At 51.7% G+C, this 113856-nt stretch carries 120 protein-coding genes, 2 tRNA genes and 1 other RNA gene (2 of these 123 cut by a window edge); 50 read left to right on the plus strand and 73 right to left on the minus strand.

The genetic code is table 11. The features are described 5' to 3' along the window. The 13 genes from HV477_RS03405 to yceD all read right to left on the minus strand — a co-directional run. Positions 1 to 577, minus strand: the 5' portion of a protein-coding gene (locus tag HV477_RS03405) for a metal-dependent hydrolase (protein WP_000480277.1). It extends 221 nt beyond the left edge of the window; 577 of the gene's 798 nt are visible here — the first part of the coding sequence; the start codon lies at positions 575 to 577; the stop codon falls past the left edge of the window. Between the two features lie 10 nt (positions 578 to 587). Further along, a complete protein-coding gene (holB, locus tag HV477_RS03410) occupies positions 588 to 1592 on the minus strand; it encodes a DNA polymerase III subunit delta' (protein ID WP_079899170.1) in 1005 nt (334 codons plus the stop codon). Beyond that, positions 1589 to 2230, minus strand: a complete 642-nt coding sequence (gene tmk / locus HV477_RS03415) for a dTMP kinase (protein ID WP_000535399.1) — start codon at positions 2228 to 2230, stop codon at positions 1589 to 1591. The genes holB and tmk overlap by 4 nt, the downstream gene beginning before the upstream one ends. Continuing rightward, a complete protein-coding gene (gene yceG / locus HV477_RS03420) occupies positions 2220 to 3242 on the minus strand; it encodes a cell division protein YceG (RefSeq protein ID WP_000736459.1) in 1023 nt (340 codons plus the stop codon). The genes tmk and yceG overlap by 11 nt, the downstream gene beginning before the upstream one ends. Before the next feature lie 2 nt (positions 3243 to 3244). Next, complete coding sequence (pabC, locus tag HV477_RS03425; RefSeq protein WP_000478656.1) at positions 3245 to 4054, minus strand: aminodeoxychorismate lyase; 810 nt, start codon at positions 4052 to 4054, stop codon at positions 3245 to 3247. Positions 4055 to 4177: 123 nt separating this feature from the next. Continuing rightward, positions 4178 to 5419, minus strand: a complete 1242-nt coding sequence (gene fabF / locus HV477_RS03430) for a beta-ketoacyl-ACP synthase II (protein WP_079899169.1) — start codon at positions 5417 to 5419, stop codon at positions 4178 to 4180. An 85-nt stretch (positions 5420 to 5504) separates the two neighbouring features. Continuing rightward, positions 5505 to 5741, minus strand: a complete 237-nt coding sequence (gene acpP / locus HV477_RS03435) for an acyl carrier protein (protein ID WP_000103754.1) — start codon at positions 5739 to 5741, stop codon at positions 5505 to 5507. Positions 5742 to 5896: 155 nt separating this feature from the next. Continuing rightward, positions 5897 to 6631 carry a 3-oxoacyl-ACP reductase FabG gene (gene fabG / locus HV477_RS03440; RefSeq protein WP_000007236.1) on the minus strand — a complete coding sequence of 245 codons (735 nt, stop codon included), beginning with the start codon at positions 6629 to 6631 and terminating at the stop codon, positions 5897 to 5899. A 12-nt stretch (positions 6632 to 6643) separates the two neighbouring features. Next, positions 6644 to 7573 carry an ACP S-malonyltransferase gene (gene fabD / locus HV477_RS03445; RefSeq protein ID WP_000191343.1) on the minus strand — a complete coding sequence of 310 codons (930 nt, stop codon included), beginning with the start codon at positions 7571 to 7573 and terminating at the stop codon, positions 6644 to 6646. 15 nt (positions 7574 to 7588) lie between these two features. Next, positions 7589 to 8542, minus strand: coding sequence for a beta-ketoacyl-ACP synthase III (gene fabH / locus HV477_RS03450; protein WP_079899168.1), 954 nt, complete (start codon positions 8540 to 8542; stop codon positions 7589 to 7591). A gap of 79 nt (positions 8543 to 8621) precedes the next feature. After that, the gene (gene plsX / locus HV477_RS03455) at positions 8622 to 9701 is read right to left on the minus strand and encodes a phosphate acyltransferase PlsX (RefSeq protein WP_001518286.1); all 1080 of its coding nucleotides are present in this window, start codon (positions 9699 to 9701) and stop codon (positions 8622 to 8624) included. A gap of 133 nt (positions 9702 to 9834) precedes the next feature. After that, complete coding sequence (gene rpmF, locus HV477_RS03460; RefSeq protein ID WP_000290727.1) at positions 9835 to 10008, minus strand: 50S ribosomal protein L32; 174 nt, start codon at positions 10006 to 10008, stop codon at positions 9835 to 9837. Positions 10009 to 10059: 51 nt separating this feature from the next. Further along, positions 10060 to 10581 carry a 23S rRNA accumulation protein YceD gene (gene yceD / locus HV477_RS03465; RefSeq protein WP_001174492.1) on the minus strand — a complete coding sequence of 174 codons (522 nt, stop codon included), beginning with the start codon at positions 10579 to 10581 and terminating at the stop codon, positions 10060 to 10062. 197 nt (positions 10582 to 10778) lie between these two features. Here yceD and HV477_RS03470 point away from each other — a divergent pair, with 197 nt between their 5' ends. Further along, positions 10779 to 11363: a nucleoside triphosphate pyrophosphatase gene (locus HV477_RS03470; RefSeq protein ID WP_001137603.1), complete on the plus strand. Its 585-nt coding sequence runs from the start codon at positions 10779 to 10781 to the stop codon at positions 11361 to 11363. An 82-nt stretch (positions 11364 to 11445) separates the two neighbouring features. Here the strand turns inward: HV477_RS03470 and rluC are convergent, their stop codons facing one another. After that, positions 11446 to 12405: a 23S rRNA pseudouridine(955/2504/2580) synthase RluC gene (gene rluC, locus HV477_RS03475; protein WP_000846318.1), complete on the minus strand. Its 960-nt coding sequence runs from the start codon at positions 12403 to 12405 to the stop codon at positions 11446 to 11448. Positions 12406 to 12978: 573 nt separating this feature from the next. On the opposite strand from rluC, the gene rne reads away from it, so the two are divergent. Further along, positions 12979 to 16182, plus strand: coding sequence for a ribonuclease E (gene rne, locus HV477_RS03480; RefSeq protein WP_001524740.1), 3204 nt, complete (start codon positions 12979 to 12981; stop codon positions 16180 to 16182). 256 nt (positions 16183 to 16438) lie between these two features. Here rne and flgL read toward each other — a convergent pair whose 3' ends face one another. From flgL to flgB, 11 genes are all read right to left on the minus strand, one after another. After that, on the minus strand, positions 16439 to 17392 hold the full coding sequence (gene flgL / locus HV477_RS03485) for a flagellar hook-associated protein FlgL (protein WP_001223032.1): 954 nt from the start codon (positions 17390 to 17392) through the stop codon (positions 16439 to 16441). Between the two features lie 14 nt (positions 17393 to 17406). Continuing rightward, positions 17407 to 19068: a flagellar hook-associated protein FlgK gene (gene flgK, locus HV477_RS03490; RefSeq protein ID WP_175064924.1), complete on the minus strand. Its 1662-nt coding sequence runs from the start codon at positions 19066 to 19068 to the stop codon at positions 17407 to 17409. A gap of 64 nt (positions 19069 to 19132) precedes the next feature. Next, the gene (flgJ, locus tag HV477_RS03495) at positions 19133 to 20083 is read right to left on the minus strand and encodes a flagellar assembly peptidoglycan hydrolase FlgJ (RefSeq protein WP_000578684.1); all 951 of its coding nucleotides are present in this window, start codon (positions 20081 to 20083) and stop codon (positions 19133 to 19135) included. Next, positions 20083 to 21180 carry a flagellar basal body P-ring protein FlgI gene (locus HV477_RS03500; protein ID WP_001518955.1) on the minus strand — a complete coding sequence of 366 codons (1098 nt, stop codon included), beginning with the start codon at positions 21178 to 21180 and terminating at the stop codon, positions 20083 to 20085. The genes flgJ and HV477_RS03500 overlap by 1 nt, the downstream gene beginning before the upstream one ends. 11 nt (positions 21181 to 21191) lie before the next feature. Further along, positions 21192 to 21890 carry a flagellar basal body L-ring protein FlgH gene (gene flgH, locus HV477_RS03505; RefSeq protein WP_001174897.1) on the minus strand — a complete coding sequence of 233 codons (699 nt, stop codon included), beginning with the start codon at positions 21888 to 21890 and terminating at the stop codon, positions 21192 to 21194. 54 nt (positions 21891 to 21944) lie between these two features. Beyond that, positions 21945 to 22727, minus strand: coding sequence for a flagellar basal-body rod protein FlgG (gene flgG / locus HV477_RS03510; RefSeq protein WP_000625851.1), 783 nt, complete (start codon positions 22725 to 22727; stop codon positions 21945 to 21947). Between the two features lie 13 nt (positions 22728 to 22740). Then, positions 22741 to 23496 carry a flagellar basal body rod protein FlgF gene (locus HV477_RS03515; RefSeq protein ID WP_000349276.1) on the minus strand — a complete coding sequence of 252 codons (756 nt, stop codon included), beginning with the start codon at positions 23494 to 23496 and terminating at the stop codon, positions 22741 to 22743. Positions 23497 to 23516: 20 nt separating this feature from the next. After that, positions 23517 to 24728: a flagellar hook protein FlgE gene (gene flgE, locus HV477_RS03520; protein WP_000010567.1), complete on the minus strand. Its 1212-nt coding sequence runs from the start codon at positions 24726 to 24728 to the stop codon at positions 23517 to 23519. A 26-nt stretch (positions 24729 to 24754) separates the two neighbouring features. Continuing rightward, on the minus strand, positions 24755 to 25453 hold the full coding sequence (gene flgD, locus HV477_RS03525) for a flagellar hook assembly protein FlgD (RefSeq protein ID WP_000020450.1): 699 nt from the start codon (positions 25451 to 25453) through the stop codon (positions 24755 to 24757). A gap of 11 nt (positions 25454 to 25464) precedes the next feature. Beyond that, the gene (flgC, locus tag HV477_RS03530; RefSeq protein WP_001196448.1) at positions 25465 to 25869 is read right to left on the minus strand and encodes a flagellar basal body rod protein FlgC; all 405 of its coding nucleotides are present in this window, start codon (positions 25867 to 25869) and stop codon (positions 25465 to 25467) included. Positions 25870 to 25872: 3 nt separating this feature from the next. Next, positions 25873 to 26289, minus strand: coding sequence for a flagellar basal body rod protein FlgB (flgB, locus tag HV477_RS03535; RefSeq protein WP_000887043.1), 417 nt, complete (start codon positions 26287 to 26289; stop codon positions 25873 to 25875). A 156-nt stretch (positions 26290 to 26445) separates the two neighbouring features. Here flgB and flgA point away from each other — a divergent pair, with 156 nt between their 5' ends. The 3 genes from flgA to flgN all read left to right on the plus strand — a co-directional run bounded on the left by flgA (position 26446) and on the right by flgN (position 27917). Beyond that, positions 26446 to 27105, plus strand: coding sequence for a flagellar basal body P-ring formation chaperone FlgA (gene flgA, locus HV477_RS03540; RefSeq protein ID WP_001194088.1), 660 nt, complete (start codon positions 26446 to 26448; stop codon positions 27103 to 27105). Between the two features lie 91 nt (positions 27106 to 27196). Beyond that, positions 27197 to 27490, plus strand: a complete 294-nt coding sequence (gene flgM / locus HV477_RS03545; RefSeq protein ID WP_000020893.1) for a flagellar biosynthesis anti-sigma factor FlgM — start codon at positions 27197 to 27199, stop codon at positions 27488 to 27490. 4 nt (positions 27491 to 27494) lie between these two features. After that, positions 27495 to 27917: a flagella biosynthesis chaperone FlgN gene (gene flgN, locus HV477_RS03550; protein WP_000197547.1), complete on the plus strand. Its 423-nt coding sequence runs from the start codon at positions 27495 to 27497 to the stop codon at positions 27915 to 27917. A gap of 81 nt (positions 27918 to 27998) precedes the next feature. On the opposite strand, the gene murJ is transcribed toward flgN, so the two are convergent. The 4 genes from murJ to rimJ all read right to left on the minus strand — a co-directional run bounded on the left by murJ (position 27999) and on the right by rimJ (position 32030). Further along, positions 27999 to 29534, minus strand: coding sequence for a murein biosynthesis integral membrane protein MurJ (gene murJ, locus HV477_RS03555; protein ID WP_001537775.1), 1536 nt, complete (start codon positions 29532 to 29534; stop codon positions 27999 to 28001). Positions 29535 to 29837: 303 nt separating this feature from the next. Next, positions 29838 to 30761: a Gfo/Idh/MocA family protein gene (locus HV477_RS03560; protein WP_001259729.1), complete on the minus strand. Its 924-nt coding sequence runs from the start codon at positions 30759 to 30761 to the stop codon at positions 29838 to 29840. Between the two features lies 1 nt (position 30762). Then, positions 30763 to 31410, minus strand: a complete 648-nt coding sequence (locus tag HV477_RS03565) for a YceH family protein (RefSeq protein ID WP_000873047.1) — start codon at positions 31408 to 31410, stop codon at positions 30763 to 30765. A 35-nt stretch (positions 31411 to 31445) separates the two neighbouring features. Next, positions 31446 to 32030, minus strand: coding sequence for a ribosomal protein S5-alanine N-acetyltransferase (rimJ, locus tag HV477_RS03570; protein ID WP_000468204.1), 585 nt, complete (start codon positions 32028 to 32030; stop codon positions 31446 to 31448). 236 nt (positions 32031 to 32266) lie between these two features. On the opposite strand from rimJ, the gene mdtH reads away from it, so the two are divergent. The 10 genes from mdtH to HV477_RS03620 all read left to right on the plus strand — a co-directional run bounded on the left by mdtH (position 32267) and on the right by HV477_RS03620 (position 39677). Beyond that, positions 32267 to 33475 (plus strand): multidrug efflux MFS transporter MdtH, encoded by a 1209-nt coding sequence (gene mdtH, locus HV477_RS03575; protein ID WP_079899167.1) that lies wholly within the window; start codon positions 32267 to 32269, stop codon positions 33473 to 33475. A 63-nt stretch (positions 33476 to 33538) separates the two neighbouring features. Then, positions 33539 to 34186 carry a glutaredoxin 2 gene (gene grxB / locus HV477_RS03580; protein WP_000780893.1) on the plus strand — a complete coding sequence of 216 codons (648 nt, stop codon included), beginning with the start codon at positions 33539 to 33541 and terminating at the stop codon, positions 34184 to 34186. Positions 34187 to 34310: 124 nt separating this feature from the next. Next, on the plus strand, positions 34311 to 34871 hold the full coding sequence (locus HV477_RS03585) for a lipoprotein (RefSeq protein ID WP_000713057.1): 561 nt from the start codon (positions 34311 to 34313) through the stop codon (positions 34869 to 34871). Between the two features lie 104 nt (positions 34872 to 34975). Further along, a complete protein-coding gene (gene pyrC / locus HV477_RS03590; protein ID WP_000126604.1) occupies positions 34976 to 36022 on the plus strand; it encodes a dihydroorotase in 1047 nt (348 codons plus the stop codon). 73 nt (positions 36023 to 36095) lie between these two features. Continuing rightward, positions 36096 to 36341 carry a DNA damage-inducible protein I gene (dinI, locus tag HV477_RS03595; protein WP_001217763.1) on the plus strand — a complete coding sequence of 82 codons (246 nt, stop codon included), beginning with the start codon at positions 36096 to 36098 and terminating at the stop codon, positions 36339 to 36341. 289 nt (positions 36342 to 36630) lie between these two features. Beyond that, on the plus strand, positions 36631 to 36885 hold the full coding sequence (gene bssS, locus HV477_RS03600; RefSeq protein ID WP_000414441.1) for a biofilm formation regulator BssS: 255 nt from the start codon (positions 36631 to 36633) through the stop codon (positions 36883 to 36885). Positions 36886 to 36997: 112 nt separating this feature from the next. Continuing rightward, entirely contained in the window at positions 36998 to 38116 is a 1119-nt protein-coding gene (solA, locus tag HV477_RS03605) for an N-methyl-L-tryptophan oxidase (RefSeq protein WP_079899166.1), read from the plus strand. A gap of 40 nt (positions 38117 to 38156) precedes the next feature. After that, a complete protein-coding gene (locus HV477_RS03610) occupies positions 38157 to 38270 on the plus strand; it encodes a YceO family protein (RefSeq protein WP_001253282.1) in 114 nt (37 codons plus the stop codon). A 262-nt stretch (positions 38271 to 38532) separates the two neighbouring features. Next, positions 38533 to 39105, plus strand: a complete 573-nt coding sequence (locus HV477_RS03615) for a cytochrome b (protein WP_079899164.1) — start codon at positions 38533 to 38535, stop codon at positions 39103 to 39105. Further along, the gene (locus HV477_RS03620) at positions 39102 to 39677 is read left to right on the plus strand and encodes a YceI family protein (RefSeq protein ID WP_000739886.1); all 576 of its coding nucleotides are present in this window, start codon (positions 39102 to 39104) and stop codon (positions 39675 to 39677) included. Before HV477_RS03615 ends, HV477_RS03620 begins: the two co-directional genes overlap by 4 nt. 51 nt (positions 39678 to 39728) lie before the next feature. On the opposite strand, the gene HV477_RS03625 is transcribed toward HV477_RS03620, so the two are convergent. Next, positions 39729 to 40781 carry a rhodanese-related sulfurtransferase gene (locus HV477_RS03625; protein WP_175064925.1) on the minus strand — a complete coding sequence of 351 codons (1053 nt, stop codon included), beginning with the start codon at positions 40779 to 40781 and terminating at the stop codon, positions 39729 to 39731. Between the two features lie 219 nt (positions 40782 to 41000). Between HV477_RS03625 and HV477_RS03630 the strand changes: the two genes are divergently transcribed. The 3 genes from HV477_RS03630 (at position 41001) to HV477_RS03640 (ending at position 43746) form a co-directional block, all read left to right on the plus strand. Further along, positions 41001 to 41921 (plus strand): Kdo(2)-lipid IV(A) acyltransferase, encoded by a 921-nt coding sequence (locus HV477_RS03630; RefSeq protein ID WP_079899163.1) that lies wholly within the window; start codon positions 41001 to 41003, stop codon positions 41919 to 41921. A gap of 154 nt (positions 41922 to 42075) precedes the next feature. Continuing rightward, a complete protein-coding gene (gene mdtG / locus HV477_RS03635) occupies positions 42076 to 43290 on the plus strand; it encodes a multidrug efflux MFS transporter MdtG (protein WP_000075053.1) in 1215 nt (404 codons plus the stop codon). An 81-nt stretch (positions 43291 to 43371) separates the two neighbouring features. Then, positions 43372 to 43746 (plus strand): MysB family protein, encoded by a 375-nt coding sequence (locus tag HV477_RS03640; RefSeq protein WP_000180050.1) that lies wholly within the window; start codon positions 43372 to 43374, stop codon positions 43744 to 43746. Here HV477_RS03640 and HV477_RS03645 read toward each other — a convergent pair whose 3' ends face one another. The 3 genes from HV477_RS03645 to mdoG all read right to left on the minus strand — a co-directional run bounded on the left by HV477_RS03645 (position 43747) and on the right by mdoG (position 48119). After that, positions 43747 to 43974: a YceK/YidQ family lipoprotein gene (locus HV477_RS03645; RefSeq protein ID WP_001217832.1), complete on the minus strand. Its 228-nt coding sequence runs from the start codon at positions 43972 to 43974 to the stop codon at positions 43747 to 43749. It abuts the gene before it with no gap. A 73-nt stretch (positions 43975 to 44047) separates the two neighbouring features. After that, a complete protein-coding gene (gene mdoH / locus HV477_RS03650; protein ID WP_001044610.1) occupies positions 44048 to 46591 on the minus strand; it encodes a glucans biosynthesis glucosyltransferase MdoH in 2544 nt (847 codons plus the stop codon). After that, on the minus strand, positions 46584 to 48119 hold the full coding sequence (gene mdoG / locus HV477_RS03655; RefSeq protein WP_001562609.1) for a glucans biosynthesis protein MdoG: 1536 nt from the start codon (positions 48117 to 48119) through the stop codon (positions 46584 to 46586). The genes mdoH and mdoG overlap by 8 nt, the downstream gene beginning before the upstream one ends. 271 nt (positions 48120 to 48390) lie before the next feature. On the opposite strand from mdoG, the gene mdoC reads away from it, so the two are divergent. After that, on the plus strand, positions 48391 to 49545 hold the full coding sequence (gene mdoC / locus HV477_RS03660) for a glucans biosynthesis protein MdoC (protein WP_079899471.1): 1155 nt from the start codon (positions 48391 to 48393) through the stop codon (positions 49543 to 49545). Between the two features lie 16 nt (positions 49546 to 49561). Here mdoC and HV477_RS03665 read toward each other — a convergent pair whose 3' ends face one another. The 6 genes from HV477_RS03665 to csgB all read right to left on the minus strand — a co-directional run bounded on the left by HV477_RS03665 (position 49562) and on the right by csgB (position 53403). Further along, a complete protein-coding gene (locus HV477_RS03665; protein ID WP_000976323.1) occupies positions 49562 to 51049 on the minus strand; it encodes a phospholipase D family protein in 1488 nt (495 codons plus the stop codon). Then, the gene (gene ymdB / locus HV477_RS03670; RefSeq protein WP_079899161.1) at positions 50985 to 51524 is read right to left on the minus strand and encodes an O-acetyl-ADP-ribose deacetylase; all 540 of its coding nucleotides are present in this window, start codon (positions 51522 to 51524) and stop codon (positions 50985 to 50987) included. Before ymdB ends, HV477_RS03665 begins: the two co-directional genes overlap by 65 nt. Before the next feature lie 85 nt (positions 51525 to 51609). Continuing rightward, on the minus strand, positions 51610 to 51930 hold the full coding sequence (locus HV477_RS03675) for a type 1 fimbrial protein (RefSeq protein ID WP_000111254.1): 321 nt from the start codon (positions 51928 to 51930) through the stop codon (positions 51610 to 51612). Between the two features lie 131 nt (positions 51931 to 52061). After that, on the minus strand, positions 52062 to 52388 hold the full coding sequence (gene csgC, locus HV477_RS03680) for a curli assembly chaperone CsgC (RefSeq protein ID WP_000557256.1): 327 nt from the start codon (positions 52386 to 52388) through the stop codon (positions 52062 to 52064). 62 nt (positions 52389 to 52450) lie between these two features. Beyond that, the gene (gene csgA, locus HV477_RS03685) at positions 52451 to 52906 is read right to left on the minus strand and encodes a curli major subunit CsgA (protein ID WP_000771416.1); all 456 of its coding nucleotides are present in this window, start codon (positions 52904 to 52906) and stop codon (positions 52451 to 52453) included. Between the two features lie 41 nt (positions 52907 to 52947). Then, on the minus strand, positions 52948 to 53403 hold the full coding sequence (gene csgB / locus HV477_RS03690) for a curli minor subunit CsgB (RefSeq protein WP_000791655.1): 456 nt from the start codon (positions 53401 to 53403) through the stop codon (positions 52948 to 52950). Between the two features lie 754 nt (positions 53404 to 54157). Between csgB and csgD the strand changes: the two genes are divergently transcribed. From csgD to csgG, 4 genes are read left to right on the plus strand one after another with little or no spacing between them, the layout of a single operon-like run. Further along, entirely contained in the window at positions 54158 to 54808 is a 651-nt protein-coding gene (csgD, locus tag HV477_RS03695) for a biofilm master transcriptional regulator CsgD (protein WP_000481517.1), read from the plus strand. Between the two features lie 4 nt (positions 54809 to 54812). Further along, positions 54813 to 55208 carry a curli production assembly/transport protein CsgE gene (gene csgE, locus HV477_RS03700; protein WP_000833307.1) on the plus strand — a complete coding sequence of 132 codons (396 nt, stop codon included), beginning with the start codon at positions 54813 to 54815 and terminating at the stop codon, positions 55206 to 55208. 26 nt (positions 55209 to 55234) lie between these two features. Then, a complete protein-coding gene (csgF, locus tag HV477_RS03705; protein WP_001264073.1) occupies positions 55235 to 55651 on the plus strand; it encodes a curli production assembly/transport protein CsgF in 417 nt (138 codons plus the stop codon). Positions 55652 to 55677: 26 nt separating this feature from the next. After that, positions 55678 to 56511 carry a curli production assembly/transport protein CsgG gene (gene csgG, locus HV477_RS03710; RefSeq protein ID WP_001137620.1) on the plus strand — a complete coding sequence of 278 codons (834 nt, stop codon included), beginning with the start codon at positions 55678 to 55680 and terminating at the stop codon, positions 56509 to 56511. 38 nt (positions 56512 to 56549) lie between these two features. Here csgG and HV477_RS03715 read toward each other — a convergent pair whose 3' ends face one another. From HV477_RS03715 to ghrA, 4 genes are all read right to left on the minus strand, one after another. Beyond that, positions 56550 to 57032 (minus strand): DUF1097 domain-containing protein, encoded by a 483-nt coding sequence (locus HV477_RS03715; protein WP_001546652.1) that lies wholly within the window; start codon positions 57030 to 57032, stop codon positions 56550 to 56552. A 100-nt stretch (positions 57033 to 57132) separates the two neighbouring features. Beyond that, on the minus strand, positions 57133 to 57687 hold the full coding sequence (locus HV477_RS03720; protein ID WP_001001883.1) for a molecular chaperone: 555 nt from the start codon (positions 57685 to 57687) through the stop codon (positions 57133 to 57135). A gap of 23 nt (positions 57688 to 57710) precedes the next feature. Then, positions 57711 to 58448 carry a phosphatase gene (locus tag HV477_RS03725; protein ID WP_000283643.1) on the minus strand — a complete coding sequence of 246 codons (738 nt, stop codon included), beginning with the start codon at positions 58446 to 58448 and terminating at the stop codon, positions 57711 to 57713. Between the two features lie 84 nt (positions 58449 to 58532). Beyond that, entirely contained in the window at positions 58533 to 59471 is a 939-nt protein-coding gene (ghrA, locus tag HV477_RS03730) for a glyoxylate/hydroxypyruvate reductase GhrA (protein ID WP_079899159.1), read from the minus strand. A 235-nt stretch (positions 59472 to 59706) separates the two neighbouring features. Here ghrA and HV477_RS03735 point away from each other — a divergent pair. Continuing rightward, positions 59707 to 59794: transfer RNA gene (locus HV477_RS03735), tRNA-Ser, on the plus strand. 48 nt (positions 59795 to 59842) lie between these two features. Then, positions 59843 to 59978, plus strand: a non-coding RNA gene (locus tag HV477_RS03740) — RtT sRNA. Between the two features lie 150 nt (positions 59979 to 60128). Here HV477_RS03740 and HV477_RS03745 read toward each other — a convergent pair. From HV477_RS03745 to HV477_RS03760, 4 genes are all read right to left on the minus strand, one after another. Then, the gene (locus HV477_RS03745) at positions 60129 to 61235 is read right to left on the minus strand and encodes a Gfo/Idh/MocA family protein (RefSeq protein ID WP_000988589.1); all 1107 of its coding nucleotides are present in this window, start codon (positions 61233 to 61235) and stop codon (positions 60129 to 60131) included. Positions 61236 to 61245: 10 nt separating this feature from the next. Then, complete coding sequence (locus HV477_RS03750; protein ID WP_000560758.1) at positions 61246 to 62526, minus strand: MFS transporter; 1281 nt, start codon at positions 62524 to 62526, stop codon at positions 61246 to 61248. 282 nt (positions 62527 to 62808) lie between these two features. After that, positions 62809 to 63501, minus strand: coding sequence for an oligogalacturonate-specific porin KdgM family protein (locus tag HV477_RS03755; protein ID WP_000700610.1), 693 nt, complete (start codon positions 63499 to 63501; stop codon positions 62809 to 62811). A 45-nt stretch (positions 63502 to 63546) separates the two neighbouring features. After that, on the minus strand, positions 63547 to 64707 hold the full coding sequence (locus HV477_RS03760) for an N-acetylneuraminate epimerase (RefSeq protein ID WP_000525756.1): 1161 nt from the start codon (positions 64705 to 64707) through the stop codon (positions 63547 to 63549). A 505-nt stretch (positions 64708 to 65212) separates the two neighbouring features. Between HV477_RS03760 and HV477_RS03765 the strand changes: the two genes are divergently transcribed. The 3 genes from HV477_RS03765 to HV477_RS03775 all read left to right on the plus strand — a co-directional run bounded on the left by HV477_RS03765 (position 65213) and on the right by HV477_RS03775 (position 68893). Then, on the plus strand, positions 65213 to 65893 hold the full coding sequence (locus HV477_RS03765; protein ID WP_000054241.1) for an N-acetylmannosamine-6-phosphate 2-epimerase: 681 nt from the start codon (positions 65213 to 65215) through the stop codon (positions 65891 to 65893). Between the two features lie 336 nt (positions 65894 to 66229). Next, complete coding sequence (locus HV477_RS03770; protein WP_000628085.1) at positions 66230 to 67726, plus strand: sodium:solute symporter; 1497 nt, start codon at positions 66230 to 66232, stop codon at positions 67724 to 67726. 285 nt (positions 67727 to 68011) lie between these two features. Further along, positions 68012 to 68893: a MurR/RpiR family transcriptional regulator gene (locus tag HV477_RS03775; protein ID WP_000433673.1), complete on the plus strand. Its 882-nt coding sequence runs from the start codon at positions 68012 to 68014 to the stop codon at positions 68891 to 68893. A gap of 105 nt (positions 68894 to 68998) precedes the next feature. On the opposite strand, the gene phoH is transcribed toward HV477_RS03775, so the two are convergent. Together phoH and putP are read right to left on the minus strand one after the other, a co-directional pair. Continuing rightward, positions 68999 to 69787, minus strand: coding sequence for a phosphate starvation-inducible protein PhoH (phoH, locus tag HV477_RS03780; RefSeq protein ID WP_000533527.1), 789 nt, complete (start codon positions 69785 to 69787; stop codon positions 68999 to 69001). Positions 69788 to 70679: 892 nt separating this feature from the next. Further along, positions 70680 to 72188, minus strand: coding sequence for a sodium/proline symporter PutP (gene putP / locus HV477_RS03785; RefSeq protein ID WP_001018467.1), 1509 nt, complete (start codon positions 72186 to 72188; stop codon positions 70680 to 70682). A 421-nt stretch (positions 72189 to 72609) separates the two neighbouring features. On the opposite strand from putP, the gene putA reads away from it, so the two are divergent. Then, positions 72610 to 76572: a trifunctional transcriptional regulator/proline dehydrogenase/L-glutamate gamma-semialdehyde dehydrogenase gene (gene putA, locus HV477_RS03790; protein ID WP_023234514.1), complete on the plus strand. Its 3963-nt coding sequence runs from the start codon at positions 72610 to 72612 to the stop codon at positions 76570 to 76572. Between the two features lie 58 nt (positions 76573 to 76630). Further along, complete coding sequence (locus tag HV477_RS03795) at positions 76631 to 77026, plus strand: lysozyme inhibitor LprI family protein (RefSeq protein ID WP_000821064.1); 396 nt, start codon at positions 76631 to 76633, stop codon at positions 77024 to 77026. Here HV477_RS03795 and rutR read toward each other — a convergent pair. Together rutR and HV477_RS03805 are read right to left on the minus strand one after the other, a co-directional pair. Beyond that, the gene (rutR, locus tag HV477_RS03800) at positions 77023 to 77661 is read right to left on the minus strand and encodes an HTH-type transcriptional regulator RutR (protein WP_000083128.1); all 639 of its coding nucleotides are present in this window, start codon (positions 77659 to 77661) and stop codon (positions 77023 to 77025) included. The two genes, HV477_RS03795 and rutR, sit on opposite strands and share 4 nt — an antisense overlap. A 136-nt stretch (positions 77662 to 77797) precedes the next feature. Further along, positions 77798 to 77965 carry a general stress protein gene (locus HV477_RS03805; RefSeq protein WP_001273663.1) on the minus strand — a complete coding sequence of 56 codons (168 nt, stop codon included), beginning with the start codon at positions 77963 to 77965 and terminating at the stop codon, positions 77798 to 77800. 384 nt (positions 77966 to 78349) lie between these two features. Between HV477_RS03805 and wrbA the strand changes: the two genes are divergently transcribed. Then, positions 78350 to 78946, plus strand: coding sequence for an NAD(P)H:quinone oxidoreductase (gene wrbA, locus HV477_RS03810; RefSeq protein WP_001062898.1), 597 nt, complete (start codon positions 78350 to 78352; stop codon positions 78944 to 78946). 20 nt (positions 78947 to 78966) lie between these two features. After that, the gene (locus HV477_RS03815) at positions 78967 to 79194 is read left to right on the plus strand and encodes a YccJ family protein (RefSeq protein WP_001143125.1); all 228 of its coding nucleotides are present in this window, start codon (positions 78967 to 78969) and stop codon (positions 79192 to 79194) included. Between the two features lie 33 nt (positions 79195 to 79227). Here the strand turns inward: HV477_RS03815 and agp are convergent, their stop codons facing one another. From agp to HV477_RS03840, 5 genes are all read right to left on the minus strand, one after another. Continuing rightward, complete coding sequence (agp, locus tag HV477_RS03820; protein ID WP_000749201.1) at positions 79228 to 80469, minus strand: bifunctional glucose-1-phosphatase/inositol phosphatase; 1242 nt, start codon at positions 80467 to 80469, stop codon at positions 79228 to 79230. A 132-nt stretch (positions 80470 to 80601) separates the two neighbouring features. Next, a complete protein-coding gene (locus HV477_RS03825) occupies positions 80602 to 81108 on the minus strand; it encodes a protein disulfide oxidoreductase (RefSeq protein WP_000729208.1) in 507 nt (168 codons plus the stop codon). After that, positions 81098 to 81721, minus strand: a complete 624-nt coding sequence (locus HV477_RS03830) for a DsbA family protein (protein WP_000876690.1) — start codon at positions 81719 to 81721, stop codon at positions 81098 to 81100. The genes HV477_RS03825 and HV477_RS03830 overlap by 11 nt, the downstream gene beginning before the upstream one ends. Continuing rightward, positions 81718 to 83604, minus strand: coding sequence for a protein-disulfide reductase DsbD (locus HV477_RS03835; RefSeq protein WP_079899158.1), 1887 nt, complete (start codon positions 83602 to 83604; stop codon positions 81718 to 81720). The genes HV477_RS03830 and HV477_RS03835 overlap by 4 nt, the downstream gene beginning before the upstream one ends. Positions 83605 to 83652: 48 nt before the next feature. Further along, positions 83653 to 84015, minus strand: coding sequence for a copper resistance protein (locus HV477_RS03840; protein ID WP_001118902.1), 363 nt, complete (start codon positions 84013 to 84015; stop codon positions 83653 to 83655). 235 nt (positions 84016 to 84250) lie between these two features. On the opposite strand from HV477_RS03840, the gene cbpA reads away from it, so the two are divergent. The 3 genes from cbpA to HV477_RS03855 all read left to right on the plus strand — a co-directional run bounded on the left by cbpA (position 84251) and on the right by HV477_RS03855 (position 86492). Further along, positions 84251 to 85171 (plus strand): curved DNA-binding protein, encoded by a 921-nt coding sequence (cbpA, locus tag HV477_RS03845; protein ID WP_000420603.1) that lies wholly within the window; start codon positions 84251 to 84253, stop codon positions 85169 to 85171. Next, positions 85171 to 85476 (plus strand): chaperone modulator CbpM, encoded by a 306-nt coding sequence (gene cbpM / locus HV477_RS03850; protein WP_001284251.1) that lies wholly within the window; start codon positions 85171 to 85173, stop codon positions 85474 to 85476. Before cbpA ends, cbpM begins: the two co-directional genes overlap by 1 nt. Positions 85477 to 86129: 653 nt before the next feature. Further along, positions 86130 to 86492, plus strand: coding sequence for an anti-adapter protein IraM (locus tag HV477_RS03855; RefSeq protein ID WP_001537781.1), 363 nt, complete (start codon positions 86130 to 86132; stop codon positions 86490 to 86492). A gap of 407 nt (positions 86493 to 86899) precedes the next feature. Here the strand turns inward: HV477_RS03855 and HV477_RS03860 are convergent, their stop codons facing one another. From HV477_RS03860 to hpaG, 9 genes are all read right to left on the minus strand, one after another. Beyond that, positions 86900 to 87838: an MBL fold metallo-hydrolase gene (locus tag HV477_RS03860; protein WP_079899157.1), complete on the minus strand. Its 939-nt coding sequence runs from the start codon at positions 87836 to 87838 to the stop codon at positions 86900 to 86902. Between the two features lie 13 nt (positions 87839 to 87851). Next, on the minus strand, positions 87852 to 88748 hold the full coding sequence (gene hpaA, locus HV477_RS03865; RefSeq protein ID WP_000336602.1) for a 4-hydroxyphenylacetate catabolism regulatory protein HpaA: 897 nt from the start codon (positions 88746 to 88748) through the stop codon (positions 87852 to 87854). Between the two features lie 9 nt (positions 88749 to 88757). Beyond that, on the minus strand, positions 88758 to 90134 hold the full coding sequence (gene hpaX, locus HV477_RS03870; protein ID WP_001285795.1) for a 4-hydroxyphenylacetate permease: 1377 nt from the start codon (positions 90132 to 90134) through the stop codon (positions 88758 to 88760). Positions 90135 to 90205: 71 nt separating this feature from the next. Then, positions 90206 to 90997 (minus strand): 4-hydroxy-2-oxoheptanedioate aldolase, encoded by a 792-nt coding sequence (gene hpaI, locus HV477_RS03875; protein ID WP_000785062.1) that lies wholly within the window; start codon positions 90995 to 90997, stop codon positions 90206 to 90208. Between the two features lie 10 nt (positions 90998 to 91007). Further along, the gene (gene hpaH / locus HV477_RS03880) at positions 91008 to 91811 is read right to left on the minus strand and encodes a 2-oxo-hept-4-ene-1,7-dioate hydratase (RefSeq protein ID WP_000884795.1); all 804 of its coding nucleotides are present in this window, start codon (positions 91809 to 91811) and stop codon (positions 91008 to 91010) included. A gap of 144 nt (positions 91812 to 91955) precedes the next feature. Further along, positions 91956 to 92336, minus strand: coding sequence for a 5-carboxymethyl-2-hydroxymuconate Delta-isomerase (locus HV477_RS03885; RefSeq protein WP_079899156.1), 381 nt, complete (start codon positions 92334 to 92336; stop codon positions 91956 to 91958). 9 nt (positions 92337 to 92345) lie between these two features. Beyond that, the gene (gene hpaD, locus HV477_RS03890) at positions 92346 to 93197 is read right to left on the minus strand and encodes a 3,4-dihydroxyphenylacetate 2,3-dioxygenase (protein WP_000516978.1); all 852 of its coding nucleotides are present in this window, start codon (positions 93195 to 93197) and stop codon (positions 92346 to 92348) included. A 1-nt stretch (position 93198) separates the two neighbouring features. Further along, positions 93199 to 94665 carry a 5-carboxymethyl-2-hydroxymuconate semialdehyde dehydrogenase gene (gene hpaE / locus HV477_RS03895; RefSeq protein WP_000723526.1) on the minus strand — a complete coding sequence of 489 codons (1467 nt, stop codon included), beginning with the start codon at positions 94663 to 94665 and terminating at the stop codon, positions 93199 to 93201. Continuing rightward, positions 94662 to 95951, minus strand: a complete 1290-nt coding sequence (hpaG, locus tag HV477_RS03900) for a 4-hydroxyphenylacetate degradation bifunctional isomerase/decarboxylase (RefSeq protein WP_000679210.1) — start codon at positions 95949 to 95951, stop codon at positions 94662 to 94664. The genes hpaE and hpaG overlap by 4 nt, the downstream gene beginning before the upstream one ends. A 275-nt stretch (positions 95952 to 96226) precedes the next feature. Here hpaG and hpaR point away from each other — a divergent pair, with 275 nt between their 5' ends. The 3 genes from hpaR to HV477_RS03915 all read left to right on the plus strand — a co-directional run bounded on the left by hpaR (position 96227) and on the right by HV477_RS03915 (position 98977). Then, a complete protein-coding gene (hpaR, locus tag HV477_RS03905) occupies positions 96227 to 96667 on the plus strand; it encodes a homoprotocatechuate degradation operon regulator HpaR (RefSeq protein ID WP_000543920.1) in 441 nt (146 codons plus the stop codon). Positions 96668 to 96884: 217 nt separating this feature from the next. Beyond that, positions 96885 to 98447: a 4-hydroxyphenylacetate 3-monooxygenase, oxygenase component gene (hpaB, locus tag HV477_RS03910; protein WP_000801496.1), complete on the plus strand. Its 1563-nt coding sequence runs from the start codon at positions 96885 to 96887 to the stop codon at positions 98445 to 98447. Between the two features lie 17 nt (positions 98448 to 98464). After that, on the plus strand, positions 98465 to 98977 hold the full coding sequence (locus HV477_RS03915; RefSeq protein WP_001195556.1) for a 4-hydroxyphenylacetate 3-monooxygenase reductase subunit: 513 nt from the start codon (positions 98465 to 98467) through the stop codon (positions 98975 to 98977). Positions 98978 to 99309: 332 nt separating this feature from the next. Here HV477_RS03915 and hiuH read toward each other — a convergent pair whose 3' ends face one another. After that, positions 99310 to 99720, minus strand: a complete 411-nt coding sequence (hiuH, locus tag HV477_RS03920; protein ID WP_000833188.1) for a hydroxyisourate hydrolase — start codon at positions 99718 to 99720, stop codon at positions 99310 to 99312. A gap of 135 nt (positions 99721 to 99855) precedes the next feature. Here hiuH and hprR point away from each other — a divergent pair, with 135 nt between their 5' ends. The 4 genes from hprR to HV477_RS03940 all read left to right on the plus strand — a co-directional run bounded on the left by hprR (position 99856) and on the right by HV477_RS03940 (position 103754). Further along, positions 99856 to 100536: a response regulator transcription factor HprR gene (hprR, locus tag HV477_RS03925; protein ID WP_001579225.1), complete on the plus strand. Its 681-nt coding sequence runs from the start codon at positions 99856 to 99858 to the stop codon at positions 100534 to 100536. After that, positions 100529 to 101893 (plus strand): heavy metal sensor histidine kinase, encoded by a 1365-nt coding sequence (locus HV477_RS03930; RefSeq protein WP_023216403.1) that lies wholly within the window; start codon positions 100529 to 100531, stop codon positions 101891 to 101893. The genes hprR and HV477_RS03930 overlap by 8 nt, the downstream gene beginning before the upstream one ends. 172 nt (positions 101894 to 102065) lie before the next feature. Next, the gene (locus HV477_RS03935; protein ID WP_079899246.1) at positions 102066 to 103535 is read left to right on the plus strand and encodes a C69 family dipeptidase; all 1470 of its coding nucleotides are present in this window, start codon (positions 102066 to 102068) and stop codon (positions 103533 to 103535) included. A gap of 108 nt (positions 103536 to 103643) precedes the next feature. Next, the gene (locus HV477_RS03940) at positions 103644 to 103754 is read left to right on the plus strand and encodes a hypothetical protein (protein ID WP_001579221.1); all 111 of its coding nucleotides are present in this window, start codon (positions 103644 to 103646) and stop codon (positions 103752 to 103754) included. Here HV477_RS03940 and HV477_RS03945 read toward each other — a convergent pair whose 3' ends face one another. Continuing rightward, positions 103755 to 103925, minus strand: a complete 171-nt coding sequence (locus HV477_RS03945) for a YlcI/YnfO family protein (protein ID WP_001111006.1) — start codon at positions 103923 to 103925, stop codon at positions 103755 to 103757. Positions 103926 to 104257: 332 nt separating this feature from the next. Here HV477_RS03945 and sopB point away from each other — a divergent pair, with 332 nt between their 5' ends. Both sopB and sigE read left to right on the plus strand, forming a co-directional pair. Next, positions 104258 to 105943, plus strand: a complete 1686-nt coding sequence (sopB, locus tag HV477_RS03950; protein WP_079899245.1) for an SPI-1 type III secretion system effector inositol phosphate phosphatase SopB — start codon at positions 104258 to 104260, stop codon at positions 105941 to 105943. A gap of 16 nt (positions 105944 to 105959) precedes the next feature. After that, positions 105960 to 106301, plus strand: coding sequence for a type III secretion system chaperone SigE (gene sigE, locus HV477_RS03955; RefSeq protein ID WP_000444720.1), 342 nt, complete (start codon positions 105960 to 105962; stop codon positions 106299 to 106301). Between the two features lie 9 nt (positions 106302 to 106310). Here sigE and HV477_RS03960 read toward each other — a convergent pair whose 3' ends face one another. Then, on the minus strand, positions 106311 to 106631 hold the full coding sequence (locus HV477_RS03960; RefSeq protein WP_077907596.1) for a hypothetical protein: 321 nt from the start codon (positions 106629 to 106631) through the stop codon (positions 106311 to 106313). A gap of 217 nt (positions 106632 to 106848) precedes the next feature. Here HV477_RS03960 and pipB point away from each other — a divergent pair, with 217 nt between their 5' ends. Next, complete coding sequence (gene pipB, locus HV477_RS03965) at positions 106849 to 107724, plus strand: SPI-2 type III secretion system effector PipB (RefSeq protein ID WP_001123026.1); 876 nt, start codon at positions 106849 to 106851, stop codon at positions 107722 to 107724. A 221-nt stretch (positions 107725 to 107945) separates the two neighbouring features. Further along, positions 107946 to 108626: a type III secretion system effector protease PipA gene (pipA, locus tag HV477_RS03970; RefSeq protein ID WP_023204320.1), complete on the plus strand. Its 681-nt coding sequence runs from the start codon at positions 107946 to 107948 to the stop codon at positions 108624 to 108626. A 136-nt stretch (positions 108627 to 108762) separates the two neighbouring features. Here the strand turns inward: pipA and HV477_RS03975 are convergent. Then, positions 108763 to 108850 (minus strand) — tRNA-Ser (locus tag HV477_RS03975). Between the two features lie 394 nt (positions 108851 to 109244). Between HV477_RS03975 and yccA the strand changes: the two genes are divergently transcribed. Both yccA and tusE read left to right on the plus strand, forming a co-directional pair. After that, the gene (gene yccA / locus HV477_RS03980) at positions 109245 to 109904 is read left to right on the plus strand and encodes an FtsH protease modulator YccA (RefSeq protein WP_000374046.1); all 660 of its coding nucleotides are present in this window, start codon (positions 109245 to 109247) and stop codon (positions 109902 to 109904) included. Positions 109905 to 109990: 86 nt separating this feature from the next. Then, positions 109991 to 110320, plus strand: a complete 330-nt coding sequence (gene tusE / locus HV477_RS03985) for a sulfurtransferase TusE (protein ID WP_000904446.1) — start codon at positions 109991 to 109993, stop codon at positions 110318 to 110320. On the opposite strand, the gene yccX is transcribed toward tusE, so the two are convergent. Genes yccX through HV477_RS04000 form a run of 3 tightly spaced genes read right to left on the minus strand, consistent with a single transcriptional unit; the run spans position 110317 to position 112000 of the window. Then, positions 110317 to 110598, minus strand: a complete 282-nt coding sequence (yccX, locus tag HV477_RS03990; RefSeq protein WP_000072884.1) for an acylphosphatase — start codon at positions 110596 to 110598, stop codon at positions 110317 to 110319. The two genes, tusE and yccX, sit on opposite strands and share 4 nt — an antisense overlap. A gap of 48 nt (positions 110599 to 110646) precedes the next feature. Continuing rightward, positions 110647 to 111426, minus strand: coding sequence for an AraC family transcriptional regulator (locus tag HV477_RS03995; protein WP_000548080.1), 780 nt, complete (start codon positions 111424 to 111426; stop codon positions 110647 to 110649). 25 nt (positions 111427 to 111451) lie between these two features. Continuing rightward, positions 111452 to 112000 (minus strand): YbhB/YbcL family Raf kinase inhibitor-like protein, encoded by a 549-nt coding sequence (locus HV477_RS04000; RefSeq protein ID WP_000859416.1) that lies wholly within the window; start codon positions 111998 to 112000, stop codon positions 111452 to 111454. Positions 112001 to 112214: 214 nt separating this feature from the next. On the opposite strand from HV477_RS04000, the gene rlmI reads away from it, so the two are divergent. Beyond that, on the plus strand, positions 112215 to 113426 hold the full coding sequence (gene rlmI / locus HV477_RS04005; protein WP_000140480.1) for a 23S rRNA (cytosine(1962)-C(5))-methyltransferase RlmI: 1212 nt from the start codon (positions 112215 to 112217) through the stop codon (positions 113424 to 113426). A gap of 57 nt (positions 113427 to 113483) precedes the next feature. Further along, positions 113484 to 113801, plus strand: coding sequence for a heat shock protein HspQ (gene hspQ, locus HV477_RS04010; protein ID WP_000561983.1), 318 nt, complete (start codon positions 113484 to 113486; stop codon positions 113799 to 113801). Between the two features lie 44 nt (positions 113802 to 113845). Here the strand turns inward: hspQ and HV477_RS04015 are convergent, their stop codons facing one another. Beyond that, positions 113846 to 113856, minus strand: partial view of a CoA-binding protein gene (locus HV477_RS04015; RefSeq protein ID WP_001537782.1) — the 3' end only. It continues 403 nt past the right edge of the window; only the last 11 of its 414 coding nucleotides appear in the window; the start codon falls outside the window, past its right edge; it ends in the stop codon at positions 113846 to 113848.

The following is a 113856-nucleotide window of genomic DNA, read 5'->3' on the forward strand; positions in this document are numbered from 1 at the left end:
GCGCCGCATCACGCAACTGTTCAGCGTTACGGAACGTTACGATGCCGGAAAAAGAGATATAAAACCCCAGATCCAGCAATTTGCCGGCCGTTTCTCTGTCTTCTGTAAAACAGTGTAGTACGCCGCCGCAATCCGTCACTTTTTCTTCGCGCAGGATAGCCAGCGTATCGGCACGCGCGTCGCGAGTATGGACAATCACCGGTTTATGCAATTCGCGGCCAATCTGGATATGATGAATAAAAGACGCCTGCTGGCGGATTTTGGTCTCAGGCGTGTAAAAGTAATCAAGCCCGGTCTCGCCCATCGCCACCACATCGTCTTCTGCAGCAAGGAGGCGCAGTTCTTCTACGTCATATGCTTCATCCTGATTTAACGGATGCACGCCGCAGGAAAAGACCACATTATCGCGCTTGCCCACCAGCTTGCGCATATGGCGATACCCCGGCAGCGTCGTCGCCACCGCTAAACAGAACTTCACATCGCGCGCGGCGGCTTTCGCCAGCACGTCGTCCACGTCCTTATGCAAAGATTGATAATCCAGACCATCAAGATGGCAGTGTGAGTCGACTAAAAACATAATGTCTCTCTCAAAGATGAGGAACAGGCAACAAGGTGCCTGGTTGCAGGTAATGCTCGATGCGGAGAATGAGATCGGTTAATACCAGTTCGCGGTTTAATCCGGTCACATGAAGTAATTGATCACGACAATGGCAAACATCGTTCAGGATTGCCTGAATACGCGCCGGGGATAGCGGCCCCGCCAGCGCGGCAACAACCGCGTCCGCATCAACGTTTGTCAGGTACGACGCGCCGTGCTGACGTTTCAGCGCGTCTACCAGCAGCGTCGCCAGCCAGTGCAGGCGCGCCGGGGCTTGCTCATGATTGAGCGCCGTTAATAACGCATACCAGTCGCCCGTATGCAAACTGTCCATTAACGCCTGACACAGCGCCTCACGCTGCGCCCAACGTTCAGACTGCAACAGCGCCAGCGCGGCGCCGGGCGACCCCGCGTTCAGGCGTAGCGCCGTGAGCAATGCTTCTTGTGACGCCGTCACTTCTCGCGACAGCCATGACATCGCATACGATTCGGACGGCGGCGCCAGATGATGCAGCCGACAGCGGCTACGTAATGTCGCCAACAGACGAGCAGGTTCCGGGCTGGCAAGGAAAAACCAGGTTTGCTCCGGCGGCTCTTCCAGCGTTTTGAGTAACGCATTGGCAGCGGCGTCGGTTAATAGCGCCGCCTCCGCAATCCACACCACCTTCGCACCGCCCAGACGGGAGTGCTCGTACAATTTCTCGCTGACCTCGCGTACCGCATCTACACCAAGGCTGCTTTTGCCTTTATCCGGCGTCAGCGTGTAATAGTCCGGATGCGTGCCAGCCTGCATAAGCTGACAGCCACGGCAATGCCCACAGCTTTTGTGGCCCTCAGGCTGCTGGCATAACAGATAACGGCTCAGCGCATAGCACAGCGCCTCGTCGCCCATGCCAGGTAAGGCCTGAATCAGTAGCGCATGGTGCCCACGTCCCGCCTGGTAACTTTCTACCAGTTTTTCATAGGCGGGCCGTAACCATGGATACCATTTCATGCCGCTTGCTCCTGCACCCACTTCGTCACCGTGGCGCGAATGTCGCGCATGACGGCATCCAGCGGCTGGGTCGCGTCAATGGTGCGGATACGCGAGTCTTGCGCCGCCAGTTCCAGATAGCGCGCGCGAGTCCGGTTAAAGAAATCAAAAGATTCCTGCTCAATGCGATCCAAATCGCCGCGCGCTCTGGCGCGTTTTAGCCCGACTTCCGGCGTGACATCCAGATACAGCGTCAGGTCAGGGCGAAAATCGCCCAGCACGGCATCGCGTAGTGTCGCCAGCATGGTTTGATCAATGCCGCGCCCTCCCCCCTGATACGCCTGGGTCGAGAGATCGTGGCGATCGCCGATCACCCATACGCCTTGCGCCAGCGCGGGTTTGATTACCGTTTCGACGAGCTGTACGCGAGCGGCATAAAACATCAGCACTTCCGCTTTATCGGTAATCACTTCGTCGCCTACCGATCGAATATCCAGCACCAGACTTCTTAGTTTTTCGGCAAGCTGCGTACCGCCCGGCTCACGGGTAAAAATCATATTACGAATACCCAGTTGCTCAAGGGTCTCCACCACCACGTCGCGCGCAGTGGTTTTTCCGGCGCCTTCCAGGCCCTCGATGACGATATAATTACTGCCCATTTTTTTCCTTAAGCACTTTCAGGTACTCCTGCACTGACCGATTATGGCTGGCAAGATTGGTGTTAAATGTGTGACCGCCTTTACCGTCGGCCACAAAATAGAGATACGGCGTTTTCGCCGGATGCGCCGCCGCCTGCAATGACGCTTCGCTGGGCGATGCAATCGGTCCTGGCGGCAGCCCGGTTATGGTATACGTGTTATAAGCCGTCGGCTTTTCCAGATCCGCACGCGACAAGTTACCATTATAACTCGTCCCCATTCCGTAAATCACGGTGGGATCGGTCTGAAGGCGCATACCGATTCTCAGGCGATTAATAAAGACTGAGGCCACCTGATCGCGTTCGCTGGCGACAGCCGTTTCTTTTTCAATAATCGAGGCCATTGTCACCAGTTGGTTCTGATCTTTATAAGGCAGCCCCTCGGCCCGGCCTTTCCAGACAGTATCGACAGCTTTCACCATCTTTTGGTGCGCTCGCTTGAGAATAGCGACATCGCTGGTGTTGGCGGTATACATCCAGGTATCGGGCCAGAACCACCCTTCTACCCATTCCGGATGCGCAAGCTTTAATGCCTGAGCGACAGTGGCGTAGTCATCATCCGGCAATGTATGGCGAATATACGGCGCCTCTCGTAACTGTTTCAGGTAATCGCTAAGGCGCATCCCTTCCACAAACCGCAACGGGAATTGCGCTTCTTTGCCGCTCTCCAGCAACTCAAGCATCTCCCGTACGGTCATCCCCGGCGTAAAACGGTAAGTTCCCGCTTTAAAGTGCGATAACTCAGGCTCCACGCGCAGCAGCCACTGAAATACCCGGGGGCGATTAATGATTTTTTCATCATAAAGCTGGTCGCCAAGCGCCAGCCGCCCCGTTCCCGCCTTGAGCGTAAAGATAGTCTCGTTTTTAATAAGTAACGTGCTGTTCGCCAGATGGCGAACTTTCCACATCCCCACGCCCGCGGCAATACCCAGCACAACCAACAGCAGAAGGAAAACGCCTGACAATTTTTTCATAACTAATTCGGATGCTCACAAAATGGGGCTAAAAATTGAAACAGTGTTCGCGAAGAATACGACGTCCCGTGATAGGCGCGTATGGGAATAATCGGCATTAGCGCGTTGCAGATGATAATCTCATCTGCCTGCCTGACTGCCTCCTCTCTCGCCTGTACTTCAAGAACCTGGAAAGGAGATTGCGCCAGTTGGCGTAAACAAAATTGTCGCATAATGCCGTTCACCCCGGCCTGATCCAGACGCGGCGTAAAAACAATGTCGCCTGTACGCCAGAACAAATTAGCCGCACAGCATTCCGTAACCCATCCCTCGCTGTCAAGAACCAGCGCCTCATCGGCGTCCGTCTGCTCAAGATGAGAGCGAATCAACACCTGTTCGAGGCGGTTCAGATGTTTTAATCCGGCAAGATAAGGATTGCGCCCAAGCGGTATGGGACTAAGGGTAAGAGTGATGCCTTGCTTACGCCACTGAGAATAATAAGCGGGATAAGCAGAAACGGAGAGGATTCGGGTAGCTGCCTGACAATTCGTGGCGCTGTATCCCCGGCCGCCGCTGCCACGGCTAATGATCACTTTCAACACGCCTGAATCATGCCCTGTGGCCAACATTGTCATCTCTTGCCGAAGGGTCGCCCAATGGCTAAAAGCGATCCGTAATTTTTCACAGGCAACCTGCAAGCGCTGAAGATGCGCTTCCAGATGGCAAATGTTGCCATCAACAATACGTGCGGTCGTAAAACTGCCATCGCCGAACTGCGTCGCCCGGTCGCTTACAGCAAGTTGATCCTGCGCATGGCCATTAATTAAAAACATAGTGGCTCCTTATCCGTCGCCTGCTAGTGTGGCAGGATGAATAACGCAGAACAAGAGGTGATATGCCTGATAAAAAAGGCCCGACAAGCGGACCTTTTTATTAATGTCTGTCTCTGGCTTAACTTAGATCTTTTTAAAAATCAAGGAACCGTTAGTTCCGCCAAAGCCAAAGGAGTTACACAGAGCGTACTCCAGATCGCTGACCTGGCGCGCTTCATGCGGCACGAAGTCCAGATCGCAACCTTCATCCGGGTTATCCAGATTAATGGTTGGCGGAATGGCCTGATCGCGTAGCGCCAGAATAGAGAAAATAGACTCTACTGCGCCTGCGGCGCCCAACAGATGGCCGGTCATCGATTTGGTCGAGCTCACCATCACTCGGCTTGCTGCATCGCCAAAGACTGACTTAACCGCCTGCGTCTCAGCTTTGTCGCCGGCAGGCGTCGACGTGCCGTGCGCGTTGACGTAGCCAATCTGAGTAGGCTCAATCGCGGCATCACGCAACGCGTTAACCATCGCCAGCGCAGCGCCTGCGCCATTTTCCGGCGGCGACGTCATATGGTAAGCATCGCTGCTCATACCAAAGCCGACGATTTCAGCATAGATTTTCGCACCACGCGCTTTTGCATGTTCGTACTCTTCAAGCACCAACATACCGGCACCGTCGCCCAGTACAAAACCATCGCGTTCTTTATCCCACGGACGGCTCGCCGCCTGTGGGTTATCGTTGCGGGTCGACAGCGCGCGCGCTGCGCCAAAACCACCTACGCCCAGCGGCGTACTGGCTTTTTCTGCGCCACCTGCCACCATCGCGTCCGCATCGCCATAGGCGATGATACGCGCGGCATGGCCGATGTTATGCACGCCTGAAGTACAGGCAGTCGCAATAGAGATGCTTGGCCCACGCAGGCCATACATGATAGTCAGATGGCCTGCTACCATGTTAACAATCGTCGACGGGACAAAGAACGGGCTAATCTTACGCGGTCCGCCTTTTACCAGCGAACTGTGGTTTTCTTCGATCAGACCGAGACCACCGATACCGGAGCCGATAGCGGCGCCAATACGGCTTGCGTTCTCTTCCGTCACTTCAAGGCCAGAATCCTGCATGGCCTGTACGCCAGCGACAATTCCATATTGAATGAAGGCATCCATCTTGCGCTGTTCTTTGCGCGAGATAATGTCATCACAGTTAAAATCCTTTACTAAGCCAGCAAATTTCGTTGCATAGGCGCTAGTATCGAAATGGTCGATCAGGCTGATGCCACTCTGACCGGCAAGGAGAGCTTTCCAGGTAGACTCTACGGTATTGCCGACAGGAGACAACATGCCCAGTCCGGTCACAACTACACGACGCTTAGACACGGTTGTCCTCCAGGGAGGGAAAATGATTCTAGTGGGACAAAAAGATAAAACTCAGGCGGTCGAACGACCGCCTGGAGATGTTCACTTACGCCTGGTGGCCGTTGATGTAATCAATGGCAGCCTGAACGGTGGTGATTTTCTCAGCTTCTTCGTCCGGAATCTCAGTATCAAACTCTTCTTCCAGAGCCATTACCAGCTCAACGGTGTCAAGAGAGTCTGCGCCCAGGTCTTCAACGAAAGAAGCATTGTTGGTTACTTCTTCCTGCTTAACGCCCAGCTGTTCGCCGATAATTTTCTTAACGCGTTCTTCGATAGTGCTCATACTCTTAAATTTCCTATCAAAACTCGCTTTCGCGATGGTTTTCGTAGTGTATAAAATGTTGAAAAATTTGCAACTAAATCCCGGCAGGTCTTACCACGATTTTACGTTATTTTGCGGCCTTTCGCCCTAATAACGCAAATATTTTTCAATCGTGATTAAACCATGTACATTCCGCCGTTGACGTGCAGAGTCTCACCAGTGATGTAACTCGCTTCGTCAGAGGCTAAAAATGCAACCGCACTGGCGATTTCCTGAGCGCCGCCGAGGCGACCCGCAGGCACCTGCGCCAGGATACCCGCACGCTGATCGTCAGACAGCGCACGCGTCATGTCCGTTTCAATAAAACCCGGAGCCACAACATTGACAGTAATACCACGGGACGCAACTTCACGCGCCAGTGATTTACTGAAACCGATCAGGCCCGCTTTCGCCGCAGCGTAGTTTGCCTGACCTGCATTTCCCATGGTACCAACCACAGAACCAATAGTGATAATGCGACCACAACGCTTTTTCATCATAGCGCGCATTACCGCTTTTGACAGGCGGAAAACGGATGATAAGTTGGTTTCGATAATATCGTTCCACTCATCATCTTTCATTCGCATCAACAGATTATCACGAGTGATACCGGCATTATTAACCAGGATATCCACTTCACCAAATTCTGCGCGAATATTTTCCAGAACAGATTCAATAGATGCAGGATCGGTCACATTCAACATCAAACCTTTCCCGTTAGCACCTAAATAGTCGCTAATGTTCTTCGCACCATTTTCACTGGTCGCAGTCCCGATAACTTTCGCGCCGCGGGCAACGAGAGTCTCTGCAATTGCGCGGCCTATGCCACGGCTTGCACCAGTCACCAGCGCAATCTTTCCTTCAAAGCTCATGGTTTTCCTCTTTTATTGCGTAAGTGCCGCAGACAGCGCCGCCGGCTCGTTCAGCGCCGACGCTGTCAGGGTGTCGACAATACGTTTCGTCAGACCAGTGAGGACTTTACCTGGACCCACTTCATAAAGATGTTCAACGCCCTGCGCCGCGATAAATTCCACGCTCTTCGTCCACTGTACCGGATTGTACAACTGGCGAACCAGCGCATCGCGGATAGCGGCGGCATCGGTTTCACATTTCACGTCAACGTTGTTCACTACCGGCACCGTTGGCGCGCTAAAGGTAATTTTGGCTAATTCAACCGCCAGCTTATCTGCCGCTGGTTTCATCAGCGCGCAGTGCGACGGTACGCTCACCGGCAGCGGCAGCGCGCGTTTCGCGCCAGCGGCTTTACAGGCTGCGCCCGCACGTTCTACCGCCTCTTTATGCCCGGCGATAACCACCTGTCCCGGCGAGTTAAAGTTAACCGGCGAAACAACCTGCCCTTCGGCAGATTCTTCACAGGCTTTAGCAATAGAGGCATCATCCAGCCCGATGATCGCAGACATGCCGCCAGTGCCTTCCGGAACCGCTTCCTGCATGAATTTACCGCGCATTTCCACCAGACGAACGGCATCAGCAAAGTTGATGACGCCAGCGCAAACCAGCGCGGAATATTCGCCCAGGCTGTGACCTGCCATTAACGCAGGCATTTTACCGCCCTGCTGCTGCCAAACGCGCCAAAGCGCGACGGAAGCGGTTAATAACGCCGGCTGCGTCTGCCAGGTTTTATTCAGTTCTTCCGCTGGACCTTGCTGGGTGAGCGCCCACAGATCATATCCCAGAGCCGCAGAAGCTTCAGCAAACGTTTCTTCTACGATAGGGTAATTTGCCGCCATCTCGGCCAACATCCCAACGCTCTGAGAACCCTGACCGGGGAACACAAATGCAAATTGCGTCATGTTTAAATCCTTATACTAGAAACGAATCAGCGCGGAGCCCCAGGTGAATCCACCCCCGAAGGCTTCAAGCAATACCAGCTGACCGGCTTTAATTCGCCCGTCACGCACGGCTTCATCCAGCGCGCACGGCACAGAAGCCGCGGAGGTATTGCCGTGCCTGTCCAGCGTGACGACGACATTGTCCATCGACATGCCGAGTTTTTTCGCTGTCGCGCTAATGATACGCAGGTTAGCCTGATGCGGCACCAGCCAATCGAGTTCTGAGCGATCCAGGTTATTAGCCGCCAGCGTCTCATCGACAATATGCGCCAGTTCAGTGACCGCCACTCTAAAGACTTCATTGCCCGCCATTGTCAGGTAAATCGGGTTATCCGGATTTACGCGATCGGCATTCGGCAGGGTCAGTAATTCACCGTAACGGCCATCGGCATGAAGATGAGTGGAGATAATACCCGGTTCTTCAGAAGCGCTCAGTACGGCCGCGCCTGCGCCATCGCCGAAAATAATGATCGTACCGCGATCGCCAGGATCGCAAGTGCGGGCTAATACATCGGAACCGACCACCAGCGCGTGTTTAACCGCGCCGGATTTAACGTACTGGTCGGCGATGCTTAACGCGTAGGTGAAACCTGCGCACGCTGCCGCGACATCAAACGCCGGGCAACCTTTAATACCGAGCATACTTTGAATCTGACATGCCGCGCTTGGAAATGCATGCGTTGCTGATGTGGTAGCCACCACAATCAAGCCAATTTGGTCTTTATCGATCCCCGCCATCTCAATCGCGCGATTCGCAGCGGTAAAGCCCATCGTCGCGACAGTTTCATTCGGCGCGGCGATATGGCGTTCACGAATACCTGTACGCGTGACAATCCACTCGTCAGAGGTCTCAACCATTTTTTCCAGATCGGCGTTAGTCCGCACTTGTTCGGGCAGATAGCTGCCAGTACCAATAATCTTCGTATACATGTACGCTCAGTCACTTTTCGGTTATATACCGTTACCTGTAAACGTCTGGCACGCTGGCGGCGCCGGGGAGACAACGATATTATCTGTGCGCCCGCAGGTTTACGCCTTTGCCATCGTCCAGCGGTTCAAATCCGGCTGGGTATACAGATTCCAGGCGAGCGGCAATTCGCTGAGGAACTTGTCGCTGCACCGCCTGCACTGCCTGTTCAATCGCGACTGCAAATGCTCGCTGATTGGCCGCACCATGACTTTTTATCACCGTGCCGCGCAATCCTAACAGACAGGCGCCATTATACTGGTCGGGGTTGAGGTGACTGAATCGCCTCGTCAGGCTTTTTTGTAACCAACGTTTTAATAACAGCAGCCACCACGACCGTTTTTTCCCCTCGCCCTGTGATTTCAGCAGTGAAAGGAACATTCTGACAACCCCCTCCATCGTTTTAAGTGTGACATTGCCTGTAAAGCCGTCACACACCAGTACATCGGTTTTTCCCGTCAGTAACTCATTCGCCTCAAGGTAGCCGATGTAATTGATGGTTGGGACTGTTTTTAACATTAAAGAGGCTTCGCGAATACTGTCGAGGCCTTTGGTTTCTTCTTCCCCGATATTGAGTAGCGCCACGCGGGGATTTTTGATCCCGACGACCTCTTCCGCCAAAACGGCGCCCATCACGGCAAACTGCACCAGCATGGTACTGTCACAGTCGACGTTGGCACCCAAATCAAGCACTACCGTTTTGCCCTTTTGCTGGTGCGGTAATACCGTCACCAACGCCGGACGCTCAATCCCCTCAAGAGGCTTGAGCAATAATTTCGCCAGCCCCATCAGCGCCCCGGTATTACCGGCGCTAACGCAAGCTTCGGCTCGGCCTTCTTTCACAAGCTCCAGGGCCACACGCATGGATGTCCCGCGACTGGCGCGGATCGCCTGCGAAGGCCGGGCATCACTGGCAATAACTGACTGTGCAGGGATAATCTGCAGACGCGAACGTTGTTCAAAGTCAGCTTTGGCAAGTAATGGCGTGATAATATCGGGATTCCCGACTAAAAGAAGAGTGAGCTGCGAATTAGCGTTCAGTGCCTGCAATGCTGCAGGCACCGTCACGGAAGGACCAAAATCGCCCCCCATGACATCTAACGCCAGGGTTAGACGTGTCAAGGTATCGTCGCTGCCTGGTTCGGTGTTCTCCGCTTACGCGGAGAAATCCTCACTAAGCTTTATCACGCTTGTACTCTTCGGCTTTTACACCACAGGCACGCCTGTGATGTAAAAGGCATCGAGTATCGCGCGATTACTTAGCGATGACCTTACGGCCGCGGTAGTAACCGTCGGCAGTGATGTGGTGACGCAGGTGTTTTTCACCAGAAGTTTTGTCTACAGACAGGCTGGTGACTGCGGTCAGAGCGTCATGGGAACGACGCATGCCACGTTTGGAACGGGTTGGTTTATTCTGTTGTACGGCCATGGACCTTACTCCTCAATTACGGTTTATCCCCGCGTCCGCGGGGAAGACCTATTACTTACGCTTTAAGCTGGCTAATACGGCAAATGGGTTTGGCTTTTGCGCTTCATCAGGCAGTTCGCCAAAGACCATGTCCGCCTCGGACACTTCACAGTGTTCAGAATCATGCACCGGAACTACCGGCAAGGCGAGGATGATTTCATCTTCAACCGTCGCCAGCAGATCGATTTCGCCGAATTCGTTTACCTCAATCGGCTCATACGCTTCCGGCAGTGCTTCAGCCTGCTCGTCGGAACGGACAGGGCTAAAACAATACGTTGTGTGAACCTGATGGGTAAACGGTTTCCCGCAACGCTGGCATTCGAGCGACACCGTAACGACCGCATCGCCGGTTAAAACGGCGAGACGCTGGTTATCGATAGCGAACGACATGGAGCATTCCACATCACTGTCCACACTGACTACAGATTCGGCAACGCGCTCAACCTGATCGGGGGTATAGATACCCTGGTAATCAAGGCGTTTTTGAGCGGTACGAACCGGATCAAGAGTCAGGGGTAATTTTACCTTTTGCATAGGGCGCGCATATTAACTTCGTAACGTCATATAGTCAAAGAAAAAGGCAGCCTGCGGTTGCCTTTTGCCAATAATTCGCACACATTGCGGGTTACAGACTTATTTTCGCTCAAGACGAGTCAGTATGACAGGCTTGAAGACCGAAGAGCATAGTTTAAGATGGCTCTCATCATTACGCTATATCTGAGGGAAAAAATATGCCCCGTCTCATCCTTGCGTCTACCTCTCCCTGGCGTCGCGCGCTGCTGGAAAAGCTGACGATTCCTTTCGAATGCGCCGCGCCGGATGTTGATGAAACCCCCATGCCGGGCGAAGCGCCGCGTCAGTTGGTGCTGCGGCTGGCGCAGGCGAAGGCGCAATCGCTCGCCGCGCGTTTCCCGAATCATTTGATTATTGGCTCCGACCAAATTTGTGTTCTGGACGGCGAAATCACCGGCAAACCGCTGACGGAAGAAAAAGCGCGTCAGCAATTAGCCAAAGCCAGCGGAAATATTGTGACGTTTTATACCGGACTGGCACTGTATAACTCCGCCTCCGGGCACTTACAAACCGAAGTGGAGCCTTTTGACGTTCACTTTCGCCATTTAAGCGAAGCGGAAATAGACGACTATGTCCGTAAAGAGCATCCGCTGCACTGCGCGGGAAGTTTTAAAAGCGAAGGTTTAGGCATTGCATTATTTGAGCGCTTAGAGGGCCGCGATCCGAACACGCTGATCGGCTTGCCGCTTATTGCCCTGTGCCAGATGCTGCGACGGGAAGAGATGAACCCGCTGAATGCCTGATTAATCTGCCTGATGGCGACGCGATGCGTCTTATCAGGCCTACGGTGCATCACACGATTGTAGGCCTGATAAGCAACGCGCATCAGGCTTTACTACGTAATACCTCAAGGCAGCGCTTCAATTGCTTATCCATCGGCGCTTCAATGCGCATGACTTCGCCCGTTCCCGGATGCGTGAACTTCAGCGCCGCGGCGTGTAGAAAGAGACGTTTAAGACCGGTTCCCGCTTCGGTAAGCTGTTGATCAAACTCACGGTCGCCGTAGCGATCGTCGAACGCAATAGGGTGACCGGCATATTGGGTATGTACGCGAATCTGATGCGTACGGCCCGTTACCGGGCTACAGCGCACCAGCGTGGCGAAGGCATAGCGCTCTTCCACCTTGAAGCGCGTTTCTGACGGTTTGCCTTCCTGGCTCACGCGAACAATACGTTCGCCGCTTTGCAGAATGTTCTTTAATAATGGCGCCTGTACGGTTTTAACGTGCGATTGCCACTGGCCGCGCACCAGCGCCAGATAATCTTTCTGCATTCCCTTTTCGCGCAGTTGCTCATGCAGCGAACGCAGCGCGGAGCGTTTTTTCGCCACCAACAGCACGCCGGAGGTATCGCGGTCAAGACGATGCACCAGTTCCAGGAATCGCGCTTCCGGACGCAACGCCCGCAGCCCTTCGATGACGCCAAAACTTAACCCGCTCCCGCCGTGTACGGCGGTGCCGGAAGGCTTATTCAGCACCAGAATATGGTCGTCTTCATACAAAATGACGTCCGCCAACGCCGCCACTTTTTGCAAATGCGGCGACACGGCCTCTTCTTCGCGTTCAGCAACGCGAACCGGCGGAATGCGGACTTCATCACCCGCTTCCAGTTTGTATTCCGGTTTAATGCGTTTTTTGTTCACCCGCACCTCGCCTTTACGCAAGATGCGATAAATCATACTTTTTGGTACCCCTTTCAGTTGGGTGCGCAAAAAGTTATCAATGCGTTGCCCCGCTTCGTCAGCGGCGATAGCAACAATTTTTACGGATGGCGTTTCTGTTTTCATGGGGGGCGATTCTAAATAGCCTGTGAGATTCGCGCCACACATTTTTCTATGCTTATAGAGACGTCTACGCCAGTGGATGAACATTTTTCACTGCGGTTTTGCTGGTTATTAAAGCGATTGGCTCACGCTGGTGAAAAAACTGTGAGTAAGCGGGTGATAAATGGTAAAAGTCATCTTGCTATAACAAGGTTAGCAGTGGAATAATGATGCGGTTTCCGCACCGAAACTTGTTAAAACAAAAAGTTTAGCGGAATAACCCATTTTGTCTGACCGATCATCAACGCAGCAATGGCGTAAGACGTATTGATTTTTCAGACAGTTAGCGGGCTGCGGGTTGCAGTCCTTACCGGTAGATAGGATCTTCTCTGGAGAGTAATGCCCAGGCTGCTTCCCTGATAATTGCGCTGTGTTTCCGTATGAAATACAGGCAACCGACACTCTGCGCCTCTTTGAGCTGACGATAACCGTGAGGTTGGCGACGCGAAATAGTCACGAGGCCATCGGTTCATGCCCGGTAAGGCGTCACCATGCCCGCAGCTTAGTCGTCAACGTAAGAATAATGAGTAAGTTACGATGAAAAGAATGTTAATCAACGCGACTCAGCAGGAAGAGTTGCGCGTCGCCCTTGTAGATGGGCAGCGTCTGTACGATCTGGATATAGAAAGCCCCGGACACGAGCAGAAAAAAGCGAACATCTATAAAGGCAAAATTACCCGTATTGAACCGAGCCTGGAAGCGGCTTTTGTTGATTACGGCGCAGAACGCCACGGTTTCCTCCCGTTAAAAGAAATTGCCCGCGAATATTTCCCCGCTAACTACAGCGCTCATGGTCGCCCGAACATTAAAGACGTGTTACGCGAAGGCCAGGAAGTCATTGTTCAAATCGATAAAGAAGAGCGCGGCAACAAAGGCGCGGCGTTAACCACCTTTATCAGTCTGGCGGGCAGCTACCTGGTACTGATGCCGAATAACCCGCGCGCGGGTGGTATTTCCCGTCGCATTGAAGGCGACGATCGTACCGAGTTAAAAGAAGCGTTGGCCAGCCTGGAACTTCCTGAAGGGATGGGGCTTATCGTGCGTACCGCGGGCGTGGGTAAATCCGCCGAAGCGTTGCAGTGGGATTTAAGCTTCCGCCTGAAACACTGGGAGGCCATTCAGAAAGCCGCTGAAAGCCGTCCCGCGCCGTTCCTGATCCATCAGGAAAGCAACGTCATCGTACGCGCGTTTCGCGACTATCTGCGTCAGGATATCGGTGAAATCCTGATCGACAATCCAAAAGTGATGGAAATGGCGCGTCAGCATATCGCCGCGTTGGGCCGCCCGGATTTTAGCAGCAAAATTAAGCTGTACACCGGTGAAATCCCGTTGTTCAGCCATTACCAGATCGAATCGCAGATCGAGTCAGCGTTCCAGCGTGAAGTGCGCCTGCCCTCCGGCGGCTCCATCGTCATTGACAGTACCGAAGCGTTAACCGCCATCGATATCAACTCCGCCCGCGCGACTCGCGGCGGCGATATCGAAGAAACGGCGTTTAATACCAACCTGGAAGCAGCAGATGAAATTGCCCGCCAGCTGCGTCTGCGCGACCTGGGCGGCCTGATCGTTATCGACTTTATCGATATGACGCCGGTACGTCACCAGCGCGCGGTAGAAAACCGTCTGCGTGAAGCGGTACGTCAGGACCGGGCGCGTATTCAGATTAGCCATATTTCCCGCTTCGGCCTGCTCGAAATGTCTCGTCAGCGCCTGAGCCCGTCGCTGGGCGAATCCAGCCATCACGTGTGTCCGCGCTGTAGCGGTACCGGCACCGTGCGCGATAACGAATCTCTGTCGCTGTCCATTCTGCGCCTGATTGAAGAAGAAGCGCTGAAAGAGAATACGCAGGAAGTCCATGCCATTGTTCCGGTGCCGATCGCCTCTTATCTGCTTAACGAAAAACGGACGGCAGTGAACGCTATTGAGACGCGTCAGGATGGCGTCCGCTGTGTCATCGTCCCGAACGATCAGATGGAAACGCCGCACTATTCCGTGCTGCGCGTACGCAAAGGGGAAGAAACGCCGACCCTGAGCTACATGCTGCCGAAGCTGCACGAAGAAGCGATGGCGCTGCCTTCTGAAGAAGAGTACGCCGAGCGTAAACGCCCGGAACAGCCTGCGCTGGCGACATTCGCTATGCCAGATGTGCCTCCGGCGCCGACGCCTGTCGAACCGGCGGTTAGCGTCGCCACGGCGAAAAAGGATAATGTTGCCGCCGCGCAGCCTGCCCAGCCGGGTCTGTTTAGCCGCTTCCTTAACGCGCTGAAACAACTGTTCAGCGGTGAAGAAACGAAAGCCGTCGAAACAGCCGCGCCGAAAGCGGAAGAAAAAGCGGAGCGTCAGCAGGATCGTCGCAAGCCACGGCAGAACAACCGTCGCGATCGTAACGAACGCCGCGACACCCGTGATAACCGTGCCGGACGTGACGGCGGCGAGAGCCGCGACGATAATCGTCGTAACCGTCGCCAGACGCAGCAGCAAAATGCGGAAGCGCGCGATACCCGCCAGCAGGAAACGGCGGAAAAAGTGAAAACCGGCGATGAACAGCAACAGACGCCGCGTCGCGAACGCAGCCGCCGCCGCAATGATGACAAGCGCCAGGCGCAGCAGGAAGTAAAAGCGCTTAACCGCGAAGAACAGCCTGTCCAGGAGACCGAGCAGGAAGAACGCGTTCAGCAGGTTCAGCCGCGCCGCAAGCAGCGTCAGCTTAATCAGAAAGTCCGCTTTACCAACAGCGCAGTGGTTGAAACGGTTGACACGCCGGTCGTCGTCGACGAACCACGCCCGGTTGAAAACGTTGAACAGCCCGTTCCAGCGCCGCGTACCGAGCTGGCGAAAGTTGATTTACCTGTCGTCGCCGATATCGCGCCAGAGCAGGATGATAGCGTAGAACCTCGCGATAATACCGGTATGCCGCGTCGCTCCCGCCGTTCTCCGCGCCACCTGCGCGTAAGCGGTCAGCGTCGCCGTCGCTATCGTGACGAGCGCTACCCGACACAATCGCCGATGCCGTTAACCGTCGCCTGCGCGTCGCCAGAAATGGCGTCCGGTAAAGTCTGGATCCGCTACCCGATTGTCCGTCCTCAGGAAACGCAGGTTGTTGACGAGCAGCGTGAAGCAGATCTGGCGCTGCCACAACCGGTTGTCGCTGAACAGCAGGTTATCGCTGCGACCGCAGCGCTCGAACCACAAGCGTCGGTACAGGCAGTAGAAAACGTTGCCGTTGAGCCGCAGACCGTCGCCGAACCACAGGCGCCGGAAGTCGTCGAGGTCGAGACAACGCATCCGGAAGTGATTGCCGCGCCAGTTGATGAACAGCCGCAACTGATTGCCGAAAGCGATACGCCGGTGGCGCAAGAGGTTATTGCTGACGCCGAACCGGTAGCAGAAACCGCCGACGCGTCCATTACGGTGGCTGAAAACGTAGCTGATGTTGTCGTTGTCGAGCCAGAAGAAGAGACAAAAGCGGAAGCGGCTGTTGTGGAGCACACGGCAGAAGAAACCGTTATCGCACCGGCCCAGGTGGTGGAAAAGTCGCAGGACGTTGTCTGCGTTGACGATCATAATCACGCCAGCGCGCCGATGACGCGTGCGCCAGCGCCGGAATATGTGCCGGAAACCCCGCACCATAGCGACTGGCAGCGGCCTTCCTTCCACTTTGAAGGTAAAGGCGCGGCAGGCGGACACAGCGCCACACGTCACGCCAGCGCCCCGGCGACACGCCCACAGCCGGTAGAATGATGTAAATGCTGATACAAAGCCGACCGCCAGGTCGGCTTTTTTATGCCCCTTACAGGGCGATGCCTCACCCCATGGCGTCTTTTAGTCACTCCAGGCGTTTATGAGATCGGGCGGGATAATACGTACGGATGGCGTCGCTACGGGCGCGACAATATGACCACTAACTCAATGACGACTAAAAAAATGCCCGCGCCGGGGTGGATGGCGCGGGCAGACAAAACATATCCAGTTTCGTGATATGTTTCAAAAAGAGGCGTTACCGGTTCAACTGGAAAAGCGACATTCCCTGCATGTCGGTAAACGTTTTATAGGACGCCTGTAATGCCGCCTGTTGCATGACGTAGGAGGAAATGACCGAGTTCCAGTCCACATCTACCAGGTTGCTCATCTGCAACTTCTGTCCCAGCGCACGGTCGCTTCCCAGTGAATCCAGCGTACTGAGTTCGCTCAGTTGCGTTCCCAGTTCCGCACGAACGGTCAGGACGTTATTAAGCGAATTTTTTAAGCCGCGATTGGTTTTATCAATGGCGGCAGCGGCTTTTTCTTTTTCCACGTCATTGCCTTCCACCGGGGTCTTGAGCGCGGCAATTGCCGTATCGAGCATGACAAACAGATTCTTTTCGGAGTCCGAGCCATCCGGTTCCGGCACCGCATTGCTGGTGATGCTATTAAAAATTTGCGCACCCGTATGGCCAATTACCATCGTGCGTGCGGAATCCACCTGCTGGGTAACACTTTTCTCGCCGCCATGATAACCACCTGTCGCCTGGTCGAATGGCGCCGCTTCCGTTTTATACCCGGCAAAGATATAGCGACCATTGCCGTCAGTGCTGTTTGCCAGGTTCATCAGCTGATCGCGGATCCCCTGTAAATCCGTCGCCAGCGACGCGCGGTCATCGTCGCTTAACGTGCCGTTTCCGGCATAGACGATTTTTTCCTGCGCGGTTTGAATCGCCGTCGTCACCTGACTGAGTACGCTTTCTTCCAGCGACACTTTTTGGGTGGCAAACGTACGCGCCAGGGCGTACTGGCTATTCTGCGCCTGCGCCTGAGAGAGTACTACCGCCTGCGACGCGGCGATCGGATCGTCAGATGGGTTGGTAACGCGCTTACCGGTAGACATCTGCTCGCCCAGCTTCATCCATTCGGCCTGAGAATTAGTGATGCCGCTCATATTTTGTTCGTACATCATCTGGGTACTGATACGCATGTCATCCTTCTCCTTTAGCGAATATTCAGTAACGCATCAAACAGCGCATTCGCGGTCTGCAATACTTGCGCATTCGCCAGATAATACTGCTGATAACGCTGCAAATTGCCGTACTCTTCGTCGAGGTTAACGCCGGAAACCGACTGTTGCTGTTTATAAAGCTGTTTAACCACATTCGCTTGCGTGGTGCTGCTGGTTTTCAGCGTTGACGTTTTGTTACCCACATCGCTGACCAACGTGGCGTAAGCATCGTTAAAGGTTTTGTTGCCGCCCACTACATTGCTGTTTTGTAAGTCCAGCAATGCCTGACCATTGCGGTTATCGCTGTCGCCGGTATCCACGTCAGGATCGAGTTTTGACTCAGACGCCATCGCAATCTCGGCTTCATTTGTCACTTTAACGTTCATGTCGACGATAGCATTGCTGACCGGCTTGAGAAGAAAACTGTCGTTTTTCTGTGCGCCAGTCCCTACCGTCACTTTCAGACCGTCAATCTCCAGTTTTCCGTCAGCATCTTTTGTCGCCGTGAAAGTGGTGTTATCCGCAGTGCGAGTAACCTGCCAGTCTGTACCGTCAAAAACAATCTTATAATCCGTTGCCTGAACCTTCGTGCTGTCGACCACCTTAGCGGTTAGCGATACCGTTTTATCGGCATTATTACTGTTGCTATATACCACCGGCGAGCCAATGCTAAAGAAGTCTTTCCCTTTATTGCCGTCGGCGTCATAACCTTTGGTATGCTGCGCGTTAAACGCATCGGCAAACGCCAACGCCAACTGGCCCAGCGTATTACGAGTCTGATCCAGATCCTGAGAACGGAACGTCAGTAATCCGCCGAGCGAACCGGTGTTCAGCAACTTTTCCGGAATTTCGATGTTACCGGCGGCCTCATCGACATAAGCGACAGTCGTTCGCGTCGGGTCGGCGCTGGAGGGAACCGCCGCCAACTGACGCGCCGTCGACCCCTGCACCAGCGTATAGCCATTGGCCATCGTCAGGTTATAGGTGCCGCCGTCCTGTACACTCACCTCGACGCCAACGATCTTGTTAAGCTCGCTGACCAACTGATCACGCTGATCGAGCAGGTCGTTCGGCGATGCGCCCGCGCCTACGCCCGTCATACGGGAGATTTGATCGTTCAGGTTAGCTATCTGCTTCGCGTAATTGTTGATTTGCGCCACGCTGGAGCCAATCGCGATATTGACCTGTTTATCCTGATCGCGCAGATACTGATCGGTGGTTTTGAACTGGTTTACCAGCCCTTCCGCTTTACCAATCAGCGCCTGACGCGCCGCAGGATCTTCCGCATTACTGACTAACGTTTGCAGGCTGGTAAAAAAACTCTGCAACGAACCAGACAGTGAGCTGGATTTATCGGCCAGCAGGTTGTCGATTTTCGACATCTGTTCATAGCGCGTGGTCAAGCCGCTGCTCTGGTTTTGCGCGCCGCGTAGCTGATTAGTGATAAACGCATCATATTCGCGCTGTACGCCTGAAACGTAAACGCCATTACCTATCCAGCCGCCAGCCCCTAACGTACTGTTTGCCTGCGCCAGAATAGTTGCCTGCCGGGTATAACCCGCAACGTTATAATTGTTGATGTTATTACTGACCGTATTTAACGCGGCCTGCGCGGCGTTAAGTCCGCTCATGGCGTGATTAATCAAGCTGGACATGATGGTTCCTTTTAATCCTTCAATACTCGTTGTTATCGGCAGCGACTACGTGGACTTGAGCAATTTAAAAGAGATTGTCGAGATTCGCGCTGTAGGTTTTGCTGACCTTTTCACTCATCGCTTTCAACTGCTGAATCATGTTGGTCAATTTACGCGCGTAATTCGGGTCAGTGGCGTATCCGGCGTTTTGCAGGGCCACTGCGCCTTGCTCTGCCGTGGCGGCAGTGGTCACGGCAGCGTAGCGTGGGTTACGCGTTAACAGCGCGACATAATCCGATAACGCCTCCAGATACGAGCTATAGACGCGGAATTTCGCTTTCACTTTTTTCGCTTCGCCATTTTCGTATTCAGTGGTGGTGATTTCCGTCACCGGCCCTTTCCAACTGGCGGTCGCTTTCACGCCAAATACGTTATAGCTGGGTTCGCCATTCTCCCGCAGGATTTGCCGCTGCCCCCAGCCGGACTCCAGCGCCGCCTGCGCCAGAATCAGATGATGCGGCACCCCGCTTTGTTCGCTGGCCAGCCTCGCCGGGAGCGAAAGCCGGGCCAGAAAGTCTTTACTGTCGCCGGAGAGCGGCGCATCGCTGCTGTCCGGCGTTTTCGGGATGGCTTTGCGCACCAGTTGGGTCAGCGCCTGATTTTGATAGCTGTTTACCGTCTCCAGGGAGAATTTAAGCGGTACTTGCGGCGCATCATCTGCAGGCATCGTCTGCCCGCCCGTCATCTGTTTAACCATCATATCCGCCAGCCCCAATCCCTTACCGGCGGTCATCTGCTGGGCGATCTGTTGGTCATACATGCTGGTATACAGACGCGTCTGATCGCTGCTGAATAAACCATCTTTGGGTAAAGCCTCGCGCATACTTTTCAGCATCATCTGCACAAACATCCCTTCCACCTGACGGGCCACAGGACGGATATTCGCCGCCGGGTCCTGGCCCGCTTTCGCTTTCAGTTCGTTCAGAGATTGCGCATCCCAGGCCGCGCTGGCCAGCAATTTACCGTCTCCGATCATCAGATGATTTCCAGTTTGGCGCGTAGACAGCCCGCGCTCTGCATGGACTGCAAAATCGACATCAGGTCCATCGGCGTCGCGCCAAGCGCATTCAGCGCGCGCACTACGCTGTTCAGATTGGCGCTGGAACGCACGCTCTGTAGCGATCCGCCGCTCTGACGCAAATCTATCTGAGTCTGTGGCGTCACCACGGTCTGCCCGCCGCCAAATGGCGTATTCGGCTGGTTGACGTTGAGCTGGCGATTGACTGTCACTGACAAATTGCCCTGCGCCACAGCGCAGCTATCCAGCGTGACTTCCCGATTCATGACCACCGAACCGGTACGCGAGTTGATCACGACTTTTGCATCCTGCGGCGTCACGTTGACTTCCATATTTTGAATGTCCGCCAGAAAACGCACCTGCGAGCTGTTGCCGCTGGGCACGCGTACCTGTACCGTTCGCGCATCAAGCGCAGTGGCGCTGCCGTAACCGCGGGCGCGGTTGATGGCGTCGGTAATTTGCTGCGCCATCGTAAAATCTTCGTCGTTCAATTGCAGATTAATGGTGTTGCCAGCGCCGAACTGAGTCGGCAACTCGCGTTCGATAATCGCGCCATTAGTGATGCGCCCGCCATTAAGCTGGTTAACCTGCACGCTACTGCCGCCTGCGGAAGCGCCCGCGCCGCCGACCAGAATATTGCCCTGCGCCAGAGCATACACCTGGCTGTCCACCCCTTTTAACGGCGTCATTAATAACGTCCCGCCACGCAGACTTTTAGCGTTCCCCATTGAGGAAACGACGACATCGATCGTTTGTCCCTGTCGCGCAAAAGGCGGATACGACGCCGTCACCATCACCGCCGCCACGTTTTTCAACTGCATGTTGGTGCCGGTGGGGACCGTAATCCCCAGTTGTGACAGCATGTTATTCAGCGTCTGGGTGGTAAATGGCGTCTGGGTCGTCTGGTCGCCCGTACCGTCCAGCCCAACCACCAGCCCGTAGCCGATCAGCGAGTTTTCCCGTACTCCCTGGACACTGGTCAGATCCCGGATACGCTCGGCATGCGCCAGAGTGGCAACCAGTGCCAGAACGATTCCTGCAAGAGCTTTAAACACATACACCTCGCTTACATCGGCGACAAATTAAGGAAGAAACGTTGCAGCCAGCCCATATTTTGCGCTTCGTTAATATAGCCGTTCCCGACATATTCAATCCGCGCATCCGCCACCTGTGTCGAGGGAACAGAGTTGCTGCCGCTGATGGTGCGTGGATTTACCACGCCGGAGAAGCGGATGAATTCCGTTCCCTGATTAATCGCGATCTGTTTTTCCCCCACGACGTGTAAATTGCCATTGGCCAGAACCTGATCGACGGTCACGGTCAGCGTGCCGCTAAAGGTATTGCTGGCATTCGCGCCGCCTTTACCATTAAAAGAGTTGCCGCCGGAGGCCTCCATATCCGCGCGGGAATTACCGAATAATCCCTGCAGATAACGCGGTACCGTATCAAAACCAAAGCTGGTTTTGCCGTCGCGGCTGGCATTTGCCGACGAGCTTTTACTGGCGCTGACGTTTTCCTGTAACACAATCGTGAGCGTATCGCCGATATTACGCGGTCGACGATCTTCAAAAAGCGGCTGATAGCCATAATTAATCGGCTGCGCAGACTGAAATATGGAGCCATTCGCCACCGGTACCGGGCCAGGTATCGGCTGCGCCGTGGTCGCCCCCTGCACGAGCGGTTTAGCGGGTATCCAGGCGCATCCTGTCAGCGTCGCGACCATCAGGGCCATAACTGGGTAAGCGTGAAGCGCGTATTTTTGCATTACCTTCATCTTCAAAATCAGGGAGCCGGTGGCGTATCCCCCACCGGCGGCCCCTTAGAGTTGCGTCAGTTTCTGCAGCATCTGATCGGTCGTCGATACTGCTTTACTGTTAATTTCATAGGCGCGTTGAACCTGAATCATGTTCACCAGCTCTTCCGCCACGTTAACGTTCGACGTTTCGACATACCCTTGATACAACAACCCCGCGCCGTTGAGCCCCGGCGTGCTTTCGTTCGGCGCGCCGGACGATTGCGTTTCGATATAGAGGTTCTCGCCGATGCTTTCCAGCCCGGTGTCGTTCATAAAGGTGGTCAGGTTAAGTTGCCCGACCTGAACCGGCGCGGCCTGCCCCTGCTGGGTCACGCTGACCACGCCGTCGCGGCCAATCGTGATGCTTAACGCGTTGGCCGGAATGGTGATTGCCGGCTGCACCTGAAAACCGCCCGCCGTCACCAGTTGACCATTCTGATCCACCTGGAAAGAGCCATCGCGGGTATAAGCAGACGTACCGTCCGGCAGCATGACCTGGAAAAAGCCCTGCCCTTTAATCGCCACATCTTTACTGTTGTTGGTCTGCGACAGGTTCCCCTGACTGTGCAGACGCTCCGTGGCGACCGGACGCACGCCGGTACCGATTTGCAGCCCTGAAGGCAGCGTCGTCTGCTCGGACGACTGCGCGCCCGGCTGGCGGATGGTCTGATACAACAGATCTTCAAATACCGCGCGCTGACGCTTAAAACCATTGGTGCTGACGTTTGCCAGGTTATTGGCAATCACATCCATATTGGTTTGCTGCGCGTCCAGACCGGTTTTGGCGATCCATAATGAACTGATCATAAAATGTCCTGTATTAACTCATCGACAGCAGTTGGTTAGCTCGCCCTTCGTTCTCATCTACGCTGGTGATAACCTTCATCTGCATTTCAAAACGACGTGCGTTGGCGATCATGTCGGTCATCGCTTCAACCGGCTTGACGTTACTGCCCTCCAGCACGCCCGACATAATGCGAATTGACGGGTCGGCGGCCAGTACCGCCCCGCGTTCAGCCTGTGCCTCGGCGGTAAGGCGGAATAAACCGTCATCGCTCCGCTGCACCTCATTGCCTTCCGCTTTGACCAGCTTCAGTCGCCCAACGGGCGCCACCGTGTTTGGCGGGTCGCCGGGATTGAGCGCGGAGATCGTGCCGTCTGCCGCAATGGTGATTTCCGCCCCTTCAGGAACAGTAATCGGGCCGCCTTCGCCGATAACCGGATGTCCCTGAATGGTTAACTGCCCGGTCGGACCCACCTGGATATTCCCGTTACGGGTATATCCTTCAGCGCCATCCGCCGCTTGCACTACCAGCCAGCCGTCCTGCTGTAACGCGACATCCAGCGGACGGGAGGTGTAGTCCAACTGACCCGGGGTCATATCCGCCCCGGGCGTCGACGCCGTAACCAGCGTGCGCGTTGCTAAAGAGAGGCCATCAACAGGCACCGCGCGTAACGCGTTAAGCTGCGCGCGAAAGCCCGGCGTTGAGGCATTAGCCAGGTTGCTGGCCGTTACCGCCTGCTGGTTAAGCGTCTGGCTGGCCGCCCCCATAGCGGTATAAATTGCGTGATCCATTAAGCTATCCCGTCAGGCGCTTAGCGCAGGTTAACCAGCGTATTGAGGATCTGGTCCTGAGTTTTGATGGTCTGCGCATTCGACTGGTAGTTACGCTGCGCGACGATCATATTCACCAGCTCTTTACTCAAATCCACGTTAGAGGCTTCCAGCGCGCCGTTCGTCAGCTTACCGAAGTTGCCGGAACCGGCAGTCCCCAGCAGCGCAACCCCGGAAGCCTGCGTCGCCGCCCAGACGTTATCGCCCTGGGATGCCAGACCTTCGTTGTTGGCGAAGTTAGCCAGCACAATCTGCCCCAGCACCTGCTCCTGCTCGTTGGAGTAGTTGCCAACTACGGTGCCGTCGTTGTTAATCTGGTAGCTCACCAGGTCGCCCGGCTTATAGCCGTTTTGATTGGTGGCGACGATGTTGTTAGCCCCGGTGTTCTGCTGCATGGAGTTAAGGAAGCTGAGGGAGAAGGTGGCCGCTGTCGCGCCATTAATCGTACCGGTGGTGATGTTCACCGTACCGCCAGACTCCAGAATCCCGTTTTCATTGAATTTCAGCGTAGTGGACGCCGTTGTTGGCGCAGTGGCTGCAGGATCGCTGCTGTCATGGGTGTACACAGCCCATTCATTATCTTTGGTTTTCACAAAATAGACGTTCATGTCATGGGCATTACCCTGGCTGTCATAAACGGTGACGGTGCCTTTTTTGTTATACGAGTCCGCATCACTCACGCTAAAGGGCGTTTTAGACGGTACAGGGTCCGTTGAGTTCAGGTTGATCTGCATTGACGCGGTGGTGGTCGATTTCGCCGCCATCAGCGTGTTCGGAATGGTGATCGGCGCAGGATTCGCCCCCTGCTGAATGGTCGGCGGCGTACCGGTGGCCGGATAGCCGGTCAACTGCATCCCCTGCATATTGACCAGGTTACGGTTCTCGTCCAGTTTGAACTGGCCGTTGCGGCTATAGAACACGGAACCGTTGCTGTCTACCAGGCGGAAAAAACCGTTCTGGCTAATCGCGACATCCAGCCCGCGCCCGGTGTTCGTTGTCGTACCGTCGGTAAAATCCTGGGTAATCCCCGCCACTTTTACGCCCAGCCCCACTTTGGAACCGGCGAACATATCGGCAAATGATGCCGTACCGGACTTAAAGCCATAGGTGGCGGAGTTGGCGATGTTATTACCGATAACATCAAGGTTGGTGGCCGCAGCGTTCAGGCCGCTAACCGCTTGAGAAAAAGACATGACTGACTCCTGATAAGTGTAAGGGCTTAGATTATTTGCCGAACTTCGTCGAGTGTGGTGGTGCCGTAGGTACCCAGATCCAACAGGTTGCCGTTACTGCCCTTCGTCACGCCCTGTACCAGAGCGAATTGCAGCGGCTGCGCCACCAGTTGCGTTCCGCCATTGCTGGCGGTAATCGCAATGTTGTAAGAACCATTCGGTACCGTTGTTCCGTCCGTTTGCTTACCATCCCAGGTAAAGGTGTGTACCCCGGCTCGCAACTCACCGATCTCCAGCGTCCGTACCACCCGGCCATCTTTATCGGTAATGGTTGCCGTCACTTTGTCCGCAGGCTGTTGCAATTCCACGCCAAACGGCGTCGTGGACGTCACGGCCCCTTCTTCCGCGCCTTTACCCGCCAGAATTGTGGTGCCAGGCACCATAACGCCATGTCCAATCAGCGTGGTCGCCTGTAGGGACTGACTATTATCGATTTGCCCGGAAATAGCCCCCAGCGTCGTATTCAGTTTTTCAATGCCGCTCACGGTACTGATTTGCGCCAACTGTGTCGTTAACTCATTATTTTGTAATGGGTTAGTCGGGTCCTGGTTCTTCAATTGCGCGACCAGTAAGGTCAGGAAACTGCTTTGCAGATCGGCAGCGTTGCTTCCGGTCATCGACCCGCTGCCGGTCGTCGTTTTGACGCCCGTGTTGGTCGGGTCATTCATATTTACGGCAATAGACATACGCGCCTCCTTTACTGGCCTAATGTCAGCGTTTTAAGCATCATGCTTTTTACGGTATTCAGGACTTCGATATTTGCCTGATAGCTGCGCGAGGCTGACATCGTGTTAACCATTTCGCCGACCACATCGACGTTGGGCATTTTGACGTAACCATTAGCGTCCGCCAGCGGATTGCCTGGCTCATAAACCAGCTTTTCCGGTGCCTGACTTTCAATCACGCTGGCGACCTTTACCCCGCCAGTGGCTTGACCCGGCGCGGCGTCCACCTGAAAAACCACCTGTTTGGCGCGATAAGGCTGTCCGTCCGGGCCGGTGACGCTATCCGCATTCGCCAGGTTACTGGCCGCAACGTTCAACCGCTTGGACTGCGCGGCAAGCGCCGATCCGGCAATATCAAAAATGTTTAACAGCGCCACGAATTAGTTTCCTCCCTGTAGCACATTCATCATGCCTTTGAGTTGGCTACCCAGAACGGTAAGCCCCATCTGATATTTGAGACTGTTATCCGCAAACTGCGTACGTTCCCTGTCCATATCTACGGTGTTACCATCCAAAGAAGGCTGATCGGGTACGCGGTAAAGCAGATCCACTGCGGGAGAAGAGACCGCCTGGGCGGGAATATGGTGAGAGGAAGTCAACGTTAACGCGACGCCGCCGGTTTCTTCCCGTCCACGCACCATCACCTTTTTTAACTCACTGGCAAAATCAATATCGCGCGCCTGATACCCCGGCGTATCGGCATTGGCGATATTCGCCGCTAATATTTCCTGACGTTGCGCGCGCAGATTTAGCGCTTCCTGCTGAAATCGTAAGGCGGCATCGAGCCTGTCGAGCATATCTCCTCCGCAAATGGCAAAATTCAGCCGACAGCTTAAATGCCTTCACGCGCGCGTTATCGCCGGAATAAACGCAAAATGCGTCGCTATTTATTGCGTTGATGCCTGCTTCACACGGGTAGAATCCTGTCATGACATCAACCAGGGGGAAGTACCATGCAAACGTTAAAACGAGGATTCGCCGTGGCGGCTTTGCTGTTCAGCCCCCTGACAATGGCGCAGGACATCAACGCCCAGCTGACCACGTGGTTTTCCCAGCGTCTGGCTGGCTTCAGCGACGAGGTGGTTGTCACGCTCCGTTCATCGCCCAATCTGCTACCGAGCTGCGAACAGCCAGCCTTCAGCATGACGGGCAGCGCGAAGCTGTGGGGCAACGTCAATGTGGTGGCGCGCTGCGCCAATGAAAAACGTTATTTGCAGGTGAATGTGCAAGCGACCGGCAATTATGTCGCCGTTGCCGCGCCCGTCGCGCGCGGCGGAAAATTGACGTCGGCCAACGTCACGCTAAAACGTGGCAGGCTGGATCAGTTACCGCCGCGGACGGTACTGGATATCCGTCAGATTCAGGATGCCGTCAGTTTGCGCGATCTCGCTCCCGGGCAGCCGGTACAGCTTACGATGATACGTCAGGCCTGGCGCGTCAAAGCGGGTCAACGAGTACAGGTCATCGCCAATGGCGAGGGGTTTAGCGTCAATGCGGAAGGTCAGGCGATGAATAATGCCGCCGTCGCGCAAAATGCGCGCGTGCGCATGACATCGGGTCAAATCGTGAGTGGAACCGTCGATTCTGATGGGAATATTCTTATTAACCTATAATTGTGTAAAGATTTTGTCGCGGCTGCCGATGAGATATTCAACCATGATGGTAGCTGGCCGCTACAACGTAACCCTCGATGAGGATAAATAAATGAGCATTGACCGTACCTCACCTTTGAAACCCGTTAGCACTGTCCAGACGCGCGAAACCAGCGACACGCCGGTACAAAAAACGCGTCAGGAAAAAACGTCCGCCGCGACGAGCGCCAGCGTAACGTTAAGCGACGCGCAAGCGAAGCTCATGCAGCCAGGCGTCAGCGACATTAATATGGAACGCGTCGAAGCATTAAAAACGGCTATCCGTAACGGTGAGTTAAAAATGGATACGGGAAAAATAGCAGACTCGCTCATTCGCGAGGCGCAGAGCTACTTACAGAGTAAATAAGCGTATGACTCGTTTGTCAGAAATACTTGACCAGATGACCACCGTCCTGAATGACCTGAAGACGGTGATGGACGCCGAGCAACAACAGCTTTCCGTAGGCCAGATTAACGGCAGCCAGCTACAGCGTATTACAGAAGAAAAAAGCTCGTTGCTGGCGACGCTGGATTATCTGGAACAACAGCGCCGTCTGGAGCAGAACGCGCAGCGTAGCGCAAACGATGACATTGCAGAGCGCTGGCAGGCGATTACCGAAAAAACGCAGCATCTTCGCGACCTCAACCAGCACAACGGCTGGCTGCTGGAAGGGCAAATCGAGCGTAATCAACAGGCGCTGGAGGTGCTGAAACCTCACCAGGAGCCGACCTTGTACGGGGCTGACGGTCAGACTTCCGTTTCTCACCGCGGCGGTAAAAAAATTTCTATCTAATCATTGCCGGATGGCGACGTTGCGCCTTTCCGGTCTGAATGCCTTGTAGGCCTGATAGCACAGCGCTATCAGGCACTGAATTTACGCCGTCCGGCGAACAAACTCTTTCACTTTAAAGCCCAGCACGGCAAGCGCGGCGAAATAGGCCGCGATACCCGCGATCACTACCGCCATCAAACGTAGCAAACGCCATAACATCGACCCTTGCGACCACTCCGGCATAATATGCAACACGCCGAACAATACGGCAGCCATCACCAGTACGGAAATGATCAGACGCATCAGGAACCACATCCAACCCGGTTGTGGCGTAAAGATATTCTGTTTGCGCAGTTGCCAGTACAGCAGCGACGCATTGAGACATGCCGCCAGACCAATAGAGAGCGACAGCCCGGCGTGTTTCAGCGGTCCAATAAACGCCAGGTTCATTAACTGCGTCATGATTAACGTCACTATGGCGATTTTCACCGGCGTTTTAATATCCTGGCGAGAATAGAAGCCCGGGGCCAGCACTTTTACGACGATCAAGCCAATCAGCCCCACCGAATAGGCGATTAACGCCCGCTGCGTCATCGCCGCATCAAAGGCGGTGAATTTACCGTACTGAAACAGTGAGACCGTCAGCGGCTTCGCCAGAATGCCTAACGCTACCGCGCTCGGCAACGCCAGTAAAAAGCACAAACGCAGCCCCCAGTCCATCAGGCGGCAGTACTCATCATGATTGCCGCTGGCAAAGCTTTTCGACAATGACGGCAACAGGATGGTCCCCAACGCCACGCCCAGCACGCCGGACGGGAACTCCATCAACCGATCGGCATAGTACATCCATGAGACCGAGCCGGAGGCCAGAAACGAGGCGAAAATGGTATTGATGATAAGGGAGATCTGACTGACGGAAACGCCCAAAATCGCCGGCCCCATCTGTTTGACCACCCGCATCGCCCCGGTGTCGCGAAAGTTAATGCGCGGCAGCACCAGCATACCGATCTTTTTCAAATACGGAAGTTGATACACCAGTTGCAGCACGCCGCCGACGGTGACTGCCCAGGCTAACGCCAGCACCGGCGGATTAAAGTATGGCGCGGCGAATAATGCAAAACCGATCATACTGATATTAAGAAATGTCGGCGCAAAAGCGGGAATAGAGAAGCGATTCCAGGTGTTGAGAATGGCGCCAACCAGTGAAGCCAGAGAGATCAGCAGAATATAGGGAAACGTAATCCGCAGCAGTTGCGTCGTCAGCGCGAATTTATCCGCAGTATCGGCAAAACCCGGCGCGGTTACCATAATCACCCACGGGGCGGCCAGCATACCGGCCACCGTCACGACGGCCAATGCCAGCGTCAACAGGCCGGAAACGTAAGCGACAAAGATCCGCGTCGCTTCTTCACCCTGCTTGCTCTTATATTCCGCCAGGATAGGCACAAAGGCCTGAGAAAAAGCGCCTTCGGCAAAGATCCGGCGTAGTAGATTGGGGAGTTTAAACGCCACAAAAAAGGCGTCGGTCGCCATCCCTGCGCCAAAAATTCTGGCGACAATCGCATCACGGGCAAAGCCCAACACGCGTGAAAACATAGTCATCGAGCTGACGGCAGCCAGCGATTTCAATAAATTCATTTCTTTTGTATTCCAGACCCTGGCGTAAAACTCCTGCATGGCTGATCCATCGACCGGATAACGCAACTTCTGCCGTATCCGGCTGTATCACCGCGCCTGACGGCGACGTTAAAACGTCTTATCAGGCCTTACAGACTCCCCACGGTTTGCCATTATTCACTGTGAAAAGAGGTATTATGTAGAGTGGGCATATATACCCGCCATACTTCGAGCTGCATGTGCGTTAGCTTTTCTGCAACTCGAATTATTGAGGGTATAGTACCTGGATTACGATGAATTACTACCGCCAGATGTTACAGAGGGTTATTCGCTGATGGCGTCCCGCCACAGCGCCTCCACGACGCGCTGGGCCAAAATCGCCTGCTCCCCCGCCGTTTCCGGAACCGTCTGATTTTGTACGCAGTCAATGAAATGCCGCGCGCATCCGACAAAACCACGCTGTTCAAGCGTCGTTTGCCAACTAGGAATGGGTTTGATGAGAATACCCTGCCCGCGCTCTTCGCGCCATTCACGCATATCCGTCACGTCATACAGCCCGCCGTCGGTGACGGCCTGGACCGATTCACGCTGACTTCCGGCGCGCCGGTGCATACTGGTGGTAATTTGTAGTTTGTCGGCGGAAAAATGATGTTCCGCATAGCACATTTCGCCGGACTCGCTGGTGAGCAACGTGCCGCTGGCAAGGCGCGCCTCGCCGCCCGCCAGCCACAGAGCGGTATCCACAACATGCAGATAGTCATCGAGCAAAGTAAAACGTAAGTCGTGCGGCCCGACGCTATCGGTACGATGTTTATCCATACGCAGTGACGCCGCAGTGCCGAGGCGCGTCTTCAGTTCGCGGTACAGAGGCGCGAAACGGCGATTAAAGCCAACCATCAGCGTCAATTTTTTTTGCGCCGCCAGCGCCACCAGCCGTTCGGCATCACGTAGATTTTCCGCCAGCGGTTTATCCACGCAAACATGGACGCCGGCGTTGAGAAGTTCGCTGACCACGGCATAATGGCTTGCGGTACTGGAGTGGACGAAGACCGCATCGCAGCCGGACGCTAAATTCGCCAGCGAATCCACATACGGTATGCGCCAGCTTTCGCAGATACGTAAGGCTTTATCCCGCGAAGGAGACCAGGCGCCCTGTAACGTCCATCCGGCGGTGTTGGTTAATACCGGCAGCCAGGCCTTCTGCGCAATACCGCCTAACCCGACAATGCCAATCCGTAATGTTCTCACATTACTCTCCCAGGTGAGCTAACAAAGAATCCAGCCGCTGCTTTAACTCCGCCACTTCGCTTTCCAGCGCTTCGACGCGCGACTGAAGATCGCCCGACGCACTTTCCGGCGCAGACGTCTGGAGAGACAGTTCATCGACGTCGCCGCAAAAAAGGTGCATATAGCGGCTTTCGCGCTTACCCGGTTCACGCGCCAGACGGACGACATACGGGCCGTCCTCACGACTGGCAAGCCGTTCCAGCGTGGATTCAACTTCCGCCATATCGCTGAATTCATGCATCCGCGACGCCCGGCTACGCAACTCGCCGGGCGTTTGCGCGCCACGCAGCAGCAGCGTAGTGACGAGCGCCACTTCCGCCGCGCTAAGTTTCAGATCGCCAAATTCGGAATTACAGAAACGCTGTTCATATTTGGTGACGCGGTTGCCAAACCCGCTGACCGTACGCAAAAAGTGGCGTTTCACCAGGTTATCGAGCTGTTCTTGTACCTCTTGTTCCGTCAGGTTCATCACCGGTTCACGGTTGGTTTTCTGATTACAGGCTGTCACCACGCCGTTGACGGAAAGCGGATACTGTTCCGGCGTTGTCACCTGCTTTTCCAGCAGACAGCCAATCACTCGCGCTTCAGTGGCGGTTAATTCATATTTCATCGTTTTCTCCCTTTGCCTCTCATTCCGTAAGCCGCTCAACGCCCCGGCGTCCATAACGGCGTGGTTAACGCCGTCAGGACATGGTCGCGCCATTGTCCATCAATCAACAGGTAATCTTTCGCATAGCCTTCTTTTTCAAAGCCAAGCCGCGCCAGCAACGCGCCGCTACGTTTGTTGTGCGGCATATAGTTCGCCATGATACGGTGGATATGCTGAGTGCGCTGCATATAGCGAATCGCAGCGGTTAAGGCTTCAAACATCAGCCCTTGCCCCTGCCACTTCTGCGCAATGGAATAGCCCAGATAACAGGCATGAAAAGAACCGCGCACCACATTGGAAAAATTCGCCACGCCGATAATTTCTTTTTCTTCCGGATCAAGTAGCGCGAAATAGAAGGCGGAGCCCTGTTTGTGAAATTCACCGATCATTCCCAGACGCGCCTGCCATCCTGAAGGATAACAATGACTTTCATCACGGACCGGTTCCCAGGGTTTTAAAAAATGACGATTTTCCGCGTAATAATCGGCCAGACGCCAGGCATCACGCTCATGCACTAAACGTACCACCAGACGATCGGTGGTTAAGCGCACTTTTGGCACGTTACTACGATAGCCAAACATTCTATACCTACTCCTTCCTGTAACGTCTTCAGCACGCCAGTAACATTACTATACCTGCGCAACCAGGCTCTGTGAAAAGCGCAAATCGTCATTTTTTGAATTGCTGCCACATTTTGATGAAAACTCTCGATTAAAAAGGACTTTTGATAAAAAAATATTGTCCCGCTAACGGTAGGAAAAAACGAAACGCCGCCGCAGAATAGAAGACGCTCATCTTTTATTTCCCGGGAGGGGAAATGTCGCGCGTCTCGCAGGCGAGGAACCTGGGTAAATATTTTCTTCTCATCGATAACATGTTAGTGGTGCTGGGTTTTTTCGTCGTCTTCCCGCTCATCTCTATTCGCTTTGTCGATCAAATGGGGTGGGCTGCCGTAATGGTAGGGATCGCGCTCGGCCTGCGCCAGTTTATTCAACAAGGTCTGGGCATTTTTGGCGGCGCCATCGCCGATCGCTTTGGCGCGAAACCGATGATTGTCACCGGTATGCTGATGCGCGCCGCAGGCTTTGCCACCATGGGTATCGCGCATGAGCCCTGGCTCTTGTGGTTTTCCTGCTTTCTTTCCGGTCTCGGCGGTACGCTTTTCGACCCGCCGCGTTCAGCGCTGGTGGTCAAATTAATTCGTCCGGAGCAACGGGGCCGCTTCTTCTCTCTGTTGATGATGCAGGACAGCGCGGGCGCGGTGATTGGCGCGCTGCTGGGAAGCTGGTTGCTACAATACGATTTTCGCCTGGTCTGCGCGACGGGCGCTATTTTGTTCATATTATGCGCCCTTTTCAATGCATGGCTGCTTCCGGCCTGGAAGCTATCAACGGTCAGAACGCCGGTGCGTGAAGGAATGCGCCGCGTCATGAGCGATAAAAGGTTTGTCACCTACGTGCTGACGCTGGCGGGCTACTATATGCTGGCGGTACAGGTCATGTTAATGCTACCGATTATGGTAAACGATATCGCCGGTTCGCCTGCTGCCGTGAAATGGATGTACGCTATTGAGGCGTATCTCTCGCTAACGTTGCTCTACCCGATTGCCCGCTGGAGCGAAAAGCGTTTTCGGCTGGAGCATCGGCTGATGGCCGGTTTGCTCGTCATGTCGCTGAGCATGCTCCCCATCGGGATGGTGGGCAATTTACAGCAGCTTTTTACGCTTATTTGCGCTTTCTACATCGGCTCGGTTATCGCCGAACCGGCGCGCGAAACGCTTAGCGCGTCGCTCGCGGACGCGAGAGCGCGGGGAAGCTATATGGGCTTTAGCCGTCTGGGATTAGCCATTGGCGGCGCGATTGGTTATATCGGCGGCGGCTGGTTGTTTGATATGGGGAAAGCGCTTGCGCAGCCTGAACTACCGTGGATGATGCTCGGTATTATCGGTTTCATCACCTTTTTGGCTTTAGGCTGGCAATTTAGTCATAAACGCACGCCGCGCCGGATGCTGGAACCCGGCGCCTGATTTGATACCTGTCGCTATCTCCTCCATACTGGTCAGATACCGACAGTCAAATGGAGGAGAAACGTGAAGCTTTATATTTACGATCATTGCCCTTTCTGCGTTAAAGCCCGCATGATTTTCGGCCTGAAGAACATCCCCGTTGAACTTAACGTGTTACAAAATGACGATGAGGCGACGCCCACCCGGATGATTGGTCAAAAGATGGTGCCCATCCTGCAAAAAGATGATAGTCGCTACCTTCCTGAAAGTATGGATATTGTACATTATGTCGACAACCTCGACGGCAAACCACTGTTAACCGGGAAACGCAATCCAGCCATTGAAGAGTGGTTGCGCAAAGTTAACGGTTACGTTAATCAGCTACTGCTGCCGCGGTTTGCAAAATCCGCTTTCGATGAATTTTCTACCCCTGCGGCGCGCCAGTATTTTATCCGCAAAAAAGAAGCCTCATCTGGCAGTTTTGACAACCATCTTGCGCACTCTGCCGGACTGATTAAAAAGATCGGCGATGATTTACGTTTGCTGGATAAACTCATCGTACAGCCTAACGCCGTTAACGGCGAATTATCGGAAGATGATATTCATCTATTTCCGCTTCTGCGTAATCTGACGCTGGTCGCCGGTATCCACTGGCCGACAAAAGTCGCGGACTATCGCGATAATATGGCGAAGCAGACGCAAATTAATTTACTCTCCTCAATGGCTATCTAACGCCCGCCAGGCGGCAACCCTTTCTTGCCGCCTTTTTCAGCTTTTTCTAGCGGCGCCATGTCCGCTGGCGCGACATGCTGCTTTGTGTCAAGATTAGGGCACAGGCAACATGCTAAGGAACGCCATGAAAAAGTTTTTTTTTGCCGCTGCGCTGGTAGTTAGCGGCCTGTTAGTGGGTTGTAATCAACTTACGCAATACACCATTAGCGAACAAGAAATCAATCAAGCGCTTGAAAAACGGAATAATTTCTCAAAAGATATTGGTCTGCCCGGCATTGCCGACGCGCATATCGTATTGACTAATCTTGTCAGCCAGATTGGTCGGGAAGAACCTAATAAAGTCACCCTTACTGGCGATGCCAGGCTGGATATGAATTCCCTGTTTGGCAGTCAAAAAGCGACGATGAAACTCAAGCTAAAAGCCCTGCCGGTCTTTGATAAAGAAAAAGGCGCCATCTATCTTCAGGAGATGGAAGTAGTAGACGCCACCGTGACGCCGGAGAAAATGCAATCAGTGCTACAAACGCTCCTGCCCTATTTAAATCAGTCTTTACGTAGCTACTTTAACCAGCGGCCCGCTTACGTGTTGCGTGAGGACAGCAGTAAAGGCGAAGCGTTAGCGAAGAAACTCGCGAAAGGCATTGAAGTTAAACCTGGTGAAATCGTTATTCCTTTCACCAATTGATTTCGGAGGGCGCGCTCGCGCCCTTTTTTTTACGTGCAAACGAAAACGTTTCCGCTTATCCTTTGTTTCCGGCAAAAAGACTATTCCTCAGCCGGAGCTTATTAATGACTGCACCATCCCAGGTTTTAAAGATCCGCCGCCCGGACGACTGGCACGTTCACCTTCGCGATGGCGACATGTTAAAAACGGTCGTACCCTATACCAGCGAAATTTATGGTCGCGCTATCGTGATGCCGAACCTGGCGTCCCCCATCACGACCGTTGATGCAGCGATCGCCTACCGCCAGCGTATTCTCGATGCGGTGCCCGCCGGGCATGATTTCACGCCGTTAATGACCTGCTATTTAACGGATTCGCTCGATGCCGATGAACTGGAGCGTGGTTTCCATGAAGGCGTGTTTACTGCGGCTAAGCTTTACCCGGCCAATGCCACCACTAACTCCAGTCATGGCGTAACGTCAGTCGACGCTATCATGCCGGTACTGGAGCGGATGGAAAAACTCGGAATGCCATTGCTGGTGCACGGTGAGGTGACCCATGCGGAGGTTGATATCTTCGATCGTGAAGCGCGTTTTATCGACACTGTAATGGAACCGCTACGCCAGCGTCTGACCGCGCTTAAAGTGGTCTTTGAACACATCACAACCAAAGATGCCGCGCAGTATGTACGTGACGGCAACGACTACCTGGCGGCTACCATTACGCCTCAACATTTAATGTTTAACCGTAATGATATGCTGGTCGGCGGCATTCGTCCTCACCTGTACTGTCTGCCGATTCTGAAACGCAATATTCACCAACAGGCGTTACGCGAACTGGTTGCCAGTGGTTTTACGCGCGCCTTCCTGGGGACGGATTCAGCGCCGCATTCACGTCATCGTAAAGAGACCAGTTGCGGCTGCGCCGGTTGTTTCAACGCCCCCTCCGCCCTTGGCAGTTATGCCGCCGTGTTTGAGGAAATGAACGCGCTGGCGCACTTTGAAGCGTTCTGTTCACTGAATGGCCCGCAATTCTATGGCCTGCCGGTGAATACGGGGTGGGTGGAACTGGTTCGCGATGAACAACAGGTACCGGAAAATATCGCGCTGGCTGATGATTCGCTGGTGCCTTTTTTAGCGGGTGAAACAGTACGCTGGTCAGTAAAAAAATAAAAAATGCGCTTACCTGTTGCTATATATTGGATTTAACTGTATATATATCCAGTATATTCAACAGGGGGCCATTATGCGTATTGAAGTCACTATAGCCAAAACGTCACCTCTGCCTGCCGGTGCGATTGATGCGCTGGCGGGCGAACTCTCCCGCCGTATTAGCCATCATTTTCCGGAGAATTTGGGTAACGTCACCGTGCGTTACGCTACCGCCAACAACTTGTCCGTCATTGGCGCATCAAAAGAGGACAAAGAACGCATTAGCGAGATTCTCCAGGAGACCTGGGAGAGCGCTGATGACTGGTTCATCAATGAATAAAAAATGATATGCAGTGATGTATGTTTGCCGGGTCGCCCCGGCTTTTTTATTTGCGCAACTGATGAATATTTCGCCTGACCGTCAAAATAATTGCACAACATCCTAAAAAAATATGAATGAACTGCCGCTTTATTGTTCATATAATTCTTAAAAAGAGAAATTTATCCTCCGGTCTCTTTAAAAACGCAGTGAATAGCCTTATTAATTGGTATACTGAAGTTGCTTCAGAAGAAAAACACGCATTGAACCTCGAGAACCGTTGTCTTATAACACGTACCAGGGGGGCATGATGGAAAAGAATAATGAAGTCATTCAGACCCATCCGCTTGTAGGATGGGACATCAGCACCGTCGATAGCTATGATGCGCTGATGCTGCGTTTACACTACCAGACCCCAAATCGTCCGGAACCGGAAGGGACTGAAGTTGGTCAAACGCTCTGGTTAACAACAGATGTAGCCAGGCAATTTATTTCAATATTAGAAGCCGGCATCGCCAAAATAGAATCAGGCGATTACCAGGAAAACGAGTATCGTCGCCATTAGCGTGACGCGCTCCCCCTCTCTCAGGCACCGTAAGGTGCCTCACTTATTTCTGGCTTGTATATCTCAGCGCAGTTATTTACCCTGAAATCATCGCGATAGCAGAGAGAAGCTGATGAAATACGACCTTATTATTATCGGCAGCGGTTCGGTTGGCGCCGCCGCTGGTTATTACGCCACCCGCGCCGGGCTAAAGGTCCTGATGACCGATGCGCATATGCCGCCTCATCAACAGGGCAGCCATCACGGCGATACCCGACTTATCCGCCACGCTTATGGTGAAGGCGAAAAATATGTCCCACTGGTGCTTCGCGCCCAGGCGCTTTGGGATGAACTCTCCACACACAATGAAGAGCCTATTTTTGTCCGCTCCGGCGTCGTTAACCTCGGCCCGGCCGATTCCGCTTTCTTAGCCAACGTCGCACGAAGCGCGCAACAATGGCAATTGAACGTTGAGCGCCTGGACGCGACGGCCCTCATGACGCGCTGGCCGGAAATTCGCGTGCCCGAAAATTATATCGGGCTGTTTGAAGCTGACTCCGGTTTCCTGCGCAGCGAATTAGCCATTACCACATGGCTTCGTCTGGCCCGAGAAGCAGGCTGCGCACAGCTATTCAGCAGCCCGGTAAGCCATATTCACCATGATGATAACGGTGTGACGATAGAGACGAGTGAAGGCTGCTACCACGCCAGCAAGGCGCTGATTAGCGCAGGCACCTGGGTAAAAGCGCTGGTACCGGAGCTGCCCGTTCAGCCCGTACGTAAAGTTTTTGCCTGGTTTAAGGCGGATGGACGTTACAGCACTAAAAACCGCTTTCCGGCCTTTACCGGCGAAATGCCCAACGGCGATCAATATTACGGCTTCCCGGCGGAGAACGACGAGTTAAAAATCGGCAAACACAATGGCGGACAGCTAATACAGGCTCCGGAAGAGCGCAAGCCCTTTGCCGCCGTTGCCAGCGATGGCGCGGAAGCATTTCCTTTCCTGCGTAACGTACTGCCGGGTATCGGCGGTTGTTTACATGGGGCGGCATGTACCTATGATAATTCGCCGGACGAGGATTTTATTATCGATATGCTGCCTGGCCATGAGAATACGCTTGTCATCACTGGACTCAGCGGACATGGTTTTAAATTCGCCCCGGTGTTAGGAGAAATCGCTGCGGATTTTGCGTTGGGAAAAACATCCTCCTTTGATCTGACGCCGTTCCGGCTTTCCCGTTTTAGCCAATAATTTGTCGGCCCCGTAAAGGGGCTGTTTATTAAGGTAAGCTATGCGTCGTCTCTTTCATTTTCTGATGAATAATATTCGCGAACATTTCATGCTTTACGTTATTCTTTGGTCGCTGCTGGCGGTGATGGATATTGTTTATCTCCTTTTCTTCTGATTGCTTTTCATTGACGTTAACTGACACTTCCTGAAAGTTCCTCACTTTTTATTTCATAATGTTGAAGCACGGCAATAATGCCAACTCCTGCCGTTGTGCGGTTATCAGGGGGAAATATCTCGAAACTTCTGAAGCTGAACCGCAAATAACATCAAAATTATTGAAATAAAAATAAATATCATTCAAATTCTTATTTATAAGTTGCATTCGGCGCTTTTCCACGCCATTTTCATTCTCTCGTGAAATATTCATTGGTGTGTTTATGCAATTTAAAAATACTCCACAACGTTATGGCGTAGTTTCCGCCGCGCTCCACTGGCTGACCGCCCTGGTGGTCTATGGCATGTTTGCGTTGGGTTTATGGATGGTCACGCTCAGTTATTACGACGGCTGGTATCACCAGGCGCCGGAATTACATAAAAGTATTGGCATGTTACTGATGATGGCGCTGATCGTGCGTATTATCTGGCGGCTTTATTCTCCGCCGCCCGTTGCGTTGACCAGCTATTCCCGTTTAACGCGCATTGGCGCCGCCGCGGGTCATATCCTTCTGTATCTCCTGCTCTTTGCGATAATCATTAGCGGCTACCTGATTTCCACCGCCGACGGTAAACCGATTAGCGTCTTTGGCTGGTTTGAGATTCCGGCCACGCTTACGGACGCGGGCGCGCAGGCTGACATCGCCGGAACACTGCATCTGTGGTTTGCCTGGTCGCTGGTCATTATCTCGCTCTCGCATGGGGTTATGGCGCTAAAACACCATTTCATCGATAAAGACGACACTCTGAAACGTATGACAGGAATGTCGTCATCTGACTATGGAGCTCAAAAATGAAAAAAAACCTACTGGGATTCACCCTCGCATCCTTGTTATTCACGACCGGTTCCGCCGTGGCGGCGGAGTATAAAATTGATAAAGAAGGCCAACATGCGTTCGTCAATTTCCGCATTCAGCATCTGGGCTACAGCTGGCTATACGGCACCTTTAAAGATTTCGACGGCACGTTCACTTTTGACGAAAAAAATCCGTCGGCCGACAAAGTGAACGTGACCATTAACACCAATAGCGTCGACACTAACCATGCCGAACGTGACAAACACCTGCGTAGCGCGGAATTTCTTAATGTTGCGAAATTCCCGCAGGCAACCTTCACCTCTACCAGCGTGAAAAAAGAGGGCGATGAACTGGATATTACCGGCAATCTGACGCTCAATGGCGTGACTAAACCGGTGACGCTGGAAGCGAAGCTGATGGGCCAGGGCGACGATCCGTGGGGCGGTAAGCGCGCGGGCTTTGAGGCCGAAGGAAAAATTAAGCTGAAGGATTTCAATATAACTACCGATCTCGGCCCGGCCTCACAAGAGGTTGAGCTTATCATCTCAGTAGAAGGCGTTCAGCAGAAGTAACGCCTGGCGAAATGCCGGATAGCGGCCTTTACGCTGCTATCCGGCAAGATATTACTCAGCCGGATCGGGAATGCTCAGTTTGCTATTAAGCCGACCACGCGATTTATTAAAAATTTTGTTGCCGTTCTCGCGACCCGCACGACGTCGGCGCTGTTCTTCCTCCGGCAAGGCCAACTCTTCACAGCATTGTTCACTACAGCAGCCGTTAAATTTACTGGCGCACTGCGGACACTGGATAAACAGCAGATGGCAACCGTCATTTTTGCAGTTGGTATGGCTATCGCAGGGCGCGCCGCACTGATGGCAATGCGCGATGACCTCATCCGAGATTCGTTCGCCCATTCGCTCATCAAATACAAAATTTTTGCCGATAAAGCGAACGGGAAGCCCCTGCTCGCGCGCGCGACGGGCGTATTCAATGATGCCACCCTCAATATGCCAGACTTTATTGAAACCGTTGTGTTTCATCCAGGCGCTGGCTTTCTCACAACGAATACCGCCGGTACAGTACATCACTATCTTTTTATCTGCATGCTCCCGCAGCATTTCAACCGCTTTTGGCAACTGTTCACGAAACGTATCCGCCGGGATTTCCAGAGCATTTTCGAAATGGCCGACTTCATACTCATAGTGGTTGCGCATATCAATAAAGACCGCATCAGGATCGTCCAGCATCGCATTCACATCTGCCGCCTTCAGATAATCGCCGACATTACTGGCGTCAAAACTCGGATCGTCAATACCGTCAGCAACGATACGGTCTCGAACTTTCATACGCAGCACCCAAAATGACTTTCCGTCACCCTCCAGCGCGATATTTAAACGCAGCCCGTCCAGCGCGGGATCGAACGTATAAAGCTGTTGACGAAAGGTCTCGAGCTTGCTTTGCGGCACGCTGATTTGCGCATTGATGCCTTCATGCGCCAGGTAAACGCGACCAAAAACGTCCAACGCCGTAAACACCTGATACAACGCGTCCCGCGTCTGTTGCGGAGAGGCGATAGTGAAATATTTATAAAAAGAAATTGTCGTACGCGGCTCGCTTTCCGCCAGCATTTTGGCTTTCAGCTCGTCATTAGAGATGCGGTTGTGTAACACTGGCATGGTGTACGTATCCTGCAATCAGCAAAAAATAAAGTGGGCAGGCATGATAAGGCAAGTCTCGCCAATTTACATCCACACATTTTGCGCTACATTTCCTGCTTTACACTAAATAATTAACAACAATTGTCGATTTAATCGCCACTCTCCTGCTACATATTTTTGCTCAACGCAAAAAGATGCGAGAATACGGGGAATTGTTCGTTGAAAGACAGGATAGAAATGACGAAGTTGCCTAAGTTCTCCGTGGCCTTACTGCACCCGCGCTATTGGTTAACCTGGTTGGGTATAGGCGCGCTTTGGTTGGTCGTGCAACTCCCCTACCCGGTCATCTATAAATTGGGTTGCGCATTGGGCCACCTGGCGCGACGCGTAATGAAACGCCGCGCAAAAATCGCCTATCGCAACCTTGAATTATGCTTTCCGGAAATGAGCTCGCAGGAACGCCACACCATGGTGGTCAAAAACTTTGAATCCGTCGGTATGGGCGTGATGGAAACCGGCATGGCCTGGTTCTGGCCCGATCGGCGAGTGAACCGCTGGATGGAAGCGAGCGGTCTGGAGCATATCCGTGAAGTTAAAGCGCAGGGGCTGGGGTTCATTCTGGTAGGAATACATTTCCTTACCCTTGAGTTTGGCGCCCGCATGTTTGGTATGCATAACCCGGGCATCGGAGTTTATCGCCCGAATGATAATCCGTTGCTCGACTGGTTACAGACCTGGGGACGCTTACGCTCCAATAAATCGATGTTGGATCGCAAAGATCTGAAAGGCATGGTTAAAGCATTGAAAAGCGGTGAATTGATCTGGTATGCGCCGGATCACGATTACGGCCCGCGCGCCAGCGTCTTTGTACCGTTATTCGCCGTCGACCAGGCCGCTACGACCTCCGGTACCTGGATGCTCGCGCGCATGTCTAAAGCCTGTATTATCCCCTTCGTGCCTCGCCGTAAACCCGATGGGAAAGGCTACGAACTGATCATTCTTCCTGCGGAATATTCGCCTCCGCTGGAGAGCGCAGAAGCGACTGCCGCGTGGATGAATAAGATTGTTGAGCAGTGCATTATGATGGCGCCAGAGCAGTATATGTGGCTGCATCGCCGCTTTAAAACTCGCCCTGAAGGCGTACCGTCGCGCTATTGACAGGATTGCAGCCGTCAGGCTGCAATTTTTCCCCTCTTTTAGCTTTAAAAGCTCCCCACATTGCGAGGCTGGTAAGGTCGGCGCATAATTATAATTAGTACGCTCATAATTAAATTGATGATAGCGCAAAACGCGCATCATACTGTGGAACGCTATGTCACCCTCTGATGTCCCCATAAACTGGAAACGCAATCTAACCGTTACCTGGCTGGGCTGTTTTTTAACCGGCGCGGCATTCAGTCTGGTCATGCCTTTTCTCCCTCTCTACGTTGAGCAACTCGGCGTAACAGGCCATAGCGCGCTTAACATGTGGTCCGGGCTGGTCTTTAGTATTACGTTCCTCTTTTCAGCTATCGCTTCCCCTTTTTGGGGCGGTCTGGCGGATCGTAAAGGGCGTAAGATCATGCTGTTGCGTTCCGCTCTCGGCATGGCCATTGTGATGCTGTTAATGGGCATGGCGCAAAATATCTGGCAATTTCTGATCCTCCGCGCGTTATTAGGCCTGCTGGGCGGATTTATTCCCAACGCCAATGCGCTCATCGCCACTCAGGTGCCGCGCCACAAAAGCGGCTGGGCGTTAGGGACGCTCTCTACTGGCGGCGTCAGCGGCGCTCTGCTTGGCCCACTTGCGGGCGGTCTGCTCGCCGACCATTACGGCCTTCGTCCGGTCTTTTTTATTACCGCCAGCGTTTTGTTTATCTGTTTTCTGCTCACCTTCTTTTTCATTCGCGAGAATTTCCTGCCGGTGAGCAAAAAAGAGATGCTTCACGTTCGGGAAGTGGTCGCCTCGTTAAAAAATCCCCGCCTGGTGTTAAGCCTGTTTGTCACCACGCTGATTATTCAGGTGGCGACGGGGTCTATTGCGCCCATCCTGACGCTCTATGTGCGCGAACTCGCGGGAAATGTCAGTAATATTGCGTTCATTAGCGGGATGATAGCGTCCGTTCCCGGCGTGGCGGCATTACTTAGCGCCCCCCGGCTCGGCAAGCTTGGCGACAGAATTGGCCCGGAAAAGATCCTTATCGTCGCGCTGATTATTTCCGTACTGCTGCTGATTCCAATGTCTTTTGTGCAAACGCCGTGGCAGCTCGCGCTATTGCGGTTTCTGCTTGGCGCGGCGGATGGCGCGCTGCTGCCAGCCGTTCAAACTCTGCTGGTTTACAACTCTACCAACCAGATAGCCGGGCGCATATTCAGTTACAACCAATCTTTCCGCGATATCGGCAACGTCACCGGCCCTCTCATGGGCGCCGCAATTTCCGCGAGCTATGGCTTCCGCGCCGTATTCTGCGTCACGGCAGGCGTGGTGTTGTTCAATGCTATCTATTCATGGAACAGCTTACGACGGCGCAGACTGGCAATAGAATAATTTTTGCGCTTTCATACTTGCAATATTACAGAATCAGCTATTCTTTCCCTAAATACCTCATCAAATCAAAGGGAGACACTGATGACCATGTATGCCACGCTGGAAGAAGCTATCGATGCAGCCCGGGAAGAATTTCTGGCTGACCATCCAGGCCTCGAACAAGACGAAGCGAATGTGCAGCAGTTCAACGTTCAGAAATATGTACTGCAGGATGGGGACATCATGTGGCAGGTCGAATTTTTCGCCGATGAAGGTGAAGATGGCGAATGTCTGCCGATGCTGAGTGGTGAAGCCGCACAGAGCGTGTTTGACGGCGATTATGATGAGATAGAGATCCGCCAGGAATGGCAGGAAGAGAATACTTTGCATGAATGGGATGAAGGGGAATTCCAGCTTGAACCCCCGCTTGATACCGAGGAAGGCCGTACTGCGGCAGACGAATGGGATGAGCGTTAATTACTCATAAGGCCCGTGGTGAATATCGAGCGGCAGTAGCAGTGTATCGAAGATCAGTGAGAAGGGCAGATCGAGGATAGTGATATAGCGCCATGCGGAATCACGCATATCCCACTGCACGCCAGGGTAATACTGGTTGCCGTGTCCTTGTCCGGGGATCGTTCTGCTGATAATACTGCCGCAGCCGCTCAGGGTAATCACCATTATGCTCACCGCGAATATACGCACCTGATACCTCATTTCACTATAAAAATACCGGCATCACGCCGGTATTTTTCACCTCACTCCAGACCTGAAGACCTTATCTCGCTGACGATGTTCGTCCCTGCAACGCCTGCGGATTCAGGACGAGAGACTGATAATGGTTTACCCAGGAAGAGTATCTCTCTGGCGCATTCCAGACCCGATAGTGTAAACGCGCCATCGTCACCGGATCGCTGAGCAAAACCAGACGCCGATCGCGGTTCAGTTTCTCCGGCGTTTCGTTTAGCGCCTGCTCCACATGACGATCGCGGGCTATTTCCAGTACCTTACTGGCGCGGTGACGCGCAGTGGCCATCGCGGTCGCCAGCGCATTAAGCGACGGGTTAAATACCGCATGCATAAAGCCATCGTCCAGAATACGGCGGCGATTCATCTCCAGATATTTATCGGTATCGACCAACACCTGAGGCGGCGAATACTCTTCCGGGATCAGGAACAGCTTCCAGCGTTTGGTGCGTAATCCTACCGTTGAACGACTGGAGATCACCGAAACAAATGGCGACAGAATCAGCGAAAAGACAATCGGCGCCAGCCAGAACAGAAAGCGTAAATCCAGCCACGCCATACCCACCGCCCAGACCAGCCCCAGCAGCAGTTGAGAGCCGTGACGCATAAAGGCTTCTCCCCACGGCGTAGAATCATCGTCGCGTTGCGGTGAGTTCCAGACCACTTCCCAGCCGAGAAACGCGCTGACCACAAATACGGTATGAAACAGCATACGTACCGGCGCCAGCAACACGGAGAACAGCACTTCCAGCAACAGCGACAGCGTAACGCGCCAGAAACCGCCATACTCTTTGGTGCCTTTACACCAGATCAGCATAATACTGAGCAGCTTCGGCAGGAACAGCAGCACCATCGTTGACGCAAACAGCGCGATTGCCAGTTCCGGACGCCACTGCGGCCAGACCGGAAAAAGCTGGCGCGGCTGAAGGAAATATTGCGGCTCTGTTAACGCATGAACGACCTGCAGCGCGGTAGAAAGCGCGAGGAACATAAACCATAACGGCGCGGACAGGTATGACATTACCCCCGTCAGGAACACGGCGCGATGCACCGGGTGCATTCCTTTCACCAGGAACAGACGAAAGTTCATCAGGTTGCCGTGACACCAGCGGCGGTCGCGTTTAAGCTCATCCAGCAGGTTTGGCGGCAGCTCTTCATAGGAGCCGGGGAGATCGTAGGCAATCCAGACGCCCCACCCTGCCCGACGCATTAGCGCCGCCTCCACAAAGTCGTGGGAAAGAATCGATCCGGCGAACGAACCTTCTCCCGGCAGCGGCGCCAGAGCGCAGTGCTCGATAAACGGCTTCACGCGGATAATGGCATTGTGCCCCCAGTAGTGCGACTCCCCCAACTGCCAGAAGTGCAGCCCGGCGGTAAACAGCGGCCCATAGACGCGGGTCGCGAACTGTTGGCAGCGGGCATACAGAGTATCCATCCCCGACGCTTTCGGCGAAGACTGGATAATCCCGGCGTTTGGATTCGCTTCCATCAGGCGCACCAAGCCGCTCAGACACTCGCCGCTCATCACTGAGTCCGCGTCCAGCACCACCATATAGCTGTACTGATTGCCCCAGCGGCGGCAAAAATCGTCAATATTGCCGCTTTTGCGTTTCATACGGCGGCGGCGGCGACGGTAAAAAATTTGGCCTTCGCCCTGCACTTCCGCGATAAGCTCCATCCACGCCTTTTGCTCCGCCACGCAGATATCCGGGTTATAACTGTCGCTAAGGATATAGACGTCGAAATGCGCGGCGTTGCCTGTGGCTTTAACGGACTCCCAGGTCGCGCGCAGACCGGCGAAAACGCGACTAACGTCTTCATTACAGATAGGCATGATCAGCGCCGTCCGGTGTTCCGGATTGAGGGGCTCATCGCCAACCGTAGACGCGGAGATGCTGTACTTATCGCGCCCGATAAGCAGTTGCAGGAAGCCCATCAGCGCCGTCCAGAATCCGGCTGACACCCAGCAGAACAGCACGGCGAACAGAATCAGGATACCGGTTTGCAGCATGTAGGGCAGGAGCTGCATAAAAGAGACCCAAATATCCTGCCCCACCATATCCATAGGATTGATGAGCGCCCATCCCTGATAAGGCAGAATGGTCTTCATATACCAGGTCGCGACGACGGTTTGCGCCAGAGTCAAAATTAACAAAATATAGCGGCGTATAGTGCCGACGGTACGCCATTTTTGCTCGCTCGCCTGCTCTTCTTTTGTCAGACGAGAAACATAGCGCGGCGTTACATCCCGCCCACGCAGACGATCCCAGAAACGGCCAACCGGGTTGGTTCGCCAGGGATCGGGAAACATCGAAGAGCGCGTCGCTTTTGGCATAGCCTGCAACTGATCGCGCCCTTCATCATCTTTAATTAACTGCCCCTTCGCCAATGAATCCGGCCAGGCGTGTTCAAGGCGGGCTTTTACGGAACCCTGCGGTGAATCGTCTTCTCGCGAGTAAGTCCGATGCTCGGCATCCAGCGCCTGATGCACGGCGCGGATGTCAGTTTTCGGCAATGCCGCTTTCTCACGTTCAGAAAGCAGCAGTGCGTCAATATACTCAGTTGTTTTATTCATTGGCAGGTAACTGGTAGCTCCAGGTTTCACTTAGCGTCTGATCGGCATTCACCAATGCGGCACGCATTTCCGTGGTTTTCTTCGCGTCTTTGACTTTCACGCGCAGCATTAAACGCCAGCCTTTAGTGACTGGGTTATAGCGTACATTACTGTCAACGATTTCACCGTTATCGCCAATGCTGGTTTGCGCAGCGACGGGCGTATCCGGCGGCAGTTTTTTCATGTCGGCGCCAACGAAATCCACCACAAAGGCAATAGTGCCGTCGGGCTGGCGAATCAGATTTGACTGTTTAACGTCGCCCGTTGAGCGGCGTGTTTGCAGCACCCAGGCATTATCCGGCGCATGAAGTTTATCTTCATCGCGGCTGAAGGTCAGAGTGTACTTGAAGTTCATCTCTTTACCCGGTTCCGGCAGTTGATCCGGAGTCCAGTAAGCGACGATGTTATCGTTGGTTTCATCATTGGTCGGAATTTCAACCAGTTCAACCTTACCTTTGCCCCAGTCGCCTTTCGGGGTAATCCAGGCGCTTGGACGCAGGTCGTAGCGATCGTCTAAATCTTCAAAGCGCGAGAACTCGCGACCACGCTGCAACAGGCCGAATCCCTGAGGGTTTTCCATCGCATAGCTGCTCACAGCGAGGTGTTTTGGATTGTTCAGCGGACGCCAAATCCACTCGCCATTACCCGCATGAATGGATAAGCCGTTCGAGTCATGCAGTTCCGGACGATAGTTGGTCGTCGGCGACGGCTGGTTTGGCCCAAACAGGAACATACTGGTTAATGGCGCAACGCCCAGCTTGCCCACTTTATCGCGCAGATAGACTTTTGACTGCACGTCCACCACGGTATCGCGGCCAGGAATGATCACAAAACGGTAAGCGCCGGTCGCGCGCGGAGAATCCAGTAATGCATAGACGGTCAAACGCTTATCGGTGGGTTTTGGACGCTCAATCCAGAACTCGCGAAAGCGGGGAAACTCTTCACCAGATGGTAAGGCGGTATCAATCGCCAGGCCGCGCGCAGATAAGCCATATACCTGGCCTGCGCCGATAACGCGGAAATAGCTGGCGCCAAGCATACTGACGATTTCGTCGTTCTTATCTTTACTGTTGATGGGGTACAGAACTTTGAACCCGGCAAAGCCTAAATCTTTTACCGTGTCTTTATCGTGCTGAACATTGCCAAAATTGAAGTAATCCGGGCTGTATTTGATTCTTTTGACCGTCGTCGCCGTCACTTCGTTAATCTTGACCGGCGTATCGAAGTACATCCCCTGATGGTAAAATTCGAGCTTAAAAGGGGTCTTTAAGTTGTTCCAGTAGGCTTTATCGCTGTTAAACTGGATCTGCTGATAATCCGCATATTTCATGTCGCGGAAAACGGAGGGCAAGTTGCTTTTAGGCGCCTCATAGCCTTTCCCGGCTAAAGATTGAGCTTGTTTTGCCACGTCATCAATACTGAACGCCCAGCTTGATGATGCGTAGAGCGTTAACATAATAGCTGCGCCCAACCAACGCATTTTCATCATTTGTCGTTTATGTTTCATAATAAGTAAGCACTTCCCCCTTTGTGTGCTTATATCGATCCGATCCATTTTAATGGATAATCAGGCATTACGACAACTGAATCCAGGCTTTGTTCAGCGCGCTGGCTCATGGATTAAGCACCTCCCGCGCCTGTTTTCACTTTGCGTGCTTATCCTGGAGACAGGTTGTCGGAGTTGGTGTAGGGTTGCTACCGAATGTAACTATAATTCGCCTTATGGATAAGGTGAAAAATCTGAGAATACGTGACCTTATATGAGCTCTGTACCCGCGCCGCGTGAATATTTTCTTGACTCTATCCGCGCATGGTTGATGTTGTTAGGGATTCCCTTTCATATCTCGTTGATCTATTCCACTCACAGTTGGCATGTCAATAGCGCCACGCCATCGTGGTGGCTAACCCTGTTTAACGATTTTATCCACGCTTTTCGTATGCAGGTATTTTTTGTTATTTCTGGTTATTTTTCGTACATGTTGTTTTTACGTTATCCGTTAAAACGCTGGTGGAAAGTACGGGTAGAACGTGTGGGTATTCCCATGCTTACCGCAATCCCTTTGCTTACCTTGCCGCAATTTATCCTGTTGCAATATGTCAAAGAGAAAACAGAGAACTGGCCTACACTCTCTGCCTATGAAAAATATAATACGTTAGCGTGGGAACTCATTTCACATCTGTGGTTTTTACTGGTGCTGGTGATATTAACCACAGTCAGCATCGGGATTTTTACCTGGTTCCAAAAAAGGCAGGAAACAAGCAAGCCTCGTCCCGCCGCTATTTCACTGGCCAGGCTTTCGCTTATTTTTTTCCTGCTGGGGATGGCTTACGCCGCTATCAGGCGCATTATTTTCATCGTATATCCGGCAATCCTCAGTGACGGCATGTTCAATTTTATTGTGATGCAAACGCTATTTTATGTGCCGTTTTTTATTCTCGGCGCGTTGGCCTTCATTCACCCCGATCTGAAAGCGCGTTTCACCACGCCCTCACGCGGATGCACTTTAGGCGCTGCCGTTGCTTTTATCGCGTATCTGCTGAATCAACGTTATGGGAGCGGCGACGCCTGGATGTACGAAACCGAATCCGTGCTTACGATGGTAATGGGGCTGTGGATGGTGAACGTGGTATTCTCACTGGGGCATCGCTTGTTAAACTTCCAGTCCGCGCGTGTCACCTATTTCGTGAATGCTTCGCTGTTTATCTATCTGGTGCATCATCCCTTAACGCTTTTCTTTGGCGCGTATATTACGCCGCATATCTCCTCCAACCTGATCGGGTTCTTGTGCGGGCTGATATTTGTTATGGGTATTGCGTTAATTCTGTATGAAATTCATTTACGCATCCCGCTCCTGAAATTTCTCTTTTCAGGTAAACCGCCGGTAAAACAAGAAAGCCGCGCCGCGATCGGGTAGTTTTCCGCGCGCGGGTTCACAGCAACCATTCCACAGGTAAAATTGCCGCCAACCGTACCAGAACTCGCTGCCAGAAACGCGTAGCGGGTTCTTTCTTTAACACCTTTTCCTCTTCTTGCTGACGATCGATCCAGTTAATTCGTCCCCAGCGATCCAGCCGCAGTTGCCAGGCCGCATCGCGTTGGCTCTGCGTAAAACGCTTATGAATAAGCGTCGCCAGCGTTTCACTTTCAATGACAAAGCCCATTTCGGTATTTAAAAGCGTTGAACGGGGATCAAAATTAAGCGACCCGATAAACACCTTACTACCATCAATACTGAACGTTTTAGCATGTAAGCTGGAACCTGAGTTCCCGGTGAGTCCGCGATCATGTACGGCGGTTTCATGTTCGCGGGTCGGTTTCAGTTCGTAGAGCTCCACGCCATAGCGCAGTAATTTCTTGCGCCAGCGCGCGTACCCTGCGTGAACGACCGCCACATCGTTGGCCGCCAGAGAGTTAGTTAAGATGGCGATCTTCACGCCTTTCCTGACCAGATTAAGCAACTGCGCCACGCCTGCGCGCGTAGGGACAAAGTAAGCGGAAATAATGTCGATACGCTCCGTCGGCGACCCCATCACGTCAAATAATCGCTGCGGAAGAAGCGAATGGCGCTGCGCCTTCCCCTCGCCTTTAGAAGGGTCATCGCTAAGCAAGCGTGTTTTTGCCCAAATCAGCGGCAACGTTCCGCGATCGAGATCCGCCATAAACTGACTGGTTTCCAGCTTATGCAGATAACGGCGGGTGATCTCATCGTTATACCAGGATTCGGGAAGTTCGATACGCTGCGTCAGTTCCTGCTCAGAAAGGGATAATACTTGCTGCAATGTCGACACTGAACTACAGCGCCAGTAACGTTCAAAATCATTGGCGACATCATTGACCACCGGGCCAATGGCCATCACGTCCAGATCGGAAAATAACGGCTCCTCGCCAGCGCCGAAATAGGCATCGCCGATGTTGCGCCCACCGACCAGCGTCACTACGCCGTCGGCAGTGTAACTTTTATTGTGCATCCGCCGATTCAGCCGCGCAAAATCCGTCAAATATCCCAGCGCGCGTAGCGTACGAAAAGAGAAAGGATTAAACAGACGAACTTCGATATTAGGATGGCTATCCAGCAAGCGCAACGTATCATCCAGACCAGGCGTATTGTTATCATCCAGCAGCAGACGAACATGAACGCCGCGCTTCGCCGCCGACAGCAGTACCGAAAAGAGCAGCCGCCCGGACATATCGTCTTCCCAAATATAATACTGCACGTCCAGCGTCCGCGCCGCCATTTCAGTCAGGCGGTAGCGGGCGGCAAAAGCGTCCAGACTGTTATCCAGCGCAAGAATGCCGCACTCTCCGGGATGGCGCGCGCATAGCGGTTCAACGGCACGCTCCAGGCGTGTTTTATCAGGCAGGGTCGTCGCCTTGCTGAGTAAGTAATCTTGCGTAAAGCCGGGCAGTTTCTTCATCATAACAGACAAAGTATACCTGTTCAGGCAGAGCGTAACGGGTAATAAAATCTGAAACCGTCCTGACGGCGACTTCAGCGGCCTGGGCGCGTGGATAGCCATAAACGCCGGTACTGATTGCCGGAAAAGCGATGGAACGAAAGTGATTCGCCTCGGCAAGCAGCAAACAATTCCGGTACGCCTCTTCGAGTAGCTCAGCTTCCTGGTGTTTGCCGCCTCGCCAGACGGGCCCCACTGTGTGAATAACCGCCTTTGCCGAAAGCTTGCCAGCAGGCGTGATAACCGCATGTCCCGTCTGACATTCGCCCTGTTGCTGACGGATGAGTTTACAGGCGTCCAGCAATGCCGGCCCCGCCGCGCGATGAATCGCGCCGTCTACGCCGCCGCCGCCCATTAATGATGCGTTAGCGGCATTCACAATCGCATCGACGCTAAGTTGAGTGATATCACCCTGTATGACCTGAAGACGTGATGTCATAACCCCCCCTTTGTCTCACCTTATCTGCAAAGTGTACAGCAGGGCTTTCAACAGAGTCGCTCTTTTTATATCTATGACACCGCCGTTAACGGTACTCAATATTCATCACCGCCAGGCTTTTTTGCGCATCGAGATAATGCAGCCGTACCGTCGCAATGGACTGAATATCCTGCGGTAATCCAGATGCCTGCCGAAGGTCAATCCGGTGCATTTGCTTTTTACCTTCGCGTAGGCAGGTTAAATCAATATTTTCGGCGTGAGTAGAAATATCGCACAGTGGCTCAACAATCGCGCCGCGAAAATGGATAACGCCGCCCTGTACCGTTTGTTGCCCTACCGCAGAATGGATAAAAAAAGCGCAGATACACAGGCCTATGGCAGGGATATTTTTCTTGATTACGGACATGTTAACTCCTCAATGATTAGTCATCCTCGAGGGTTCGGCGTTACCTTTTAGCGACATGCCGAGACGATGAGACGCTTTTATCGCCTCTTTAATACCCAGGTCAGCCAATCCATTTCCGCCACCATCAAAAACTACTGTGCGGAAGGCGGCCATTGTTGTGATAAATGCAGTGATTGTCCGTCCGAAACAGTAACAATAATTTTAACCGAGTCCTCTGAAGATATATTTACACTAAGACGAGACAACTCAATCGGTTGATTAGCAGGTAAAGATAGCGTTTGTTTTTGCTGTGTATGGCTTTGTCCCCCGACGCCGTCGCGCACAGAGAGAATTTGCACCTGACAGACGCAGGGTTCGTTTAATGTGACCTGAGGGATCACCGTGTAAATATCGCCTTGCTGAGTCGTGGTAAACGTAATCTGATTTGAAAGTGCGGCAAGGAGCAATAAAGTATGCATAATTTCCTCCCGAAAAAAAAACAGGGCTTATGCCCTGTTTTTTTATTAGCGCAGACGCTAAATTAATACTGGTTAGCCGTGGCGTTGTTGCCAAAACCAACCTGACGCACCATTACGCTGGAATCAGATGCGGTCTGATTAACCAGCGCGGCGTTATTACCGCCGTATTGGCCGACAGTAATATCGGAGTTTTTAGCGTTCCACTGGTCGATGGTGGCATTGTTTCTGAAACCATTCTGAGTCAGTTCAATAGTACTATTATCCGCACCCTGGCCTACATCGGCGCCGTTACCATAACCGCTCTGGGTAATGGTCGTTTCAGATTTACGGGCATCGCTTTGCAGAGCAAGCGCAGCGTTAGCGGAACCGTACTGATAAATGCTCAACGTTGAGTCCGGGCCGGAACTATTGCCGCCGCCGTTATGATTACCGCCGCCGCCCCATTGTGGAACGACGCCAGCCAGAGCACTGCCAGAAACTACGATTGCTGCGAATGCTGCCACTTTTAAAAGTTTCATGGTAAAACCCCCATCGGATTGATTTAAAAGTCGTAACGGTATTAGCGTTGGGTGACGCGAATAGCCATATGCGACTGTTTCTGCACTACAACTGCTGTTTTCTGCGTACCGTACTGGGTAATATTGGCCTTATTTCCAGAACCTTTCTGGATAATAGCCGCACTATTACCGTAAGCGCTTTGCGATATGCTGGCATCGTTGGCATTGCCCGTTTGCTCAATATACGCAAAGTTATAATTCCCTGCTTGGTCGACTTTCGCCCGATTATTTCCTCCTTCTTGTGAAATAACGGACAATAGTTTTGATCCTTCCTGGCGTACTCTGGCACTATTATCCGTGCCGACTTGACCAATAATGGCCGCCTGATTAAATGAAGACTTGCTTAATTCATTTACCGCAAAATTATACTCTGAACGAGCCAGATCATAATTTGTCGCGGTTGCAATCCCAGGCGCACCCAGTATTGTCAACATCATAAATAACAATTTGTTTTTCATGCTGTCACCCTGGACCTGGTCGTACATAGCGAAAATTATCTATTACCTTGTTAGCGACATGCGTTTTTTGTTAACGCGTCATTACGATGAAGAGTATGTCCGTGGAAACATTTTTAATAACTCACCCACGCGTGGTATTTTGTTATTTAAGCTCATACCAAAGTGCTAATAAAACGATAGCCATGTGATTTTTTATAATTGATTTTTGGCCACAGAAGATAGTGTATCGCGCACCTAAAAAATGAAGTGTTGGTGTGTGTTATGCCGCCATGGGGATGTTCTTATGCTTCCCATGTGGGGCAATACGCACAAGACGTGACACACTTCGTTTTTTTTGTCTTTGTGCTGTCCAGGTTAATGCCACGTCTCAAATTTTAAGAAAAAATAAAATCAAAACATGACACACAATAATTAAAATGATTAAAAATCAATGAATTATTATAATTTGTATGATTTTTTAAATCTATGCAATAACAGCGAAATGTACAACTTTACTATCAAATCTAAACTTCAAAAAAACCCAAAAACAACATTTTAATATATATTTTTACATCTTGTTACAAGTTTAACACTTGCTTTAAGATTTGTAATGGCTAGATTGAAAACAGTTAAAAGTATTTTCGTAAATATTTTTCTCTTTCTGGATAATGGGCTATTTCAACCCACAGCAGTGCAACATCTGTCAGTACTTCTGGTGCCTTTATTTTGTGGGGGCAGCTGTCAGATGTGCGATTAAAAAAAGTGGAGTTTCATCATGTTTAATGAAGTCCATAGTAGTCATGGTCACACACTATTGTTGATCACAAAGCCATCTCTGCAAGCTACGGCATTATTGCAACATTTAAAGCAATCGCTGGCCATAACCGGAAAACTGCATAATATTCAACGTTCTCTGGAAGATATCTCAGCCGGTTGCATTGTTTTAATGGATATGATGGAAGCGGATAAGAAGCTTATCCACTATTGGCAGGATAATTTAAGCCGCAAAAACAATAATATAAAAACATTATTGTTAAATACCCCTGACGATTATCCCTACCGTGAAATTGAAAACTGGCCTCATATTAACGGCGTGTTTTACGCCACTGAAGACCAGGAACACGTGGTCAGCGGATTACAGGGTATTCTGCGTGGCGAATGCTATTTTTCACAAAAATTAGCCAGTTACCTGATTACGCACTCAGGAAATTACCGCTACAACAGCACCGAGTCCGCATTACTCACTCATCGCGAAAAAGAGATCCTCAATAAGTTACGTATTGGTGCCTCTAATAATGAAATCGCCAGGTCGCTATTTATCAGCGAGAATACGGTTAAGACACATCTTTATAATCTTTTCAAAAAGATAGCTGTCAAAAATCGCACCCAGGCAGTTTCATGGGCAAACGATAATCTCAGGCGGTAAGGCCATGAAACGCTATCTGACCTGGATTGTAGCAGCAGAGTTACTGTTCGCTACCGGAAACCTGCATGCCAATGAAGTTGAAGTCGAGGTTCCCGGATTGTTAACCGACCATACCGTCTCTTCGATAGGACATGAATTCTATCGTGCATTCAGCGACAAATGGGAAAGCGAATACACCGGCAATCTGACCATTAATGAAAGACCCAGTGCGCGTTGGGGAAGCTGGATCACCATAACGGTAAATCAGGACGTTATTTTCCAGACTTTTTTATTTCCAATGAAAAGAGACTTCGAGAAAACCGTCGTCTTCGCATTAGCGCAAACAGAGGAAGCATTAAATCGCCGACAAATAGATCAAACGCTATTAAGTACGAGTGATTTAGCGCGTGATGAATTCTAAAACATGATTTTTATCCGGAGGCTGTCATGCGTGTTAAACATGCAGTAGTGCTGCTCATGCTTTTTTCGCCATTAACCTGGGCTGGAAATATGACGTTCCAGTTCCGTAATCCTAACTTTGGTGGAAACCCCAATAACGGTTCCTTTTTATTGAATAGCGCCCAGGCGCAAAATTCATATAAAGACCCCGCTTATGATAACGATTTTGGTATCGAAACCCCCTCAGCGTTGGATAACTTTACGCAGGCTATTCAATCGCAAATTCTGGGCGGCTTGTTGACCAATATTAATACCGGGAAACCAGGACGTATGGTGACCAACGATTTTATTATCGATATCGCTAATCGCGACGGACAGCTCCAGCTCAACGTCACGGACAGAAAAACGGGAAGAACCTCGACCATCGAAGTGTCAGGTTTACAAACTCAGTCAACCGATTTTTAAGCTACAGTCACTAAAGGATATAAATCATGCCGCGCTTACTTATTTTGGTTGCCGTTTTATTGTTGAGCGGATGCTTAACTGCCCCGCCGAAACAAGCTGCGAAACCGACATTAATGCCCCGCGCACAAAGTTACAAAGATTTGACGCACTTACCTGCACCCACCGGTAAGATCTTTGTTTCGGTATATAACATTCAGGATGAAACGGGCCAATTTAAACCTTACCCGGCAAGTAACTTTTCTACGGCTGTGCCACAGAGCGCCACCGCTATGTTGGTCACCGCGCTGAAAGATTCGCGCTGGTTTATCCCACTGGAACGACAAGGCTTACAGAATCTTTTGAATGAACGGAAAATTATTCGCGCAGCCCAGGAAAACGGCACCGTGGCGATGAATAACCGTATCCCGCTTCAGTCGTTGACGGCGGCAAATATTATGGTGGAAGGTTCTATTATTGGTTATGAAAGTAACGTCAAATCCGGCGGGGTCGGCGCAAGATATTTCGGTATTGGCGCCGATACGCAGTATCAGCTGGATCAGATTGCTGTCAACCTGCGCGTGGTTAACGTCAGTACGGGCGAGATCCTTTCTTCGGTGAACACCAGTAAAACGATCCTTTCCTATGAAGTACAGGCAGGCGTGTTCCGTTTTATTGATTACCAGCGCTTACTGGAAGGCGAAATCGGCTATACCTCGAACGAACCGGTGATGCTGTGTCTGATGTCAGCCATTGAAACCGGCGTTATCTTCCTCATTAATGATGGTATCGATCGTGGACTGTGGGATTTGCAGAATAAAGCGGACAGGCAAAATGATATTCTGGTGAAATACCGTGAGCTGTCAGTACCGCCAGAATCCTGATGAATACGACAAAGCGTGGGGAAGAACCCCACGCTTTTTTATTTTGTGACCGCCGTATTCGCTGAATGTTGCTCGCGGCGTGATGCCAGCCATAGCCCACTATTTTTCATGGCATAGCCAAAGATTAGCCCCAGCGCCAGCGACGGTAATACCAACCGCCAGTCACCCTGCCCTGCAAATGTCGCGCAGGCGCCGATAAATGTTCCCGGAACAAAAGAAAGCAATAGCTGCTTTGCCTGGATACACATCAGGAATGCCACGATCCCCGTCAACACGTAACTGACAATTTCCAGATGCGGCGCCAGCGCGCTACCGTGAATAATGACCAGTGCCCACACCATACCGCTTAACAGCGTACAGGCGGAAATCAACAATCCCTTAAAGCCGCCCTGCGGACAGGCGAAATAAGCCGTACAACCTAAAAAACCGGCCCAGCTTAGTAACCCCAGGGAGACGGCCACCCATCCCCATATTCCAGAAAGGATGCCCGTCGTGATAGCAATAGAAAGAAGTATGTTCATGGCGCGCATCATAACAGAAAAGCGGCACATTAATGAGATCACGCACACATTTTATGCAATGATGTAAAACAAGTTGCAGTTAAAAGTGATTTACATCACATTATTCTTCATCTTCTTCCTGAAGTTCATCCCACATGGCCCCTATCGCATCACGCGTTAGCGGCGCCAGAGTGCGCCAGAATGGCGTAACGGCATGGGCTTCAACTTTACCGAGGAAGGTATTGCACCAGGGAAGCAGATAATCGGCAAATAAGGTTTCCAGCGCTTCACTTTCATCTTCGGCAGACTGATCTTCCAGCCAGGAAGCCGCGAGCAATAAAGTGCCAATGTGATCGGCAGGCGTATCGGCCAGCGGCATCCCTCGCGACGTTAAAAAAGCGCGCACCTCAGACTCTTCCGCGCCTTCGACCCACGCACTGCGGTATGGCGCTACCGCGCACTCTTCCCCAACAAATAACGCATTGTAATCAGTGGAAATCTGCGTGATATCGCAGCTTTTCTGTAAACGCGCCAGCATGTCATCCTGCTCCAGCGGCCAGTTTGCCGCCAGTTTACCTTCACGGATTAACGTAAACAGCGGAACCAGTAAAGGATCTTGCGGTTGGCGGTAAAACAACGATCCCAGCACACGGCACAGGATTGAAAACTCATTCATTGATATCTTCCCATAAATAACGATTAAAGTTCGGCAAATTCCGGTACAGGCGCCATACCGCGTGATTCGAGAAAGGCCAGTAAGCGCTGCGGCGAGACGTTCAGGATTCGATCTTCCGGAAAATTCACCGCATCCAGAATTTTCCGGCATTCGGTGAAATCGCCAAGCGTAAAGGCCGTATGGGAATCAGATCCTAACGCTACCCAGCCTCCCGCATCGCGTACGGCAGCAGCGACCGCGCGGCAATTATCTTCGCTTCCTTTACGCGAATGCAGAAAGGAAGAGTTGTTGATTTCCAGCGCTACATGGTGTTTCGCCGCCGCCTGCGCGATGGCTTTAACCTCCACTGGATACTTTGGATTTCCGGGGTGACTAATTATATGCACCTTGCCGCTGGCGATGGTCGCGATCATCGCCTGGGTATTGGTTTCTTTATCATGTGGCGCAAAAACGGGCTCATGGAAGCCTGCGATAATCAGATCCAGCGAGTCGAACATCTTTCCGGAACAATCAATTTCACCGTTAATGTTCTTGATATTCGCCTCAATGCCACGCAGTATCCCCACGCCGTCAACCAGACGCGGCCAGATGCGCATGTTAATAAAATGCCAGTGATGCGGCGCATCTTCCATGTCCGGACCATGATCGGTAATCGCAAAAAGTTTAATGCCTTTGCGTTTGGCTTCCGCGATATAATCGCTCAGAGTACTGTAGGCATGAGTGCTGGCGACGGTATGCATATGCAGGTCAACGGGATACATTGCTCTCTCCTGTAGTCATTTCCGACAAGGATAGCAGGTATCGCCAGCGTTTTTTAGCGAAACCCGGCCCGCGCCGGGTTGATGTCAATATCCTCTCGCCCGATCCACCTGCCCCGTCACCGGCTCTCCCTTCTCCAGCTGGGTAATGGTGCGGCTAATATAATCGATGGCTTCCGCTGGACGGGTGACTGCCGCAATGTGCGGCGTCATGGCGACTCGCGGATGGCGCCATAATGGACTTTCCTGCGGTAACGGTTCCTGGCTAAAGACATCCAACATCGCGCCTTTTAGCTTACCGCTATCAAGCGCAGCCAGCAGATCCACCTCCTGAACATGCACGCCGCGCGCGAGATTCAACACGTAAGCGCCATCCGGCAATTGATCCAACAATTCGCTATTAATAATTCCTACCGTTTGGGCCGTATTCGGCAGCAGATTAATCAGCACCCGCGTCTGGTTCAGGAAAGCGTGCAGCTCTTCACGCCCAACATAACTTTCCACGCCAGGCCAGGATTTGCGGCTACGACTCCAGCAACGTAACGGGAACCCCCACGCCTGTAGACTTTCTGCCACTTTTGCGCCCAGTACCCCTGCGCCCATGATACCGACGCTAAACTCTTCGCGGGTATATTCCGGCAACGGTTTCCATAGCGCCTGATTTTTCAGCGCCTGATAATCATCGAAACGACGGAACCAGTGTAATACCTGACTTACGGCATATTCCTGCATTTGCAGGCCCATTCCGGTATCTTCCAGACGGAATAGAGGAATGGAGGCGTCCAGCATTTCCGGATGCGCATTTAATTTACTCAGAATTGCATCCACCCCCGCGCCCAGCGCAAAGACGGCTTTTAAGCGTCTTCCGGCCAGCATTTCAACCGGGGGCTGCCATACAAGCGCATAGTCTGCGGGGTTGTTATCACCGACCTTCCATTCACGAACGCGCGCATGTGGGAGAGCCTTCTCCAGCGCATTTACCCACCAGGCGGCGTTAAATGTCGGGTGATAAAAAATTATCTCCATGTTATCTCCTGAGCAGTATGGTGCGGAATGTGATTGCGCCTGTTATCAGCGTTTTCAACGGGATGTGCAGCATAGCAAATTTCCCGGCGCGGGCAAAAAAAGCAGTTTTCGCTTATTAAAACCACAGATTGGTGGAAGTTTGTATAAACGCGCTTTTTTTTAAAAAAGTTGATTGACGTAGAAAGGATATTTCCCTACATTAGCGCCCGTTCCAGTAATGCTGGAGCGACAATTTGGTGAGGTGTCCGAGTGGCTGAAGGAGCACGCCTGGAAAGTGTGTATACGGCAACGTATCGGGGGTTCGAATCCCCCCCTCACCGCCATATTTAAGAAAGAGCTCGTACGAAAGTACGGGCTTTTTGCTTATATGTATCCCCCAAATCAAGGGGGGATGAGAACCACCGACCGGGGTTCGACAACTGGCGCAGCCAGTTGGACAGACGACGAGCTTGCGAGGAGACTGCCCGAAGGGCGAGCGCAGCGAGTCAATCCCCCCCCTCACCGCCATATTTAAGAAAGAGCTCGTACGAATGTACGGGCTTTTTCTTACATAATGACCCGTCCATTGCCGGATGGCGGCACAGTTCACGGGCGCCTTATCCGGTCTACATAAGCGCAGCGCCACCGGCCAATAACACCACCATCCGGCTTTCAATTTTAGCCAAGAATTTCAGTGAGTTTTACTTTGCGCCCCTCGTTTGAGGAAAGCGTCGCAGCATCAGCGGTAGCAATGGCATTTGTCGCCGCTTCTCCCGTTAGCAATTTAGCAAACTCCTCGCCTGGCTCCAGACCGTTTATCACATCATGCAAGTACTGCATCTCCAGTTTCATAATTGATGAGAGCCACATCGGCGTACGTTTACCGGGTTTACCATAAGCGATTGCGCCATCCATCTCGCTGGATATGTTACCGTTGCGACGATCATCATCCTCCGCCTGGCTTTCATGCACAAGAAAGTGTGTTTTTTTGCCCGCTTTTATTAGATAACCAGCCGTGTTTTGCATATCAATGAGAATTGCACCTGTCGTGCCCTCAATTAATACATAGTGCTCAGGGTAGTGGAACGATGATCCCCACTGAAGTGTCGCGAAACGACCGCTTTCAAACTCAAGGGTGATTAGGACAACATCATCTTCATCACCAAATTTTTCACCTTTGTGCGCAACATTCCCTGCAGCCATTGAAACCAGGGATGGGGTTTCATCCATGATGAACAGTGTACAATCTAGCTCGTGAATGTGATGGTACAGATGCCCACCTGACTTTGCGCGAATCTTCTTCCATGAGATCTCATCCTGCACGTCTTCAAAACCATTACGTTTAGTGTGAACTTGTGTAACTTCACCAATTTCACCAGCTTTGATGAGCGCTTTAGCGTGGCGAACCCCGTGAAAAAAGTTCATAACGTGACCCGCCATAAAGGTAACACCAGCTTCTTTGCAGGCATCAACCATATCCTTACAATCCTGGTAATTTAAGGCGATAGGTTTTTCACAAAACACGTGTTTACCCGCTTTAGCCGCCGCAATGACCGGCGCTTTATGTAAGTAATTTGGTGAAGCAATAATTACGCAATCCACATCAGGATGGGTACAAAGCGCCTCCATCGTTGCAGTGGCGACACAGTTCAACTCTTTCGCTATCGGAGCCGCATTTACCGGATCGTAAATCGCAGTGATTTTCGCCCCTTCAACCTTAGACATAAATCGCGCCAGTTCAGCGCCAAAATAACCTGTACCTACAACACCGTATTTCGTCATCATTTATCCTCTATTAAAATTCTTTTGTTGATTGAAAACTTTCACGACGTGCTTTTAGTCTATCCGGAATGGATAGGCCAATAATGAGTAGAATTGTTGCGGTCCAGAAAGCAACAATGAACGTTAGCGCAGCGCCTAGCCCCATTGTTATTCCAAGCCAGGTCGCCGCCATTGAATTGAATGTGCCTGATGTCGCAGCAAGATTATAAATCAGCCCGGTACCCAAACCACGAACCTCAAGAGGAAAGTAGTCGTAGAGAAATTTGGGAACCAACCCGCCAACACCTACGTTAGTCGCCATTAAACCGAATAAACATGCGCCCAGCAGTAAATAATTATCTTGCGGAATTCTGAATAACGGGAAAATGAATAAAAAGGACATGAGAAGACCAATGCTGAACGTTTTCTTCAAACCAATTCTATCTGCGCACAGACCCCAAACGATATTTCCCAATACAGTGCCGAATGCCGCCGCCGTCATTAAATTAGAGACCACACCCGTATCAAAGCCCTCTCCCGCCAAATATGTAGGCAGTAGACCAAAGATCGGCCAGTTTGCGCCGAAAATAGAGAACAGAACAATAAATACACATAATGTCAGTGGAAATTGAGCTCGATTAAATAGCCCTTTCATTGACAAAGAGAAAACTGACCAGGCACTTTGTGAATGCTTTCCGGGACCACTGAGTTTAGCTTCTTCCCACTCTTTAGATTCAGGAGCCCTGGCCCGGATGTAGATTACTAAAAGAACGGGTAGCAAACCGACAAAAAAAGCAGCACGCCAACCATACGCTTCGGCAAATGACGGCATAAAATAGGCTGCTATGATGTTACCAATACCGAAACCTGAAACCAGAAATGCGCTCGCTTTAGATTTTAAATGCTTTGGCCAACTTTCCACGGCATAAGTAGAAGCGCAAGCATACTCCCCCGCCATCCCCATACCGACAATGAAGCGACTAAGCGTCAGCATAATTACACCGGAAGCCAGGCCACTTAACCCTGTACCTACAGAATAGGCAACTATCGACCACATCATCAACGGCTTACGGCCAAATTTGTCTGCCAGCAGACCAAATAGCGCCCCGCCAAATGGTCGCCCAATAAAGGCCGCTGTGGCAAGGAATGCGCCCTCCATATCTGTCAATCCTAAGTCAGCCTTGATCAGATACATAATGTAGAAAATCAGCATAAAGTCGAAGCCGTCAAAAACGTAACCCAGCCATGCTGAAAATAAAGCATTTTTTTGTGGACGAGTTATCTCGCTATACCACGGGAAGAATTTTGCTATCACAATAAAACCCTTATTTGCTGTTACCGTCTGAAATGCTTACGGAATTAATTTTTAAGTCATATCAATTGCCGAATAAGACACTATCAATCGGCACTTTCCGACAACCGCCTGAGATCGTAGCTATGTAAGGCGTATATTCATTGTTTATCATCCTTGTTCGTAGCTACGTTAAGGACGTGAATACTCAAGACAAAGTCTAACGTTCTGTAACGTAGCTACGGGCTATAAGATTATCGATATGAATACTAAGCAAAGATTAGTACAGTAACTCTTTAACCTTTCTCAAAAGTGGTATTGTAATCCAACGCGATAACGGGTCTGTCTCTCATCGGTATTATTTCTCACCGCTACATTTCCGACCTCAACGTATGGTGTAAATGACTTATTCAGTTTCCAGGCTAAAGCCACATTATGTTCATAGTTTGTTTTTTTGTTATCAAATTTAATTTGATCGCTATCCATCCAGGTAAAGTTATATTCTAATTTCAATTCATCAAAAACATAACCTATATAAGTATCAAATCTATTCGTTTTCTCATCATCACTATAGTTAGCTGTCTTCCTTGCATAGTCATAACGGTAACGACCAGCCATATAAACACCAGAATCAAAATTATATTGCCCCCTTAAATAAGGCTTATAAATTGAAGTGTCTGGACCGCTTTCAAATATAAATCCAGGCTGCAAAACAAAATTGTCCGTAACTTTATAATTATAACTTACGCCCAGTTCTATAGCGTTTGCGACGAGATCGCTTAAATGCTTATCCTGCTCACCATCTACTCCTCCCGATTTAACGCTGGCATCGACATAAAAACCAATGCCGTTAGGAAGCTTTTCAATTATAGCAATACGGTCTTTATTAATTCTGGTTCTATCAGCATATTCATGCCGATAATCAAGGGTTGCCGCTTGTAGATATGATGAAAATGCTATAAACGAAACCATACCCAGAAGATATTTGTTGATTTTCATAAAATACTCCGCTCATCAATTAACTTTATTTTTGTATTTAAAAAATTATTTTATTAATAAATTACCATCACGCATGGTAAAGGAGGTTACAGACGAAACAGGTTTCCCTTTAGCATTTTCACCACCAATAAGGAAAACTTCATCACCATAACTTACTGATACACCATAGCCGAGAGGTTGTTTCATTTTACCCATATATTGCCAATGGCCATTAACCAAACCATAGACTTCATCTCGCCATTTTTTATTTATTCCTTCGTGGGAATAAAACTTTCCATTGGTATAATTTTGTTTTGCTCCCGGAAAATTCGCGCCACCACCGACAAGCAGGACACCGTGACTATAGCCCGAAAATGCTCCGGCCAACCCTTCTTGCTGTTGTTCTCCAGGCGATGGCGGTAACTGGCTGTTCTTCAACCATGTTAGCTTGTCGTTATCCCACATGGCGCGGTAAATCACATCGGTACGTAAACCCGGTTTGAGCTCACCATTAATCAGCATCAGGAAATTATTTTCCATTACCGATGACGATCCTGCCGTCCCCGCGTCTGGCAGCTCACCAGCATTCTTCCATGTGTTCTCTTTAGCATTGTAGATAAATACGATTTTATTAAAAAAATAATCTTTGGCAGGTTTATTAAAATAATTATAGATGACTTTATTTTTTTCACTTTCATCCGCAGCCGCAGCCGCTATATCAATAAAATACTTATCAAAGATATGCTCATTAACCCCTCCGGTAATAAGTACCATCGTTTCGTTTAATTTTACTCCCGTATGCCCTGTTAATCCAACTGGAGATATAGTGTCAACTTTTTGCCATGTATTTTTCACTGGTGAGTATTTGTACACATCGCTATAAACCTGCAACGGTGATTCACTGTTTTTTTTCCCTACGCCACCAAAAACATAAAGCTCATCATTTAAAAATACCGACACGGATTGCTCACGAGCTCCACCAGGAAACGACTTTATACGCTCCCAGTCTTTATGTTGCTTTTTAAGATCAATTTTATACCAGGATGTCCCTGCGGTACCTAGGCCGACATAAATCACGCCATTATTATCAATAGCGCCAGTACCATTTTTCAGTGGTTCTGGTATATCAGGAAGCGTCGTTGCATATCCTGATGTGGTGATAGCGACTGATAAACATAGCGCCATTAGCGTCATCATTTTCTTAAAATTTTTCATCTGCATCCCCATGCGAAGAAATACAACTGGAGTAAAGCTTCATCATTAGTGATCTTATGGTGCACAATTTCAACAATGATAATGACAAAATGTGACCAAGCGCTAAAAATAATTACATGGGGTTATCATGTGCGAGGTAAAAGCACACCATGGTGATGTTAGAAGTGATTATGGGTGACCTGTTATGGTCAAACTCATTAGTGATAGCATTCGAATAAATACAACAAGAATTATGTGATGCATTTCATACTGGCTATCCCGTGGCGTATAAGCTCCTTCTGAGCATTTTATCTTTATGCCGGAAGCAGTTAATAAAATACAGCATGCTGCCATCAGAGTGAATTGTATTTGTCTTGTAGCTTCAGGTTATAGCCTCAAATCCGCTGGCGCAGTAATTGAATGACAAACATACCTTATGACTGTGTTCACATTTTTCTATCTTTTTGCTTGATGCAGCAACACTCCACAACATAATATAAAACGGAGTAAAACTTCAAAATATATAAGGCGGAACTGGATGTCACTATTAGCCAGGCTGGAACAAAGTGTACACGAAAACGGTGGGCTGATTGTCTCATGCCAACCGGTACCAGGCAGCCCTATGGATAAACCTGAAATTGTGGCTGCAATGGCACAGGCAGCGGCTTCGGCGGGTGCGGTCGCTGTGCGCATTGAAGGCATTGAGAATCTGCGGGCTGTTCGTCCCCATCTTTCTGTTCCTATTATTGGGATAATTAAACGTGACCTTACAGGGTCGCCAGTCCGTATCACTCCCTATTTACAGGATGTTGACGCCCTGGCGCAGGCAGGTGCCGATATTATCGCTTTTGATGCCTCATTCCGCTCTCGCCCGGTTGATATTGATAGTTTACTGACACGTATTCGCCTGCATGGATTACTGGCGATGGCAGACTGTTCAACCGTGAATGAAGGCATAAGTTGCCATCAGAAAGGAATCGAATTCATTGGTACAACACTGTCTGGCTATACCGGCCCCATCACGCCGGTTGAGCCAGATTTGGCAATGGTGACACAACTGAGCCATGCAGGTTGTCGTGTTATTGCCGAGGGGCGCTATAACACGCCTGCACTGGCGGCCAATGCTATTGAGCATGGTGCCTGGGCAGTTACCGTTGGTTCCGCTATCACCCGTATCGAGCATATCTGTCAGTGGTTCAGTCACGCAGTAAAACGCTGAACAGGAAAAGAAAATGAACACGCTTACTATTGATATTTATGTCTCAGATAATAATCCGACGTTAATAATGCTATCGGCAAATACGATCCCCAGGCCTGAAGCCTGTTTGAACGCAATATCGGATATCTGCTATTTCAGGTATCCGGCAGGACATACGTCTGGGCATCACCATTGGTGGAGCATAAATGCTCTGCCTTTTACATCTCATGATTACCGTCATTGAGAGTAACAAAAACTATTACTTGATCTGAATATCGTATCGTCTGAATGATGGGAAGATAAAAATACACAGACGATGACCGCAACTCTACTCAAAACCATAAGCAGGAAAGAACTATGATTACACATTCTTTCGGCATCGTTAACTATCTTGTATTATTTGGCTACCTCCTGGCCATGATGTTAGTCGGTGTCTATTTTTCCAGACGGCAAAAAACAGCAGACGATTATTTTCGCGGTGGTGGCCGGGTTCCTGGTTGGGCGGCTGGGGTCAGTGTATTTGCTACTACGTTAAGCTCAATTACATTTATGTCAATTCCTGCCAAAGCGTTTACTTCCGACTGGACGTTTATCATTGGTCAGTATCTGGCTATCGCAATTTTACCGCTGGTTTTTTATTTCTATATTCCGTTTTTTCGGAAATTGAAAGTCACATCAGCCTATGAATATCTCGAAGCACGGTTCGATGTGCGCTGCCGTCTATTCGCCAGCATGTCATTTATGTTGTTTCATATCGGACGTATCGCCATTATCACTTTCCTCACCGTGCTGGCCTTGCGCCCCTTCATCGCTATAGACCCGGTGATTTTGGTACTGTTGATTAGCGTGATGTGTATCATTTATACCTGGATGGGTGGAATTGAAGGAGTAATATGGACTGATGTTATTCAAGGCCTCTTACTTTCTGGCAGCGCGATACTGATTTTTATAGTGATATGTCTCAAAGTCCAGGGCGGCATTGGTGAAATTTTTACGGTGACGCAGCAGGCGGATAAATTCTTTCCGGCTACGCAGTTCCACTGGAGCTGGACGGAAAGCACAGTACCTGTATTGATGATTGGTTTTCTGTTTGCCAATATTCAGCAATTTACTGCCAGTCAGGATGTGGTCCAACGCTATATCGTGACTGACTCCATAGAGGAAACGAAGAAAACATTACTTACAAATGCCAAACTGGTTGCTGTGATCCCTGTTTTCTTTTTTGCTATCGGCTCGGCATTGTTTGTCTACTATCAGCAACATCCACAATTATTACCGGCGGGATTCAACACTGGCGGCATTTTACCCTTATTCGTGGTCACCGAAATGCCAGTCGGCATTGCAGGGTTGATAATCGCCGCTATTTTCGCTGCCGCGCAGTCCAGCATCTCCAGCAGCTTAAACAGCATTTCCAGTTGTTTTAATTCCGATATCTATCAGCGTTTGAGTCATAAAAAAAGAACGCCAGAAAACCGTATGAAAATAGCTAAGTTAGTTATTCTGGTCGCGGGCCTGATAAGTAGCGCGGCCTCGGTATGGCTGGTCATGGCCGATGAATCAGAAATCTGGGATGCATTTAATAGTCTGATAGGTCTGATGGGAGGGCCAATGACCGGTCTGTTCATGCTGGGCATTTTCTTTAAACGAGCAAATGCCGGGAGTGCGGTTTTAGGAATTATTATCAGCGTCATTACCGTGCTGGGCGCACGCTATGCCACTGACCTTAACTTCTTCTTTTATGGGGTCATTGGCTCGCTAAGCGTGGTGATCAGCGGCGTTATTTTCGCCCCGTTATTTGCCCCGGCACCGCCATTGACGCTGGATGAAAAACCTGAACCAAAGGTGACATTATGATTTCATGATACCACGCTATACCGACACAGCACACGGTGACGCCAACGCCCGGGGCGACAATACCGGGCCAGATATAAACCATCCGACAGATGGCGCGCTATAAACACCGTAAGAGCAAACAGATTACTCTCCAGTGATGTTCTGTCATAAGTTGGCAACGCGATGTAAATATTCCCCCTCCTTTACTTACATCGCGCTTTTTTTCATGCCGCAGACTTGATAGGCTCTGCTCTGTTCGATATTGCAGGCTTTGTGCCGCAATCAGCCCTCAAGAGCAGGAACTATATGGAGCCTCAACCCCCACGTCTTAAACCCGGAAAAATCCTTGACACTCTGGGTGCTATGCAAAAAAGCCTGACACGTGCCTCCCAGCGTATTGCGCAATATATTTTAGCCTTCCCCAGACAGGTGACACAGTCATCTATTGCCGATTTGTCGCGCGACACACAGGCCGGAGAAGCCACGGTTATTCGCTTTTGTCGCACCCTGGGCTATAAAGGTTTTCAGGATTTTAAAATGGACCTGGCCATTGAACTTGCCACTACCGAGTCTGATGACAGTAGTCCTCTACTGGATGCCGAAGTTAGCGAATCCGACGATGCCCACGCCATTGGTTTAAAATTGCAGAACACCATTAGTAATGTATTATCTGAAACGCTAAATCTGCTTGATATGCAACAGGTTCTCGGTGTCGTGGACGCCCTACGTCACTGTCACTCAGTTTATATCTTTGGTGTGGGCTCATCGGGGATCACGGCGCTGGATATGAAACACAAGCTAATGCGTATTGGTTTACGGGGCGATGCGGTAAGCAATAACCATTTTATGTACATGCAGGCTACGCTATTAAAAGCAGGCGATGTCGCGATGGGTGTCAGTCACTCGGGCACATCGCCAGAAACAGTGCATTCACTCCGATTGGCCCGACAGGCTGGCGCCACCACAGTCGCCATTACCCATAATCTGGGTTCTCCATTATGTGAAGAGGCCGATTTTTGCCTGATCAATGGTAATCGGCAAGGAATGTTGCAGGGTGACTCGATCGGTACGAAAGCCGCGCAGCTTTTCGTCTTTGACCTGCTCTATACCCTTCTTGTACAGTCCTCGCCGGAACAGGCCCGAGAAAGCAAATTACGGACAATGAATGCCCTGGACATGACAAAATAATTCCCTTCACGTACAGGCGTCATTTTCCTTTTTTGTCCATGAGTCTGCTGGACGCTTTATAGACAACAAAGCCCGGTCTCCCGGGCTCTGAAAGTCAATGCTATATTAGCTGTATGCGTGGAGCGTTCGCTGACAAAGCGCCGAGCGCACGCAGTCGTCTTTGTTGAAATGCACAATCCCTACCATTTCATCTTCTTCAAAGCGTTCCAACGCATCGCTCAATCCGGAACGCACGCCGCGCGGCAGGTCGCATTGCGTAATATCGCCATTGACAATGACCGTGACATTTTCGCCTAGTCGCGTCAAAAACATTTTCATTTGCGCCGCAGTCACATTTTGCGCCTCGTCGAGGATCACGACCGCATTTTCAAAAGTACGCCCACGCATATAGGCGAACGGGGCAATTTCTACCTTACCGATTTCCGGGCGCAAACAATATTGCATAAAGGACGCGCCCAACCGTTTAAGCAGGACATCGTAGACGGGACGAAAATAAGGCGCGAATTTTTCAGCGATATCACCGGGCAAAAAACCAAGATCTTCATCAGCCTGCAATACCGGACGCGTCACAATGATCCTCTCGACGTCCTTATGAATCAATGCTTCTGCCGCCTTTGCCGCACTGATCCATGTTTTTCCGCAGCCGGCTTCGCCGGTCGCAAAAATAAGCTGTTTACTGTCGATAGCGTTCAGATAATGCGCCTGTGCTTCATTTCGCGCCTTAACAGGAGAGGTATCGCGACTATCGCGCGCCATGCCAATGGCTTCTACTCCGCCCATCTGTACCAGTGACGTGACCGATTCTTCTTCACGTTGCTTATGACTACGCGAATCTCGTCTCAACACACGCTTTGCTTCACGACGAGCTTTGATCACTGCTTTTTGTCTTCCCATGGATAGCACCTTGAGTTGTAGGTATACATCACCCGCGTTCTCTTGAACGCGATTATGCGCACACACATCTGAGGGTTGGCTTCCTTGTAAGCCTTAGCTTGCTTTTTGAAACGACGCCACACACGGCTACGCGCACCACATATGACGTCATGGGTATGGACAGTAAGGGAAATGATGAGAGCTTTTAAGGTGACAAGACCACCACCGGAGAGAGAATGTCCGTACAGGGTGTTGTAACTACTGTAAACAATGTGTCCTGGTGCGGACATTACCATTCGCGATCTCCATAGTGAGTGACCATCACTGCCGGGGAACTACCGCTATTACTACTAAGTACAACACAAAACATCAATAATGCAACAATATATTCACCAAGTATTAACCAAGCATTATTGCGTCATTGTCAGTCTCTTACAGAAAGATTACACGATTATTTCATCGGCAGGAGACTAAAAAAGATAATCATTAGCTACTGCGGGTATCAATGGTGAAACCACCCATAACCCATTGAATATTCAACATATAAAAGGTTAAAATGGAGTAATTAACGTGTCCTCTCTCCCATCGCTAAAACGGCATTATTTATGCAAAATTTTGTGCGGCATACTTACGCCGGTAACGCTGACTCGTTTTAATTTTTGTCATTACTCTATTGCGCCAAGGCTATTGGTACCATTAACAGGCGATTTCATATATGGCCAGTTAGTGATTACTCGAGACGTATTACGCCCGCGTTAACGGCGCTCAAGGGCTAAAAATAGTTTGAGAGTGCGTCCTCATTTACCTGAACATCTTCAGTCATTCGGTCCGGGACTTATCAGAGGACCAGGCAGGCGTATAACGCCGCCTGGTAAAATATGTCCGATGGCAATAATGCTATCGGACATGTCGGTTATTCCGCCTGTAGCTTCGACGGCGGCGCGGAATGATAATGCGCGTCCGCTTTTGCAAAGCGTTCCTGCATCGCTGCTGTCGGCGCTTTGCCAAGCAGGCTAAAGATTACGATCCCCAGGCTGCCGAAAATGAAGCCAGGGATGATCTCATACAGATCCAGCCAACCATATTGTTTCCAGACGATAACCGTCACCGCGCCAATAATCATTCCCGCCAGCGCGCCGTTACGTGTCATACGCGACCACATCACAGAAAACAGGACAACAGGTCCAAATGCCGCGCCGAATCCAGCCCAGGCGTAGCTCACCAGCCCCAGCACACGGTTATCGGGGTTCGCCGCCAGCGCAATGGCGATCAGCGCTACCACCAGCACCATCACTCGCCCTACCCATACCAGCTCTTGCTGGCTGGCGCTTTTACGCAGAAAAGCCTTATATAAATCTTCCGTAATCGCGCTGGAGCATACCAGCAACTGACAGCTCAACGTCGACATCACCGCCGCCAGGATAGCAGACAGCAGAACACCGGCAATCCACGGATTAAACAGGATCTGCGCCAGTTCTATAAATACGCGTTCTGAGTTTTGGTTCACCGCCCCGGCCAGCGCGGGGTTATTGTTAAAGTACGCAATGCCAAAGAAGCCCACCGCCACCGCGCCCGCCAGACACAGAATCATCCAGGTCATACTAATACGACGCGCATGAACAATGCTGTGATGGGAATCCGCCGCCATAAAGCGCGCCAGGATATGCGGCTGACCGAAGTAACCCAGTCCCCAGCCCATCAGAGAAATAATAGCGACAAAATTCAGCCCCTTGAGCATGTCGACATTCTCGATGCTCTTTTGCTTGATCACTTCCAGCGACTCGCTAAAACCGCCTACGCCGACAATAACCATCACCGGCGTCAGGATTAGCGCAAAAATCATCAGGCTGGCCTGAACGGTATCCGTCCAGCTAACGGCAAGAAACCCGCCGATAAAGGTATAAATAATGGTTGCCGCGGCCCCCGCCCACAGTGCGGTTTCATAGCTCATACCGAAGGTGCTTTCGAACAGTCGTGCCCCAGCGACAATACCTGATGCGCAATAGATAGTGAAAAACAGCAGAATGACCAGCGCGGAAATAATACGCAGGACTCGGCTCTTATCTTCAAACCGACCGGTAAAATAGTCCGGTAGCGTGAGCGCGTTATTGTTAAATTCGGTATGCACGCGCAGGCGCCCGGCCACCAGCTTCCAGTTAATCCATGCGCCTAACGTCAGGCCAATGGCGATCCAGCTTTCAGAGATCCCCGACAGAAAGATAGCGCCAGGCAGCCCCATTAACAGCCAGCCGCTCATATCCGACGCGCCGGCTGATAAAGCCGTAACAAACGGCCCCAGGCTGCGACCGCCAAGAATATAGTCATCAAAGTTTTTGGTTGAGCGCCAGGCGATAAACCCAATCAATATCATGCCAAAAATATAGACACAGAATGTCACCAACATCGGTGTGCTAATAGCCATCAAGGTTCTCCAAATTTATTTATTGGCACTACCGTAGCGTGCCGTTTTGTACCCTGCCGGAACGTGGCAAGGGTGTTATGTTTACCAGGGCGACCGTATCCTGCCGGAAGCGGTGGTTATTCACAATCGATTTAACACACCATTTACATCAAATTTGATTGCAGAGGGATACTATTTTTCTCCAGGTTGCACTCTCTCACATTTTTTGCGGTTGCACCTTTTAAAAGTGTTAACTACCGCAGAGAAAATAAATCCAGATGGTTTTCCCCGTCAGACTCCCACTTTCTTTTTTTAACAATTTATTCATTTTTAAGCTTGCAACGCAGGTCACATTTAACGCGGTTGCACAAAGTTGCAACATAGTGGATATTTTCCGCTAACTATTGGTTAGCAGACAGAGCGAATAACAGGAGTAGAGGGTATGGGAACCACCACGATGGGGGTTAAGCTGGACGACGCCACGCGCGAACGGATCAAAATGGCCGCGTCGCGTATCGATCGCACGCCGCACTGGTTAATAAAACAGGCAATCTTTAGCTATCTGGACAAGCTGGAAAATAGCGATACGCTACCGGAGCTACCTGCGCTGTTTGCCGGCGCGGCAAATGAAAGCGAGGAGCCGGTCGCGCCGCAGGATGAGCCGCATCAGCCCTTTCTGGAGTTTGCCGAACAGATTCTTCCCCAATCCGTCTCTCGCGCCGCCATCACCGCCGCCTGGCGCCGCCCGGAAACCGATGCGGTGTCAATGCTAATGGAACAGGCGCGCCTGTCGCCGCCTGTCGCTGAGCAGGCGCATAAACTGGCGTATCAACTGGCGGAGAAATTGCGCAATCAAAAATCCGCCAGCGGTCGCGCGGGTATGGTACAAGGCCTGTTGCAGGAGTTTTCCCTCTCTTCGCAAGAAGGCGTAGCGCTGATGTGTCTGGCGGAAGCGCTGCTGCGTATTCCCGACAAAGCTACGCGCGATGCGTTAATTCGCGACAAAATCAGTAATGGCAACTGGCAGTCGCATATTGGCCGTAGCCCGTCGCTGTTTGTAAATGCCGCCACATGGGGGCTGCTCTTTACCGGCCGGCTGGTCTCAACGCATAACGAAGCCAATCTTTCGCGCTCGCTGAACCGCATTATCGGCAAGAGCGGCGAGCCGTTAATCCGCAAAGGCGTCGACATGGCGATGCGTTTAATGGGCGAGCAGTTCGTGACTGGCGAAACCATTGCTCAGGCGCTGGCGAATGCCCGAAAACTGGAAGAGAAAGGGTTCCGCTATTCTTACGATATGCTGGGCGAAGCCGCGTTAACCGCCGCCGATGCGCAGGCTTATATGGTCTCTTACCAGCAGGCGATTCATGCCATCGGCAAAGCGTCTAACGGTCGCGGTATTTACGAAGGGCCAGGCATCTCAATTAAGCTGTCCGCCCTGCATCCACGCTATAGTCGTGCACAATACGATCGGGTAATGGAGGAGCTTTATCCGCGCCTGAAATCCCTGACGCTGCTGGCGCGCCAGTATGATATCGGTCTCAATATCGACGCCGAAGAGGCGGATCGTCTGGAGATCTCGCTCGATCTGCTGGAAAAACTCTGCTTCGAACCCGAACTCGCAGGCTGGAACGGCATTGGCTTTGTGATCCAGGCTTACCAAAAACGCTGTCCACTGGTCATTGATTATTTAGTCGATCTGGCCTCCCGTAGCCGCCGTCGGCTGATGATTCGTCTGGTGAAAGGCGCCTACTGGGATAGCGAGATCAAACGCGCGCAAATGGAAGGGCTGGAGGGCTATCCGGTTTATACCCGCAAAGTGTATACCGATGTCTCTTATCTGGCCTGCGCGAAAAAACTGCTCGCCGTACCTAATCTGATCTACCCGCAGTTCGCGACCCATAACGCCCACACACTGGCGGCGATTTATCATCTGGCCGGGCAAAATTACTATCCGGGTCAGTACGAATTCCAGTGCCTGCACGGCATGGGAGAACCGCTGTATGAACAGGTCACCGGTAAAGTGGCGGACGGAAAACTTAACCGTCCCTGCCGTATTTACGCGCCGGTGGGAACACACGAAACCCTGCTGGCCTATCTGGTACGACGCCTGCTGGAAAACGGCGCCAACACCTCTTTTGTCAACCGTATCGCCGATGCCACCCTACCGCTCGATGAACTGGTGGCGGACCCGGTCGAGGCCGTGGAAAAACTGGCGCAGCAGGAAGGTCAGGCTGGCATACCGCATCCGAAAATTCCGCTGCCGCGCGATCTGTACGGCGAAGGTCGGATAAACTCCGCCGGACTTGATTTAGCGAATGAACATCGCCTCGCCTCGCTTTCTTCTGCCCTGTTAAGCAACGCCATGCAGAAATGGCAGGCAAAACCTGTGCTGGAACAACCGGTGGCCGACGGTGAGATGACGCCGGTTATCAACCCGGCGGAACCGAAAGATATTGTCGGCTGGGGACGCGAAGCGACAGAAAGCGAGGTTGAACAGGCATTGCAAAACGCGGTCAATCAGGCGCCGGTTTGGTTTGCGACGCCGCCGCAAGAACGCGCCGCCATTTTGCAGCGGGCGGCGGTATTGATGGAAGACCAAATGCAGCAGTTGATTGGCCTGTTGGTGCGCGAAGCGGGGAAAACGTTCAGCAACGCCATTGCCGAAGTGCGCGAAGCGGTAGACTTCCTCCATTATTATGCCGGCCAAGTGCGTGACGATTTCGATAACGAAACGCATCGCCCGTTAGGGCCGGTGGTCTGCATCAGTCCGTGGAACTTCCCGCTGGCCATTTTCACCGGCCAAATCGCCGCCGCGCTGGCGGCAGGTAACAGCGTTCTGGCGAAACCGGCAGAGCAGACATCGCTGATTGCCGCCCAGGGCATTGCCATTTTGCTGGAAGCGGGCGTACCGCCGGGCGTCGTGCAACTGTTGCCGGGACGGGGAGAAACCGTCGGCGCCCAGCTTACCGCCGATGCGCGTGTACGCGGCGTGATGTTTACCGGCTCCACGGAGGTCGCGACGTTGTTGCAGCGCAACATCGCCACGCGTCTTGACGCCCAGGGCCGCCCTATTCCGTTGATTGCGGAAACCGGCGGTATGAACGCTATGATTGTCGACTCTTCCGCGCTCACCGAGCAGGTGGTCGTGGATGTGCTGGCTTCCGCTTTCGACAGCGCCGGACAACGCTGTTCCGCGCTCCGCGTGCTGTGTTTGCAGGACGATATCGCCGAACATACGCTGAAAATGTTACGCGGCGCGATGGCGGAGTGTCGGATGGGGAATCCAGGCCGTCTGACGACCGATATCGGGCCGGTGATCGATAGCGAGGCCAAAGCCAACATTGAACGTCACATCCAGACGATGCGCGCCAAAGGCCGCCCGGTTTTCCAGGCCGCACGTGAAAACAGCGATGATGCGCAGGAATGGCAGACCGGTACGTTTGTTATGCCCACGCTTATTGAGCTGGAAAACTTCGCAGAACTGGAAAAAGAGGTCTTCGGGCCCGTGCTGCACGTCGTGCGTTATAACCGTAACCAACTGGCGGAGCTTATCGAACAGATTAACGCTTCCGGCTACGGGCTAACGCTGGGCGTACATACCCGTATTGATGAAACCATTGCGCAAGTCACCGGTTCCGCCCATGTCGGCAACCTGTACGTTAACCGTAATATGGTGGGCGCGGTCGTCGGCGTCCAGCCGTTTGGCGGCGAAGGCCTGTCCGGCACCGGGCCAAAAGCGGGAGGACCGCTCTATCTCTACCGCCTGCTGGCACACCGCCCGCCCAATGCGCTCAATACGACGCTGACTCGTCAGGATGCGCGTTACCCGGTGGATGCGCAGCTTAAAACCACGCTACTCGCGCCGTTGACCGCTCTGACGCAATGGGCGGCGGATCGCCCGGCGCTACAGACGCTCTGCCGACAATTCGCCGATCTGGCGCAGGCCGGCACGCAGCGCCTGCTACCGGGACCGACCGGCGAGCGCAATACCTGGACGCTGTTGCCGCGTGAACGGGTATTATGCCTGGCTGATGACGAACAGGACGCGTTGACGCAGCTTGCCGCCGTTCTCGCCGTCGGCAGTCAGGCGCTATGGTCAGACGACGCCTTCCACCGCGATCTGGCGAAACGTCTCCCCGCCGCCGTTGCGGCGCGTGTCCAGTTTGCGAAAGCGGAAACGCTGATGGCGCAGCCGTTTGACGCGGTGATTTTCCACGGCGACTCCGACAAGCTGCGAACCGTGTGCGAAGCCGTCGCCGCCCGCGAAGGCGCGATAGTGTCGGTACAGGGGTTCGCCCGCGGCGAAAGCAATATACTGCTGGAACGGCTCTATATTGAACGTTCGCTGAGCGTAAACACTGCCGCCGCTGGCGGTAATGCCAGCCTGATGACAATTGGCTAATACTGTGGTTAATTAAGGCTCCGTCAATGGAGCCTTTTTACTCGCGTCAGAGGACCGTATGAAACGAATTTTCCTTACCTGCGCGGCGTTGTTGTTCAGCAGTCAGGCGTTGGCCGATGAGTGTGCCAGCGCCAGTACGCAGCTGGAAATGAATCGCTGCGCCGCCGCGCAATACCAGGCGGCAGATAAAAAGCTGAACGAAACCTATCAAAGCGCGCTTAAGCGTGCGCAACCGCCGCAGCGCGAGCTGTTGCAAAAAGCGCAGGTGGCATGGATTGCCCTGCGGGACGCCGATTGCGCTCTGATTCGTTCAGGTACGGAGGGCGGCAGCGTGCAACCCATGATCGCCAGCCAGTGCCTGACCGATAAAACGAACGAACGCGAAGCGTTTTTAGCCTCGCTGCTGCAATGTGAAGAGGGTGATTTGAGCTGCCCACTGCCGCCAGCCGGTTAACGCACGCGAATCCCTTCAATAATAATGCGCTGAACGCTTTCGACCGTTTGGTTAAAAAAGGCTTCATCGCGAAGCGTCGCGCCGGTTACCGCCTCAACCTGAGGGGCAAAATCGGCGTAATGTTGCGTGGCGGCCCAAATCATGAAGATCAAATGGTGCGGGGAGACGGGCGCCAGTTTCCCGCTGTGCACCCATCCGGCAATCAGCGCGGATTTTTCATCTATCAACGCTTTTAGATCGCCGGTCAGTTCCTCCATTAAGAGCGGCGCGCCCGCCAGCATCTCCATGCAGAAGAGCCGCGACGCCTGCGGATAATCACGCGAAACCTCCAGCTTGAGACGGATATACTCTTTGATGGCCTCCAGAGGGGAAAATTCTGCGCGAAACGCCTTGAGCGGCGCCAGCCAGACATCCAGAATCTGTCGCATTACCGCGACATACAGCGCCTCTTTCGAGGGATAATAATAAAGCAGATTGGTTTTGGAGACGCCTGCCCGCTCGGCGACCTGCTCAAGACGCGCGCCATGAATGCCATACTGGGAAAAAACAGCAAGCGCGGCAGTTAAAATAAGCTGCCGTTTTGCACCGGTGGCCTGCGAGCGTTTCCCGATTTTTTTCTCTGTGCGTTGCGACATGCGCCCTCTCCTTTTTGTCAGGACGCAAGCATACCAAATCCGGCTTATAAACAAAAAAACCGCCGGAAATCCGGCGGCGGTGGCGCATGACGCTTTTTAGCGCGAAACGCTCAGCGTCTTGCTGTTGTGACGCAGGCTAGCTATTACGGTTACTGCTTTTGCCCCCTTTTTTGCCTGCTTCGGATGCACGCTGCGGGTCATTCTTAAAATTGCCCCCGCTGTGCTGACCACCTTTACGACCTGCTTCTGATGCTCTTTCGCGGTCTTCCGCAAAATTACCGGAACCGCCACGATGGTTTGCCATTACTGACCTCCGTCATAGATTAGACATCATATTGCATAGGTAATGAGGAGTATCTCCTCGCGCCGCGTATGAACGATATCATCAGTAACGCCGCGTAACATTAAGCATAGTGAAAAACGTCGTGGTAGGCCGCTTACCGAAATATTCTGCAACATTGGAAGCCGAATACGCAGAATAATAACCATAAGAAATAAATAAGTTATTCTTATATTTGGGAAAATCAAAGCGCTTAAAAATGTATCATTTTGCAACAAAGGTCGCCAAATTAATTATTGTTATAAATCAAAGAAATGGCGCTGAAATTTGCACTCTTCACAGGAGAGCATATCTTTAAATAGACGTAGCGAATCGCTACACACCTGATTAATCTGAGGAGTAGTACAAATGGCAAAGATTCTGGTGCTCTATTATTCCATGTACGGACACATTGAAACCATGGCGCACGCGGTGGCGGAAGGGGCAAAGAAAGTCGACGGCGCAGAGGTCATTATAAAGCGTGTGCCAGAAACAATGCCGCCTGAAATCTTCGCAAAAGCTGGCGGTAAAACGCAAAACGCACCGGTTGCCACCCCACAGGAGCTGGCGGATTACGATGCCATTATTTTTGGTACGCCAACCCGGTTTGGCAATATGTCAGGCCAGATGCGTACCTTCCTGGATCAAACCGGTGGACTGTGGGCATCCGGCGCGCTATACGGCAAGCTCGGCAGCGTGTTCAGTTCTACCGGAACGGGCGGCGGCCAGGAGCAGACCATCACCTCGACCTGGACTACGCTTGCCCATCATGGGATGGTGATTGTCCCGATAGGCTATGCCGCACAGGAACTGTTTGACGTCTCCCAGGTTCGCGGCGGCACGCCTTACGGCGCAACGACTATCGCCGGAGGCGACGGTTCACGTCAACCAAGCCAGGAGGAACTCTCTATCGCTCGCTATCAGGGGGAATACGTCGCCGGTCTGGCAGTCAAACTCAACGGCTAATCTTCAACAGGAGGATTCGAATGCCAACTCAAGAAGCAAAAGCGCACCGCGTCGGCGAATGGGCAAGCCTGCGTAATACGTCGCCGGAAATTGCCGAAGCCATTTTTGAAGTCGCTCACTATGACGAGAAACTGGCAGAAAAAATATGGGAAGAAGGTAGCGATGAGGTGCTGATCAAAGCCTTTGAGAAAACGGACAAAGACTCGCTCTTCTGGGGCGAACAAATCATCGAACGTAAGAATGTATAACACAAACGCCCCCGCCTGCGCGGGGGCATACGGCTATTTTGCGGCAGTGTTCATGACGTTATCGAACTTATCCAGCGGACAGAAGCCGTTCGCATCCACCGGACATCCTTTCAGTTCCAGCGTTACCCTTTGCGCGGGCGATTTGAGCGTTAACGCTTCCGCGTTACGTAACTGCCGGGCGCTCTGGTAGACATACTCGATTTTCATCAAATCCCGGTTAGCGTTGCCGTCATGCCAGCGTTGGAAGACAAGCTGACCGCCAATCGGCGTTCTCTCATACTGGTCATGGAGCTGATAGGGTTTAAAATCCAACGCCGTCAGCAGCGACGCGATATTGGAATCATGCCCCACCAGCACGGTAACCTTCGGCGCGCTAACGCGATCGGCAACCAGCACCTTATCGATATATTTCACCAGCGGCGCAGCGACATTGCGCGCCACCGTGGGTGAGGTAAACAGGCTGTCCTGATAGCCGTTTTTCAGTTTTGACAGCACCTTCCACTGCCGATCGGTGTGGATCCCGCCCCAGGCGACCTGATCCATCGGAAACCCTTCGTAATATTGCAGGGTAAACGCATCCACCAGCGAGTTCCCTACTTTCAGCGGCCCCTGCACGCCAGGCTCTTGCTGATAGTTCGCGCTGAAGGTATCTTTCGCGTCGATTAGCGAACACTGATGCTTCTCTTTGCAGGACGGCGAGTCCTGATAATGCGTTATCTGCTCAAGCAGTTTATAACTCTCATCAAGATGTAGCTGACTACGCGCCTTTTCCATCGCCTGTACGGCCTGTTGCCGGAACGCGGCGGAATCATCGGTAATTACCGGATTGAAGGTAGGGTCCATAGTGCCCATTTTTTCCTGATGATGAACAGGAATATCACAGCCGGGGAAAGCGCCGGTAATGAAAAATTGCGCGGTGGCGACGGTGCGCTGCAAACTATTCGCATAGGCATATACCGTGTCGGGCGCCGGACATTCTCCCGACGGTATCAGCCCCTGCGCGACCAGCCATTCACGTGTGTAGTGTCCCATATAGACTTCCAGCACGCCGCCTTTCGTCGTCAGTTGCCCGCCGGGAACGTCCCACGCCGGCCAGGCGTTCGGCGTCGACTGCGCCAGTACGCTGCCATTATTCGCCAGCGGCGCCCGCAGATTATGGCGGCTCATCATCAGCACCTGTTGTAATTGATAACCCTCCGGCGTTGTCTGCGCCTGTACGGCGGATGACAACAAAACAGCCCCTGCCACAGCAACAGCGAGTAATGATTTTTTCATCCCTATGACCTCTTGTTGTTATCAAATCGTTCTGAGTGTGACAGAAATGGATCATTTTTCCGGGAACGATTTCGCAAAACGGGGGTTTTTCTTACAGTAAACGCGTTAGCGCCGGGAAACCCCGGCGCATATTCAGAACGTTTTTGCCCACCACAGCCGAAGCTTCATGCCCCAATAGCTGGTCCAGCCGCTGGTGGTGAACACAACCCGACCTTGTGAAACCACCACCAGCGTTGGCGTCACGCTGATTTCCCATCCAGCGGATAAGGCGCCGTTAGCATCATTGATGACCGGGAAGTCAACGCCCTTGCGCGCCAGCCAGCGGGCAACCTCAGCGTCATCGCCGGAGCGGAGCGCAACGGTCATGACGTTTTCCCCTTCCGCCGCCAGGCGAGCGACCGCAGGCGTAGTAAAGCGGCATACCCCGCACCAGCTGGCCCAAAAATAGAGCAGTACGGGGCGTTCTTCGCTCAATGTCGCCAGAGTTGTCGACTCTCCCGTCAGCGTACGTAATGGTGTCGCGGCAAACGCCGGAGGCGCCTGCGGCGCGCGCCAGACGTCCATGACCACCATTATCGCGATGAGGAGCGCCAGAAAAACCGCGGCTTCACGCAGCCAACGCCGCAGTTTAGCCGCCATTGGCAGCCGCCAGTTTTTCTTTCACCACCGCTTCCAGCGTATCCCAGGGCACTGCGCCCGGAATCAGCTCGTCGCCAATGATCGTCGCTGGCGTTCCTTGCACGCCGACCAGCCTTGCCAACTGCAAATTAGTGCGTATCGTTTCCATGCTTTTTTCATCCAGCGTCACTGGCGTAGCCCCTGCTTTCTGCTGGGCCTGTTTAATACTGTCATCCGTATGGTAACCGCGCTTTTGCATGAGTTTTTCATGTAGCGCGAGGAACTGTTGCGGATGCTCGCGCCAGGTGGTCAGCGCAATACGCGCCGCCAGTACGGAACTCTCTCCTTTGAATGGCAGCGGTTTAATAATGACCGCAACGTCAGGATATTTCTGCACAATCTTTTCCAGCATCGGATCAAGCTGTTTGCAGTACGGGCAGTTGTAATCCGTAAAGTTCACCAGCGTCAGCTTAGGGTGTTTAGCGCCTATCCGCGGGCTGGCAGGATCGTTAAACAACGCCGCATGGATCAGATTTTCAATCTGCTTTTCCTGATCCGGCGTAAAAGGAGCGGTTTCTTGCGCGATGCTCAGCGTCGAAAACAGCGCCAGCAGTAAAACAATCATGTATTTCATTGGGTTATTCCTTTCGCTTTTTTCAACGTTTGTAATACCGCATCGCGGGTCAGCAAAGTGGGCAGTGCCTCCCCTTCCGGCAAGCCGGGGCCATATACCTGATTAAACGGCACGGCGACCTGGCCGCGCGTTTTCAGAAAATCTGTAATGGCATCGGACGGCAGCGTCCAGTCTCCCCGCAGCGCCACAACATCCGGCTGTTGCAAGGCGGCCTGTACATCCTCTTTTTGCAGGACGTTGTATTTATTCACTTTACAGGTAATACACCAGTCCGCAGTGACATCGACAAATACCCGCTTATGCTGCGCCAGCGCCGACTGGATTGCCTGTTCACTCAACGGTTGCCACTGAACCGTGTCTTGCGCGCTCTTTGACGCAGTGAAGCCGAAATGCGGCAGGAGTAACGTCGCCAGCCAGATAGCCGACCCCAGCATCATCAGACCGAGGATCCTGCGCAGGACATTCATCCAACGTCCGGGGCGCGGTAAACGTAGCGCAAGTCCTGGTCGTAGCGCGACCAGTAGCCACGGCGCGCTCATCCCCAGGCCAAGCGCAAGGAACAGCCCCCACAGCGTCGGCAGCGACGCCGTGAGCGCCACCGCGACCGCCGTGCCCAGAAACGGCGCGCTACAAGGCGTCGCCAGCAGCGTGGCGAATGCCCCCTGCCAGAAATGTCCTGACATACCATTACCGCCGTAAGTGGCCAGTTTCGTGGTCATAGATGAGGGAAGCCTGAACTCAAAAAGCCCGAACAGGCTGGCGCTAAACAACAACATCACCAGCGCCATAAAACCAATAAACCATGCATTCTGGAACTGGACTCCCCAGGCCAGCGCATGGTTTGACAGGCGAAGGAGGGTCATAAACGCCGCCAGCGCCATAAATGACGCAATGATACCGGCGACCGAGGCCAAAAATTGTCGCCTGATGTGAGAGCGGCTTTTTTCCTCTACCAATAAAATAGAGCCAAGTTTCATGCCCAGAACAGGCAGTACGCAGGGCATTAAATTAAGAATCAGTCCGCCGATTAGCGCCATCATTACAACTTGCCAGAAAGGTAGCGCCGCATTGTCCGGCGTTTGCGCTGGCGCAGCGCCAATGGTTTGCGTGCTCTCCTGGGCGATAGCGCCATCGGCTAACACGAGGGTCAGCGATTTGTCGCGCAAATCGAGCGCCTTTTCGCCCCAACTGTCCGTCACCGGCACCGTCGCCTGTAACCTGTCGCCCTCTACGCGCAGGCGAGGCTTCGCAAAATCGACGTCATCTATGGTGTCAAGATAGAGCCCGGGCGATGACCAGCCCGCCGCTCGCGTAGCAGTGACCACCAGTTCTCCCGGGCGATAGCCGACGTCAAGTGAGTCCGTTAGTCCACTGCGGAGCGGAACTTTACCCATCGCCCGCGCATAGTCATGGGCAAAATCGGCATTCTGCACAGTGGGCGTCACGGAAAAGGGGTAATCGGTCAACAGACAAACATTGCTGCAGGTTGATAACGTCAACACGCCGCTCAAGGTCGCGGGCGGCGTACCGCGCACGATCATCGGAAAGGTCACCTCGTCGTGATATCCTTGGGTGGTGATATTCGCCACATCAAAGCGCGAGGGGGTTGGCCAGAACCAGCTTACCTCAGGCATGTCGCCTTTCCAGGCGATAGAGGGTGCCACGCCCCCTTCCCCCGGCGCGCGCCAGTAGGTTTTCCAGCCGTTTTCCAGTTTGACATCCAGTAACAGCCGGGTCTCGCCGTTAGCGGACGTATCGGCACGTAGCCGTATGCTGGCATGGTCGTTATCGGGCGAACGCAGCCAGCCGCTTTCCGCCGCCCAGGAGACGGGCAGCCAAAGCCATAACAGGCAGAACAGTATCCGCCTGAACAAAATCATCATATTTTTTCTCCGTGAATGAGTAATTAACCGTTAGCAATAACCGGTCTGTCATTCACGGAAGACACAAAATCGTAGATGTACCCGTAATGTGGGCGGCGAAATAGCCCGTGGAGGCGAAAACGGCAGGCGCATGACCCGGACAGGCGCCAGTAAGGAAAGCAGTAGACAAAGCGCAAGGATAGCGCCTTCAAAGAGTACCGGAGGCGCCGCCAGCAGCGACTTGGCGCTTAATTCACAGGGAGTGACCGGCGAGCCGTCATCTGTCGAGGAGGGAGCGCTGACCACCGCAGCAGAGGCCGTCGCCTGCATCTGCAAGGCGTGCAGGCCCGCCATGCGTTGCGCGGTACAAACCATTACCACGACACATGCAAGGCAAAGAAACCACCAGCCCATCCGTTGTTGTTTCGCCATTGCGCCCTCACTGTTTAACGCGAGTTATCTTAGCCACTGGCGCGGTTTTGGCAACCTTTCCCCTGTAAAGTTATGTCGGCGCGCTGCGCAACCTTCTGATAGTCGAACAACGTAATTTATTCTTACTAATGATATAACTGGTGTTTTCATACGCACTTTTCAGGTTTACCCTACACTTAGTGGAGAAACCTTTTTGGGGTCCCTTCTGTATGTATTGATTTAGCGAGATGATGCTATGGAACTTAAGGATTATTACGCCATTATGGGCGTGAAACCGACGGACGATCTCAAGACGATTAAGACCGCCTATCGCCGACTGGCCCGCAAGTACCATCCAGATGTCAGCAAAGAACCCGATGCCGAAGCCCGTTTCAAAGAGGTTGCTGAAGCATGGGAAGTGCTGAGTGATGAGCAACGGCGCGCCGAGTATGACCAGTTATGGCAACACCGTAACGATCCACAATTTAATCGCCAGTTCCAGCAACACGAAGGCCAGCCGTATAACGCCGAAGATTTTGATGATATTTTCTCGTCTATTTTTGGTCAGCACGGTCGCCATTCGCACCACCGCCACGCCGCACGCGGTCATGATATCGAAATTGAAGTGGCGGTATTCCTGGAAGAAACGCTGGAAGAGCACCAGCGTACGATTAGCTATTCCGTCCCCGTTTATAACGCGTTCGGCCTGGTGGAGCGGGAAATTCCCAAAACATTGAATGTGAAAATCCCGGCTGGCGTCAGCAACGGGCAACGAATCAGACTGAAAGGCCAGGGCACGCCGGGGGAAAACGGCGGACCTAATGGCGATTTATGGCTCGTTATCCATATTGCCCCGCATCCGCTCTTTGATATTGTCAATCAGGATCTGGAAGTCGTCCTTCCGCTTGCCCCATGGGAGGCGGCGCTCGGCGCTAAGGTGTCTGTGCCAACGCTTAAAGAGCGTATTTTGCTGACCATTCCCCCCGGCAGCCAGGCTGGTCAGCGGCTGCGTATCAAAGGAAAAGGATTAGCCAGTAAAAAGCACACTGGCGATCTCTATGCCATCATCAAAATCGTTATGCCGCCGAAACCTGACGAGAAAACAGCTGCCCTGTGGCAACAACTGGCGGACGCGCAGTCGTCCTTTGACCCACGCCAGCAATGGGGGAAAGCATAATGGCTAACATCACTGTCACCTTTACCATCACCGAATTTTGTTTGCACACCGGCGTGACGGAAGAGGAGCTAAACGAAATCGTCGGACTTGGCGTAATTGAGCCTTACGAAGACGATAACGCCGACTGGCAATTCGACGATCGCGCAGCGAGCGTGGTACAACGCGCGCTACGCTTACGCGAGGAGCTGGCGCTCGACTGGCCTGGGATCGCGGTCGCGTTAACGCTGCTGGAAGAGAATTCACGGCTGCGCGAAGAAAACCGGTTACTGCTGCAACGCCTTTCTCGCTTTATCTCGCATCCCTAATCCACGATAAAGGCAATAAACCGAGGGTGGGCTTTCTGCCCACCCCGGATTTACATGCACCCGGTATAATACCAGAATGCCTCTGACATACTTCCCCCAACGGAAGAAATATAGCCTTTCACCGCTCACACCCCGATCAACGAACCGCCAATGTCAGCCATTAATGCGCCATTGCGAAGATCATCGTTTAAATAAAGACCAGCCACACGTTCACATTTTTTAGATACGTCGGTTATTTTTACACGTTAGCGATCATTTATTGCCTGAAGAATATATTCTTTCACTGTTTTGTACTCTCTGGTTGATACGTACCTTCTCCCTGTCAATGCCGGGTAAAATGTACCGCTGCGCTTACAGGTTGCGGTATTTATAAATAAGAAATACAACAGTCACTTACAGTTTAATAATTGAGCGTTATAACATCCACTACCGCCCAATATTTACACCACGCCTAAAATACAAAAATGTAATAGAATGTAAACAAAATAAGAGCATAAAATAAATAACTTATTAAAAAATCAATATAAATAGAGTGGTCAATAAAAAACGATCGTTTTCAACGAGTTATGTTTCTCAGATTTTCATCTATCCTGAATAGGCTTGCGGAAAATGTAATTTACACCATTGACTATTTCACTTAAAAGGTTTCTGTAATGGAATGGAAGGTCGTTGATACAGTTATAAGTCCCTCTACCGGAGTGTCGTTCTCATGCATACATAGCCTAAAAAATCTTAGATTGACCTTATGGTATCAGGCAGATGTTTACATGCCTCCAGGTAGCATTATCATCCCCTTTAATAAGGGGGTCTTAATAAACGATAAACTTTATCCCGTTACTGTTTACAACGTTACCAGGTTTAATCCTGTTCTATGGAAATCGCTTAAAGAAAATAGCCACTGTCCTGGTAACTGCAATCCTAAACCAGAAGCCTGCAGTTATCCTTTCGAGTGTCTGGTATCCGTTTGTCCATTTGGTTTAACCAGAAATATTCAAATAGATAATAAGAAAGTTTAGGAAATAAAGTATGCATTAGCCATACTACTGATTAAGTGTATTCGCGCACGTTTGCAGTATTTTGCAGTTAAATATGTTTGATATAAAAATTGTACAGTTCGGATATTTTTTGATTCGTTTAATCTAACCTTCACTTTGGCAACGAGGAGCCGGTACAGAGGATATTACTGATGGCCGGCAGACAAAGAAACGCATTGCTTTTAACACTGTATAAATTCCATCCGTGACATTCTTATTTAGTGATATTTCACCAGAGCAATCATCTTACCTTTATTGTGCATAAAAATCAGCAAGTAGTGTTTAGAAAAAATAATGTTTTAGACAAAAGCTCTGCGCGTCATGCTGATCGCCAAAAGCATAACGGGCTGACATCATGTCAGCCCGTGGGTTTATCCCTGCTCTGATACCTACGGTACGCTTATCGTCATATTGTCATGACCGACAATGACAGGGCCCGGGTAATTTTTCATGGCTTCCTGTTGCCAGACGCCATCCGCAACCGTCGCAGGCACCAGATGACTTAACACCAGTTTTTTCACGTGGGCCTCGCGAGCAATCTTACCGACATCTTCAATCGTGGTGTGATGCGACGCAATCGCTTCAGCCAGCGTTTTTCCGTTGCCAATACTATTAGCCAGTTTTGCTACCGAAGGGACATGTACCGCCTCATGTACCAGGATATCCGCCCCTTGGGCAAACGTTGCAAGCGGCGGAAACCAGGACGTATCGCCAGAGAAGACGATTCGCTTACCCTGGGTATCAAAACGGTAAGCAAACGCTTCACCGTCCGGAAAAGGGGAATGAGGCACTTTCAGCGCGCTTATTGTGACCAGTTCATCTTTATAGATGACGCCCTGGCCAATATCGGTCGCCTTAACCAGGTTGCGCGGATCGGGTTTCCCCTCTTCTTCCATGCGTAACGTGATATCCCTGTCAAAGACCTTCCAGCTAGCCTTCGTCATCGCCTGGGTTCCCGGCGGGCCATAAACCTGTATGGTATGGTCTTTCAGACCACTTGCCCAGGCATTCATCAGCAAGGAAGGATAATCCAGTATGTGGTCGCTGTGCAGATGGGTGAGCAAAATAGTATTGATGTTGCGCAGTGGAATGCCGTTTTTCACCAGTTGCAGACTGGCGCCGTAGCCGGCATCTATCAGCCATATTTTATCGCCGATAGTGAGCGCCGTCGCTTGCGGTAGTCTGGCTGTATTGAGCAAAGAAGGCCCGCCTTTGGTGCCCAGTAAAACAATGTTGATCTCTTGAGGCGCAGGAGTACCGGCAGCAATGGCAAGGTGGCTTTGCGCCAGCATACAAACCGCCAGCATAGCGACGCTTTTTTTCATCATGTTTTTACTCTTCTTAGTTGAGAAAAGAGGGAACTTCACGTTGGCGAAACTGCGAAGGAGAACAGCCAGCAAGGCGATTAAAGAAACGGGCGAAATAAGCCGGATCTTTAAAACCTAATTGCCAGGCGATCTCGTTGACAGCATTGTCGGAAAAAAGCAGCAGTCGTTTCGCCTCGCGTAATTGCCGATCAAAAATCAGGCGTTTAGGCGGGCGATTAGCAAAACGTCGGCAAATATCGGTCAAACGAGATTCGGTAATATGCAGCTCGCAGGCATAATCGGGCACCGTCCAGTGCTGATGGAAGTGGTTGTCAATTAACAGGGTAAAGCGCTGAAAAAGTTTCAGTTCACCGCGCATCCCGGTTGCGGCGTGATCGTCCAGCTTCGCATTACGCAACAGCAAGGTAAATACCGCCTGCGCCAGTAGCACCAGGGTATGTTCGCAGCCAGCCAGTTGTTCCGTGGACTCCCGCTCAATTAGCTGCCAGTAATGTTTGAGCGCCGCCAGCTCGTTGGGTTTATCCGCCAGCGACAGACAGATTCCCGGCAGGCCGAAGGCCTCTCTGGTGCCGGGATAAAGCACCTCCAGCAGCGGCCAAACCAGCTCTTCGCGTACCGTCAGAACATGACCATCGCTATCCGATTCGGTAATAAAAGCATGTGGCACCGAGGGCGGCGTAAGCACAAATAGCGGCGCCTGCACCGAATAGCGATGATCGTCGAGCTGTAGCTCAATCTGCCCGGTATCAAGAAAGTGCATTTGAAAAAACTGGTCGTGGCGATGCGCCTGCATATCACGACCAAAGAAATCCGCCATACGAGCAAACGACTGATAATGCACATCGTTACTGCCCATGCTTTCGTCATACTCTTTGCTGATATCAATATTGGCGATCGCACGTTGGCACATAGTTTCTCCTCAAGGGGTGGCGCGCGGACGCGATGCTTTCATGGGAATGAGCCAGATAATGGCGGCGCCGACGACTAACAGAGAAGCGACAAACCAGAGTCCGCTATTGAAGCTACCGGTGATATCTTTTAGCCAGCCAATCATAAACGGGCTGAGCGCGGAGCCAATATTGCCGGTGGCATTGATGACCGCAATGCCTATCGCCCTGGCGCGTAAACTGATCGACTGATCCGGCGTGGTCCAGAAGATCGCCATCGCGCTAAAGGAACCCGTGGATGCCATCACGATCCCCAGGAGCTGGATCAGGTTATGGTCGGTCGCCGACGCCAGCAGCCAGCCCGCGGCGGCAAACAGGAACGGTAACGCAGTGTGGTGTTTACGCTCCTGATGTTTGTCCGAATGGCGGCTCCAGTAAATCATGCCCAGAATAGTACAAATCTGCGGGATCGCCGCCAGCAGGCCGATGGTGATATTGCTGCTGCCTTCATTAAAACTTTTCAGGATTTGCGGCGTCCAGATACTAATGGCGCTAAGCGTATTGGTAAGGCAAAAATAGGCCAGCGTATACATCAGTACAATTGGCGTGAATACTTCGCGCCACAGGCTACGCTGCTGCATGGCGTTATGGCTGATGGCCCCCTCAGGCTGAACCAGCGTCAGGCGATCATTATCCATCATCTCCTGCAAACATTTTTTATCCTCTGCCGTCAGCCATTTGGCTTTTGCCGGGGTATCATCCAGGTAAAACCAGACCATAATGCCTAACAAAACTGACGGAAATCCTTCCAACAGGAATAACCACTGCCATCCATGCAGATTGAATATGCCGTCCAGCGATAAAATATAGCCGGAGACAATCGACCCCAACGCGGTAGTGGCTGGCATGGCAATCATAAATAATGCGTTGGCGCGGGCGCGGAAAAATGCCGGGAACCAGTAGGTTAAATAGAGCAATATTCCTGGCAAAAAGCCCGCTTCGGTAATGCCCACCAGCATTCGCAGCACATACAGGCTTTTCGGTCCCACCGCGAACATCGTGGCGGTAGATGCAATGCCCCATAGCACCATAATGGTCGCAATCCAGCGGCGGGCGCCGACGATGCTCAACATCACGTTGCTGGGAATGCCGAAAATGACGTAGGTGGCGTAAAACAGCGTCGTGGCAAGGCCAAACATGGTGGCGCTTAACCCCAGATCCTGCCCCATCGTCAACCCGGCAAAACCGATGTTGATACGGTCTAAAAACGAGAAGATAAACAACACGAATAAAAATACAATCAGTCGGCGGAACAGTTTATTTATGACGGTTTGTTGACCCGTGCTGAGCGCGTTGTGCGAACGGACAGACTCGGGGCTTTCCGGAAGTGCAGATGATGTGTCGCTCATTTTTTTTCCTCTGATGGGAATTTTGTAGGGTACTACGGTTGCCCGGTAGCGCTGCGCTTACCGGGCCAGGCTTAATAGACGCCGGACGCACCGGACAGGTTTTTTTCTGCGCCAAAGCGCGCCGCCAGCGCCTCCGCTCCGCGCGCCAGCAGCGTGGTGTCAACGCCGACGGCGACAAATAGCGCCCCCAGTTCCAGATAACGTTTCGCCAGTGCTTCATTGGCCATCAGAATCCCCGGCGCTTTTCCCGCCGCGCGTATCTGCACGATGGCGTTCTCAATCGCCGCCTGCACTTCCGGGTGCTGCGGATTGCCGGCAAAGCCCATATCGGCGCTGAGATCCGCCGGACCAATAAACACGCCGTCAATGCCATCCACGTCGAGAATTGACGCCAGATTGCTCATCGCCTCACGCGTTTCAATCTGCACCAGTACGCACATGGCGTCGTTGGCCTGGTGGAGATAGTCCGGAATGCGGTTCCAGCGCGATGCCCGCGCCAACGCGCTGCCCACGCCGCGAATACCAGCAGGCGGATAACGCGTAGCCGCCACGGCGTTTCGCGCTTCATCGGCATTCTGCACCATCGGTATCAGCAGCGTTTGCGCGCCGACGTCGAGCAGTTGCTTAATCTGTACCGGATCGTTCCATGACGGACGCACCACCGGCTGGCTGGGATAAGGCGCAATCGCCTGCAACTGGGTCAACACCGTCTGCACGTTGTTTGGCGCGTGTTCACCGTCGATCAGTAGCCAGTCGAAGCCAGCGCCCGCTAACAGTTCAGCGCTGTAACTGTTGGCAAGCCCCAGCCACAAACCGATTTGCGGGCGCCCCGCTTTTAACGCGTCTTTGAAAGCATTTTTCATCGTTTTTTCCTTACACAAACCGGCAACTGATCGCGCCCATGTTGCCGTAATCGACATGGAAGGTGTCGCCCTTGCGCGCCGGCACCGGGCGGGTGAACGAGCCGCCGAGGATGATCTGCCCGGCTTCAAGCTGGACATCGTAGGGGGCAAGCTTGTTCGCCAGCCACGCCACGCCGTTGGCCGGATGATTCAGCACGCCTGCGGCGACGCCGGTTTCTTCGATCACGCCGTTGCGATAGAGCAGCGCGGAGATCCAGCGCAGATCCAGCTCGTCTGGTTTAATGGGGCGACCACCGAGGATCACCCCGGCGTTGGCGGCGTTGTCGGAAATGGTGTCGAACACTTTGCGCGGACGCTGGGTTTCCGGGTCGATGTTGTGGCTGCGGGCGTCAATCAGTTCCAGCGCCGGAATCACATAATCCGTGGCGTTGTAGACGTCGAACAGCGTGCAGTGAGGGCCGCGCAGCGGTTTCGCCAGCACAAACGCCAGCTCCACTTCAATACGCGGGACGATAAAACGGTCGGTGGGGATATCGCCGCCGTCATGGAAGAACATATCGTCAAGCAGCGCGCCGTAATCCGGTTCGCTGATTTGCGAGCTGGCCTGCATCGCTTTTGAGGTCAGGCCGATTTTGTGGCCTTTGAGCGTGCGCCCTTCGGCAATCTTGATATTGACCCATTCACGCTGTACGGCATAGGCATCTTCAATAGTGATGTTGGGATAATCCAGCGACACTGCGCGAATCTGTTCACGCTGTTTTTCAGCCTGATTAAGTCGCTGAGCGATCAGGGTATGGGTCTGTTTATCGAGCATAGTTGCTTCCTGTTACGTCATTCGGTGCTGCTGCGCCGAGTGGCGACGCGGGTGCGTCTTACCCGGCCTACGGTTCGGTATTGCTTCGTGCATCGTTTTTTTTGTAGGCCCGGTAAGCGCAGCGCCACCGGGCGAAAGAGTGTGCTATTTAAATAACGCGTGTACGTTGTTTTGTTTGTAATTGAGCGTCGGATGTAACTCGGCAATCTCAAACGACAGCGCCAGATAGCGGTTCTCCATCAGGTCGGCGAAGTGGGCTTTAATCAGCCCAAACAGCATTTCGCCGACTTCCTGACGGCTCTCCAGGCTGCGCCCGGCGCCGATTTTCAGCGTCATATGCACAAACGCGTAATCATGCTTACCGTCAGCCATCTGCCAGGTACCCAGCCAGTGGGCGCGACTGCGGATACCACCGATGGGGAAAATCCCGCTGGCGGCCAGCGCCTCGTTTACTTTGCTGAACAGGCCGGGTAAATCAGCCTGCTCGCGAATATTTTCAGTACATTCAGCAATAAAGTGCGGCATAAACACCCCTTACGCAGGCAGCGGGAAAACAGCGTTCACCTGGCCGGTACCGGAGCTGGCGAACAGGTCGGTGATGAACTCCACCTTGCCGTCGTATTTGTCCCAACCCAGCATTCCCAGCAGCATGACCGTGTCGTGCATGTTGCCTTCGCCGTAGCAGTAGTCGGCGTACTCCGGCAACATGGTGCAAAACTCCTTGAATTTGCCTTCGCGCCACAGCTTGACCACGCGCTCGTCCATCTGGTGATCGAACTCGCGGGTGTAGCTGTTCATCCCCTCTTCCGCCCGTTGGTCGTCAATAAAACGGTGCGACAGAGAACCACTGGCGAATACCGCTACGGTACCGTCATATTTCTCAATCGCCTTGAGAATGGCTTCGCCCAGTCTGCGACTGTCGGCAAAGTCATGAACAGTACAGAACGCCGAGATGGAGACCACTTTGAAGTGCTTGTCGCTGTTCATGTAGCGCATCGGCACCAGCGTGCCATACTCCAGCTTCAGGCTCGGGATGTTGTGCGCTTTGGCGCGCACGCCCAGTTTGACCGCCTCGTCGGCGATCAGATGGCCGAGCTCCGGATTACCGTCATAGTCATAGGTCATGTCGCGAATAAAGTGCGGCAATTCGTTGCTGGTATAGACGCCCTGGAAATGGTCGGCACAATTAATGTGATAAGCGCTATTCACCAGCCAGTGGGTGTCGAATACGATAATGGTGTCAACGCCCATTTCGCGGCAACGCTTGCCAATTTCAATATGCCCATCAATGGCTGCCTGACGGCAACCGTGGTTTTTTCCCGGCAGTTCAGAAAGATACATCGACGGCACGTGGGTAATTTTTGCTGCTAACGCTAACTTGCCCATATCAAACTCCCCATTTTGGGATAGGATGGTCGCCCATTGAGATGCAGACGTTTTTCATTTCCGCAAACACTTCGAAGCTATATTCGCCGCCTTCGCGCCCGGTACCGGAGGCTTTCACGCCGCCGAACGGCTGGCGCAGGTCGCGGACGTTCTGGGTGTTGACGAAGACCATGCCGGCTTCAATCCCACGCGCCAGGCGCAACACTTTGCTCACGTCCTGGGTCCAGATATAAGAGGCCAGACCGTATTCCACGTCGTTCGCCAGGCGTAACCCTTCCGCTTCGTCTTTGAATGGCAGCAGGCAGGCAACTGGCCCAAAGATCTCTTCCTGCGCGACGCGCATACGGTTATCGACATCGGCCAGCACGGTTGGTCGCAGGAAGTTACCGCCTTTCAGATGCGCAGGCAGGTCAGTGGGTTTTTCCGCACCGCCCGCCAGCAGCGTTGCGCCCTCTTCAATGCCGAGGCGGATATAACCGGAGACTTTTTCCCAGTGCTGTTGGCTAATCAGCGCGCCGACCTGAGTGTTCGGGTTGGTCGGATCGCCGACACGCAGGCGATTCGCGCGTTCGGCAAAGCGCTTCACGAACTCAGGGTAAATGCTCTGCTGGATAAAGATGCGCGACCCGGCGGTGCAGCGTTCGCCGTTGATTGAGAAGATGGTGAACAGCGCGGCGTCCAGCGCGCGCTCAATGTCGGCATCTTCAAAAATCAGCACCGGCGATTTGCCGCCCAGCTCCATCGAGTATTTTTTCAGGCCGGCATTTTTCATGATATTGCGACCGGTGGCGGTACCGCCGGTAAACGACACCGCACGCACGTCATGGTGGCGTACCAGCGCATCGCCCGCCGTCGCGCCGTAGCCCTGCACCACGTTCAGCACGCCTGCCGGAATTCCTGCCTCCAGCGCCAGCTCGCCCAGCCTGTCGGCAGTCAGCGGCGACAGCTCGGACATTTTGAGCACCGCGGTGTTACCCAGCGCCAGGCACGGCGCAACTTTCCAGGTCGCGGTCATAAACGGCACGTTCCACGGCGACACCAGCGCGCAGACGCCGACGGGCTGCACCAGCGTATAATTGAGCATTTTATCGTCAACCGGGTAGGTCTTGCCGTTCATCTGCTGGCACACTTCGGCGAAGAATTCGAAGTTATGCGAGGCGCGCGGGATCAGCACGTTTTTAGTCTGGTGAATAGGCAGGCCGGTGTCGGCGGTTTCCATCGCTGCGATTTCCGGCACATGCTGGTCAATCAGATCGCCAAGGCGACGCATCAGGCGCGCGCGCTCTTTCATCGGCAGGTTGGCCCATTTCGGGAACGCCTCTTTTGCCGCCGCGACAGCCTGGTTCACTTCTGCTTCACCGCCGGAGGCCACTTCCGCCAGCACGTCACCGGTCGCCGGGTTAGTGGTCTGGAAGTAGTCGTTACCTGCAACGTTTTTGCCGTTAATCCAATGATTTATTTTCTTCATTTTGCACTCTCCTCACTGACGATTCGGTTAACCAGGCGACCCACGCCTTCTACTTCCACGACAACTTCATCCCCCGGCACCACATCGGACAACCCTTTCGGCGTACCGGTGGCAATCATGTCGCCCGGCTGCAACGTCATAAATTCGCTCAGATAAGAAATCAGGAACGGGATGCTGAAGATCAGATCGGCGGTCGTCCCTTCCTGGCGCAGCTCACCGTTAACAAAGGTGCGTAACGTCAAGTTGTGCGGATCAGAAACCGCCTCTTTATCCACAATCCACGGGCCTATCGGCGTCAGGCCGTCGCGGCTTTTTACCCGCAGATTCGGACGGTAGTAGTTTTCCAGATAGTCGCGGATCGCGTAGTCGTTACAGACGGTGTAACCGGCCACATACTCCATGGCTTCGGCTTCGCTCACCTTACGCGCCGTTTTGCCAATCACCACGACCAGTTCGGCTTCGTAGTGCATATATTCGACGTTGTTCGGGCGCACCGACGTTTGGTGATGTTCGGTAAAGGTGTTTGGCGCTTTGATAAATACCAGCGGCTCTTTCGGCGGCGTAAATGCCAGCTCGCTGGCGTGATCGGCGTAGTTCAACCCCAACGCAAATAACGTACCCGTCGCTGACAGCGGCCACGTAAAAGTCTGGTGGCGGGCGAATTCATCTTCTGCGACAACCGGATTTTCCAGAGCGGGTAAACCTTTCGCCAGAATACGCACCCGATCGCCGGGACGCAGCGCAACGCGATTCTGCGGCGTACCGAGTAAGATCGCATCGCCAGGGTTAAGCGTAGCGAACTCACTTAACGCGCTAAGCAGTTGTGCGGCGCTACGCTGTAAATCGGCAGTATTCCAGTGGTCCGCTTCTCGTCCGTTGATTTCCGTGATAATGGTGAGGTTATCCACATCACTCAGCGGCGCCATTTCACCCAGCGGGCAAAAGCCATCGCGACATTTCGCTTTAATCGCCGGGCGATAAAAGCTCTCTTCCGGCAGGCTGACCTCGTTAGCCAGCGCATACCCGGCGATATAGTCCGCCGCCGCTTCAGGGCGTATCCGGCTGGCGGTTTTCCCCACAATGAGCGCCACTGTCGCGCCGCTCAGTACCTTTTCTCCCTGCGGATAAGGAATGGGTTCGCCGTGACGAATCACCGTATTACGCGGTTTGATGAACCACACTGCGGTTTTAGGCGGCGCATTATAGGGAGGCTGAGAGAAAGCCTCTTGCCAGGCATCAAGCTGACTGCGATGGTTTAACGCAACGGCGAAAACAGTACCCTTCATACATAAACTCCTCAGGCCGCTTCAACGGGCTGTGATTTCATTAATATATTAATGATTAGATTTATGCTTTCGCTGTACATTTAGCAAGCTGAAGTAAAGTATTTGTGATGTGATTAACAATATTTTCACAAATTTATTATTAAATGCATACATATCAAAGAGTTAAATAAAAGTCCTTGTTTCTGTTAAACTTTGGACATAAAACAGATGTCATAGCTCACATCGGTAAACACGAATTATTCAGGTATTAATAATTCTGCAAAAGAGAAACGCTTATGCATGATTCATTAACCATCGCATTGCTTCAGGCGCGCGAAGCGGCAATGACCTATTTCCGCCCCATCGTTAAAAGCCACAATCTGACCGACCAGCAATGGCGCATTGTGCGAATCCTGGCCGATAGCCCCTCTATGGATTTTCACGAGCTGGCCTTTCGTTCCTGCATTTTGCGTCCAAGTCTGACCGGAATATTGACGCGCATGGAGCGAGACGGACTGGTGTTGCGACTCAAGCCGGTTAACGATCAGCGTAAGTTATATGTCATGTTGACGGAGCAGGGACAAACGTTGTACGCCCGTGCCCGAAGCCAGGTAGAAGAGGCTTATCGAAAAATTGAGGCCGATTTCACGCCCGAAAAAACACAGCAATTGATGCTGCTGCTGGACGATCTTATTGCTCTGGGACGCCAGCATCCTGATAGCGAAGCGGAAGCATAGTATTCTTTCCTTCCCACGCCGCCGACACGGGAATCCCCTCCCGCTTACAACGTTGACGGCGATCGCATTTTACTCTTCTTCTTCGACGTTCATCTGAAAAGTACCCGCCGTTGTCCTGAAAGTCTCTTCACAGTTTACGCTTCTGCCTATTCAATTGAACAACAAATAAGAAACATATTATTAACAAAACATTCCGATTAACGAGGAAGAGGCCGCAATGAAACCTGAAGATTTTCGTACTGATAACAAGCGTCCGTTAACGGGCGAAGAGTATTTAAAAAGCCTGCAGGACGGGCGGGAAATTTATATTTACGGCGAACGCGTTAAAGATGTTACGACACATCCGGCATTCCGCAATGCCGCAGCCTCTGTCGCACAACTGTATGACGCATTACATAAACCGTCGATGCAAGATACCCTATGCTGGAATACCGATACCGGCAGCGGCGGTTATACGCATAAATTTTTCCGCGTGGCGAAAAGCGCAGACGATCTGCGCCAACAGCGTGATGCTATCGCCGAGTGGTCACGCCTGAGTTACGGCTGGATGGGACGCACACCGGATTACAAAGCCGCCTTTGGTTGCGCCCTGGGCGCTAACCCAGCCTTCTACGGCCAGTTTGAGCAGAACGCCCGCAACTGGTACACCCGTATTCAGGAGACCGGCCTGTACTTTAACCATGCAATCGTCAACCCGCCCATTGACCGCCACAAACCTGCCGACGAAGTGAAAGACGTCTATATCAAGCTGGAGAAAGAGACGGACGCCGGGATTATTGTCAGCGGGGCGAAAGTCGTCGCCACTAACTCCGCCCTGACTCACTACAACATGATTGGTTTCGGCTCAGCCCAGGTGATGGGCGAAAACCCGGACTTTGCTCTGATGTTTGTCGCGCCAATGGATGCCGAAGGCGTAAAACTTATTTCGCGCGCCTCGTATGAAATGGTCGCGGGCGCGACGGGCTCGCCGTTTGATTATCCCCTCTCCAGCCGTTTTGATGAAAACGATGCCATTCTGGTGATGGACAAGGTGCTGATCCCGTGGGAAAACGTATTAATTTACCGTGATTTCGATCGTTGTCGTCGCTGGACGATGGAAGGCGGCTTTGCCCGTATGTATCCACTGCAAGCCTGTGTTCGTCTGGCGGTTAAACTTGATTTCATTACCGCGCTGCTGAAAAAATCGCTCGAATGTACGGGTACCGTAGAGTTCCGGGGCGTGCAGGCCGATCTCGGCGAAGTCGTGGCCTGGCGCAATATGTTCTGGGCATTGAGCGATTCTATGTGTTCTGAAGCAACCCCGTGGGTAAACGGCGCCTGGCTACCGGACCACGCCGCGCTGCAAACCTATCGTGTGATGGCCCCAATGGCCTACGCGAAAATTAAAAATATTATTGAACGTAACGTTACCAGCGGCCTGATTTACCTGCCTTCCAGCGCCCGCGATCTGAATAATCCGCAAATCGACCAGTACCTGGCGAAATACGTACGCGGCTCTAACGGAATGGACCATGTTGAACGTATCAAAATTCTTAAATTGATGTGGGATGCCATCGGCAGCGAGTTTGGCGGTCGCCATGAGCTGTACGAGATTAACTACTCGGGCAGCCAGGATGAAATTCGTTTGCAGTGCCTGCGTCAGGCCCAGAGTTCCGGCAATATGGATAAGATGATGGCAATGGTCGATCGCTGCCTCTCCGAATACGATCAGAATGGCTGGACGGTTTCGCATTTGCACAATAACGACGACATCAATCAACTGGATAAGCTGCTGAAATAACGCGGCAGGAGGTTCTCATGCAAGTAGATGAACAACGTCTGCGTTTTCGCGATGCGATGGCAAGTCTGGCGGCAGCGGTCAACATCGTAACCACTGCGGGTCACGCCGGACGCTGCGGTATCACCGCAACAGCGGTCTGTTCCGTCACCGATACGCCGCCCTCCGTGATGGTATGTATTAATGCCAATAGCGCCATGAACCCCGTTTTTCAGGGCAACGGCAGGCTGTGCATTAATGTACTTAACCATGAGCAGGAGCTGATGGCGCGCCACTTTGCCGGTATGACGGGGATGGCGATGGAGGAGCGTTTTCACCAGCCATGTTGGCAAAACGGGCCGCTGGGCCAGCCGGTACTTAACGGCGCGCTGGCCGGTCTTGAAGGCGAGATCAGCGAGGTACAAACCATTGGCACGCATCTGGTGTATCTGGTGGCGATCAAAAATATTATCCTTAGCCAGGATGGGCATGGCCTGATTTATTTCAAACGCCGTTTTCATCCGGTCAGACTTGAGATGGAAGCGCCTGTTTAACCGTCACTCATGCCCACAAGCGGGATAACCACCGCTTGTGGGAGAAGAGTCGATACGCTGAAGATTTTTATTCCCGCCGCGATGTTTGCTCGCCATAAATCCCGGCGATTAATAAAATCTAAGAGCCTGTCCCACCAGGCGTTATTGGCGCAGCCAGTTTGGACACGGACAGCGCGCAAAAACCGGAGCGTACACGTAGTACGTGAGGTTTGACTCGCTACGCTCGCCCTTCGGGCCGCCGCTAGCGGCGTTCAAAACGCTAACGCGTTTTGGCGAGCACTGCCCAGGTCCAAAATGGCAAGTAAAATAGCCCTAATGGGATAGGCTCTAAATTAGCTCCCGCGATAGGTTGAATAACCATACTGACTTAATAACAGCGGCACATGATAGTGCTCATTCGTTTTGCTGATATGAAACTCGACGGGAATCTCCGGGAAAAACGTGTCCAGTTTTTTACTTTCAAAATACTGGCCGGTTTTAAAAATAACGCGATAATCCCCCGGCGCGGCAGCTTTTTCGGGCCACAGTGCTTTAATTCGTCCATCCTGGTCGGTATGCCCGGTGTTTAATTGCGTCCATCCGTTATCCTTTTTCTGCTCCAGTACCACCTCCACGCCGGGCGCCGGTTTGCCTGTTTGCTGATCGAGAATATGTACGCTGAGAATATTGTTGCCAGCGGCCAGCGCCATTGCCGGGGCTGCAACAAGAGATGCTATCACGGTAGCCAGTATATATCGTTTCATGCTTCACTCCTTTACGGTATTGATGCAGGAAAATATATCTGGCGCGTCCAGGATTAACCTTACACGGACATGACAATTATGTCATCTTGTTGGAGATTTACGGATTCGCTAACAAGCCTATGGCATACTGCGTTGATGAAGATTTTATTGATTGAAGATAACCAGAAAACCATTGAGTGGGTACGTCAGGGACTCACGGAGGCAGGCTATGTGGTTGATTATGCCTGTGATGGACGAGACGGATTGCACCTGGCCCTTCAGGAACATTATTCATTGATTATTCTTGATATTATGCTGCCGGGGCTTGATGGATGGCAGGTTTTACGCGCGTTACGCACTGCATATCAGCCCCCTGTTATTTGCCTGACGGCGCGCGACTCGGTTGAGGATCGCGTCAAAGGTCTTGAGGCGGGCGCTAATGATTACCTTGTTAAGCCTTTTTCCTTCGCCGAACTGCTGGCCCGGGTGAGAGCTCAACTCAGACAGCACGTCCCGGTCTTTACCCGACTGACGATCAATGGTCTGGACATGGATGCCACAAAGCAATCGGTGTCACGAAATGGCAAACCGATTTCCCTGACCCGCAAAGAATTCCTGCTCCTCTGGTTACTGGCGTCCCGGGCAGGAGAAATCGTGCCCCGAACCGCGATCGCCAGCGAAGTTTGGGGAATTAACTTTGATAGTGAAACCAACACCGTTGATGTCGCGATTCGTCGGCTGCGCGCCAAAGTAGACGATCCATTTGAAAAGAAGCTCATTATGACCGTCCGGGGGATGGGTTATCGATTACAGGCGGAAACGTCGCAGAATGGTTAAGTTATCAATGACGCTGCGCCTGACAATTTCTTTTATCGCCATACTTATCCTCGCCTGTACCGGCATTAGCTGGACGCTCTATAACGCGCTGAGCAAAGAATTAACGTATCGGGATGATATGACGCTAATAAATCGGGCGGCGCAAATGCAGCAACTGTTACTGGATGGCGCCAGACCGGAAAATCTGCCGCTCTATTTCAATCGGATGGTGGATACGAAGCAGGATATCTTATTGATCCATTCAGCAACAGGCCACAATGTTGCGATTAATCATAGCGGCATCCCCGACCAACGCTTTAACGAAATTCCGCTGGCTAAAAACATCACCCGCGAAACCTTATTTCGCCAGGCGGTACAAGGCACGGAGCTGACCGCGGTACGAGTAAATGCCAGAAGCGGCGATGACCCGCTGACCCTTACTATTGCCAGGCTGGCGACGGAAAGGCGGCAAATGCTGGCGCAATATCGCCGCAACAGTTTGCTGATGAGCCTTATCGCGATCCTCGTCTGTTCGGCGCTCAGTCCATTAGTCATCAGAAACGGGCTGCGGGCCATTACGTCGCTCAGCCGACTTACCGCGGCGACAGACAGCGGCACACTTCGCCAGCCGTTGGCGGAACAGGCGTTACCCGTTGAGCTCAGGCCGCTTGGACAAGCGCTAAATACCATGCGCCAGAAGCTTTCCGACGATTTTGAACGCCTGAACCAATTTGCCGACGATCTGGCGCATGAGCTGCGCACGCCGGTTAATATTTTACTGGGGAAAAACCAGGTGATGCTGAGTCAGGAACGCAGCGCCGAAGAGTATCAACAAGCCCTTGTCGATAATATTGAAGAGCTGGAGGGACTGTCGCGACTGACAGAAAATATTCTCTTTCTGGCACGCGCGGAGCACCAGAATATAGCGGTAAAAAAACAGCCTGTTTCGCTCAATGCGCTAGTCGAAAATATGCTGGATTATCTTAGCCCCCTTGCCGAGGAGAAGCGCATCTGTTTTATAAATCAATGTCAGGGAACGGTATGGGCTGACGAAATATTATTACAAAGAGTGCTCTCAAACCTGCTGACGAATGCCATCCGTTATTCTGATGAAAACGCCGTGATACGTATTGAAAGCGCTTATGATGATAACGTTGCAGAAATTCGGGTCGCTAATCCGGGCAGCCACCCCGCCGATGCGGATAAGCTTTTCCGGCGTTTTTGGCGAGGAGATAATGCCCGCCACACTGCCGGTTTCGGCCTGGGGCTATCGTTGGTTAACGCGATTGCTCTATTACACGGTGGCTCGGCATCTTACCGCTATGCCGATGAACATAATATCTTTTCGGTTCGTCTGCCTGATAGTGGTGATAGCTAAGGTCAGGACAGGTTCTGTTCCCCTTCCCTGCCACAGGGCTGTGGTTATCAATACAACCTCAATAAAGAGAAAATAAAGGATGCCGGCAAAGAATATTGCTGGCTCGATCACTTTCTCGGTTTTCAATCCAGGGTCAATTCATCCCATAACGCGTTATTCAGTGGGAACCTTTATGAAAAAGTATCTTGCATTCGCCGTTACGCTGCTGGGTATGGGTAAAGTCATCGCCTGTACTACCCTTTTGGTAGGCAATCAGGCTTCGGCTGACGGCTCCTTTATTATCGCACGCAACGAGGATGGCTCGGCAAATAACGCCAAGCATAAGGTTATTCATCCCGTCGCGTTTCATCAACAAGGCGAGTATAAAGCACATCGGAACAATTTTAGCTGGCCGCTTCCGGAGACAGCGATGCGCTATACGGCGATTCATGACTTTGATACTAACGATAACGCCATGGGTGAAGCCGGTTTCAATTCGGCGGGCGTCGGAATGAGCGCAACGGAAACCATTTATAACGGCAGAGCGGCGCTGGCTGCCGATCCTTACGTGACAAAAACGGGGATCACGGAAGACGCCATTGAGTCCGTGATCCTGCCAGTGGCGCAATCGGCGCGTCAGGGCGCCAAATTACTGGGAGACATTATTGAACAAAAAGGCGCAGGCGAAGGTTTCGGCGTCGCGTTTATTGATAGCAAAGAGATATGGTATCTGGAGACGGGAAGCGGACATCAATGGCTGGCAGTACGACTTCCGGCAGATAGCTATTTCGTTTCCGCCAATCAGGGACGTTTACGCCATTACGATCCGAATGATAACGCGAATTATATGGCGTCACCAACGTTAGTAAGCTTTGCGAAAAAGCAGGGATTATATGATCCGGCCCGCGGCGAATTCGACTTTCATCAAGCCTATTCGCAGGATAACAAAAACGATACCACCTATAATTATCCGCGCGTCTGGACGCTACAACATCAGTTTAATCCGCATCTGGATACGGTCGTTAGCGAAGGGGAAACATTTCCTGTTTTTTTAACGCCAATAACGAAGATCAGCGTGGCGGCAGTAAAAAACGCGTTACGCAATCACTATCAGGGAACGTCGCACGACCCTTATGCCAGTCATAATCCACAAGAACCATGGCGACCCATATCCGTTTTTCGTACCCAGGAGTCACATATTTTACAGGTCAGACCGAAATTACCGCAGGCTATCGGCAACGTAGAATACATCGCCTATGGAATGCCATCTCTTAGCGTCTATCTCCCCTATTATCAGAGGATGCGTCATTATCAACCCGGAGATGATAAAGGAACCGATCGGGCGAGCAACGACTCTACCTACTGGACATTCCGCACGCTGCAAACGCTGGTTATGCAGGACTACAATGCGTTTGCGCCAGATGTGCAACACGCCTGGAAAACATTTGAACAGCAAACAGCTAAGCAGCAGTATAAGATGGAGCAGAGCTATCTGAGATTATATGCGTCGCATCCGAAAGAAGCGCAACGCTTACTGCAAAATTTTGAAGATAAAACGATGCAAAATGCGCAGACGCTCGCCCGTCGCCTGACCAATAATATTATTACGACAATGACTTACCGTACAGATATGAAATATCACTTTTCAAGTACGCAACCATAAATTTAATGACAATCTATTAGCCACTCATACACAATAAGATAAAGCGGTACCAGAATTAGCCAGATATAAAAGACAATAATTATTATGGATTCATAGAGAGGATAGTTTATGACACTCCAGGCAAATATCAGCAAAGAGATAAAAGCGGCAAAGACCCAGGAGGTATATAAGCACGTTGTTCTTTTCAAAATGGCCGCCCCCTCTTACATAAGACGATAACTACAGCTTATGTCCCGTGTTACATAACTTTTCCCGACAGGCCTCTTTTACCCATGCTGAAAAATTCCGCGTCTTTTCAGATTTCAACGCGAATTCTATCTGTTCAAGCATGGAATAGGAAAAACGAATGTTCTTCGTCACGGTCTTACTTGTCCGGGGCTTTGCTGGCATACACACACCTGTATAACATTTGATGTAACGCCGTTACTTTACGCAGGAGTAAATCGGTGAATTTGATCTGAGTCAAGAAGGTGGGTTTTCAATAAAAGTTGTGCCCTAAATTGTGAAGTTTGTAGATTTTATGAACATTTAATGTACCGATCTCCCCCCATGATCGCCACTACGTATGGACGTCAGGATGCCTCCCCGCCTGATCAGAAGCGTTTCCTCATTAAAAAGGACATTTTTTTAAAGTTCCTGGCGCATAAAAGTCACATCCTTTTAAAGGGTTGTTAACCCTGTTGAATGTTCCCACTCCCCTATTCAGGAATATTAAAAACGCTATGCAAATACAGAGCTTCTATCACTCAGCTTCACTAAAAACCCAGGAGGCTTTTAAAAGCCTACAAAAAACCTTATACAACGGAATGCAGATTCTCTCAGGCCAGGGCAAAGCGCCGGCTAAAGCGCCCGACGTTCGCCCGGAAATTATTGTCCTGCGAGAACCCGGCGCGACATGGGGGAATTATCTACAGCATCAGAAGGCGTCTAACCACTCGCTGCATAACCTCTATAACTTACAGCGCGATCTTCTTACCGTCGCGGCAACCGTTCTGGGTAAACAAGACCCGGTTCTAACGTCAATGGCAAACCAAATGGAGTTAGCCAAAGTTAAAGCGGACCGGCCAGCAACAAAACAAGAAGAAGCCGCGGCAAAAGCATTGAAGAAAAATCTTATCGAACTTATTGCAGCACGCACTCAGCAGCAGGATGGCTTACCTGCAAAAGAAGCTCATCGCTTTGCGGCAGTAGCGTTTAGAGATGCTCAGGTCAAGCAGCTTAATAACCAGCCCTGGCAAACCATAAAAAATACACTCACGCATAACGGGCATCACTATACCAACACGCAGCTCCCTGCAGCAGAGATGAAAATCGGCGCAAAAGATATCTTTCCCAGTGCTTATGAGGGAAAGGGCGTATGCAGTTGGGATACCAAGAATATTCATCACGCCAATAATTTGTGGATGTCCACGGTGAGTGTGCATGAGGACGGTAAAGATAAAACGCTTTTTTGCGGGATACGTCATGGCGTGCTTTCCCCCTATCATGAAAAAGATCCGCTTCTGCGTCACGTCGGCGCTGAAAACAAAGCCAAAGAAGTATTAACTGCGGCACTTTTTAGTAAACCTGAGTTGCTTAACAAAGCCTTAGCGGGCGAGGCGGTAAGCCTGAAACTGGTATCCGTCGGGTTACTCACCGCGTCGAATATTTTCGGCAAAGAGGGAACGATGGTCGAGGACCAAATGCGCGCATGGCAATCGTTGACCCAGCCGGGAAAAATGATTCATTTAAAAATCCGCAATAAAGATGGCGATCTACAGACGGTAAAAATAAAACCGGACGTCGCCGCATTTAATGTGGGTGTTAATGAGCTGGCGCTCAAGCTCGGCTTTGGCCTTAAGGCATCGGATAGATATAATGCCGAGGCGCTACATCAGTTATTAGGCAATGATTTACGCCCTGAAGCCAGACCAGGTGGCTGGGTTGGCGAATGGCTGGCGCAATACCCGGATAATTATGAGGTCGTCAATACATTAGCGCGCCAGATTAAGGATATATGGAAAAATAACCAACATCATAAAGATGGCGGCGAACCCTATAAACTCGCACAACGCCTTGCCATGTTAGCCCATGAAATTGACGCGGTACCCGCCTGGAATTGTAAAAGCGGCAAAGATCGTACAGGGATGATGGATTCAGAAATCAAGCGAGAGATCATTTCCTTACATCAGACCCATATGTTAAGTGCGCCTGGTAGTCTTCCGGATAGCGGTGGACAGAAAATTTTCCAAAAAGTATTACTGAATAGCGGTAACCTGGAGATTCAGAAACAAAATACGGGCGGGGCGGGAAACAAAGTAATGAAAAATTTATCGCCAGAGGTGCTCAATCTTTCCTATCAAAAACGAGTTGGGGATGAAAATATTTGGCAGTCAGTAAAAGGCATTTCTTCATTAATCACATCTTGAGTCTTGAGGTAACTATATGGAAAGTCTATTAAATCGTTTATATGCCGCGTTAGGCCTGGATGCACCAGAAGATGAGCCACTTCTCATCATTGATGATGGGATACAGGTTTATTTTAATGAATCCGATCATACACTGGAAATGTGCTGTCCCTTTATGCCATTGCCTGACGACATCCTGACTTTGCAGCATTTTTTACGTCTTAACTATGCCAGCGCCGTCACTATCGGCGCTGACGCAGACAATACTGCTTTAGTGGCGCTTTATCGCTTGCCGCAAACCAGTACCGAAGAAGAGGCGCTCACTGGTTTTGAATTATTCATTTCAAACGTGAAACAATTGAAAGAGCATTATGCATAATTTAATACGTCAACATACTTTCTTAATGAGATAAAACGCGATACGTATGCCCTTTACAAGAGACAAAACCAGAATCTTTGGTGGAAATGTAAGGGGCAAACGTTCCTCTTTCTCATTTTGCTCTGTTTGCGGGAGCATTTTTAGTGTGTAAGTATTCCTGCTCATCAGGTTTTTACGCCATCTACGCACATTTATTCTGCTATAAGTTGAAATTCTGCAAAAAATATTGGTACTTATTATTTTTTCTTTAAGTAAATTTTCGCTCAACAAACTTAATTGTTTATTCAATGATGATGAAGCGTAAGCTATGCTGGAAATGAAGGAAGTCAATAGCAAGGATAATCTTATTATTCACGGGTGATATTACTTCTGCTTCACCGTTATGGCAGATATCATCGCCTCTTGTCAGATGCCAGACACCTACTCATACTCAACCAAAGCTCTAAATACAAAAATCACCTTATATCTTTTTTTATTATTCCTTGTATAAATGTGACTTGACTCACACCTATAAGGAATCGGCTCACTTCCATAAGAAGGAATCAAAATGCCAATAACTAACGCGTCCCCAGAAAATATATTAAGATATTTGCATGCGGCCGGTACCGGTACGGAAGAAGCAATGAAAAGTGCAACTTCACCACGCGGTATACTGGAATGGTTTGTCAATTTTTTTACCTGTGGTGGAGTAAGAAGAAGCAATGAAAGATGCTTTCGGGAGGTAATTGGAAAACTGACCACATCATTATTATATGTAAATAAAGATGCTTTCTTCGATGGTAATAAAATATTTCTGGAGGATGTCAACGGGTGTACTATATGTCTGTCATGTGGAGCAGCATCCGAAAATACGGATCCCATGGTCATTATTGAAGTGAACAAAAATGGAAAAACTGTAACGGATAAAGTTGATAGTGAGAGATTTTGGAATGTATGTCGAATGTTAAAACTGATGAGTAAACATAATATACAACAGCCTGATTCACTTATAACCGAGGGTGGTTTTCTGAACCTGCGCGGAGTAAACCTGGCTAATAAAAATTTCCAGGGGGAAGATTTGTCAGAAATAGATGCTTCTAATGCAGATTTCCGTGAAACAAATCTTTCTAATGTAAATTTAGTCGGTGCAAATTTGTGTTGTACAAATCTACACGCTGTAAATCTAATGGGTTCAAACATGACTAAAGCAAACCTGACTCACGCAGACCTGACTTGCGCTAACATGTCCGGTGTAAACTTAACCGCTGCAATTCTATTCGGCTCAGACTTAACTGACACCAAACTAAATGGTGCGAAATTAGATAAGATAGCTCTAACTTTAGCGAAAGCATTAACAGGAGCCGATCTGACAGGTAGTCAACATACCCCTACTCCACTCCCGGATTACAATGATAGAACTCTTTTCCCCCATCCGATATTTTAGTCGAGATAAAGGGATTTTATAAACAAGAAGTATTCAAACAGAGGCCCCCTTGTTTTATTAAATAAACCCCGCCCCTAAGTTTCATTATAAATAACATTTTCAGCGTATTACTTGTTGGCTTTGTCTGAATCATAGCGTTATCTGTATGTGGCACATTAACTAAAAACACTATTATTGTTTAATTTAAATAATTCATAATTGTAGTCAGGAAATAAGAAGTTATGCTTCCGGTCACCTACAGATTAATACCTCAAAGCGGAGTATCCACATATGGATTAAATACCGCAGATACACCTGTTTTCCCCGATATTCCCGAACATGCACCAAACCCCTCATGGCTACGCCTTGCTCATGACAGCCTTGCCATAAACAGTGAATTCCGTCTGGAGCCAGAGTGTGTGGTGGAGTACCTTATCTCAGGCGCGGGTGGAATAGACCCTGATACAGAAATTGATGACGACACTTATGACGAATGCTACGATGAACTATCCTCCGTACTTCAAAATGCGTATACCCAAAGCGAAACATTCCGCAGACTGATGAATTACGCATATGAAAAAGAACTACATGATGTGGAGCAGCGCTGGCTACTGGGGGCAGGCGAAGCCTTTGAAACTACCGTGGCTCAGGAACACTTCAAACTTTCAGAAGGCAGGAAAGTTATTTGTCTCAATCTGGACGATTCTGATGATTCATATACCGAACATTATGAAAGTAACGAAGGAAGACAACTTTTTGACACAAAACGTTCATTTATTCATGAAGTTGTACATGCACTGACCCATCTTCAGGATAAAGAAGAAAATCATCCAAGAGGCCCTGTTGTCGAATATACCAACATTATTCTGAAAGAGATGGGGCATCCTTCACCTCCCAGAATGGTCTACATCTTCAATAAATAGACACATCAGGAAACGAAAAGAAACTAAAAACCCACGTAGTCCCTTTTTTCGGGAAATATTCTAGCAGTATTTTCTAACTATATTCTAAGCGCCCAAAAAACAAAGGGGCTACCTTTCGGTAACCCCTTGTTTAATCTGGCGGAAGCGCAGAGATTCGAACTCTGGAACCCTTTCGGGTCGCCGGTTTTCAAGACCGGTGCCTTCAACCGCTCGGCCACACTTCCGGAATGAGGCGCACTATAAACATCCCGGTGCGTCATGTAAAGACCGAATGTGTTCGTTTGCGTGAAAAACAGGCAAAACTTTGTTAATTGCCTGAAATAGCAGCACATTGACCATTTCTTCAACACAAAACTGGCTGAATACGTATTGATCGCCTCCACTGTTTCACCGCTGTGATTAGCGATTTTTTTATCGGTAACGCGTGGTTGGCGCTGCCGCCTGTTTTATGGCGTAGCGCCAGGCATGAGCAGACCGTTTTAACGACGGTAATCACCTGAAATCTCTAAAGGAAACTAAACGTAAACGAATGCGTAAAGATGGGTAAAACCACTGGGTGACAGTGACTGTTTTTATTATTCTCCTTTATTAATTACATCTGTCATAAGAGAGTGACTAATGGATCGTATCATTACATCATCGCGTGATCGTAGCTCGCTACTGAGTACGCACAAAGTACTGCGCAACACCTATTTTCTGTTGAGCCTGACGCTGGCTTTCTCCGCAATTACCGCGACAGCCAGTACGGTACTGATGCTGCCCTCCCCCGGCCTGATTCTGACGCTGGTCGGTATGTATGGGCTGATGTTCCTGACCTATAAAACCGCCAATAAGCCGGTCGGTATCCTGTCTGCTTTTGCGTTTACCGGCTTCCTCGGGTATATCCTGGGCCCGATTCTTAACGCCTATCTGTCAGCAGGCATGGGCGATGTGATTGGCCTGGCGCTGGGTGGTACCGCGTTAGTATTTTTCTGCTGCTCCGCTTACGTTTTGACCACCCGTAAGGATATGTCTTTCCTGGGCGGTATGTTAATGGCCGGGATCGTCGTCGTGCTGATTGGTATGGTGGCGAATATTTTCCTGCAACTGCCTGCATTGCACCTGGCGATTAGCGCGGTGTTTATCCTGATTTCCTCGGGCGCTATCCTGTATGAAACCAGTAACATCATTCACGGCGGTGAAACCAACTATATTCGTGCGACCGTCAGCCTGTACGTTTCGCTGTACAACATCTTTGTCAGCCTGCTCAGCATTCTGGGCTTCGCCAGCCGCGACTAATCGACATTCCCCTCTTCCAGCCCTGCTTATGCAGGGCTTTATTTTTTGCTACACTGCCGTCCGTGTTGATTACGCAGTGAAACGTTATGTTGATCTTTGAAGGTAAAGAAATCAGTACTGATAGCGAAGGCTATCTGAAAGAGACGACGCAGTGGAGTGAAGCGTTGGCAGTCGCTATCGCCGCCAATGAAGGCATTGAGCTCTCTGCGGAACACTGGGAAGTCGTGCGCTTCGTGCGCGAATTTTACCTGGAGTTTAATACCTCTCCCGCCATCCGAATGCTGGTAAAAGCGATGGCGAATAAGTTCGGCGAAGAAAAAGGCAATAGCCGCTATCTGTATCGTCTGTTCCCGAAAGGCCCGGCAAAGCAAGCGACCAAAATCGCCGGTCTGCCCAAGCCGGTAAAATGTATTTAATACCGAATACTAAAGCCTGTTAACGTCTCGCGAGGGCTGTGCGGTTCAGTGAGGATTTTGTCCACACGAGCAGAGCGCGGCCCGCCCTCTTTCAGCCACTTGATGAGCTTTTCTACCTGCGCCGCGTCGCCACAGGCCACCACTTCTACGCTTCCGTCATCCATATTCTTCGCATAGCCGGTTAACCCCAGCCGCTGCGCCTCATGCTGCGTGGTATAGCGAAACCCGACGCCCTGAACGCGACCATAAACCCAGGCGATAATGCAGACGTTCGACATGATGGTTCTCCTTTCATAATCAACGGTGAAGACGCATACAGGACATACTTAACGTACCTGACTAGGCAGACACCCATAATGTTGGCGGAATCTGGCCGTAAATCGCGACCCCGACAGGTAGCCGCACCGTAGCGCTATTTCGCCGATCGGCAGCGTCGTCGATTGCAGTTGAGAAAGCGCGCAGGACATGCGTACCTCTTCAATAATTTGCCGATAACTCTGCGATTCGCGCTGCAAACGCCGACGCAGCGTCGATGTTCCCATAGCAAGACGGCGGGCTATCTCCTGGGCTGTCCATAGCTTAGCAGGTGAGAGCATAATCAGTTGCCGCACCTGCTCCGTGAGGGTGTAACGCCGTTCAATAAGCAGCGGTCCCGCCGCGCCATCATGCAAAAGCGCTAACAGTAACCCCATCGCCTGATGTTCCTGTAGCCCGACAGGTAAGCCCTGACGCACAGCATCCAACACGTTCTCCCACATAAATGTCAGGCTACGGCTCATCGGGGTACACAGCGATGTCAGGTTTGCCGGTGGATAATCCTGAACGTACATCGTTTTAAAGCGAGCAATAATCTCCGGTGAAAGTAACAACAGGTCGGAGCGAAAACCGTTCTGCGCAGGCTGATTAATAATCTCCAGCGGCGTGTTCGCCGGAATAATAATCAACTCGCCCGGCCCGGCGACAAGGCGGCTATCATCCTGAATGATGACTTTACTGCCCTGCGTAATATGGCAGATAGCGGCGGAAAAAAGCGTAACACGATGCAAACGGTGCAGATGACTGGAACGCACCTCTGCCGTCGTAAGATCCTGATGTCGAATATGCATCTCCTGCACCGTGCCGTCCTCTGTTTTATCTTCCGTATGTGGCCGTGAATTTTGCTTTCGCAATCACATGCGCGTTAAGCATAAACCCTACCAACGCGCCACTCGACTCACTGTCGAGCGGCAGTGTTGCCGTATTCAGCGCCCACACAGTAAACTGATAGCGATGAGGCTTATCGCCCGGCGGCGGACAGGCGCCGCCAAAACCAGCATAACCGAAATCATTCCGTCCCTGCACCACTCCAGCGGGTAACGTTTTTTTATCAGCCCCCGTCGGCAGGTCGTGAATCTGCGCAGGAATATTCACCATCGTCCAGTGCCACCAGCCGCTTCCGGTTGGCGCATCAGGATCGAAGACGGTAATAGCGTAGCTTTTGGTTCCGGCAGGTGGATTGCGCCAGCTCAGCTGCGGCGAAATATTTTCTCCGCTACAACCAAATCCTTTAAAGACGTGCTGTTGCGTTAAACGAAAATCCGCCGGAATATCCGCGCTACTGAGGCTAAACGCCGACGCGGCAGATACGCCGCCACTCAATGCCATCATTGCGGCTGCGGTCAAAGAGAAGACTGTTTTCATTGTATTTCCTTCTTCATGTAAAGAAATAACACTATAAAAAGCGTCCGCAGAAGAAACTGTGCCTTTACGATTCTATTTTGTGCAGAAACGCTCACCGCCATACGCTGGTGATTGCCCCTCTCATCTGTGCTACCCTACGCGCCATTTCGTTTTCACGGTCCCTGGCTGGAACTATCATCCGGCTCGCGTCACTGTTTGTGAGAGGTTACTCCGCATGACTGAATCTACATTTCCGCAATATCCCCGTTTAGTCCTCAGCAAAGGGCGAGAAAAATCTTTACTCCGCCGCCACCCATGGGTCTTTTCCGGCGCCGTATCCCGTCTGGAAGGCAAAGCCAACCTCGGTGAAACTATCGATATCGTCGACCATCAGGGAAAGTGGTTAGCACGCGGCGCCTGGTCACCAGCCTCCCAGATCCGCGCGCGCGTCTGGACATTTGATAAAGCAGAATCCATTGATATTGCGTTTTTCACCCGCCGCCTGCGCCAGGCGCAGCAGTGGCGCGACTGGCTGGCGAAAAAAGACGGCCTGGATAGCTATCGTCTGATCGCCGGTGAGTCCGATGGCCTGCCTGGCGTCACTATCGATCGTTTTGGTCATTTTTTGGTGCTGCAACTGCTCAGCGCCGGGGCCGAATATCAACGCGCCGCATTAATTAGTGCGCTGCAAACATGCTATCCGGATTGCGCTATTTACGATCGCAGCGACGTCGCCGTGCGGAAAAAAGAAGGGATGGCGCTGACGCAAGGTCCGGTCACTGGCGAACTGCCGCCTGCGCTTTTGCCAATTGAAGAACACGGTATGAAATTGCTGGTCGATATCCAGGGCGGCCACAAAACCGGTTATTATCTTGATCAGCGCGACAGTCGTCTGGCGACGCGCCGCTACGTGGAAAATCAGCGGGTACTGAACTGCTTCTCTTATACCGGCGGTTTTGCCGTGTCGGCGTTAATGGGCGGTTGTCGCCAGGTTGTCAGCGTGGATACCTCACAGGATGCGCTGGATATCGCCAGGCAAAACGTTGAACTGAACCAACTGGACTTGAGCAAAGCCGAATTCGTGCGCGACGACGTATTTAAGTTGCTGCGCGCTTACCGTGAACACGGCGAAAAATTCGACGTCATCATCATGGACCCGCCCAAATTCGTTGAAAATAAAAGCCAGTTAATGGGCGCCTGCCGGGGCTATAAAGACATTAACATGTTAGCGATTCAACTGCTCAATCCGGGCGGCATACTGCTGACATTCTCTTGCTCCGGACTGATGACCAGCGATTTATTTCAGAAAATCATTGCCGATGCCGCAATAGATGCCGGTCGTGATGTACAATTTATAGAGCAGTTCCGTCAGGCCGCCGATCACCCGGTGATCGCCACCTACCCGGAAGGGCTGTATCTGAAAGGGTTTGCCTGTCGCGTCATGTAACTTGAAAAGTGGAATAGTATCCTCATATAAAGGGTATCTATTTCCCGGGAGGTGACTATGATAGCCAGCAAATTCGGTATCGGCCAACAGGTCCGCCATTCCCTGTTAGGTTACCTCGGAGTGGTCGTCGATATCGACCCGGAATATTCGCTTGATGAGCCGTCGCCTGATGAACTGGCGGTTAACGACGAACTTCGCGCCGCTCCGTGGTACCACGTGGTAATGGAAGATGATGATGGTCAGCCAGTGCATACTTATCTGGCCGAGGCCCAGTTGCGAAGCGAAATGCGGGACGAGCATCCAGAACAGCCATCGATGGATGAACTGGCGCGTACCATTCGCAAGCAGCTTCAGGCACCGCGACTACGTAACTGATTGTATTTAAAAGGCCGGAAAGCGATATCCGGCCTTTTAAACTTTTATTTCGCCA

The organism is Salmonella sp. SG203, from assembly GCF_013350575.1.
GTDB lineage: Bacteria > Pseudomonadota > Gammaproteobacteria > Enterobacterales > Enterobacteriaceae > Salmonella > Salmonella enterica.

Coding starts and splice junctions, on each gene's coding strand:
- hpaA (WP_000336602.1), bottom strand. CDS start 88,748: ATGTGCCAACGTGCGATCGCCAATATTGATATCAGCAAAGAGTATGAC.
- yccX (WP_000072884.1), bottom strand. CDS start 110,598: ATGTCGAACGTCTGCATTATCGCCTGGGTTTATGGTCGCGTTCAGGGC.
- hspQ (WP_000561983.1), top strand. CDS start 113,484: ATGATAGCCAGCAAATTCGGTATCGGCCAACAGGTCCGCCATTCCCTG.
- ghrA (WP_079899159.1), bottom strand. CDS start 59,471: ATGGAGATAATTTTTTATCACCCGACATTTAACGCCGCCTGGTGGGTA.
- HV477_RS03765 (WP_000054241.1), top strand. CDS start 65,213: ATGTCACTATTAGCCAGGCTGGAACAAAGTGTACACGAAAACGGTGGG.
- HV477_RS03860 (WP_079899157.1), bottom strand. CDS start 87,838: ATGATGAAAAAAAGCGTCGCTATGCTGGCGGTTTGTATGCTGGCGCAA.
- hpaE (WP_000723526.1), bottom strand. CDS start 94,665: ATGAAGAAAATAAATCATTGGATTAACGGCAAAAACGTTGCAGGTAAC.
- fabD (WP_000191343.1), bottom strand. CDS start 7,573: ATGACGCAATTTGCATTTGTGTTCCCCGGTCAGGGTTCTCAGAGCGTT.
- csgF (WP_001264073.1), top strand. CDS start 55,235: ATGCGTGTTAAACATGCAGTAGTGCTGCTCATGCTTTTTTCGCCATTA.
- HV477_RS03515 (WP_000349276.1), bottom strand. CDS start 23,496: ATGGATCACGCAATTTATACCGCTATGGGGGCGGCCAGCCAGACGCTT.
- flgH (WP_001174897.1), bottom strand. CDS start 21,890: ATGCAAAAATACGCGCTTCACGCTTACCCAGTTATGGCCCTGATGGTC.
- HV477_RS03930 (WP_023216403.1), top strand. CDS start 100,529: ATGGTTAAGTTATCAATGACGCTGCGCCTGACAATTTCTTTTATCGCC.
- csgE (WP_000833307.1), top strand. CDS start 54,813: ATGAAACGCTATCTGACCTGGATTGTAGCAGCAGAGTTACTGTTCGCT.
- HV477_RS03620 (WP_000739886.1), top strand. CDS start 39,102: ATGAAAAAAAACCTACTGGGATTCACCCTCGCATCCTTGTTATTCACG.
- putA (WP_023234514.1), top strand. CDS start 72,610: ATGGGAACCACCACGATGGGGGTTAAGCTGGACGACGCCACGCGCGAA.
- HV477_RS03945 (WP_001111006.1), bottom strand. CDS start 103,925: ATGCCAGCAAAGCCCCGGACAAGTAAGACCGTGACGAAGAACATTCGT.
- putP (WP_001018467.1), bottom strand. CDS start 72,188: ATGGCTATTAGCACACCGATGTTGGTGACATTCTGTGTCTATATTTTT.
- yceG (WP_000736459.1), bottom strand. CDS start 3,242: ATGAAAAAATTGTCAGGCGTTTTCCTTCTGCTGTTGGTTGTGCTGGGT.
- HV477_RS04000 (WP_000859416.1), bottom strand. CDS start 112,000: ATGAAAACAGTCTTCTCTTTGACCGCAGCCGCAATGATGGCATTGAGT.
- flgL (WP_001223032.1), bottom strand. CDS start 17,392: ATGCGTATCAGTACCCAGATGATGTACGAACAAAATATGAGCGGCATC.
- HV477_RS03675 (WP_000111254.1), bottom strand. CDS start 51,930: ATGTCCGTAATCAAGAAAAATATCCCTGCCATAGGCCTGTGTATCTGC.
- cbpA (WP_000420603.1), top strand. CDS start 84,251: ATGGAACTTAAGGATTATTACGCCATTATGGGCGTGAAACCGACGGAC.
- bssS (WP_000414441.1), top strand. CDS start 36,631: ATGGAAAAGAATAATGAAGTCATTCAGACCCATCCGCTTGTAGGATGG.
- flgM (WP_000020893.1), top strand. CDS start 27,197: ATGAGCATTGACCGTACCTCACCTTTGAAACCCGTTAGCACTGTCCAG.
- yceD (WP_001174492.1), bottom strand. CDS start 10,581: ATGCAAAAGGTAAAATTACCCCTGACTCTTGATCCGGTTCGTACCGCT.
- sopB (WP_079899245.1), top strand. CDS start 104,258: ATGCAAATACAGAGCTTCTATCACTCAGCTTCACTAAAAACCCAGGAG.
- HV477_RS03805 (WP_001273663.1), bottom strand. CDS start 77,965: ATGGCAAACCATCGTGGCGGTTCCGGTAATTTTGCGGAAGACCGCGAA.
- HV477_RS03725 (WP_000283643.1), bottom strand. CDS start 58,448: ATGTATCCCGTTGACCTGCATATGCATACCGTCGCCAGCACTCATGCC.
- hpaH (WP_000884795.1), bottom strand. CDS start 91,811: ATGCTCGATAAACAGACCCATACCCTGATCGCTCAGCGACTTAATCAG.
- ymdB (WP_079899161.1), bottom strand. CDS start 51,524: ATGACATCACGTCTTCAGGTCATACAGGGTGATATCACTCAACTTAGC.
- phoH (WP_000533527.1), bottom strand. CDS start 69,787: ATGGGAAGACAAAAAGCAGTGATCAAAGCTCGTCGTGAAGCAAAGCGT.
- flgE (WP_000010567.1), bottom strand. CDS start 24,728: ATGTCTTTTTCTCAAGCGGTTAGCGGCCTGAACGCTGCGGCCACCAAC.
- csgB (WP_000791655.1), bottom strand. CDS start 53,403: ATGAAAAACAAATTGTTATTTATGATGTTGACAATACTGGGTGCGCCT.
- HV477_RS03835 (WP_079899158.1), bottom strand. CDS start 83,604: ATGATGATTTTGTTCAGGCGGATACTGTTCTGCCTGTTATGGCTTTGG.
- csgD (WP_000481517.1), top strand. CDS start 54,158: ATGTTTAATGAAGTCCATAGTAGTCATGGTCACACACTATTGTTGATC.
- mdoG (WP_001562609.1), bottom strand. CDS start 48,119: ATGATGAAAATGCGTTGGTTGGGCGCAGCTATTATGTTAACGCTCTAC.
- HV477_RS03995 (WP_000548080.1), bottom strand. CDS start 111,426: ATGCATATTCGACATCAGGATCTTACGACGGCAGAGGTGCGTTCCAGT.
- flgG (WP_000625851.1), bottom strand. CDS start 22,727: ATGATCAGTTCATTATGGATCGCCAAAACCGGTCTGGACGCGCAGCAA.
- cbpM (WP_001284251.1), top strand. CDS start 85,171: ATGGCTAACATCACTGTCACCTTTACCATCACCGAATTTTGTTTGCAC.
- hpaD (WP_000516978.1), bottom strand. CDS start 93,197: ATGGGCAAGTTAGCGTTAGCAGCAAAAATTACCCACGTGCCGTCGATG.
- flgJ (WP_000578684.1), bottom strand. CDS start 20,083: ATGATCGGAGACGGTAAATTGCTGGCCAGCGCGGCCTGGGATGCGCAA.
- rluC (WP_000846318.1), bottom strand. CDS start 12,405: ATGAAAACAGAAACGCCATCCGTAAAAATTGTTGCTATCGCCGCTGAC.
- HV477_RS03630 (WP_079899163.1), top strand. CDS start 41,001: ATGACGAAGTTGCCTAAGTTCTCCGTGGCCTTACTGCACCCGCGCTAT.
- hpaG (WP_000679210.1), bottom strand. CDS start 95,951: ATGAAGGGTACTGTTTTCGCCGTTGCGTTAAACCATCGCAGTCAGCTT.
- HV477_RS03615 (WP_079899164.1), top strand. CDS start 38,533: ATGCAATTTAAAAATACTCCACAACGTTATGGCGTAGTTTCCGCCGCG.
- HV477_RS03915 (WP_001195556.1), top strand. CDS start 98,465: ATGCAAGTAGATGAACAACGTCTGCGTTTTCGCGATGCGATGGCAAGT.
- fabH (WP_079899168.1), bottom strand. CDS start 8,542: ATGTATACGAAGATTATTGGTACTGGCAGCTATCTGCCCGAACAAGTG.
- rlmI (WP_000140480.1), top strand. CDS start 112,215: ATGACTGAATCTACATTTCCGCAATATCCCCGTTTAGTCCTCAGCAAA.
- HV477_RS03770 (WP_000628085.1), top strand. CDS start 66,230: ATGATTACACATTCTTTCGGCATCGTTAACTATCTTGTATTATTTGGC.
- HV477_RS03885 (WP_079899156.1), bottom strand. CDS start 92,336: ATGCCGCACTTTATTGCTGAATGTACTGAAAATATTCGCGAGCAGGCT.
- hiuH (WP_000833188.1), bottom strand. CDS start 99,720: ATGAAACGATATATACTGGCTACCGTGATAGCATCTCTTGTTGCAGCC.
- HV477_RS03795 (WP_000821064.1), top strand. CDS start 76,631: ATGAAACGAATTTTCCTTACCTGCGCGGCGTTGTTGTTCAGCAGTCAG.
- murJ (WP_001537775.1), bottom strand. CDS start 29,534: ATGAATTTATTGAAATCGCTGGCTGCCGTCAGCTCGATGACTATGTTT.
- HV477_RS03840 (WP_001118902.1), bottom strand. CDS start 84,015: ATGGCGAAACAACAACGGATGGGCTGGTGGTTTCTTTGCCTTGCATGT.
- HV477_RS03855 (WP_001537781.1), top strand. CDS start 86,130: ATGGAATGGAAGGTCGTTGATACAGTTATAAGTCCCTCTACCGGAGTG.
- mdoH (WP_001044610.1), bottom strand. CDS start 46,591: ATGAATAAAACAACTGAGTATATTGACGCACTGCTGCTTTCTGAACGT.
- rutR (WP_000083128.1), bottom strand. CDS start 77,661: ATGTCGCAACGCACAGAGAAAAAAATCGGGAAACGCTCGCAGGCCACC.
- wrbA (WP_001062898.1), top strand. CDS start 78,350: ATGGCAAAGATTCTGGTGCTCTATTATTCCATGTACGGACACATTGAA.
- HV477_RS03745 (WP_000988589.1), bottom strand. CDS start 61,235: ATGATGACGAAATACGGTGTTGTAGGTACAGGTTATTTTGGCGCTGAA.
- rpmF (WP_000290727.1), bottom strand. CDS start 10,008: ATGGCCGTACAACAGAATAAACCAACCCGTTCCAAACGTGGCATGCGT.
- HV477_RS03640 (WP_000180050.1), top strand. CDS start 43,372: ATGACCATGTATGCCACGCTGGAAGAAGCTATCGATGCAGCCCGGGAA.
- HV477_RS03625 (WP_175064925.1), bottom strand. CDS start 40,781: ATGCCAGTGTTACACAACCGCATCTCTAATGACGAGCTGAAAGCCAAA.
- HV477_RS03760 (WP_000525756.1), bottom strand. CDS start 64,707: ATGGGGATGCAGATGAAAAATTTTAAGAAAATGATGACGCTAATGGCG.
- mdtH (WP_079899167.1), top strand. CDS start 32,267: ATGTCGCGCGTCTCGCAGGCGAGGAACCTGGGTAAATATTTTCTTCTC.
- hpaX (WP_001285795.1), bottom strand. CDS start 90,134: ATGAGCGACACATCATCTGCACTTCCGGAAAGCCCCGAGTCTGTCCGT.
- tmk (WP_000535399.1), bottom strand. CDS start 2,230: ATGGGCAGTAATTATATCGTCATCGAGGGCCTGGAAGGCGCCGGAAAA.
- flgB (WP_000887043.1), bottom strand. CDS start 26,289: ATGCTCGACAGGCTCGATGCCGCCTTACGATTTCAGCAGGAAGCGCTA.
- HV477_RS03610 (WP_001253282.1), top strand. CDS start 38,157: ATGCGTCGTCTCTTTCATTTTCTGATGAATAATATTCGCGAACATTTC.
- hprR (WP_001579225.1), top strand. CDS start 99,856: ATGAAGATTTTATTGATTGAAGATAACCAGAAAACCATTGAGTGGGTA.
- HV477_RS03715 (WP_001546652.1), bottom strand. CDS start 57,032: ATGAACATACTTCTTTCTATTGCTATCACGACGGGCATCCTTTCTGGA.
- flgA (WP_001194088.1), top strand. CDS start 26,446: ATGCAAACGTTAAAACGAGGATTCGCCGTGGCGGCTTTGCTGTTCAGC.
- tusE (WP_000904446.1), top strand. CDS start 109,991: ATGTTGATCTTTGAAGGTAAAGAAATCAGTACTGATAGCGAAGGCTAT.
- HV477_RS03585 (WP_000713057.1), top strand. CDS start 34,311: ATGAAAAAGTTTTTTTTTGCCGCTGCGCTGGTAGTTAGCGGCCTGTTA.
- csgA (WP_000771416.1), bottom strand. CDS start 52,906: ATGAAACTTTTAAAAGTGGCAGCATTCGCAGCAATCGTAGTTTCTGGC.
- holB (WP_079899170.1), bottom strand. CDS start 1,592: ATGAAATGGTATCCATGGTTACGGCCCGCCTATGAAAAACTGGTAGAA.
- HV477_RS03720 (WP_001001883.1), bottom strand. CDS start 57,687: ATGAATGAGTTTTCAATCCTGTGCCGTGTGCTGGGATCGTTGTTTTAC.
- HV477_RS03830 (WP_000876690.1), bottom strand. CDS start 81,721: ATGAAATACATGATTGTTTTACTGCTGGCGCTGTTTTCGACGCTGAGC.
- mdoC (WP_079899471.1), top strand. CDS start 48,391: ATGAGCTCTGTACCCGCGCCGCGTGAATATTTTCTTGACTCTATCCGC.
- HV477_RS03470 (WP_001137603.1), top strand. CDS start 10,779: ATGCCCCGTCTCATCCTTGCGTCTACCTCTCCCTGGCGTCGCGCGCTG.
- flgN (WP_000197547.1), top strand. CDS start 27,495: ATGACTCGTTTGTCAGAAATACTTGACCAGATGACCACCGTCCTGAAT.
- rimJ (WP_000468204.1), bottom strand. CDS start 32,030: ATGTTTGGCTATCGTAGTAACGTGCCAAAAGTGCGCTTAACCACCGAT.
- HV477_RS03940 (WP_001579221.1), top strand. CDS start 103,644: ATGACACTCCAGGCAAATATCAGCAAAGAGATAAAAGCGGCAAAGACC.
- pipA (WP_023204320.1), top strand. CDS start 107,946: ATGCTTCCGGTCACCTACAGATTAATACCTCAAAGCGGAGTATCCACA.
- pabC (WP_000478656.1), bottom strand. CDS start 4,054: ATGTTTTTAATTAATGGCCATGCGCAGGATCAACTTGCTGTAAGCGAC.
- csgC (WP_000557256.1), bottom strand. CDS start 52,388: ATGCATACTTTATTGCTCCTTGCCGCACTTTCAAATCAGATTACGTTT.
- HV477_RS03565 (WP_000873047.1), bottom strand. CDS start 31,410: ATGAAATATGAATTAACCGCCACTGAAGCGCGAGTGATTGGCTGTCTG.
- rne (WP_001524740.1), top strand. CDS start 12,979: ATGAAAAGAATGTTAATCAACGCGACTCAGCAGGAAGAGTTGCGCGTC.
- flgK (WP_175064924.1), bottom strand. CDS start 19,068: ATGTCCAGCTTGATTAATCACGCCATGAGCGGACTTAACGCCGCGCAG.
- mdtG (WP_000075053.1), top strand. CDS start 42,076: ATGTCACCCTCTGATGTCCCCATAAACTGGAAACGCAATCTAACCGTT.
- acpP (WP_000103754.1), bottom strand. CDS start 5,741: ATGAGCACTATCGAAGAACGCGTTAAGAAAATTATCGGCGAACAGCTG.
- HV477_RS03665 (WP_000976323.1), bottom strand. CDS start 51,049: ATGATGAAGAAACTGCCCGGCTTTACGCAAGATTACTTACTCAGCAAG.
- csgG (WP_001137620.1), top strand. CDS start 55,678: ATGCCGCGCTTACTTATTTTGGTTGCCGTTTTATTGTTGAGCGGATGC.
- pipB (WP_001123026.1), top strand. CDS start 106,849: ATGCCAATAACTAACGCGTCCCCAGAAAATATATTAAGATATTTGCAT.
- flgD (WP_000020450.1), bottom strand. CDS start 25,453: ATGTCTATTGCCGTAAATATGAATGACCCGACCAACACGGGCGTCAAA.
- sigE (WP_000444720.1), top strand. CDS start 105,960: ATGGAAAGTCTATTAAATCGTTTATATGCCGCGTTAGGCCTGGATGCA.
- yccA (WP_000374046.1), top strand. CDS start 109,245: ATGGATCGTATCATTACATCATCGCGTGATCGTAGCTCGCTACTGAGT.
- HV477_RS03775 (WP_000433673.1), top strand. CDS start 68,012: ATGGAGCCTCAACCCCCACGTCTTAAACCCGGAAAAATCCTTGACACT.
- HV477_RS03755 (WP_000700610.1), bottom strand. CDS start 63,501: ATGAAAATCAACAAATATCTTCTGGGTATGGTTTCGTTTATAGCATTT.
- HV477_RS03935 (WP_079899246.1), top strand. CDS start 102,066: ATGAAAAAGTATCTTGCATTCGCCGTTACGCTGCTGGGTATGGGTAAA.
- agp (WP_000749201.1), bottom strand. CDS start 80,469: ATGAAAAAATCATTACTCGCTGTTGCTGTGGCAGGGGCTGTTTTGTTG.
- dinI (WP_001217763.1), top strand. CDS start 36,096: ATGCGTATTGAAGTCACTATAGCCAAAACGTCACCTCTGCCTGCCGGT.
- pyrC (WP_000126604.1), top strand. CDS start 34,976: ATGACTGCACCATCCCAGGTTTTAAAGATCCGCCGCCCGGACGACTGG.
- hpaI (WP_000785062.1), bottom strand. CDS start 90,997: ATGAAAAATGCTTTCAAAGACGCGTTAAAAGCGGGGCGCCCGCAAATC.
- hpaR (WP_000543920.1), top strand. CDS start 96,227: ATGCATGATTCATTAACCATCGCATTGCTTCAGGCGCGCGAAGCGGCA.
- HV477_RS03825 (WP_000729208.1), bottom strand. CDS start 81,108: ATGGCGGCTAAACTGCGGCGTTGGCTGCGTGAAGCCGCGGTTTTTCTG.
- solA (WP_079899166.1), top strand. CDS start 36,998: ATGAAATACGACCTTATTATTATCGGCAGCGGTTCGGTTGGCGCCGCC.
- hpaB (WP_000801496.1), top strand. CDS start 96,885: ATGAAACCTGAAGATTTTCGTACTGATAACAAGCGTCCGTTAACGGGC.
- fabG (WP_000007236.1), bottom strand. CDS start 6,631: ATGAGCTTTGAAGGAAAGATTGCGCTGGTGACTGGTGCAAGCCGTGGC.
- HV477_RS03815 (WP_001143125.1), top strand. CDS start 78,967: ATGCCAACTCAAGAAGCAAAAGCGCACCGCGTCGGCGAATGGGCAAGC.